This window comes from Streptomyces sp. NPDC048442, from assembly GCF_040651475.1.
Classification (GTDB): domain Bacteria; phylum Actinomycetota; class Actinomycetes; order Streptomycetales; family Streptomycetaceae; genus Streptomyces.
On record NZ_JBEZKB010000032.1, the window covers coordinates 1 to 100106 of the forward strand.

Consider the following 100106-nt stretch of genomic DNA (forward strand, 5'->3'; position numbering starts at 1 on the left):
CAGGGGCGGTGGGGGTCTGGGGGGTCCGGGGGTGGTGGTGTTGAGGGCCAGGGCGGCGCCGCCCTGGCCCTCAAGCGCACCTGCGCGTCAGGCGCCCGTGTCGGGGCCCAGGCCCTCATCGATGCGCGTGGGAACGAGCGAGAGAGAAGCCACGTCGCTGGTCGTCGAGGTCTGTGCAGCCTGGGTGGAGGGTTCCGGAATCCGATCACCGACGAGACGAGTGACCTGATCGGCAAAGCGCCGGTCGAGCCACCGCATTCCCGCGCGGGTCACGGACCGGAGAAGGTATCCGCCGGCAACGGCCGTGATCGTCCAGGCGGCTGCCATGACCAGGTCGGGGCCGGGCTCCGTCAAGATCGTCAGGCCCTCTCCGAAGGTCGCGGCGAATCCGATGACTGCGATCACGGTCGTGTCGGGAGGTTTTGCACTGCTCATGGATCTTTCTCTTCCTTTGTCCGTATTAGTCGTTCCACTGTCCGATGGGCCGCCCGGGGCAGGGATTCTCATCGGTGACCTGAGGATCGAGTTCCCGGCTCCGCCTTATCAAGCGGATTCGACGGAAAGAGATTTCCCTCACGAAAACACAAGACGACCAGCACCCACCGGGAATTTCTGGTAGGCGCTGGTGATCTTGATATGTGGATCTGACCGCTGGGACAAATCCGTGCCCCGGGCGACCAACGGACAGATCTGAAACGACAGGCAGGGACAAAGCTGCCAATAGCTGGATGCCGTGAACTCTGTGCGAATCACTTCGCTGGCAGCCAACTGATTGGAGTGTAGGGCCGGCCGCTGTCTCAGGGCAACCAATCGGCCGACATTCCCCCCTCCCAGGCCCCTGACCAGGCGCTTTGTTCTCAACGAGCCTGTCTTGACTCCCTCTATCTAGCGCGTAGTCAGATGCCTTGTTAAAGCCCATTGGTCTGGCCAGACCAGCCACCTTTGCTCGATGCCTTTCTCATGACGAGGTTGAGCCTCTGAGCTGCGCATTCAACGAGACATCCTTGCGGTGGAGGGTCGTGTGACTGGCAAGTCAAGAAGCGCGGCGAGTGAGTATTCTGCCTCCTCTCAGAGGTTCAGTAGCTTGCTGTGTCCAGGCAGAAGCATGTGGTCCTGACCTGCGGGAATGCCGCTGAGGAGTGAAGCTACTGGCACGGTTGGCTGGGCATCTGATTCCCTGCTCGAATCGTCTATCTCAGGCTGGTTCGTGCGGCTACGAGAACCTGCTTCCCACTGCGATACGACTCAGGACCAGGCGAAGCCGCGCCACCGAGCGTTCAAGGATGCTGGGCTGAAGCTGTCAAGAGCAGGTTGAAAGGGCGGTTGGGGCCGATGTGGGAACCCTCTGTAGTCGAACTTCAGCAGTTGCAGGCCATGTTCCTGCGAGCTGCGGAAGGATTCGGTTGCCGCTCTGCCGATGACGTGCGAGCGGCGGGCTGGCGAGGTCGGACCTTGGGCGGCAAGGTGCTAGCGAGCCAGGGGGCGAAGTGGCTTCGTCTGGTCGCGGCGCCGGCGGGACAGGTCAACGAGAAGCTCTGGCTGGGAAGCGAGTCCGCCCAGGCCATTGTTGGGGCCTCTCGGCCACGACTGGAGAGGTCGGCGACTGGGAAGACGGCGGGCTGCGGTTTCGGGCTGAGTTGTCGACCCTGGTCGAGGACGACCCAATCTCGCCGTCTCCTGAGCTGCGAACGGAACTTGACCTCTGTGAGGACTGGTGGCAACAGCTGGATGTATCTCTTGACGCAGTGGCGGCGACCAGGACGGATCGGATCGCGATCCGCCAGGATCTGGTGAACCGCCGCCTGGACTGGATCAGCGGCCGAGGTATCGATCCGCATGTGCTCTCGTGGGAAGCCAGCCATGGCGACCTGCATTGGGCCAGGGCCAGGATGGACTCCCCACACCTCTCTACACGGGAGGCCCCGGCATGGTGAGCCCGGACGGAATCGGCGAGCTGCTGCGCACTATGAGGGAACAGGCGGACCGGACCCGAGACCAACAGGCCAAGTTGCTGGTTCGGGTACCCGCCACAGAAGCACCTTGTGCACCTCTCTCAGGCGTGTACACGCTGCTCGGCGACACCCGCGCCGCGTACGCCGCGCAGGAGGACGCCCTGGCCCTCACTACGTTGCCGTCGGTGACGACGCGCGCCCTGATCGCCATGGACACCGCCGCGTGCCTGCGCGTCGACGGGGATCCGGGCGCGGCCGCCGACATGGCCGTCGGCGTCTACGACCGACTCCCGGCCGCGTACCGCAGCGGCCTGGTGCACTCCCGCGCCCAACTCCTTCACCGCCATCTGGACGGCACTCCGCGCCAGCTGCTCGGCGACGCCCTCGCCTGACCGGGGGCGAGCGAGGACGGACCGCCGGCTCCTCCTCTCCGGCCCCCGCCTTCACCCCTCAGGGTCACCCCTTTAAAGGGGTGACAACCCGTTTCTGAACTTCGGACGTGGGAGGAGGAAGGCGATGAGTCCCGGCCTGAGCGACCGCGAGTGGCAAGCGTTCATGGGCACTGCCCTTGGCCTCTGTGTTTCCGAGGAAGGCCTGCTCATGGGCACCGACGAGCAGCGGGACACCTGCCATACGGTTCTTCAGACGGTAGCTGGGCACGTTCACGTGTACGCCGACAAGCGGTGACCGTCGTGCTGCGGGCCGTCAGCGGCCGTCGTCGACAGGGCCCGTCCCCAGCGGGCGGCGCCCGTACGGGGGCGGCGTCTTCTCCCGAGGGGTGGTCCATTCTTCGTCGCCCGCACGCTCGGCAACCGTACGGGCCCGGGGATCCCGCGCGGGCGGGTCGGGAATCAGAGGGCCGGCGCCCAGCGGTCGGCGGGTCATCGGCGGGTACCCGCCAGGACGGGCACGAACCCTCCCGCCAGCTGGCCGCGGCGCACGGCCCTCTGGTAGGCCGCGAAAGGCGGGTCGGGAGAGTAGATCGCCGGCCGGTCGAGTCGCCCGGCCAGTAGGGTCACTCCCCCGTCCCGGGCCACAAAGTCGCACCAGATACTCGGTGCGAGCATCTGCCCGTCCCGCAGCAGCATGTCCCGCGGGGTGCGGATCTCCAGGGCGTTGCGGGGGCCGAGCAGGGCCTGCCAGCCGGGGCTAGCCGGTGCCTGCCTGCCCAGCCCGGACAGCTGGTGCAGCCCCTCGCCGAGGAGGAACTGCAGCACCAGGTCCGTGCCGGGAGCGGACAGAAGGGTGACGTCCTCCTCGTAGGCGAGGAGGAGCAGCGGGCGCATTCCGTGCGGGCCGGGCAGGGTGACGGCACGCGGGATGAGGTCCGTGGTGTCGGCGGGGCGCAGGGCGCCGGGGGTGTGCGGGTGGATCCGTGAGGGGGTGCACCGGTGGTGGGCGGCCCCGAGGTGGACAAGGGTTCCGCTGGTGCGGAGCACCGCCACGGCGGGCTCTCTGCGGACGTCACCGCGGGTGCCGCACTCCACGCAGTCGAAGACGGTGACCTGGTCCTGGAAGATTGCTGCTCGGTCCGCGCCGACCGCCTCGATGATCTCGGCCCCGACTACCAGATGCGTGGCCGTCACCCGTGTGTCTCCTTCGTTTGCAGTCGTGCTGACCCCCCGAGCATAGGGACAAACCGGCCTGCCCGTCCGGGCGTTGGTCACTACGACCAGGAGCACGGCCAGCGCGTCACCGCGGGCATGGTGGACAACCTTGCCCGCTACCTGCGGTCCGGGGAGCAGCCGGAACTCGCCGAATTGTGCGCGCCCCGCCAGCTGACACCGCCCGCCACTGTCACCGGACGCTCCCCACAAGCACTCGAACGTGCGCTGGCCGACGTCCAGTCGCCCCACCGCCGCAGCAAACCGAACCCGCGCTACCCACGCACCAACCCATGGCGCGGGCATCACCAGAGGGCATTCTTGCTGATGAGGGATGCCGGGCAGTGTTCCCATTCGCTTGCTCTCGCAGCGTTACGGCATCCCACCTCGTCTGGTGCGGCTCGTGCTCGACACAGCGCGTCCCACCATGCGAGGGGCGGTCCGGACCACTGACCCCATCAGCGGAACGATCATCGATCTCCTCCAGGAGATGGCTCGTCAAGGCCTGAGCCCGCGGCAGCATGGATCAAGCTGACCGCCCACCACGACTACGCGCTCTCCTACGCGTCGATCCGTCTGCACCTCCAACGGCGGGCTGCCAAGCCCGTTCATAGGCGTTGTCCCTGGTGGATGCGATGATCGCGGTTGCCAGAGCGAGGACGCTGGTTTCACGACTCGGGGTGGCTCGTATGGACAGGTGGAAAGAGCTTTCGGTACTGGTGGAGGAGCGGCTGAAGGCGGCGTCGACCAGCGAACGTGGAGTCTTCGCTGCCGGCGTTGCGGAACGGCTCATGAGCTGGCACGAGGCCCTGCCCGAGGACGAGCAGGCGCCGTTCACCGTGGGCCTTCGCCCCCTGTTGAACTCTGTATGGGAGGGCGTCCTCGGCGACACGACGGCCTTCTCGGCGGTGAATCGCGGTGTCGCCGAGTACATGCTCAGCGAGTACTGCCACAACGACGGCCAGGACGGCCCCGATGATGCGGACGAGGCAGCCGCAACCGCAACGTTGTATGCGGCGCACGCCTACCTGTTCGGCTGCTACGACTTCGCCAACTGGACCAGCCGTCGGGCGCTGGAAGCCGTTGACCAACAGCTGGAGTGCCTCGCCGAGCAGGAAGAAGACGAGCTCGTCCCTGACCCTGACGAAGCCCTTGTTTCCGAGTTGCAGCGGCAGTTGCGGGATCTCGACCTCATCGCGAACCACTCGAAGGAGCTTCGCTACTCCAACACGGGACTGCCCATCGACACCTCGATCCGACTTCGCGTGGAGCTTCGAACTCCTCTCTCCAACCGGGCGTTCCAAGCGATGTCACCGGACCAAATCAACTGAGAGAGCACCCGGCATCCAACCGCCCGCGACGAGATCATCTGAGACGGGACACGGGGAACCAACCATCGAGCCCACCATGGAACCCACCACAGCAGGTCAGGGGCCCACGGCCCGGTACCCGCCGGGACCCAGGCCGCGCCGTTTCGGGCGTGCCCGTACCGGCCCCGAGGCGGTACGGGCAGCCGGGACGGTGGGCGCCGAATCGTCGGCGAGCAGCAGGCGCTGCCCGCCGACGTCGCCACCGGGCGTGTGGGGATCGAGGTGCTGCCGCAGGCGGGCCGCGGCGAGGGCGGCCGGGGCCAGGAGGTGGGCGGTGTCGTCGTCGAGCCGGGCGAGCGCACCGAGCAGCACGTCGAGTCCGTCGACCGCGTCCAGGACGCCGTCGCGGTCGGCGGGCCAGCCGTCGGCGACCGCGTCCGCGAGCGCGCACGCGGTATCGGCGAGCGTGTCCGCAAGCGCGGGCACCGTGCCCACGGGGATGGGGTGGATCGTCGTCATAAGGAGAACAACGATCCACCCCGACTGCGGGCCCGCCGGCCCCGGGTGACAACTTCTGGCTGCCGGTCCGCCGGTAGCTGCCTCCTACCGCCCCCTAGGCGGCACGCAGAGGGGGCGACGGGGGCGACTGTCGGTGCCATCGGGCAGGGTAGGACTCAACGCGATGGCACCCTTCCTACATCGACTGGGAAGGGTGCCATCGCGCTGTTGGACGTAGTTACTACTGTGCGAGATGCGCGATGAACGTCGTCCAGGAGGTGCGGGAGACGGTGGTCACGGGGCTGTCGTTGCCGAGTTTGGAATCGCGTACTCCAACGGTGGGTGAAAGGTCGGCGATCTCCACGCAGGAGCTGCCTTCCCCCCCGCTGTAGGAGGACTTGAACCAGTTCTCCCTTACGGCAGTGGATGAGAGTGTGCTGGCGGGCTTGTGGGTCATGTAGTGGCTCGCTTCAGGTTCTCGATGAATGCGGGTGTTTCCTCGGGCCGTTCTGCCGAGGCGATCATGGTGTTGAACCAGCGGGTGAACCGGGCCACCTGCGTTGTCTTGTCGGTCATTGCTGACGTTCCCCAGGGCGTGTCTACCTGCACGATGACAGGGCGCTCTCGGCCGAGTTCCAGGATGGTGAAGTTGGTCCAGAGCCTTTTGACCGGGGCGTCCGTGAGCAGCACTTGAACGGTCACGTTCGGCATCGCAGCCATTCTGAGGATTTCTTCGTACTGCTCTCGCATGACGTCCTGGGTACCTACCGGATGTCTCAGTGCTGCCTCCCCGATGATGACCCACAATTTCGCTGGTCCCTCGGGGCGGAGGAAGGACTCACGGCGGAACATTCGCAGGGCAACGTTGCCCTCGATCATCTCGCTGGTGGTTTCCTCGATCGGCTGCACGTCGCGGTGCAGTGCCGCAGCGTATGCCCGGCACTGGAGTTGCGCGGGCACAAGGTTCGGATGGTAGGCCCGGAACTCAGTAGCTTCCGACTCGATACCCGCAAGGGTTCGTGTCCCCTCAGAAACGCCGCGGAACTGTGTAGTCCAGTCCTGGCTGGTCGGGGTTTTGTACAGCTCTTCGAGAGAGTCCGCCAGTTCAAGATCGCCTCCGACTCCGTAGAGCTCAAGGAGCTTCCGCAAGTCTCCGACCTGGCGAAACGAGCTCTTCCCCAGCTCGATGCGGCGCAGCTTGTCGTAGTTGAGGCCGGGTACGGCCTTAGCCGCGTCCTCGATCGAGATGCGTGCGTTCTGGCGTAGCTCGCGCATCTGGATGCCGAGCTTGATCCGTGGAGCTGTTGTTCCGATCGGCTTGACCATTGCTGCATCCTCCAGCGCGTCGAGTCTGCCTTGTACGGACTGGAGTCCTTGCTCTGCCCTCCGGGATGCAGAGTCTGTCACCCCAAGTCCCCTCCGTGCACCACCTCCTGCATGGTCTGGCATGTGCCAATCTGCATGCAAGTGCGTATGCAGTGCACATTCGATTGCGCGCGAAACTGCCTACGCGGCACTCTAGTTGGGCCACCGATCGCGGCGTCGTAGCAGCGGGCTTGCCCTGGCTCAGGGTGCCCGCAGGTGACTTCCCGAGCGCAGAGGACTGGGCTATGCCTCCCCCGATTCCCCTCAGCACCACCCAGGTGACACCTCCCATCACCACATACACGCTTGCACAGTGCGCCTTGCGGGTTGTTGGTCTTCACCGGGCCGGCGGACCTGGCGACGGGGTGTGGGTGGGACGGATACGGCGTGAAGCGGTGTCCACGGTCGAGCGGGCCCAGTACGGAGAGCGGGAACTCGCGGACCTGCGCGACTCGGTGGCACTCGTCACTTCCGAGTTGGTGACCAACGGGCTCGTGCACGGCGCCGAGGACGAGGACGTGTGGGTGTCCGTGCACGGCTGTGAGGACTCGGTGCTCGTCGTCGTGGACAGCGGGCTCAAGGACCAGGAGCCGGGGCTGCGGAACAACTACCTGACCGACGAGTCGGGCCGCGGCTTGACGATGGTGGTCGCAATCGCCAAGGAGTGGGGGTACGGCCGTCGGGGCGGCTTCATGCGGGTGTGGGCGAAGCTCGCCGTGTCCGGGGAGGTGTCGTCATGACGGTGCCCTCCGTGCACGAGATGCCGGGCACCGAGACGTGGTCGGGCACTCTCGAATTCCCGTACACCGGGGACCCGGCCCGAGCCGTACGTACATGGGTGCGCACCGTCTTGGTGGTGCGGTTCTGGGGCGGGGACGTCCAGACCGCGGCTGTTGCCGTCGGTTGGATGGTGGAGCACTCCGTGGCGCTCCAGCACCTTGGGGGTGACTGGGCGTGCAGGCCACTGGCGCTGCGGCTCACGATCGGTGTGGACGGGGACCTCCTCGTGGAGGTGTCCAGCGCGGGCGTGGAGTTCCCCGGGTTCGAGGCGGCCAAGGCGGTCATGCCGTCGCTGACCTGGTCAATGCACGAGGACGTAACGGGGAAGACCGTCCAGGCCCGTCTGCCGGGCGGAGGTGCGGGGTGAAGCCCTATCAGGTGTCTCCTGTGCGCATCAACGGCGATATGGACCGGTGGTTGCGGCCGAACCTCGTGCCGGCCGACCCCGCGCCACGGCTGGCTGCACTGCGCCGTGCAACCGCGGAGCAGGCCCTGCGCTCTCCGAAGACCCCCGGTACCCGAGTGGCCGGGTACGCCTGCTTGCGGCCTGGCGAGAAGCCGGAGCACGCCGTAGCGGAATTCGAGCTGCACGCCCGGTTACGGGAGTTGAGGCTCTACGACGTGTACCTCGACACCGCCATGCCCACCGCACCTGGCCGGGCGCTGTCGGCGTGGGAGCAGGCGGCGGGGGCGGTGATCGAAGCCAGGGCCGACGGCATCTTTACGCGGTCGACTGCCGACGTGAGCACCGACCCCGGGGAGTACGAACGCGTGCTCCGTGAACTCGCCGACCGCAGTAGCTTCCTGGCCCACATCTACGCCCAGTGGGTGCGGTTATGAGCGCGGACCTCTGGAGCGGTCAGGACGGGTGGGTACTCGGGATCGGGACCGTGCTGCTGGTCGCCATGGCGGTGCTCATAGTCTGGCCGCAGTCCTCCATCAGCGCTGACACCTCCCCTGCCAGGAGCGGCTCGAAGACCACACCGAGGCGGGCCCTTACCACTCTCCAACGGGGGTGGTCCGTCATGAGTGACCGTCAGGTGACCGGCTACACCGCGCAGGCCCTGCTGCACGACCTTCCGCCGTACGGGCCTCAGCAGGGGTTCAAGGCGCAACTGGTCCACCACCACGGCTCATCGAGTCCGGTGGAGGCCGTCGACTACCTCCGGACGTACGCCGAACGGCTCGCCGGGGCCAACAACGATCCGGTGTCTGACGCCACGTTGAATGCCTGGGCGCTCGACCGGGCCGCCCACCGTGAAGCGATTCGGGTGCTCGCGGCGGGCGAGGTCTTCGTGCACTCCGTGTACTCCCCCGGCCAACACCTCGCGTACGAGCTGAGCGCCCGCCCCCACTACGCCTTCGCCCTCACGCCCCGACTACCGGCGGCCAGGACAGCCCCACCATCCAGTTCTCCAGGAAGGATCTTCTCCAGTGGCTGAGCCCGGAGATGCAACACCATTGATCAAGGGCACCACACCGGTGAACACCTTCCCCGGATCAGCCTCGCTGCAACCGCACACCCTGGCCGCCCACGTCCAGGCCGAGTGTGCCGTGATCGCAGGGTGGAAGGTTCCGTCCGACTGGCCGCGCCTCCTCAAGGCTGCCGCGGATCTTTACGACTGGTTCTGGGCAGTCCTCAATCCGATCGACCCAGCCCGCATCGCGCCGGCCGACAAGGAGGACTTCCGGGCGATACGGGCGCGCGGGATGGTGCTGGCCGCAGCCAGCGACGAAGCGGTACGAGGTGCTGCCGGACCGGATCGGGAGTTGCGGGCGCTGCGGCACGTCCAGGAATTCGCGCGCAAGACGCGGGCGTTGGCCGCCGTGCTGGAGACGCAGCGCCTGCACGTACCGGCCATTCAGCACCAGGAAGCACGTCGCGGCCCGGCCCCCGAAGCTGCCAGTTCGGTCCCGACAACCCCAGGTTCCGGGCCGTATCACTACGGCATCCGCTCTTCCTGCACGTCGCCCCACCACCGTGGCATCTGCTGACGTCCTACCTGCCCACCACCTACAGCCCTCTCCGACAAGGAGCACCTCATGAACCACACCCGTACCACCCACCTGCTGCTGACGGCCGTCGTTGCGGTCGGCGCCGCCCACACAGCCCTCTCCTCCCGTGACCGGCGTCATCAGGCCTGCCTGACGGCCGCCCGCCACCACCTGTCCCTCCTGGCTGATGTCGGTACCTACGGCAGCAAGCTGATGGACGAGAAGAGCGAGGAGGAGCAGAGGAAGCTCCTCGACCACAACGCGTGGACGTCGTTCTGGGCGGCCCAGTTCAAGGCCGGCATCCTCAACCGTGCCCACCTGCGTATCCAGGCCGACCGCCTCCTCGACAGCGAGGACGGACGCAACTATTCGACGTGGGCCCGCTCCTCCTGGGCGCAGGCCCCGAATCGGCACTACTTACGCCAGGTCGAGGCGGTGAAGGCCCGGAAGCTGGGGCAAGCAGCGTGAACGCCGACACCTCCGTGGACACGGCCTGGATGGCGGTCCGCATCAACCGTGCCGTGGGCCAGGTCGGCTCGCCGCCGCCGTTCGAGGAGGATGTCGAGCTGGCCGCCGACCTGACCGTCGTAGCGGAGACCTTGCTCGGGCAGATCGAGATCAGCCGTGTCCGCACCCAGCGTCGAGCGCGAGTCCAACGGGCGGTCGAAGTCATCGAACTTCAGGTCAAGCACGGCTGCGCCTACGCATCCGACCCGCTCGCCCTCCGCCGCTACTGCGAGGGCCTGGGCAGGGAACTCAGACACGTGCACTACGCGATAGTCCACGCCAGTCCGCCCGGACCTACCACCGCCACACGCTCACACAGCGGTGTCCCTGACCTGGGCGCTGCCGGGAGGAGGTGATAGCCCCCGGCAGCGCCCAGCCGCAACAGATTCAGGCAGACGGCACCCGGACGACAGCAGCGCTGAACGGCACCCCGAGAACCCCATCAGAGAAGGAAGCTCCGCATGTTCATCGGCATTCCGGGCGAGCTCGAAGCCGCCCTGATCGACCTTTCTCTCCCGCCATGGAAACTGAACGGCCCGTTCCTGGCGACGCCCACCATCAAGGAGTTCCGGGCCGGGCTGACGGCTGCCCCGCGGTTCGAGGAAACCGCCGCGACGCTTCGCGGCGCGTTGACCGGAGAGGGCGGCGGCTACGCCGTGCTGCGCCTGGGAGGCCTCGCCAAAGCGCTGGGGAGCAACGAGGGCCGGTTCCTGCGGCTGGTGACGGGCTTCGCGGCCGAAGTCGCCGTCCCCTTCTCACCCTTTCCGCAGTGGCCCTTGTGGAAGGACATCGGGGTCAAGGTCGACAAGGACCCCGGCAAGTCCAGCGGCATCGGGTACAACGCCTTCCACATGGACCTGGTGAACGCGAGTCTTCCCCCGGACTACACCACGCTGCTGTGCGTCCGCCCCGACCCGCTTGGTGGCGGCCCCAGCATCCTCTCCGACGCCCACGCGGCAGTGGCGCGGCTGTCGGAGGACAGCCGCGCCCTGCTGGCCGAGACGGCCTACCGCTACGGGGCCTTCTTCGACCTGTACGGCGTTGGCGAGGAGTACACGCCGTTCCCTGTCCTGGACGGGACCGCCCCGGAGAGGGAGTTCGTCCGGTTCACCGCCAAGATGCTGAAGAGGTCTCAGCTCGACCCCAAGCACGCCGCTGCTGCCAGGGAGCTCGCCGAGGAACTCGTTCGGGGGCAGGTCTCCTTCATGCTCCAGCCCGGGGACTATCTCATCGTGGACCAGCGCCGCTTCCTGCACGGCCGGGAGGCGCTTCAGGGCGGTCAGGAGACCGTGCCGGTCGATGACCGTCGGCTGCTCCTCCAGCTCTTCCTGCGTGCGTCGGCCAGTGCCGGTCCGGCCGCGTAGCCGGGCGACGGCACCGGTGGCCCGGCGTGCCCCGGGCCCGCGTACGGACTTAGATGCGGGAGTTGCGCAGCGACTGCCACACGGCGCCGGCGAGCGCCCGCGCCGACCGCGGGACGGACAGGTGCTCGTGCTCGCGGTACAGGGCCCAGTTGTACTTCACCAGCGATGCCTTGTTGGAGGACAGCGATCCCGCCTGCTGGGCCCGGTAGACCGCCAGCGGCTCGGCGAGGCCCCGGGCGTCAGCGCCGTCTCGCATGATCGACAGCCACAGCGCGTAGTCCTGGCGTTTGCGCATCTGCGGCATCAGCCTCGTGCCCAGGACGTTGCGGTCGTACATGGCGGTGAGGGCACCAATGTGGTCCTGGACCAGCATGTCGCGGTAGGTCACGTGCGCCCGCGCGCGGATCACCCGGCCGTTCGGAGCCCAGTCAACGGCCTCGCCGTGGTAGTCGGCGTCCATCTTGAAGTACGAGGTGAACGTCAGCGGGGCAGTGCCCTCTTTGGCGAAGGCGAGCTGCTTCTCGGTCTTCTCCGGGAGCCACATGTCGTCGCTGTCGAGGAAGGCGATGTAGTCCCCGCGGGCCCGCTGCATCGCGAGGTTGCGGGCCCGGCCCGCACCGCCCTGTTCGGGGGCCCTCCTCGGAAGGACGCGTTCGTCTTGCGCGGCGAACTCGCGCAGCAGGTCCATGGAGCCGTCGGTGGACTGGTCGTCGGTGACCAGCAGCTCCAGGTCGCTGTGGGTCTGCGTGAGCACCGATCGGACGGCCTGGCCGAGGGTCGCCTGCGAGTTGTACACGGGCATGACGACAGACACCAAGGGCACAGTGCTTCTCCTTGCAGAACAGGACGACCGGTCCATTCAAGCACCGCAATCGAGTAGGAGCTGCCATGCAGATAGTCGTCGCCGGTCAGGGCTACGTCGGGCTTCCCCTGGCCGTACGTGCCGCTGAGGTGGGTCACCGTGTCGTCGGCTACGACGTGGACGCGCGCCGCGTCCAGCAGCTCGCCGTCGGCCAGTCCTATGTGGAGGACGTGGAATCCGTACGGCTGCGCGCGGTCCTGGATTCCGGGGCCTACTGCGCGACCACCGACGCCGCGGCGCTGGCCGGCTACGACCTGGCGGTGATCACCGTGCCGACCCCGCTGCGGGACGGTGTGCCGGACCTGTCGTACATCGAGACCTGCGCCCGGACGCTGGGTGAGCACCTTCGTCCCGGCGCGACGGTGGTCCTGGAGTCCACGAGCTATCCGGGCACCACCGAGGAAGTGCTGCTGCCGATCCTGGAAAAGGCGTCGGTCCTCAAAGGCGGCGTGGACTTCCTGGCCGGATTCAGTGCCGAGCGCATCGCCCCGGGGAACAAGCGGTTCTCGTTCGCGGGCACGCCCAAGGTGGTGTCCGGCATCGACGCCAAGTCACTCGATGTGATCAGGGGGTTCTACGACGGCATCTTCGACAGCACGGTGCCGGTGTCCGGGACCAAGGTCGCCGAGCTGTCGAAGCTGCTGGAGAACACCTTTCGGCTCGTCAACATCTCCATGATCAATGAGCTGGCGACGCTGACGGACCGCCTCGGCGTGAACGTGTGGGAGGCGATCGAGGCTGCCGCAACCAAGCCCTTCGGCTTCACCCGGTTCACCCCCGGGCCGGGAGTCGGCGGGCACTGCCTGCCCGTCGACCCCCTGTTCCTCTCGTGGAAGATCCGGGAAGAACTCGGCGTCCCCTTCCGCTTCGTAGAACTCGCCGACGACGTGAACCGCCACATGCCCGACTACGTCGTCCGGCGGATCGTAGAAGCACTCGACAAGCGCGGCACACCCGTGCACAGAGCCCGGATTCTGCTGCTCGGCCTGACCTACAAGTACAACGCCAGCGACCTCCGCAATTCACCGTCGGCACGTGTCGCCGAACTTCTCCTCGGCCTCGGCGCCGACGTCCGTGGCGCCGACCCCAACATCCCGGACGGCGACGACACCACGCTCCACGTGCGCCGGGTCGACGCGAGCCCACAGGAGATCGCGGCCTCCGATGCCGTGGTGCTCCTCATGGACCACACCCGATTCGACCTCGCCATGATCGAGGAGAACGCGCCCTACGTCCTCGACTGCCGAAACCGCCTGTCCGGAGCGAACGTCGAGGTTCTGTAGCTCCCCGAACTCCCCCCGCTGCCGCTTCCACCCAAGGAGTTCCTTTGCACGACGAGTGGGAGCACACCCACACGGACTACACCAGGCCCGCACAGCGCCCAACTCCTGCCTCGCTGGCCGACAGTGAGACGGACTGGCGCCACTACCTGGAACACTCAACCCCGAACGGCTGGCTGATACGCAACAACGCGATGACCGAAGCGCTCGCCAGCGGAAAGCCGATGTACCTGCTGCACACCACCAAGGACATCGACGCCATCCGCACCAGCGGGGAGATACACGTCTCCACCGGATGCCTCATCGGGGCCCTGTACTGCTCACCCCTCACCCATCAGTGCGAGGGACTGCGCCCGCACAACCTCGGCACCTACCTGATGCGGACGAAACCCTCCACCACACCCATGATCTTCGAGATCACCCCGAACGCCCCGATCCCGCCCAAGGGCATCGACTACCTGCATCTCGGCCCCATCCACCTACGCACCTACCTGCGCCACCAGAGCTTCCTCGCTCCGGCGGAGAACGACCGGCTCGACCGCACCGTGCTGGCCGGACTGCGCGCCGCCGCACCGTTCCTAGATCTCGCCCTGCGCAACGCCGCCGGCCATGCCACTGCGGCATCAGCGTTCATCGACCAGTTGGCTGATGCCGTGGCGCACCTGCCGTTTCTCGGCTACCTGTACTTCGAGGTGCTGTCCGAGTACCTGATGCTCCATTCCTCAACTCCGGAGACCAAGACCTACGCCCAGTCGGGAGAGCTGAACAACTGGCTCTACAAGCGACTCGCCTTCGCCGCCGTGCCCGGCATGGGCCAGTTGTTCGACCTGGCCCGGTTCAATCCGCGCCACCGCCGGCTCGTTCAGCTCGTTGAAGGCCTGGAGCCGGCTCTCGGCCCGGGAGTCGCCGAGTACGTTCGGCGGCGACTGTCCCACCTGTTCGCCCGGACGGGCCTGCATCCGTCCCAGGACGTGGCGTCGTTCACCTTCCAGGGCGCTGATCTCAGCACGCTCCGGCAAGTTGCGCCTGGACTGATCGGGCAGATGGTCTTCCGCGAGATCCGGTACATGGCCCGCTATCGGCAGTTGTACCACTGCTTCGAGAAATCGAAGGCCCTTGAGGCGTGGGACTACTGGAACCGTGAGGGAATACCCACCCCCTTCAACGGAATCCTCCCCAAGGGAGAGATAGGGATAAATCCCGTCTACCCCCGATCGTCAGTCAGGGCGTGGGCGGCGGAACAAGACAGTAAGGGCTGCTTGCATCCGGCCGAGGAAGTCACGGCTGTCCTCACGCCGCGCCTGGCGTCGTGGTGGGCGCCTCCCCGTCAGCGCGAGATGCAGAACGCCACCGATCCTTCCGTCGAGTTGGCCCTGATGGGGGCCCTATCTCCGACTCCCACCCCACGGTTACCGGTGGATGGTGTCTCGCATGACTGCCACGCTCCTGAACATCCTGACCGGCATCAACCGCACCTCCGAGCCCTCGTCCGGGAGCATGGTCCTCGTCAACGACCTATACCGCGCGATGCCTGAAACCCGTACGACCTTCCTGGGCAGGGCACCGGTCGACCAGGGGTGGCTGACCGCGTTTGATCATCTGATTACGCTCTCCACAGCGAAGCGCCCTCACGGCCCGGACTTCGATCCGTACGTTGCCGAGCTGACGCGTGAGGTCAGCGCGCTCATCGAGGAGATCCAGCCGGATGCCATTCACGCCCAGTACCTCGGGTTCGCTCTCAGTCTGGCCTTCGCCCGAGCTGCCGGCAGTATCCCGGTCATCGCCCTCGCCCACGGCCCCGACGTGATGGTGGCCGAGCGCAGCGCATCCGAGCGCGAGGCCATGGTCGAAGTTGCTGCCGCCAGCGCCGCGATCGTCGCCCCGACCTCCGTCGTCGCCGACCGCATCGACCGTCTCACCGGACACCGATTCACCGACCGACTCCACATCATCCCGTGGGGCATCCGTCTGACCGATGCCCGGGTGCGTGATCAACCACCCACTGGAGCAGGGCCCCTGTCCCTGGTGCACGCCGGTCGACTGGACGACAACAAATCCACGATCACCGCCGTCGAAGCCCTCGCTTTGACCGATCAGCCGCACCACTTGACCGTGATCGGCAAAGGACCCCTACGGGAGCACCTGGAGCAGCGGGCTCTCGAACTCGGGCTGCGGGGCCGGGTTCACTTTGATCCGTTCCTGTCCCGCGCCGAACTGTGGCGCCGGCTGCCGGACTTCGACGCCTTCGTCTTCACCACCAAGGGCATGGAGGCTTTCGGACTCATGCTCATTGAGGCCCAAGCCCACGGACTTTCGGTTGCCTACTCCGACCTTCCCGGTGTAAGGGAAATCCTCGGAAACACTGGCGCTCCCTACACCCCGGGCGACCCGCACTCGCTGGCCGTGGCCCTCGACGAGATGGGCCGGGACTTCCACCGGCACAAGGCCCTGACCAGAGCGGCTCTCACCAACGCGCGCCGATACGACATCGCCACCACCGGCCGCCGACTTCGCGAGCTAACGCTCCGCGTCACCTCCTAGCGCCCAGGCGCATCGACCCGCCACACACCGTGCCGACGCCCCGCCGTGCACAGCACGAAGGAAAGCGTTCGTGAACACGATGGGCGAAGACCGCATTCGGCTCGTGCGCAGGTGCCTCACCTCGGCCCTGGACGCGTACGAAGTTATCCAGGAACGGCGCGTGCGCGCCGACCTCGCAGCGTTCAGGGACAGGTGCGCAAGCCCTGCAGGCCAAAGCCACTGGCCGCCGTTCACATGCGGCCCTGGGCCCACAGCACGAGCAGGCTGACGCAGCCGGTGCCCACGCCGTAACAGGCGCCGCGCAGGAGGTGTGAGACGGCGGTCCGGCGGCGGCGTGCCGCCCAGCGAATGAGACGGCGGGCGGATTCGGCGGCCTTGCGGGCCAGGCATGAGACGTGGTTGTTTGACATGGCGGCAGTCCTTTCGACGGGGGTGCCGTGCGAGGAGCCCCTCCGGCCGGTGGCCTACGAACCGAGGCCGGGCAGGGCTCCTTTCGCATGGGCGGGGCTCAGCGGCGGGCGAAGTCGCGCAGCCGTTCGGCGAGGCGCTCGTCGGGGTTGTGGATGATGACGCAGCTGCCGTCTTCGGCGAGCCGGGCGATTTCCCTTTTCAGGAGTTCGGTGGGGCCGGTCACGGCGTACCCGTTCGCCCGCACCCAGTGAGCGAGTACGTCGATCCACTCCAGAAACCGCTCGTCGACCGGCTCGTCGTTACGGGCGGCGGTCCGTACGATCTGTTCCCGCCAGTGGGTGGCCTCGCGGGTTTCCCCGCGGGCGAGATGGTGCAGGTGCAGGCAGTACGCCGCCACCCCGTGGTCGGCGCCCGCGGCGATTCCCCACCAGAAGTCGGCGCTCTCCGGGTGACCGGTCAGGTAGAGGAGACAGGCGAGGCCGGTCGCGCCGTCCAGGTCCATCCCGTCGCCGCTGGCAGCGGTCGCGGGAGCATCCTGCGTCAGTGCCCCGACCATGCGGTGGAGGTGGTGGGCCACCCCGGGGCCGTGCAGGACCCACTTGCAGATGATGGACAGCCGCTCTCCCGCCCGCGCCGCACGCTCGATCTTCGGTGCGGGACGTCGCCTGTTCGGATCCGCGGCCAGGCGTTGCAGCGCGGTTCCGACATCGAACTTGTCTGCCCTGGAGACCGGCACGGCTGCGTCTTCGAGGAGCTGGTCGATGCTCACTGGTCCTTCTCCTTCTTCCCCTTGGGGGGATCGGCGGGCAGGCCGAGCTGGATCCGCAGCCGTTCCCTGCCCTTGCGTCCGTGGTAGTCCACGGTGCGCTCGTTGATGCTCATGAACCGGGCGATCTGCCCGGTCTTGTAGCCGAGCAGGTGGCGCAGCACGATGACCTTGAACTGCCTTGTGGGCAGGTCCGCGATCGCTTCGTACAGTCCGGTGGTGCTGGGGATGGTCTCCAGGGTGCTGTGGATTTCCCGCAGTGCCTGGGCGATCGGCCCGTCCACGAGGAAGGAGGGGTTGCGGCCCTCGCTCGTGAGGCGCTCGCACACCTGGCGGTGCAGGACGGCAAGGGTGAGTTGCTCGAGGTCGCTTTCCTTCAGGAGCTGCGTCCAGGTGTTGAGGATCTCCAGAAAGACGTCATGCACCACGTTCTCTGCGGTTTCGCGGGTGCCGAGGTGGATCTCGGCATAGGCGTGGAAGAACTCCTGGTGCCCGAGGTAGAACCCCTCGTAGTCCAGGGGGAGGTCCAGCGGCTCGTACAGGTGCTGGCCGCTTGGGCCCGGCAGGTGTACGCCGCCGAGGGTGTCGTCGTCGCTCACACACGCCTCCGGGAAGTGCTCATCTCGGTACCTCTTCATCGAGGGGGTGCAGCGAACTCGGCTACACCAAGGGCGTGTTGGGCCCTCACGAACACCATGGCGAGAATTCACCCGAATCACTCAAGACCACATGACAAAAAACTACACAGCGGAAGGCCGTGGGGACTGTACGTGTTCTCTGTGTTCGATCGCCTGTCCAGAAAGGGGCGGCGAGCAGGAACGGAAGACGGTGCGCCGCCCAGGCGCGCCGGAGCCGCCCCGGCAGGACGTGACACAGGTCACTCCTAGACGGGCGCCTTGTCCCCACCTTGTCCATGGCCAGCCTGTAGGACTCCGAGGGTTGGCCGGCGCCGGGCGGGTTCGGCCTCCCGGTGACCTACTGTTCCGGGTCGTCAGCAGGGCGGTAAACAGCTCGATCGGTGTCCCGCGCCGCCTCGCCGATGCCGAGGACCGGATCGTCGACGAACTCCGCCGCGCCCCAAGCCTGCTGATCCTCCCGCCGCGTACGAACAGCGGACGGCCGGTCTGGAAATGCTGTAGCACCGTGCAGGGCCTGCCGTTCGGGTGGCCTCCGGGGGGAGTTCGGCGTTCCTCTGCGGTTCAGGGCGCTATGAAGTGCCGGGTAGTTGCCCCAATGGTCCTCGCGCTGTCATGACAGACCGTCCGATGCGGGAACCGCCCCTCCTGCTGACGTGCTCGCATACGGAATCCAACCCGAGCGCCTGGCTCGACGGCTGGTTCAGCGGACCGGGAGCCGGGAGAGGACCAACGGCATCCAGCAGGCGGCCCAGCCGTCCGATGCGTGGGAGAGGTCATGCCCGCGGCCGCATGACGGGCCGGCCGGTGTGCTCGGTGTGCCAGATGGCGGCGGTCTGCGCGAGGGTTCGCTGAAGCACGCGGAGCATCACGCCGCCGGGGGTGCGGCCGCGATGGGGTTCGAGGTCGAGTGGGCCCTTGAAGGTCTCGTTGATCGACTCGATGACCTGCTGCAACGACTTGAACAGCTGTGATCCGGCCCGCTCAGCCTCGCCCCAGCTGCAACTCCAACTCGTGGCGGAGGTAGTTCTCGTCGGCGATCAGCGTCTGTCCAGCCGGCCGGTCGGTAGCGCGCATGGGTTCGGTGGCGAAGATGTCGAGGAGTGTGTCGCGTTCGGCGGCCTTCGCACCGGTCAGCGCGAACGCGGTCAGCGGCCCGCCCCGCATGCACAGCGGGTGCAGCCGAAGTCCCCGGAAGTAGCGCGTGTGGCTGGCGCCGTGGCCGTACTGCCCCCATCCGGCCAGGCCGGGTCGATCATCCGGTGAGACCGCGACCGTTCGGTAGGAGACCGTTCGCGATTCAAGCGGCCGGTCTGTGCGTGGTGGCGTGTCGTCACGCCCAGTCCTCCGGTTCCCAGGCGTGGAGCAGGTCGAGCGCCGCGGCGTCCCACCCGGCATCGTCAAGAGCCGAACCTTCTGCGCCGTGCGGGCTCTGCGCAAGGCCCTGGAGAAGCGGGATCTTCTCCAGGTGCGGGGATCCGCCCGACGCCGCCAGGCACATGGCCTCGCGGGTACTGCGCCGGACGGCCGGCCACGGACGCAGCGGTCTCGCTTCCAGGGCCGCAACCACCCGGCCCGCATGCCCATTTCTGACGTTCTGCGGCAATGAGAGAGACTCCAAGACTTCCGTGATCCGGCAGTGAACGGCAGGGCGGAATCGGTCCAAGATATCCAAGATCGTTTTTGCGCAGAGGTGTACCGACGACGTCTACGTTCTTGGAGGACGAACAATGGACCCGGTCGCGGGATTGGTGTTCGGCGTAGGGCTGCTCACTCTTGGCCTGCTCATTCAGTACGTGAAGAACCAGGTCGTGAGCGGCAGCATCCAGCGGAACTCCGCGATCGGCATCAGAACCAAAGCCACGATGGCCTCGGACGCCGCATGGGCGAAGGGGCACGCCGCCGCGGCTCCGACGCTCACGGCGACCTTCCTCACTGCCTATGCGGTGGGGGCCATTTCGCTGGTCACGGGCGTGGTGATGATGGTGAGCGACGGCCGGAACCCTGCCGTCCTCGTCCTCCCCTTGTGCGGGCTCGTCGTGGTTCTCGGTCTCCTCGTCGCAGCTTCGGTCAGAGCAAATGCGGCTGCGCGTGCGGTCCGCGATTCCGAGAGGTAGTTCAGCCCGTACGGAGCTGAACCCATGTTTCAGGGGAGGACATTGTGAAGTTCAGAGTCAGGAAGACAGCGGCCGCGGCCTTGGTCGGCTCGATTCTCGTGGCCGGGGGCGCCACCGCCCAGAGCGCCTTCGCCAACGACAGGAGCGGCGCGGCTTCCGCGCCGGGCAAGGCGCAGCTCAAGGAGGCGGTGAAGGAGACCGTCAAGTACAGCGACCAGGACCTTCTGAAGCTGCTGCTCGCCGCGCAGGGGCCGGTCGCCGACGCGCACCCGGAGCTGAAGCAGATGCTCGGCTTCAACCCGGACAAGCCCCACACCGACGACGGGGCGTTGACCAAGGTCATCGCGGGGTACCTGGCCGCGCACCCCGATTTCCACCCGGACATGGCGGTCCCGTTCCACAGCGGTGACCCCGTGCGCGTGGACGCGGCGCTGCGCGACTTCTCGGTCTCCTTCAACAAGTGGCTGAAGGAGACGGCCCAGCCGGTGGACAGCGGGAAGCCGCAGGCCGTCGCGCAGGCCAAGGGCTGGTTCTGGATGGGCGCGTACGTGGCCATCTACGTGAACGCGGTGGGCGCGGCCAACGCCGTCGCCTACACGAACGCCGGGGTCGCCACCAACGCCCTCGCCACCCTCGTGGTCGTCACGTGGTACCTGGAAGACGGCAGCCCGACCGGATCCGGCATCGAGCGGGACGCTTTCGTCGACGCCCTGACCTCCGCGCTGACGTGAGGCGGGACCCGGCGACCACCGAGCAGCACACGGCCGGAGAAGGGGATTCCGCAGCGGGATGCTCCGCACCGGAGGGCTCCCCGGCGGAAGGTGCCGCCACGGTGGTGGTCTCCGCCACGGTCGGCATCCTCGTGACCGGCGTCCTGCTGGCCGGGTCCGTCTTCTTCTCCCTGCCGAGCAACGTGCTCTCCACGCGCGACGGCGGCGATCTCCGGGCGATCTCGGCGCGGTTCCTGCCCCAAAGCTGGGCATTCTTCACCAAGCCGCCGAACGATCCCGAGTTCGTACCGTACGTCGTGAACGACGACGGTGTCGCCTACGCGGCGCGCCTGCCGAATTCGCGTGCGGACAACCTCTACGGCCTCTCGCGGCGGCAGCGTGCGCAGGGCCCTGAGGTCGCCTCGATGGCGAACCAGGTACCGGCGTGGAAGAACTGCGAGGAGACAGGGGGGGATTGCCCCGAGGTGGTCGCCGGGTCCTCGGCGCCCGCGCGCGTCGAGAACTCGTCCCCCGTGCCCACCCTGTGCGGGCGCTTGGTACTGGTCGAGACGCGACCCGTGCCGTGGAAGTTCCGCGACAAGTATGACGGCTGGCGCCTCGACAAGAGGGCGGCCCTGGTGGAGGCGAAGTGTCCGCGAAACGCATAGGGGCGGGGCCCGTGCTGCTGTCGGGGCCCGTCCGGCGGCTGGAAAGGTCCGTCCGGCACTTCCAGGCCGAATCCCGTGCTCTCGGAACGGGGCGGACGATCATCGCCCTCGCGCAGGCGTCGATCCTGCTCCTCACTCCGGCGTCGTACCTCTTCGTACCGGTGGGCGGTGCCGAGACCGAGGTGTCCTGCACGCCGCCGGTCCAGTCGATCTCCCTCTACTGCCTCGCGGAGTCCACCGACCGCCAACTCCTCAACGTTGTACTCCTGTTGCTCCTCCTGATCGTCGCGAGCGGGATACTCCCCCGCTTCACGACCGTCCTCCACTTCTGGGCGTCCCTCTCCATCGGCCAGTCGATCTCGCTCCCGGACGGGGGCGACGCCGTGGCCCAGGTGGTGACCTTCTTCCTGATCCTCGCCTGCGCCAACGACCGCCGCACCTGGCACTGGCAACGGCCGCGCGACGCAGGCCCGATGGGCTCGGCGGGGCAGATCCGGCAGGGCCTCGCGTGGGCCGGGTGGTGGGGTGTGCGGCTCCAAGTGGCGTACGTCTACCTGAACAGCGCCCTAGCGAAGCTGCCAGTCGGGCCCTGGTCGGAGGGCAGCGCCACCTACTACGTCGCGCGGATGGAAAACTTCGGGGCGGCGGGGCTGCTCGCCGAACTGTTCCGCTGGGCGACGGGGATCATGGTCGTCGCGCTGCTGTCCACCTGGGGGACGATCCTCGCGGAGACGCTGATCGCGGTGTTCCTGGTACAACGCGGCTCCCGTCAGGTGTGGGCGGCGCTGATCAGTGCGAGCCTCCACGTCCTGATCATCATCCAGATCGGGATCGTCTCCTTCGGCCTCATCATGGTGGGCGCGGTGATCTGCGCGGCATCCCGAGGAATCGACACCCAGGGGCCGAGCCTCCTCCGACGCTTCCTACCCTCGGAGGATCACCACCGTCTTCGGCCTCCAAGGCACTGAGCTCCGCGGCGGCTGACTTGGCTTCAGCCGCGCCGACACGCCGCGTTCGTGCGGTACGTCGTCTCCCCGTCGGTCCTGACCGTCACCGTCGGCCGGCTCATCACCATCGACTGGCCGCGCCACCCCGCCGCCTTGTGCGGCCCACGGTGCAGGCGAGTGCGCGGGCGTAACCCCCCCCCCGTACTTGCTCTACAACTTGCCCCCACCCGCCGCGAGGTGTACGGATCACCGCACGTCAGCGCCCTGTCAAGGGGCGCAAGCGGCGCCATGGGACTGGCCGAACGCCTCACGGGTCCGGAGGGCAAGCCGACCGACACCGCCGGCCCGGAATCCTGACTCGGCACCGGCACGAAGGGAAGCCTGCCGGTTCAGCTCGTCCAGGTCTTGATCTGAGCCGCGACCTCCCGCACGGGGAGGCCGTCCCGGGCGGCGCGGGCCAGGGGGAGAACGGTGTCCAGGCCGGGGCGCACCGGGGAGCCGCATGCCGAGAGGTAGGCTGCGGTCACCGTGGCCGCGAACAGCAGATTCCTCGCCTCCAGGCTGGGGTTCCGCGCCAGTTCGCACAGCAGAGCCGCGGCCTTGTGGTGGGGTTCGGGATAGACCTCATGGTCCAGGACCTCGGCCCGGTGACGTGCTTCCGCTGCTACGGCCACCCCGTAATCGACCACCTGAGGATCTCCCGGGATCTGCTGTGCCACTGACAGGATCCAGGCGAGATCGATGCGGAGGTTCACGCGGCGGCGTCCCTCGGCGCGCGGCGTTCCAGCCCCTCGGGGAGGTTGGGGTACCGGTCCTCACCGAGCTCCGCCTCGAAGGCGTCCGTGTACTCGGCCAGGAACGTCGCGGCACCGGCCATGAAGGCGGCACGCGACTGATTCACATCGGCCTCGATCAGGTCGGCCACATACCCCTGCAGGCTCAGCCCGCGGCGCTTGGCGCGATCCTCCGCGGCAGCTTTGACAGCATCGTCCAGTCGGATATTCGTCTGCTTTCCCATGCACACCACCATAGCTACCTACTGGTATCAGCGGCTAGCAATCGACGAACCTCGCTGCCAGGACCGACGGAGGAGCGCCGCTCTACCACGGCGACCCCGGACGCGAAGCGACCCGATACGTACGCCCCGCGGAACGGGGCGGACTGCAGGAGACCCGGGCTGATCCCGTGGGAAAGCCCCCCGGACTCGGCGAGCACGGTCAGCTGCACCTGGGCGAGACGCTCCTCGCGGACCGCCATGTTCCCGACCCCATCCCTTCTGGAACGCCCAGCCCCCGCGGGCACTCCGTATCGGATCGCCAGACCTCCTGATCCCCAGAAAGAGCCCGCCGATGGGGACGGTCCTGGAATCATGGATCACCACATCGCACCAGATCGCCAAGGGGACGAATGGGCCTGCACATTTCGCGGATCGAGATACGCAACTTCCGCAACTTCCGGCACCTAGTCATCGACGACTTCCCCGCCCACGCCGTGATCGTCGGCGAGAACGGCGTCGGCAAGTCGAACCTGCTGGAAGCGATCCGCCTGGTCCTCGACCCGTCTCTGTCCGACGCCCGGCGCACACTGCGCGAGGAAGACATCTGGGAAGGACACCCCGCGGGCCTGGCCGGCGGAGCAGAAGTGACCATCATGGTGGAGCTGGGAGGCTTCGACGACGACGCGGACGCCCAGAGCGTCCTATCAGCCGCCCTCGTGAACTTCGACCCCTACATCGCCCGCCTGACCTACCGCTTCACTCCCCGGGCCGAGATAGCGACCGCCTCCGGTCCCCGGGTGGAACCCACTGTCCGGCGGCTGACCGCGAAGGACTACGACGCCGTCGTCTTCGCCGGTGCCAGCGAGACCAATGACGTGCGCGCCATCCGCCGCGAGGTAGCCCTGCGCGTCCTGCCGGCCCTGCGCGACGCCGAGGCAGACCTCCACAACTGGCGGCGCAGCCCCTTGAGGGACCTCCTCGAACGACTCCCTCTGGACCCGGTGAACCTGGAGGCCACCGCCTCGGCGATCGCCACAGCCGTAGACCAGCTCACCCAGGACGACAACATCACCAAGCTGGAGGGGCATCTCACGGACAGGCTGCAAGCCATGTTCGGGCCGCGCCCTGCTATGCGGCCCACCCTCGGCTTCACCTCCTCCAAGCCGGACGAACTGATCCGCGCCGTCCGCCTGTTCTTCGACACAGCCCGCCGCCAGGGCATCTCCGACACCAGCCTGGGCAGCGCGAACGTCATCTACCTCGGCCTGCTGCTGGAAGCCCTCAGCCAGCAGCGCCTGGACGAGGAGTTCATCGCCACCCTGGTTGCCGTGGAAGAGCCCGAAGCACACCTCCACGTCACGCTCCAGCGTCACCTCTTCAAGTACCTGCTGCGCACCGGGCCCTCCCTCATCCTCACTACCCACAGCCCGCACATCGCCGCCGTCGCTCCGCTCCGCTCGTTCGTCGTGTTGCGCGCGACGGACAACGGTACGACCGGTGCCACCACGTCCGCCCTGCCGGTCAGCAGCGAGGAGGAGGCAGACCTGGAGCGCTACCTCGACGTCAGCCGCGCCGAGATCCTCTTCGCCTCCGCCGTCGTGCTGGTCGAAGGACTGGCCGAGATGTACGTCCTTCCGGCTCTTGCAGAAGCTGCGGGGTTCGACCTCGACGCCTACGCCACGGCCGTGGTCAGCGCCCACGGAACCGACTTCAAGCCCTACCGGACACTCCTCGGTCCGACCGGCCTCAACACCCCCCACGTGGTCATCACCGACGGAGACGCCGCCCCCGACAAGCGCGACCGGCGGGAAGCCGGCCTCAAGCGAGGCGCGAACCTCCACCCCAATAGAGCCCTACGCGAATTCCTCCTGAAGTCAATCGATCGCCTACCAGGAACCGACGAGGGCAGCTACCGCACAATCCGCGAGTCCATCACCGTCTCCCTCCAGGGCACCGGCATCTACATCGGCGAGCAGACCCTGGAGACCGACCTCGGCCCCCTGTTCGGTGAGGAGATCATCCAGGCGTTCAAGGAACTGAACGGCAACGCCACCGCGATCGACGAGGTAAGGCGCGGCGTCGCCAACGAGCGGAACACCACGATCGACCCAGATGTCCGCGCACAGATGCTCAAGCGGATCTCCGCCCTCGGAAAGGGCCGCTTCGCGCAGCGCCTCGCCGCGCACCTTGCCCAGGTCGACCTCGGGGCCCGGATCCGGGCCGCAGCCCAGATCTCCGGGGACGATGTGCCCCTCGACGAGCACGCCCTGCGGCGTCTGGGGACAGCTTCGTACCTCTTCCTGGCCCTGGACGACATCAGCCGCGCGGTCCGCGGGACCTCCCTCCTGGCCAACCCCGTGGTGCCATCGGCCGGTCGGCAGGGCAACGATGCAGATCAGTGACACCCTCCTCGCAGAGCTCAAGGAACTACACCCCAAGCAACGCGACGCCGTCCTCCACGACGGCAACGTCGTTCTGCGCGCCGGGCCCGGCAGCGGCAAGACCCGCACCCTCGTTGCACGCATCACCTACCTCCTCCAGACCCAGATCTCGACCTTCCGCGGCGTAGCCTGCCTCACCTACACCAACGCGGCGGCCGAAGAGATCCGCCGCCGTGTCCTCCGCAGCGGGGTACGTGCCAGAGGGCGGATCACCTGCTCCACCGTCCACGCCTTCTGCCTGAACGAGATCCTGCGGAACTTCGCCCACTTGACCGGCCAGCCCGCACCTCAGGCAGGACAGGTCCTGAGTAAGGCGGCATCCGAGGCGCTCCTGCAGCACTGCTTCGACGAGGTCGGCATCACGGAGACCCTCGCCCAGCACCGCGGGCCCCAGAACACCCGCATCCGCCGCGCCCTGGCGTGCGGCGAGGCCCTGGACAGGTTCGACCCCAGGGAAGTCCAGGCGGCCCGCCTCTACGAAGAAGAGCTCCTCGTCCGAGGAGAGGTCGACTTCGAGGCCATGGTCACGCGGGCCGTGCGCACCGTCCGCGAGCACGAACACGTCCGCGACATCCTGCGCGCCCGCTTCCCGCACCTCATCGTGGACGAGTACCAAGACCTCGGCGGCGTCCTCCATGAACTCGTCGTCACCCTGCGCGACCTGGCCGGCATCACTGTCTTCGCTGTTGGTGACACCGACCAGTCCGTCTACGGCTTCACCGGCGCCGACGCGAAGTACCTGACCGAGCTAGCAGCCCGGGACGACTTCCGCGACCTGGAACTCGAAGTCAACTACCGCAGCGGGCAAGACATCATCACCGCAGCCGAAGCCGCCCTCGGACTGCCCCGAGGACGCCTGGCACGCGACGGCGCACCCCCCGGCGACGTCAACCTCAAGCAAGTCGAGGGAGGGCTCCAGGACCACGCCACAGTGGCCTGCGATCTCGTAGAGCAGGCACAGAACAGGGAGGTCAGCCCGGAACAGATCGCCATCCTCTACCCCGCACGCGGCCCCCTGCTCGACGCCGTCCAGCGCGAGCTCACCCGACGCGAACTGGACTTCCGCCATGAGGGCGACGACAAACTGCCCATCGGCAGCCTCTCGCGCTTCATCCAGCGGTGCGCGAGCCGCGCGGTCACCAACTACCAGATCCATACCGCTCCCGCCGCGGACCGCGCCGGCATGCTGCGCCGCACGCAAGCACCGTCCCTGACCGCCCTGGCCCGAGCCCTCACAACCTTGCGCACCGAAGCCCAGCTCACCCCGCCCTCCTCGCAACGGACCTTGCCCCGGGCACTCCAGATGTCCCTCGACCCAACGCCGCTCTATCCCGCCGACGCCCCTGCGCGCGGCTGGCTGCAGCGTCTCCGTACCGCCCTGTCCCTCGACGAGGTAGCAGCGGCGCACCCCGATCAGGACAACACCAGCAGCCTCGATGACCTCGCTCGCCTCTGCAGGTCCAAGAACCTCCTGCTCCAGGACCTCGCGCGCGGCGAGGAAGTCATCGGCAAGGTCCTCCTGGCCACCTACCACGCGGCCAAGGGCCGCGAGTTCGACACCGTCATCCTGCCGGGCCTCCTCAACGGCTTGATCCCTCGTGACGTACCTGACCGGGGGAAATGGCGCAGGCCCACGGAAACCGAGCTTGCGGAACAACGGCGCGCCTTCTATGTCGCCCTGACGCGGGCCGAGTCGAGCGTGAACCTGATCATCGGCCCCGGGCACGAGACGAAAAACGGATACTGGATCTCCCGTGGGCCGTCGGACTTCGTCATCGAAATGGTGCGGCGACTGTTCCCGCAGGACCAAGGGTGAAGCCGTCGACCGGCTGACCGCCCTGCCGCGCCGCGCGTGGATCCTGATCACCAACTCCGCCGAGCACCTCGTCGAGACCGTCGGACAGAGGCGGCCGACCGCATCCTCGACACTGCTGAACAAGCCGACCTGCCCCCACGTCCCCAACTGCCCGTGTCGACCTGGTAAATCCCGCCTGGATCCCGGAACCCGGTCGTTAGGCTGATCTGGCTCTATAGACGACAAGTGACTCCAGTCGGAAGGTGACTTCTGACTCCACTTGGGCTGGGCGGAGTTCGTATTGATGGGTTTTAGCTCCAGCGCCGGGCTGGTGGGCGGGTTCTTCCTGAGGAAGCCCACTGGGCCCGCCGCCGTACAGCGATGACGCCCACCTCGGCCCTACGCGCATCCTGACCGTGCGCGAGTGCTGAAACCCCCTGGAAGCATTCATCCAATGAGATGGATCGCCGAGCCCGTGGACCGGGAGAACCTCCGCACTGGAATCACTGGGGGTGGAAGCGCCGACGCGCGGGGTTCGCCGACCGTGACTCACCCATTGGCGTGCTGCGCCCGGAGCCCCGACCTGTGACCCCACGAACCCCCTGGGTAGCGTGACGGTGACAAGGTCATCCGCAGCCAAGTCGGCCTGCAGGGTGGGCATTCACCACATAAACATGACGAAAGGTGACACCGCGTGTCCTCCATACCCCCGCCTCCTTCAGCTGTGCCAGCGCTTGAAAGGGGCGAGCAGCAGCCGGCGGCGGAGTCCCGGGGCAGACACAGGCAGTGGCGGAACACCGTGGCGGGGGCGGCCGTCCTGCTGATGCTCGGTGGCGTGGCGGGTTGTGGGACCACTGCAGGCGGTGGCGGCAAGGGACCATCGGCGAGTGGCACCCCCTCTCCCTCGCCGACCCGGCCGCCGAGCACGGAGGCGGCCGCGGTCCTCAAGGAGTTCGTCCCCAAGGTCGATGAGGACTACCACACCAGCGCGACCGGCAACTGGGTGGCGGGTGAGGTGTACGCCACGGGAGTCCCGTTTGCGGTGGTCGGATACCAGGCCGCCACCGGCCGCAAGTTGTGGACCCTGCCCCTGAGCGGGGAGATCTGCGAATCCTCCCGCGACGCTTCGCGCGGGCTGGTAGCCGTGGTCCACCGTGCGACCAAGGACTCCGAGGCACTGTGTACGCGGATGAGCCTGATCGACCTGTCCACCGGCAAGCAGGTCTGGGAGAAGCCGGTCCCCGGGAGCGTCTCCAAGGGCTTCGGCCTCAACGTCAACGTCAGCGAGAGCATCGCGGCCGCGGGGTGGCCCGACGGATCGGTCGCGTACCAGACCACCACTGCCGGACGGCAGCTGTGGCAGAACGCTCCGGCTGGCTGCTCCGGGCCCGAACACCACGGCACCAACGACGTCTACGGCATCTCGTTCTGCCAGGACCGCAGGTTCCGCGTGGAAAGGCGCAGCCCGGACACCGGTCGTGTCGAGTGGACATATACCCTGCCCCGCGGCCCGCGGGCGGCGTACATCGTCTCCGCGTCCCCGCTCGTCGTTGCGACCTCGCACGGGGAGGACTACGACGTGGACGGCCCGGACACGCTGACGAGCTTCACCTCGCAGGGCAAGGTCCAGGCCACCATCGACCTCGGCAAACGCAAGTACGAGACCGGGTGCGACGACGACGGTACCTGTGACGCCATTGTCGTCGCCCACGACACCATCTACCTCGCCACTCACGCCAAGAATTTCCGTACGCAGAACGCCCTCACCGCGTTCGATGTGCGCAGCGGCGCCCGCAAGTGGTCCTCTCCCGCCCCCGATGCCGGCGGAAACTTCGTACCGGTCCGGGCAGAGAGCGGTGAGCCGATGGCCTACCAGGAACCCACGCCGCTGAAGGGCGCGAAACTCTTCCGGTTCGATCCGGCCACCGGCCGCCAGAGCCTCGTCCTGCGGATGCCCCCGGTCGACATGAGCGGCGACAACGACTCCCGCGATCTGGTGCGGGCAGACGGCCGCGATCCCGCGCTCTACTCGCATGGCCGCCTCTACCTGCACTTCAGCGGCATCTACTGGCCCGAGGAGACCGGTAAGAGTTTGATGTCCGCCATCTACGCCCCGAAGCCGAACGCCTGAACCTCTCACGGTGCCTGATGACTCCCACCAGGGCATGCGTTGAGTTCCGTCCGTCTGGGGCAGGCGGGGGCGGGGCCGCCGTATTCCCTCTGCCAGGCTCGCGGGTGGTCTCTCAGCGCGCCAGCACCGAGGCGAAGGGGGTGTCGGGCTGTGCGGTGAAGACGGCGAAGGCCTCGCGTGCCCGTCCTTGTCGGATCAGAAGGTCGCCCAGTGCGTAGGCGTCAATGTCCTGGGTCGAAGCGGCCAGGACGGCCAGGGCCTCATCCGCCCGCCCGTGCTGCTCCAGTATCCCGGCCAGCATTTCCCGTCGGAAGGAGAACGTGTCGTCGGTGAGTGCTTCGAGTTCGGCGATTGCCTCATCTGCCCGGCCCGTCTCGGAGTGGAGCCAGATCCGGTACCGGGTGACCCGTTCCTGCCGCTCGGCCAGATAGTGCCGGCCGTCCTCGTCGTCACCGACGTTCGGCCGGTCTGCGGTGAGTTCGGCGAGAACCCGCAGAGTGACGTCGGGGCGGCCGTACTCGATCAGATCCGCCATCAGCTCCTGTTCGTAGCACCCGCAGTCCCGCCCGCCGAGCAACGGACGGGCCGCTTGCAGAGCCTCGTCCGCCCGCCCCTGGCGCACCAGCACACCGGCGAGGTGGACGGCACCGGAGGACGGGTGCTGTGCGGCGGCCCGGCGGGCGGCGGCCAGCGCATCGCCCGTGCGGCCGAGTTCCTCCAGCTTCGCTATCAGTTCCCCGACCGCGTGATCGCCGTAGGAGCGGGAAGTAGATTCCTGCAGAGCCTGCAGCCGTTCATGGCGGGCCAGCATCCGGGCGATCTCCTCGACAGCGTTCACGCTCACGTAGTCATGGGTGTCGAGCACCGCCCGGAGGACCTGGAGCGCCTCGTCCACACGGCCCTGCCGCTCCAGCACCCGGGCAAGCCCGCCCGGCGCGCTCGACGGTTCCCCGGTCCGCAGCTCCAGCGCGGCCAGCGGACGCAGCAGCTCGATCACCCGCTCGTTGCAGCCAGCACCCTGGGTGGAATCGACGAGCGCATCGAGGTAGTACCAGTCCCCCAGATGCGGGCGCAGCAGCCCGATCGCTTCCTGTGTGCGTCCCAGGGCTACGAGGAGCCGGGCCTCCACCGGTGCAGCCAGCCGGTCGTTGCCCTGCTGGCTGCGCACCAGGGAGAGCGCCTCCTCGGCGCGACCCCAGCTCTCCAACAACTCCGCGCCCACCTCCACCGACCTCCACCGATTCAGTTGGACGTAAGGAGCGAGAGTCTCCCAAGCAGCCTCCCGGTCTCCTCTCCTGCTCAGTTCCCTGGCCGCTGTCTCGGCGCAGTCCCACGCCCCCGGTCCTCCCGTGTGGATCGTGAGGGCGGCTTCGACGAGGAGATCGACTCGCGGGCGTGTTGGAGTGCCAGGCGGGCTATGTCCACGCGCTTTGCGCTGGATTGGCCGTCCGGGGAGCGTCGGTTACGGTCGTTGCCGACTGCCATGGCTGCCTCCATCGCTTGGGTCGTTCTGCGGCGGTTGCCAGCGCGAGGTTCCAGCATCAGAAAATCTCACGCTTGCTGGTGAGTTCCTCAAGGGGCAGCGCCCGGTGCTCGGCCATCACTGAAAAACGGGCTTGAGATCGGACTCATCGCGGGCCTTCTCAAGTCATTCTCTGCCTCCACAGGTCCACTTCGTGCTGTGCGGCTGAGTCCTCGGGACGCTACGCCGATCGAACCCCGCTGCAATAGGGAAAGTTGACCAGCCGCCATGAGAGGGTCACGCCGTGGAGCGCACCGCGGATTTCCGTGGGAGCGGCGGGGCGGTGCCGTTTTGCCGGGCAGCCCGCTCTGTCCTTGCCCGGCGCAGGGCAGCCGTTTCGACGGCAACGGCCTGGCGTCGTCGCTGAAGGCGGGCTTCCACGATCGAAGCCGGTGTATCGGCCTGGTTCTGATCAGCGAAGGCGCGGGCGCTGAGCTCGCGCATCGCCCGGGTCTGGCGTTCCGCTGCCGCCGCGATCTGTGGATCGGCCCGGCGGCCGACCGGGGTGCCCTGGACGATGGCGAGCGCCTCCTGGTATCCGGCGCAGCCCATCTCCCGTGTTCTGACCGGCTCCTGGAGGCTCGGGGCAGTCCGGCGGTGGCCGGTACCGGGAGTCGTCGGGGGCGGGGTGTGGGGGTGCAGGACGACGATACTGCGGACGTCCTGGGTGCCGGTGACCTGCCGGGCTGTGGTGAGGATGCGGTCGGTGGTGTAGCGCAGCTGGGTGCGGTAGGCCAGGGAGTCGGGCCACAGTGTCAGGGCCCCGGTGGTCGGGTCGTACTTGCTGGCCTTCACGTGGTCGGCCAGCGAGGGAGCGACGGCGGCGGCGATGGTGGGCCACTGATCGAGCACGCTCGCACCGAGAGTGGCGAGCTCCCAGACTCGGTCGGCGAACAGTTCGTGGGTGACCTTGCCGAATTCGGCCGGTTCACGTCGGTCGCCCCGTACGGGCCGGGCCGTACGAGAGCGGGGGGTACGGGCCTCGCTGGGGCTGCTGCCCCGGGTGCGGGCGGTGGCGCGGGCTGCCTGGAGGGCGAGGCGGGCCAGGTCGGCGCCGGAAGCCGTCTCGGGTGCGGCCGGGGTGGCGGGTGGAGTCGTCATGGCAGGCCTCCTACCGGCTGCCGAGCGTGGTCAGGGTGCTGGTGGCGAGGGCCGCCAGCTGGATGGCCTGGTGGACCTGGGCCGCGCCGTAGAGCTCCTCGGTCAGCGGACGGCCCAGGGCGTGGAGGGCGTTGACGACCGTGGACGGATTGCCCGCCAGGAGCTCCTGCTGCACGAGCACACGGCCCGCTCTCTTCTCCGCTTCCAGGTCCTCGAACTCCTCCACGGCGAGGCCGATGTCGGCCTCAGCCGGGGCCGCAGCGGACGGCCGGAACGCGGTATGGAATGCGTCGACGACGTGCTGACGCACGCTGGCAGCGGTGGGAGCCTGCCAGGCACCGTCGAAGCGTTCCCGCTGGTGGCGGATGTGCTGGATGCGGTGGCGGCGCATGGCCTCCTGGGCGTCGTGCCAGTCCCCCACCACAGAGGCGCGCTTCTCGGGGGTGTCGAGCGTGACTTCGGCGCCGGCCAGCAGGGTGGCAAGCAGTCCCGAGGCACGGTGTACCCGGCTGGCCCCCAGGCCGCCGCGGAAGTGGATCCACGCCTGGACATCGATCACGGACCATCCGGCGTCGGCGACATGCTGGCTGACCCAGGCGATACGGCGCACGTCGCAGCCGCGCAGCCAGTCGATCTCAGCGATCAGCCGCCGTGCGAACCGCAGTCGGCGCCCGAACCTGTTCGTGCCCTTCGGCCCACCGGCTCGTCGCCTGGTCGTTTTCGGGGTGGGGAAATCGCTGTTCCCGCTGGCGAAGCTCTTCTCAGGGGGTGAGTAAGTACCACCCGCAGAAGAAGGGGATGTAGTACCACCCTCCATTGGGGTGCAACGGGCCTCACCAGAAACACCCGTCACAGAGGACCGGTCAGCGGCCGACCGGACACCCTTCGCCGGGCCCGTGGAGGCCCTCTTCGGCCGCGGTCTGCGGACCTTGCGGGCCGCCAGCTTCGCGAGCTTCGCCATCAGCTCCCGGCCGGCCTCCGCGATCCCGGTCATCCGCCGTCCCGTGCCCTCACCGGCCGTACGGATGCCGAGCGCGTCGTCGTACTCCTGCGGGATCATCCGCGCGAACTCCGACGCCTGCGCGGCCGCACCGCGGATCCGGGTGCCCCTCAGGACGTACGCGAGCAGCCCGGCCTCCCGCAGCATCCCCAGGTGGTACTCCACGCTCCGCTCCGACAGCCCGGTGCGGCGAACCAGGTACTCAATCCCCGGACGGCAAGGGAACAGGTCTGCGAGCTCCTGGGCGACGCGCACCGTCGTCAGCCCGAAACTCCGCGGCCCATGCGACCGGTACCGGCGAGGCTCGTACAGCCCCGCCCCGGCAACCCAATGGACCGCCTGCATCCAGGAATAGCCGTCCAGCGCGATCCGGCCCGTCGACGTCTCCAGCCACTGGAAGGCTTCCTGCACGTACAGCGCAGGCGGCAGGGACACCGCGCCGCCGTCGGCCGCAGGACGGGGTGCGGGAATGAGCGCGGCGGCCGATGCCGCCACGGCGCTCACCGGGACACCTCCGCTACAGCCCAGGCATCGACGGCGGTGACGGCTGCGCACGACTCGTACACGGCCGGGAACAACGGGGGCGTCTGCAACGGGCAGTCGTACGCGGCGAAGCGGACATGCTCTGTAGCGAGTTGCGGGGCATGTTTGGAATGAGGTGCCATACACACCCAAGTGCGTACGACCGGCCCTGTGTGACCGGAGCAGAGCCTCTTTCTCAGCGGGGAACTGAAGGAGGCGTCCGGTTCCGGGCCCCAGAGCGCCCCCGGGGTGCTCTCAGCCTGGGGAATCCAGCCGACCACAGAGGTGCATACCTGAATGAAACGGGCATAGACGGGCTGGCAAAGGGCCAGCAGTTGATGCAGAATGGCGTACGCCTTCCTCGTTCGCGAGGTGGGTACGACAAAGCCCCCTCGCGGTGCTTTGGGTTCGGTGAAGAACCAAAAATTTGATGATCTTCCGGCGCCAACCGGTTGATCGCCCCGGACCAGTCGCCAAACTGGCCCGTCACGTGAAGGCCGCGCTCGGTGCGTCAACACCGGCGGCCAGGGCGGCTCTGCCGCCCCGCTCGTTAACTCATCTCAACTACCTCCGCGAAAGCGGTGTGCCCGCAGCCGGTCCGGCGCGGAAGACAAAGAAGGCACCCGGCCGGAGCGACGAACGCGTCGTCGCTGCTACAGCGGGTGCCTGAAGATCGAACGATGAAGGTACGGGTACCCTTCAGCATGTCGAGACCCCCTATAGGTCGTCGGCCACGATCCCCGGAGCACCACCTCGCGGGGATCAAGCATGTCTGCGTATGGATCTTATCCGCTGACACACTACTCCCACTACGGCGCGTAACGACACCCCCGCAGCTATCGTGTCGCCGCTCCCCGAAAGCTTCCTGACGGGGCATCAATGGTTCTGCGGTGACCGACCGAAGTACATCCGCGGTGACGGACACGGCATCATGAACAGCATGAACGCGACCGGCGCCCCCGCAGCACCCGACAGCTATGCCCCACCCGCGCGCCGGCGCGGCTTCGTCCAGGCGATGCGTCAGATCGCCGCGAACCGCAGCCCGGGCGAACCGGTGCGCGTCTACCTCAGCGCGCCCCCGGTGTACCGCGACCGCCCCAACTGGCAGCACCGCCTCGACACCATCCGCAAGGCCTTGCCGGATGGCGTTGATCTCCTCGATTACGACTCCGCGTTCGGAACTGGGGCCGACTACGCCGCGCAGTGGCCCGAGTTCGCCGCATCCCTCGACGGCCTGATCGTCACGGGCACCCGTGCGAAGCCCGGCAAGACTCGGATGCATGCACTTGGCAGCGCGGCGCGGCAGGAACTCATCACGGTTGTCGCCGCAGGCAAGCCCGTCCTGCTCCACAACATGGAGCTCGGCCTCGTCCCTGTCCTGGACTGCAAGCCCAAGCGCCTGGGGACGGACGACGATTCGCGGCTGCGTCTTCTGATCCCCGGCGGCTGGACCGGCGTACCGCCCACCCTCGACGCTGCCCTGGACGCACTCCGGCCGACCGGCACGGCCTGAGTCAAAGGCGCTGTACGAATGGGCTGGCCCGGCCTCGGCCACGTTCTCAGCCCCTTCTGGTGCACGCGCCCCCTTCAACCTGGCACCGGCGCATTCGAACTGACTGTGGGCTAGTGATGCAGGAATCACCGGATCAGACATGAAGAGCGTGATCAAGGCCGCTTGCCAGGAGAGGCAGGGCTGTCCCGCTTGGTGGGAAACGACTTGTCCGGACAGCCCGCAGGGCGGCCCATGAAGCCGTTAGGGTCGCCGGTATGCCCCAGCCCTTGGCCCTCTTCGATCTTGACAACACCCTCGTCGATCGCACCGCGGCACTCGCCGACTGCGTGACTGAGTACTGCGCGACGGCCAACTACGGTCCGGAAATCGCGGTGTGGCTGTCGACCGAGCTGGCCGATCGGGCTGCCCCCACCGACTTCACGCGACTGCGAGAGGTTTTTGGACTGCCGGAGACAGGTGAGCAGCTGTGGCAGAGGTACGTGGAGACCATGGCATCTGCCGTTTCCTGCCGCCCGGAAGTCCTCGAGGCGCTGGCCGAACTGCGCAGCCGGGGCTGGACGGTGGGAGTGGTCACCAACGGGGCCAGCGACATCCAACGCGCCAAACTCCGTGCCACCGGGCTCGCCGATCTCAGCGACGGCGTGGCAGTGAGCGGCGACCTTGAGGTCCGCAAGCCCGACCAGCGGCTCTTCGCGCTCGCCGCACGGGAATGCGGCACCATCCTCGACCGGGGCGGCTGGATGATCGGCGACAACCCGGCAGGAGACATCGGAGGCGGCCACGAGGCCGGCCTGCACACCATCTGGCTGCGCGGACGCCCCTGGCCCGACGGACTTCCCGCCGCGCACCACGTTGTCGACGACGTCACCGACGCCATCACCATTCTGCTCAACGAGACCTGGGAGTAGCACCGTGGACCAGCCGACCATCGGCATCCTCCACCCTGGCAGTATGGGCGCCGCCGTCGCCGGCTGCGCTGCGACTAACGCGACCGACGTCCTGTGGTGCGAGACCGGGCGCAGCTCCGCGTCCCTGGAGCGCGCCGATGAGTTCGGCCTGACTTCCGTGGCCACGCTGGCAGAGCTGCTGGACCGCAGCGACATCGTCATCAGCCTCTGCCCGCCGGCCGCTGCCGAGGACCTGGCCCGCGACATCGCCAGGCACCGCTTCGCCGGGGTGTACGTGGAGGCGAACGCCATCAACCCTGAGCGCGTGCAGCGGATCGCCGTGCTACTCGAACCTGATGCGATCGTCGTGGACGGTGGCGTCGTCGGCTCCCCGCCGGTCGGCGGTAAGACGCCGACCTTGTACCTGTCCGGGCCGCCCGACGCTACCGTGCACATCGAGGCGCTGTTCGCGGGCACCGCGGTCCAGACGGCGGTGCTGGGCACGGAGGTGGGGAAGGCTTCTGCGCTGAAGCTGGCATACGCGTCGTTCCAGAAGACGAGCCGGGTGCTGGTGGCGCTCGCGGTCGGGGTGGCGCGCGAGCACGGCGTCGACCAGGAGCTCATCGAGGTCGCCTCCCGGCGCACCGACTCGTACCTGTCCGAGCCGCAGTACGTCGTCAAGGCCGCCGCGCGCGCCTGGCGCTGGGGCCCGGAGTTGGAGGAAGCTGCCGATGCGCTCGAGGCCGTTGGCCTTCCGTCGGAGATGCTGCGCGCGGCCGCGTCCACGGTGGCACGGTGGCACGGTGCCAAGGACGATGGCGAGCTGACGCTCACCGATGCCTTGGATCGGCTCGCCCAGCCGTAGCCCGCGCTCATGCTGTCGCTGCTCCCGTCCGCTGCGTAAGCAGCTGATCGATGAGCCGCGCCGCGTTCTGCGGCGCCGACGCGGTGGTGTCCACCGTCAGGTCCCAGACCAGGCTCGGGTGCGTTTCCAGGTCCTCGCGGGTCGCGTCCCACGCCGCCAGGCGCGCCGCGGTGTCGCTGTCGCCGCGTCCCGCGGACCGCTGCTCGGTCGTCTCGCGCGGGCACCACAGCAGTACCAGCGACCAGTCAGCCGGGTAGCCGTCGACCACGGCCTGGATGCCGTCGACCTGCCCGAGGTGCACCACCGGTACCCCGGCTGCGAAGGCATCGTTCAGGCCGGGCTTGTCGATGACGTACGTGTTGCCGTACCGGGCGTTCGCGTAGACGACGCCGCCCGCCGCCTCCAGGTCGCGCAGCTGCTCCGCCGTGCCCATCCGGTAGCCGGCCGACTTGCCCGTCCCGACCTTGAGCCGCGCGAACTGCGCGTACCGCGATCTCAACTCCGTTAGCGCCGTGGTGACGGTGTCCTTGCCCGACGCTGGTGGTCCGTACAGAACCACGCCCTGACGTCGGGTCATGCGTACATCGCTCCCATCGCCTGCCGGGCCTGGTCCGCAAGCGTCACCGCGGTCCCCAGCCGGTTGTCGACGACCAAGTGCGGCACCGTCGGGCGCAGGTCCAGGTCAATGGTCGCCATGTACTCATCCCACCGGGCGAGCTTCCACGCGTCGCGGGCTGCAGACCGGAACGTGATGTACTCGCGCATCGACTCCTCATCGCAGCGCACCCACACGGGGAAGACGTCGACGCCCATGGAAGCGGCCCGGTTGGACAGGCGCTGCATCCAGTCTGGGTCGGTCAGCTCGGAGATGAACGGCGCCGAAAGCACGGTGCTGATCCCGCACTTGATGTTGGCCATGGCTGACTGCATGAGGCAGTCGTACTCCACCGACCGGACACGCTCCCGGTAGAGCTCGGTGTGCCGGTCGTTCGGGTCACCGCCCAGCGCCACCAAGAGCCGTTCCACCAGCGGCCTGGTGAGCGGATCCTTGTCGAGCAGCGGCCAGCCGGTGAGCTGGACGAAGAAGCGCGCGAGCTCTGTCTTCCCGGAACCGGCGAACCCGCCGACCAGGATCAGGACCGGACGGTGCGGGTCACCGCCGGTGTGCCGACGCTTCCACGCGTCGATGATCCGCTGTTGCAGAGCGAAGTGCCCAGCATCTTCGGTGCCGGGAGAGATGCGGTGGATCGCCCGCTCGACCGCCAGGACGTGGGCGCCGTTGAGACGGTCGTCCATCGGCGTCAGCTTGAAGGACGTCTCCTCCCCCGGCAGTGCGGCGCGGAAGCCCAGGTCCGGCTCGGTCGCGCGGTACAGAAGGCAGTAGGCCCGCCGGTAGTGCGGCCCCGGGTAGACCTCGCCCTGCTCGTGCTGCCACAAGGTCTGGGGATTCGCAGCTGGGATGCCCTTGAGCTTGGCCCGTTCAGCGACTTCCCGAAGGCGCTCGCCAGCCTTCTCCAGGGTCAGACCGTGGGTTTCGCGCTGCTCTCGCAGCCGGTCCGGCCTCCACCCAGCTCGCTGCTTCCCCACCCTTTGCCCCTCCGTCACCGTCATGGCCGCGAGCCTAGAGCTCGGGCAGGAAATCGCATGTATACGCGGATGTTGAGAACGTGTGAATGGCAGTGCGTACGAGCTTCGACAAGCCCCTGTGATGGTGCGCCCCGCCTGGCCCGAGTGGGATGGCCCTCACGAGAGAGGCCGACGGGAGGGACGCCATGGCACGGGAGGTGCAGTCAGTGGTCGTCGTCCCCATCTCCGTCGTCATCAGCGAGTCGAGCACTCGCGTGGCGTCGGATGGAGTAGCCGATCTCGAACTCTTCGGCGCTCATCCTGGTGTCGTTCAGCTCGACAACCTCGCCGCTGGAGCTCGTCGTAACCCGTATGACGCGCAGGAGCGGAACGCCAACGTCGGCTGGGAAGTTCAATGCCTCCGCCTCTTCGGGCGAGGGCATGCGTGCGGAGACACCTTCGCTCCAGCGGAGGGGGCGGTGGCCCATCTCCTCCAGACGGTCATAGATGCCTCCGGGCCCCGTGTCGGCCTCTGCGAGTCGAGTTCCTCGAGCGAGGTCGGCCGGCAGGTAACTGGTGGCCAACTGCTTTGGTTTCCTGCTCTCGGGGTCGCCCATCACGCGGTCACGAACGAGGACTTCGGATCCGGTGGGGAGGCCCATGAGGGCAGCGAGGTCGACCGGCACGATGCCCCAACGCAGAGTGGGAGGCTCCAATGCCGCCCACGGTTGGGCAGTCGGGTCGAAGTAGTAGCCGATCTCATCGCGGAAGACCTGGCGGGACCGGGTGATGCGCCGCTTCTCAGGGCGCTCTCGCACGATGGTCCCTCTCCGGCGCACCGCGACGACCAGGCCCTCTTGCTCCAGGAGCGAAATGGCGCTTCTCACGGTCTGGTAGCCAGCGCCGTACTGGGCTTGGAGATCGGTGAGCATCGGCAGCTTGTCGCCCGGCATGTATCGCCCCTCGCCGATCTGCTTTCGCAGGTCAGCGGCGATGTCGCGATACGAGACGGGCATCGGAGCCACCTTTCAGAGTGCTGCGCGGATCTGAATTCTAGGGCTAGCTCTATCAGGCGGCGATGTGCGAGCACAACCGATCGACACGAATAGAGCTATCGCTATTGACTCGGCGACCCTAGATGGTCTCTACTAGGCGATAGCGATAGCCCTAATGCTCTGTTGAGCAGGGGTTACGTCCCTCAGTACCTCTGCAAAACCGCAGTAGTCGTCCGCCCTTCGGGGCGGCCGGAGTAGTCCTCAGCTTGCTGGGGGCGTGAGAGCACCATCGAACTCCTCCGGAGCCTGACGGCCGCGACAACTGCGTGCACGTCGCAGCGCTGTGCGCTGTCTGTCCTGCGGGACGCCGGCCTCGTGCCGTGCGGCCTGGAGGGCAGAGAGAGCATTCGCGACGCGCTCTCCGTCACTCCGTCCATGAGGAGTTCAGATGTCTGCTTCCACTGTCGAGTGCACCGCCCGCCCCCGCCGGAGCCGGACCCGCTCCCGCGCCGTCAGCGCCCGCCCGGCGCTGGCCCTCTCCACTCTCAAGCCCCACCAGTTCGACCTGCGCCCGGCCTGCGCGTCGTTGATCTGCCCCGACTGCAGGACGTGGGTGCCGATCACCGGCCTCCAGACCAAGAAGCCCAAGGTCGTGCCGCACGACACCGCTCCGACGAGCAAGACCCCGGCCGCCCCTTGCCGCCTGGGCAGCAACCGCCTGGTCACGATCGACGTCACGGTCAGGACGTGGGAGGAGCGCCTGGAGGACGGCAACTCGCAGACCATTCACCGCCGTTCGACCACCGTGCTGCGCAAGCCGAAGATCACGCCCGCCCCTGCCGTCAGCCAGATCGCCGCGCAGAAGCAGGCGCCGGCGGATGACGAGCACGGTGACGGTCGGCCCATGTGGCTGCTGCGCGAGATGAAGTGGGCGTCGACCGCCCGCTCGGTTCGCGACTGCGACACCCGCCGCGCGCAGCTGCCCGACGGTGACGCGCCGCTCAGTGCGCCGTTGGTGCCGCTCAAGACGCTGCACCCTGAACGCCGCGCGAGCTGAATGCCCGGACGAACGACCACGGCCCCGGCCACCCCGTAAGAGGGGAGGCCGGGGCCGTGGCTGCTCGTATGACCAGCCGATCCGAGGGGCCCATCACCCCAGTGCTCCCGCTATTCCGTGCGTGACCACGTCTGAAGGAGTTCCGCATGTCGCTCGGCCACAGCTTCAAGATCACCCCGGAGGAGCTGAAGGAGATCTTCGCCCGCCTCCAGCCGTACCTCCCGAAGAACCTGACGAGGTTCGAGGGACAGTCGTACGGACTCCACTTCGAGTTCGCCCCGTTCACGGGGCGGGAGGAGGAGCCGTCGCAGCCGTCCACCTACGAGGACCAGAAGCTCAACTACGTTTCCCTGTCGGAGAACGAGGCTGAACACCTGCTCCGGGAGAAGGCTGGAGTCGTCCTGGACAAGGTGTACGAGAAGGCGCGGGAGCAGTGGAGGGACGCCGCCTATGTCGCCGATCTGAAGGACGTGGTCGGTGATGCTCCTGCCCGCTGGAAGACCTACCAGCAGGAGTTGAAGGCGTTGGAGTCGGCATACGCCTACCTCCGCATGTCCGAGGCTGCGCAGGAGTGGCCGTCCGCGGTTTCCCGGCTGATCGACGCCCAGGAACGCACCAAGAGCGCGGGCATCGCGTTCGACGAGATCGCACGGGAGATCTCCCGGGCCCACGACAAGCACCTGTACGCCGACCTGGGCCACGATGCCGCGCTGGCGGCCGCGGGTTATCCGGCGGCCAGGGAGTGGCCCATCGCGGACACCCGCCACTACGGCAAGAACTCCTACGGCACGTACGACACCCACCTGCCGCTGGCGGAGCGGACCCGCCGCGTTATCGAGGAGCAGGACGCCCATGTCGGCAAGGTGGGCCGCCTGTCCGGCGCGCACGCCGGTATCTGACGAACGTTCACGATCGTTCCCACGCGCTCTGGCTGACCGGGTGGGGGCGGTTGTGGCTGCTCGGACAGCAGCCGGCTCCCCGACTGGAGTGAACGCGACAGCCCCCTGGGATTGCGGCCCGGGGGGCTGTCCTTGCAGGTCCCCTTCGAGAGAGGAAAGACCCACATGCACAGGATGACAGCTGCCGAGTCCCGGCCGATGCGCCGGGACGCACTGCAGAAGGCCGTGAATGCCGGGGCGCGCTGCGCGCCGCTGGCCGCGAATGCGGACGTCTTCTTCCGCGACGAGGGAGAGGAAATCGCCTCCTGGAAGGCGCGCCGTGCCAAGTTGCTGACGTTCTGCCGGGGCTGTCCGGTGATGAACGCCTGCCGCGAGCTGGCTCTGCGCGACCGGGACGGCTACGAGCAGTCGGACGAGCTGGTGCGTGGTGGGCTGTCCGGCCAGGAGTTGTTCGCCACCCGCGTGCGCCAGCAGGAGCGGCTGGACGAGGCGCGGCGCACGGACCGGGACGTCGAGTGGGCGCGGCTGGTGGAGCTGACGCTGCTGCTGCGGTCGGCAGCTGGCGGGCACGCCGAGAACGGGCACCGGGGCAAGGCCTCGCGGGCCGCGCAGAACGTCAAGGTGCGGAAGATCGCGGATGAGGTCCACGCGGTGCGGATGGCCCGCCGGGCCCGTATGGGCTGGGGGCAGGCGGCATGAGGAAGGAACGAGCGGGCGGTGTCGTCCGCGCCATGGAGGAAGAGGACAACTGTCGTGGTCCTGAACGGGACGAGACAGAGCAATTCCACCGGTTGGTGCGCCGCCTGGTCGAGGACGGAGACAGCCGGGCTGCCAGGGCCGGCCGTCGTGCCCGCCGCACGCTCGTGGAGATGGGGGTGGCGCGGTGAACGCCCTCCTTGCGGTAGCCGACGGCCGTCAGCAACTGCGACCGGCCTGCGAGACGGCAGACCCGGAACTGTTCTTCGCGCACAGGCTGGCCACGTGGGAGATCGACCAGGCGAAGGCCATCTGCGCCGTCTGTTCGCTCAAGGTCACCTGCCTGCGGGACGCCCTGGATCGGGGCGAGGAGTACGGCATCTGGGGCGGCCTCTCGGAGGGCGAGCGTCGTACCTTCAAGCGCCGCACCGCCCTCACCCAGGAGGCGGCGTGATGACCGATGCCGATCAGAAGCGCCTGGAGGACGAACTCCGTCGGATCAACCGTCAGTCGGAGGCCGACCGTCGTGCCCGCGGCTGATGACCTGCACCGCCGGTACATGGCGGCGGCAAGCGCGTACAGCCAGCACACCGGCCGCTGCCCGAGCTGCACCGTGAAGCAGCACGGGTGCGCAGACGGGAAGCGACTGCACGAGTCGTTTGCCGGACTTCAGGACCAGCGCCTTCAGGAGCTCAAGAAGCGGCGCTGAGCCACGGACTTCCCCCCTCACTGGCTGCCCGCACCACGGGGGCCGGCCACTCGCATGCCCCGACCCGGGAGATTCTCGGGCCGGAGCCCCACCCCGCAGGAGATCCGATGCACCGCAATACCGCGTTCGATACCGGGACGACCGTGATTGGCTCCGCCCCGCCGCCGGACTCGCCCTGTACCCACACCCCCAAGTGCCCCACCGCCGAGAGCACGGACCGTGAGGCCGCGCGCAGCGTGGCCAGCCACCCGGAGCAGGGCTGGAGCCTGCTGTGCAACAGCGTCCTGCTCTTCGAGGACACCGGCGAACTGCTCCCCAACGGTCAGATTATCGCCCCGCACCGGCCCCTCGCTGCGGCCTGACGGTTGCCTGATCCGCCCGCCCCGCTCGCCGAACCATGGCTGCCGGGCCGGGCGGTGACGGGGAGCCGGACAGTCCGGACCACCAACAGGAGGCCACCATGCGCAACCTCGATGAGTTTTCCGCCGCGTTGACCCACGCTGTCGCATCCGTGAAGAGCAGCGCCGTCACCCGCGCCCAGGCGAAGGCCCTGACCGACGCCGCAGCCCGCGGCGGGGAGGCCGAAGCGAGGCGGGTCGCGGCGTCGATGTCGACCACCGACCTGCAGCGCGCCAAGCGGTACCTGGAGAGCTGACCACGGTCTGACGGCTGCCTGATCCGCCCGCACCGCCCGTCGAACACTGGCGGCCGGGTCGGGCGGTGACGGGGAGCCGGACAGCCCGGACCACTACACGAATCGGGGAACACCATGTTCAGTCCCACCACCGCACCCGACGTCACCGAGACGGTCACCAAGCGGATCCGCGAGCACCGCAACTACCTGAACACCAACCCCGGGTACACCTGGGCCTACTCCACGGACAGGGAGACGGTCGGCCGGTTCAGCGGCGTCGTCCAGGCTGTGGTTGAGGTCGAGTTGCACATCAAGTTCAGCAAGAACCCGGGACAGCGACCCGACTGGGTCGAGGCACACACGGTGCAGTTCGCGGCCGCCGCACGGTGCGCTGGCCACGGCTGCCCGGACTCGGTGCACGAGGTCGCGCCCACCGACGAATTCCTGCTGGACGCCGATGCCGACGAGACGGCCCCGGCCGCACTGCCGTTGGTCGCCGCCGCTCAGGCGTGGGCGCAGCAGCACGCCGAAGCGTGCCGTGCGCTGCCGTACGACGGCCGCTGACCTGATCTGTCGGTTGCCTGATCCGCCCGCACCACACCCCACCTTGGAGGATCCATGCCCGTCACCACCGTCCACAGCCAGCCCGAAGCGACCGTGCCCGCATCGCTGGAGGAGTGGCCGGAGGAGGTCGTCGCCCGCTACCGCACCGTGGGCGGCGCCACCATCGACATCACCCAGCACAGGTCCGAGACCTACGACAACCAGCCCGCCGACCGGGATGCCTGGTACTTCCCCCGCCTGTTCGTGGACGTGGCGTACTCGGCGGTGTGCCGGGGCTGCCAGCTGGCCAACGAGTGGTCGCCTCGGCAGGTCGACGAGCACGACGCCGACCTGCACTTCGCACAGCAGGCCCGCCAGTACTACAGCCCGCAGGCGTGGGCGCAGCCGCACGCGGCGGTGTGCCGGGCGCTGCCCCGGCCGTAGCCACAAGTGAGCAGGCAGGACCCCCTTATGCAGAACAGGAGATGCTCATGCCGTTTCCCGCATGGCTGACCAGCCAGATCACCACTGCCCAGGCCGAAACCGACAGCGACGGCACCACGTGGTACGCCTACGTCACCACGGAGGACGGACTCGCGGCGATCGCCGGTGCTCACGACCGCGAGCACGCCCAGCGCTGGCTGGAGGAGTCCGGCCGCACCGGCGTCGTCGCCCCCAGCCGCCGCACGCCCGACAAGCGGACCTGAACGAACACCCGTGAATGCCGCCCCGCTTGGGGCGGCACCCCTCTGGAAGGAGGCGGCGTGGCCGCCACACGAACCCGTAGCAAGAGGCCCACCGCCCGCAAGAAGCCCACGGCAGCCCGCCCGGCTCCGCAGGCGTCCGCTTCTCCCGCGCCCGCTCCCTTGACCGTGACCACGGGGCCGGAGACGGAGGTCGTTGACCTCGAGGCGCTGGCCCGTGTCGCGGACGCCCGCGACCGTGCCGCCGATGTCATCGACACCGCGCGCGAGCAGGCCGCCGCCCTCCAGACGGAAGCCGAGAGCGCGGCCGCGCGCGCCGTCGCCGACACGCGCGAGCAGGTCACCGTGCTGATGTCAGAGGCGCAGACCCGCGCCGCAGGCATCACCGCCGACGCCGACCAGGAGGCCATCGCCCAGCGCGAGGCCGTCCAGGCCGACCTGGAAGCGGCACGCGGCGAGGCCGACCGGCTCCTGGCCCAGGCCCGCGAGCGTGCCGCCACCGTGGTGAGCGAGGCCCGGGCGCAGGTCACCGACCTCACCGAACTGGCCGCCACCGACCGTACGGCCACGGTCACGGCCGTTGCCGAGCTGCGGCGCCTGGCGGAGGCGGACCTCACCGAGATCAGCACCCTGGTCGACCAGCGCCGCACCGAGGCCGGCCAGATTCTCGCCCGCGCCCAGGAGCAGGCCGAGGAACTGGTTGGCGCGGCGCAGTGTGAGGTCGAGAAGGCCCGCGAGCGGTTCGCTCAGCTCGCGGCGACGGCGGCGGAACAGTACGACGGCCGGCGTGCGGAGGCGGAGGCGTTGTACGCGGACGCGGTCAGGGCCGCCGACGACCGGCGCCGCGAGGCCGACCAGGCGGTCGCCGCCGCGCACCGTGAGGCGGAGAGTGCTCGCGCCGGACTGCGGGAGGAACTGCGCCAGCTGGGGGAGGAGTTCGACCGGGCGGCGGCCTCCAAGCGGGCCGTCCTCGACAAGGAGCTCGCCGGGCTCAACGAGGCGTGCGACAAGCAGCGCGAGCGGCTGCGGGAGGAGGCCAAGACCGTCGCGGTGCAGCTGCGCGGGGCCGCCCAGAAGGAAGCGAGCCGCATCACCACCGAGGCGGAGCGCAAGGCGAAAGCGGTCACGGCGCGGGCGCGGGCCGATGAGGCCCGTGCCCGTCGGCTGCTCGATGAGGCCCGCGAGGCGAAGAAGTCCGCCTCCCGCTGGAACGGCTGGCAGCAGAACATCAGCCGCAAGGCGTGGAAGACCGCACCGTGGATCGCGCTCGCCGCCGGCGTCGGGCTCGCCGCCTCCGGCGAGTACGAGCTCGCCCGCATGGTCGGCATCAACAGTTACGTCGCCCCGCTGCTGCCGGTCAGTATCGACGTCTACTGCGTCACCGCGTTCCGGGCCAAGAAGGACATCCCCTACGCGCTGTTGCTGATGGCGTCGGCGAACGTGACCTACCACCTGTCCGAGCAGGCCCACCTCGTCCAGGACGGCCAGTCGGCACCGTGGCCGCTGACGACGTTCGTCGTACTGATCTTTGTCGCCGTCATCTGGCGCGTCCACACGCTCATGCACGACGACAGTACGGACGGACACGGCACTGCGGTCGGTGCGGGCGCCCGTACCGGTACGGACAGCGGAAACGGAATGCCCGACCGTACAGGTACGCACCGGCGTACCGACGGAACGGACGCCGTCTCCTCCACTCGTACAGAGGCCGTGAACCACGACCTGTACGCCGGACCCCACGCGGTTCGGCCGGACACCACGGGCACCGGATGGGACAGTACGGACCCTGCACGCCCCGCCATGCACCCGCCGCACGACGGCGAGGGCGAAGCGGTGGTGACCAGGGCGTACAGCGACCGTACAGGCGGCGTACACACCCCCTCGGATGAGGCGACGCGTACAGGTACGGCTGCTGTCGGGCGTACCGGTACGGCCAGCGCGGCCGTCCAGGGACGCACCGGCGCCGTCAGCGTCCGTACACAACCCGGCGACGAGGGTCTTCCGGGGGCCCGTACAGGTACGGACGCCGCATCCTCGCCCGTAACCGGAATGGGCAGTACGGCGGGTGCGGAGCGTCCCGGTACGCCTGTACGGACGGATGAGGAGCTCCTGCCGCTCGTACAGAACCTCCCCCGTAGCGAGGACGGGTTCGTGACGCTCTACCAGGTCCGCAACCAGCTCTCCGTCAATAACAACCGCGCGGTGCGCCTGCTGTCCAAGGCCGGCCTGCTGCGTCCCGAGGACGCGGACAAGCACCTGACGTGATCCGCAGTCCGGCACACACCAGTGAGGGCCAGCCCATCGGAAGTGGGCTGGCCCTCACTGCGACTGAAAGACAGTCGACAGCTCCCCAAGTACAGCAGGAGGAAACCCGCCGTGAACAGCAGCAACAACCCGAATCACGCACCTCTGCGCGATGTGGCGCAGAGTCCGGAGGCAACCGCCCGGTACCTGGCCGATGTTCAGCGGGTCCTGCTGGACATCGGCAGGAACCTGGAGACGCTCGCTCTGGAGACCCGAGTTCACCTGCGCGACACCCACGTCGACGGCGACCGCTTTTACGACGCCTGGGTGCGCGCCCAGCCCGTGGAAAGGGCCCTCAGGAACGTGCTCAAGCATGTCGAGGACGTCACCAAGGGCCTGGAAAAGAGCACCTACAAGCGCCGCGCCCATGATGAGGCGGTCGTGAATACCGCCAAGAAGAGGAAGGAAAAGGAGCTGGAAAAGAAGCGCAAGAAGGCCCCGCCACTCCAGGCCGCTCCGCAGAATCCGCCGCAGCAGGGTGGACAGGGCCAAAATTCCGGCAATGGTGTTCCTACGTCGATTTACGATCTGGGTAACAGGGAGTCGGCGTGACGCGCCCCCTCAGCAGTGTCGAACGCTCCCTGCAAGGGCGGAACGACTGGCTGCAGGCAGAAGAGCGCAAGGCGATCGAAAATCGCGGCGAGATTGGCCGGATGGAATTCTGGCTCCGCCTCACTCGGTCCCAAATCACCAAGGAAGTAAAGGCCAACCGCAGCGATGTCGTCGCCGGATTCACGATGGTCTGCCGCCTCTTCAAGCTCGTGATGGAGAGACGGGCCGCGGGCGACCCGCGACTGTTCGACCACCTGATGCAGTACGCGGACACCGTGCTCAAGCAGCACGGCCCGCGTAGCTGAACCCCCCCACCCACGAAGGCCCCGCCGGACTCCGGCGGGGCCTTCGCCTCGCGTAATGCGTGCACACGTGCACGTGCACACGCGTGCACACGAGACCCCACCCTCTGTCAACCCCTTGAAGGGAGGTGCACCGTGTCCGACGACACGGACGACACCGGCGGCGGAACCCTGGTCCAGGGCCCCTGGAACGGCGACGCCACCTACACGCTGCCGCCGATCCCGGATTTCATCGACACCATTCCACCGCCGGAGGACATTCTCGCCGCACCCCCGGAGTCGCCGGAAGAGACGACCATGCAATTGCCTACAGTCCCGGCCGCGCCGGACCCGGCAATGGCATTACGTTCGGAAGGAATTAGCCCGCCGGAAGTCGGCGAAGATGAAGGCGAATACGAGGAAGGCGAATACGTCCAGCCTCGCTCTCTCGCCGACCGCCTCGGTGACTGGCTGGAACTCCGGCTGGAAATGGCGCGGTACAACCACGAAAGCGAAGCGCCTTTCCGCGAGGCTGAAATAGCGCGGAAGGCAGCCCTGGTCACGGGTCGCACCGCGCAGGAAGTCGCGATGATGGAGCAGAACGGAAAGCTCCACGCCGCGCTGATGAAAGCGAAAGGCGACAAGGCGGCGGCACGCGGAAAGGCCGACGCGAGCCGTATGCAGTCCACCGGGTCCGGCCTGGGTGCGGACAAGGGCCGCTCGAAGGCCGGCGGTGGCGGCGGTTCCCCGCGCGGCGGGGGCAGCGGCAGCGGGCCGTCCCGCAACAACTCGGGGTCCGGCTCGAAGGGGCCCGCGGCGCGCGGCTCCAACTCCGGTGGATCCGCCGGGCGTTCGGGGTCCGGGGCGGCCGGGAGCGGCAAGGGCGGCCCGAAGGGCCCTGACCGGGGCTCCAGTGGCCGTACGCCTGGTTCCGGGCGTGACGGGTCACCCAAGGGTGCGAAGGGCTCGCAGACGGGCTCTGGCGGCTCCGGCAAGGGCAGCGGCTCGAAGGGTAACGGCGGTGGCCGGGCGCAGCACCACAGCCCGGCGTCCAACGCCCGTGCGGAGCGGGCCCGTGGCCGCGCCGACCGCGCCGGGGTCCGTCAGGCCGGACGTCAGGAACGGCGCAGCGCCGGGCACACGGCCGGTATCGCCGACCGGGGCAAGAACCGGGACCAGGCGCGCGCCAACCGACAGAAGGAGTGGGAGGACCGCCGGGCAAAGAAGGCGGAGCGGGAGGCGGCACGGAAGGCGAAGCGGGAAGCCGCGGCGTCGACCGGCACCGGCCGCACCACCTTGGGCCAGGCCGTCGGCGAGGAAGCCCAGCGCCGCCTCGACCAGCGCCGCGCCGACGCGAAGGCCGCTGCGGAGGACAAGGCGGCCCGCCGCGCGGAGGCGAAGGCAGCCAAGGCCGCCAAGGCGGCCGGCACGGAGAAGGTGAACCTGACCAAGGACAAGGACAGCAAGGGAAAGGACGCCGACGGCAAGGACGACAAGACCGCCAAGGAAGCCCCAGGCGGGGCCTCCGAGGCCGGAAAGGACGCCCCGGCGGGCGATGAGTCCGGCAAGGACGACAAGGCCGCTGACGGGGCGTCTGGCGACACGAAGAAGCGCCGCCGGTTCCGCCGCCGCGCCGGCGGTTCGGGCCGGGCCGGACGACGGGGCCGTACCCGCCGCACGGGCCGCACGGGCCGCGCCGGCCGTGCCGGTCGCACGGCGGGTGCCGGTCGGCGCAGCCGGTCGGGCCGGTCGTCGGAGAGCCGGTTCGGACCGGAGCCCACCCCGACGGTGGAGTGGCCCGAGCACGAGACCCGCCCGCCGAAGACCGCAGGCGAAACCGAGGACGACATCGTCGACGCGGACATCGTCCCCGACGGTCCGGCCGCGGTGACGACCGGCGTCAGGGGCCTGCCGCCCGCACCGGAGCCGCACACCGAGCGGCCCGCCACCAGCCGACCCCCCAGCACGGACACGGAAGGGAGCAGCGTGAGCAGCGCATCGGTCAGAAAGCCATCCGCGCAGGGCAATTTGGCTGCCCAGCACCGCACGGACATCACGTTCGACGAGTTCTTGATGGAGATGGCGAACATCGCCATCAAGGCCGCCTCCGACCAGGAGCGCGCCGAAGCGCTGATGGAGGCACTCGGCAAAGTCGCCGACGCCCTGCGGGACATGGCCGCCGACCTGGTCGGCGACCACAACATCTCCACCACCGTCACCAACCTGATCACCGACCTCGCGGACTCCGCGGGCCGGATGAAAGCGCAGGCGGAGCGGTGCGCGGAGCAGTGCGGCATCGCCAAGGAGGCAGCCAGGCTCGCGGCAGGCCGGGTCGCCCGCGTATACGGCCAGGACATGGCGGCCAAGGAAGACGCGGGTCTCAAGCACGCGTCGGCCGCCGCCCACCACGACTAGAAGAATGGGAGACCTGTACTGATGAGCGATCTCGCATCCCGCCCCGGAGGGGAAGCACCCGCCCTGGCCGACGACGACAACCGTTACAAAGCCGTCCAGAACAAGCTGGACAAGCTCGGCAAGGCCATGGACGACGCGACCCTCGAGCTCGAGTCGCTGCGCCGCAGCATGTATGCCAACGCCACCCGCACCGAGGACGTCGCCCGCGACATCGAGAACGCGGGTCTGGACGGGCAGTTTGTGGAGGTGACCAACCTGGTCGCGGTCGCCCTGGGCGGCGCCGCCGTTGAGGTCAAGCGGCTGCACGACACTGCGCAGGAGACCGCCGGCCTCACCCACAAGACCAAGAGCACCCACTCCAAGCTCTACGGCGCGTTGGACGACATCCGATCCAACCGGCGCGAGAAGACCCCCAGGCCGGGCTTCTTCGACCGCTGACCCCTCACCCACTCCGCCCCGGGCGGCCCCGCACTCCTGCGGAGCCGCCCGCCTGTTTTCGTGAAGGAGTACTTGGTGTCCACGCCGCGCAGTGTCGTGCTCGAACGCCTCGCCTACACCCTCGTCGCGCCCGCGCTGGCCGTGGCCCCGAACCTCTACCCCGACAGCCCCGTCAACCAGATCGTGCAGTTGGCCGGCGCCGCCGGAATCGGCGCCTGCATCCTGGCCGGCAAGAGCGACGAGCTGGGTGCCGGACGCAAGATCCTGCGCTGGTCCCCGCTGGTCCTGGCCGCCGCCATCGACACCGTCGCCGGACACACCACCGGCTTCGGACCGTACGGGATGGACGGCATGCTCGCCGCCACCTGGGCGGCAGTCGGCTACCTGGTGATGCCGTTCTCCCGGCACGCCCGCCGCCGGCACCGCCCGGCCCTCGCCGCCCCGGCCCCGCAGCCGACGCCCGCCGAAGCCCCCGAGCCCGCTGAGGAGACGCCGGCCGACGACGCCGACCTGCTCACCCGTGAGGTGCGGATGATGTGGGAGAACGCCGGGATGCCCGGCCGTACCCACGTCGTCAAAGCCACCCGACACCCTGGGATGCGGCACGACATGACGATCCTGCTGCGCGCCTCGGAAATCGGGCGGCCGATCACCGGCCTGTCCGAGGCGGCGGTGGCCGCACCGTTCGCGGTGCCCGCCAGCGACGTTGTCCTCGCGGACGTCGCGGCTCAGCCCGGCCGCCAGAGCGGGCCGGGCTGGCTGGAGGCCCGCATCACCCCCGACGCCAATACCCGGCGCCGTACCAAGCCGACTCCCCAGGAGCGCTGGACGGACAAGGTCGGCTCCGCCAAAGGCGGTGCCCCCGGCTCGGAGCTGGTCCACCGCACCCGCGACGACGCCCGCGGCGTGACGTTCTACCGGGCGAAGATGACCGACGGCACCACCACACCGCGCATCGACCTGGCCAAGGTCTGCCGCGGCCTGGGCCTGCCCGAGGACGACAGTTGCGTGTTCGTCCTCATCGACGGCACCGAGTTCCTTATCAGCGCCTTCGACAAGCCCCCGCTGTCCGCGATCTTCCCCGCCACCCGCGAGCTGCTCACCCCGGACGCCAAGGGCATGTACGTCTGCGGGTACACCATCACCGGCCAGCCGGTGAAAACCATGGTCTACCAGCACGACAAGAACGCCGCAGCCCACGGCCTCATCCTCGGGGTGAGCCGCAGCGGCAAGACCCAGTTCTTCGCGATCAACATGGCTGCGCAGTCCCTGGACGGCCAGGTCGTGTGGCTCTCCACCGTCCGCAAGGACGAGAAGACCACCGTGCTCGGGAAGTACATCGACCGGCAGGGCTCGAACGCCCTGTGGATGGCCCGCTCGCTGCGCGCGGCGAACGCGCTGGGCGAGATCAGGGCGGAGATGCCCTGGCCGCACGACGGTCAGCCGCACGACTACAAACCGGGCGACCCCCGCTGCCCCTACCGGCAGCTCAACGTGTACGCGGACGAGTTCATGACCGCAGCCCAGGACGGGGACTTCGGCGAGTTCATCCAGACCGACGGAGACAGCCTCACGGTCACCGGCCTGAAGTACGGCATCGGCTTCAACCCGGCCGGGCAGTCCCCGTTCGCGCACAACGGGTTCTCCACCGAGATGAAGGACAACCTCCGCCAGAACAGCCGGCCGACCATCTTCAACATGGGCTCACCCGGCGCCACCCGCAAGGCGGCGGAGGGCACGATGGAGAACGCCTACGACGTGCCGACCATCCCGGCCCGCTACGCCCAGCAGGAAGGGTCCGCGATCGAGCGGGCCATGAAGGGCGAAGCCGACCCGGAGAACGGCGTGAGCACTGGTGGCGTCGCCGTCATGGTCCTCGACAACGGCCGCGCGGTCCTCATGCGCTCGCTGTACGCGGACTTCGACACCGACCTCACCACCCTGTTCCCCGACGACGTCAACCACCTCACCGACCACGAGATCAGTGAGCTGACCAAGCGCGGCCTGTGGTTCGACTGGAACGAGCCGGTGCGCCCCGGCGAGTTCTGGCCCGAGCCCACGGACGATGACGACGACGGCTCCCGCCGTCGCGGCGGTGGTGGCGGCAAGGGCGGGGGCGGCAAGCGCGGCACCAAGCCCGGGAGCAGCCGCGAGTCCCAGGTCGTCTCGCCCCGCCAGGCGCTGGAGGCCATCAAGAGCCTCAACAACGCCTGATCACCATCCCCGCACCGGCGGGGGCCGGCCTGCCCGAGCAGGCCGGCCCCCGCCCGACCTCATGAAGGAGACCTGAGCCGTGGCCCTTTCCCTCTCCGCCGCCGTCCTGCTGGGCATCATCGTGTTCGTCCTGCTCAAGGGCCGCTACGTCAGCGTGGGCGCCATGCTGGCGTGCAGCCTGTTCGGCTTCACCCTCGCCGCGACCGGCCTCGCCCCGGCGATCAACACCGGCCTCGCCTCGCTCGCCGGACTGCTCGCCAGCCTGTAGGTCAGTCGGCGGGCGTCCACGGGCTGTAGGGAGTCGTGCTCGTGCCCCCGCAGGACCAGCAGTCGAAGGTCTCGGGGTCCTCGAAACGGTTGCCCCAGAACCCCGTGCGCGGGCAGAACACCACGTTCTCCTCGTCGCACCAGCCGCACACGAATAAGAAGTTCATCCTGGTCTCTCCCCTGTCCGGCCCACCTGCGTACAGGCTGCCCGCCCTGCGCGCAACGGCAACAACGCTTCCCTTTAGGCGAGTTGCCACAGACCCGGCCGCGCACCTCACCTCCCTGCCCAACGGGCGTCACCGGCATCCCCATTCGGTGACGCCCGTTGCCGTGCCCTGCCTGGAGCGCCGATGACTCACACCACGCTCTCCCCCGCCCCCGCCACCCCTGCCCCGACGACCCCCGGCCCCGCGCCGTCGGCGGCCCTGTCTCTCGAGGAACGCATGGCGTTCATCAACACGGCGATGACCTTCCGGCTGGAGGAGGCCGCCGTCGCCTACGAGGTCAACACCGCCCACATCGACATCGAGCCCGTCGATCTGGCCGACGTCGTCACCCTCCCGCTGACCCCCACGCTCCAGCCGCCGACGCCCTACCCGACGCCGGTCGCCGCCGTTCTGCAGCGCGCGCACCACCGCCTGCTCACCGGCGGCTGGTGCTCCGGCGCCCTGGTCGATGAAGAAGGGGCCCGCTGCATGCTCGGAGCCATCCGGATCGAGGCCCGCGGCAACAGCGGCGTGGAAGCCGACGCCGCCGTCGTCGTCCTGGACGCGATCCGCCGCCAGTTCGGCGGCCACGTCGACTCCGTGCCCGGCTTCAACGACTCCTGGGCAGACGGCCGCCACCCCCTGCGGATGCTCGACCAGGCTGCCGACCTTGCCGACGCCCGCGGCCTCTGAACCCCGACTCCGGACCACCTGCCTCGCACCCGAACCCCTCACGGTCGGGTGCGGGCCAGGCCCTCCGGCCTGCACACCACCACCCGTCACACGAACCCGACCAAGGGAGCGCCCCGTCATGCAGTCCGACGACAAGCCCATCAACGGCCAGAGGCGGCGAGGCAACTGCGCTGGGGGCGTCAGGAGTTGCGCGGCACGTACGGCGTCACCGAGCTGTCCCCGGGCGGCATCGTCCTGGTCGTTCACCTCGGCACCGTCCGCACCGTCGCCGACATGAACGAAACGCTCACACACGAGCTGGTGCACGCCCATCAGCTCTCCGGCCGCGCTGCCCGCGCCGCGCACCTCGCCTACCTGCGCCACGGGTACGCGATCGAGCCCCTGCCGCACAGCACGGTCCGCGCGTACGAGGCGCTCATCGATCGGCGCGAGCGCGAGGCATGCGACGCAGAGCACCTCGCCTCCCAGCTTCCCGCCTGAATCCGCACGTCACCTGTACGCCCCACTGCTGAACAGGAGAAACCTGATGGCGAGCCACAAGGCCCTCAACCCGCCGACGAACGAATGCCGACAGTGCTGGCTCCACGCGTACGACTGCCGCGAGCAGCACAGGCACCTCAAGTGGAACGAGGACTGCCCGGCGTGCGTGGACCACATGCTCCATGGGCACGGCAACATGATCGTGGGGGCCGACCGATGAAGCTTCCCTGGATGAGCCGCGCGGACAAGAAGCGCTGGCGCTCCGCCGAGAACCTGCAGGACCTCGGAACCCTGGTGGCGTCCTGGCTGATCGGCGACATCGGCAGCCAGCCCGGCTATACGGCCCGCTGCGGCCCCGACGAGGAGACCCAGCACCTCCTGCCGGTGCTGGTCGCCGTCAACCGGATCGGCTTCGTCACTGACAGTTCCCAGCCCGGCGTGAACTGCTTCGGCGTGGACGGCCGGTGGTGGGAGCAGCGTGCCGCCGTCTCCGGCCTGGTTGGCGACCGGCAGCTGCGCGACCGCCTGGTGGCTGCCGCCGAGACGGCCGGACTCCTGGTCGTCCAGCACGACATGTCACCCCGCCAGCACGCCGAGGGCATCCCCGTCACCCGCTGCACGGGCCGCGTCTACACAGCCTTCGGCCGCTTCCTGGCGGCCCGCGACCTGCTCCACCTCTGGCGGACGGGGACCATCGGCGTCCGCGCCCTCGGCACGGTCCTCTCCGCCTGGCAACTCACGCTCATCGACCCCGTCTGGGGCCGCGACGACGTCCTGTGGGAGGCCCTGACGGGCGTCGTGCGCCAGTACCGCCTCGAAGCCGTCGAAACCAAGGCAGGAGAGATCCGCCGGGCGCTCTCCCCCGAACACCCGTCCAACCGCTACGAGTTCCCCGACCGGGCCCTCGAACTGCTCAAGGAACAGCTCGACACCGAGCTGGACGCGGCGGTCGAGGACGCGAGGCTCAGCGGCTGCACGGACACCGACATCGACCTGATCACGCGCAGTACCTGATCTGCCCCTCCCCCGTGCCGACCGGCGCCCCCACGGGCCGGGCGGTGCGGGGGACCGGACAGCCCGGTACCCGAGAGATCAGACAAGAGGAGGTGGACGCCATGGCGTACTGGGAGATCGACATCCCCACCGTCCGCGCAGACCAGCGGAGCGGCGTCCAGGTGTTCACGTACCGCGCCGACCTGTACCCCCTGCAGCTCCTGGCCAAGCGGCAGGCCCGCAAGGACGTCAACAGCGCCGACGCCATCCGGCACCGCCGGGGCGCCAAGCCCCTGGTCGACGCCATAAAGGTCATCTGGCACGACACGTACGAGAACTGAATTCGCCCCGGGGCGACCGTCCTACCGCCAAGCAAGCCAGCCGCCCCGGGCCACCCACCCGTACGAGACGAGAGGGAGACACCAGTATGGACTCCGCTCTGCACCCTTCGGGCCGGTTCGGCCTGCGCACCCTTCTGATCACCACCGCCGCCGTGCCGCTGACCGGCTGGGCGGTGCACGCCGTCACGCTGTACAAGAAGCTCGCCGCCACCAAGCGCGACCCGCTGACCGGCCTGCTGCGCCGCGACCCCTACACCGCCCGCGCCCGCCGCCTCCTGGCCCGCCACGGTGACGACACCACCGTGCTCATGATCGACGCCGACCGGTTCAAGCAGGTCAACGACAACTTCGGACACGGGGCGGGTGACTCTGTCCTCGCGTCGTTCGGCGCCCGGCTCACCGAGTGGGCGGGCCCACACGCTGCGATCGGCCGCCTCGGGGGCGATGAATTCGCCGTGGTCCTTCAGCTGACCGCCGACCACCGCGCGCTCCGTCTGGAGCAGCTGGTCGGGAGGCTGTGCACGCCCGTCGTCCTGGACGACGGGCGCACGGTCGACGTCGCCGCATCGGTCGGCGCCGCGGCACCGGACGTGCTCGGCACCCAAGAGCTGTCGCTCCTTCAGCGGGCCGCCGACGCCGCCTTGTACGCGGGTAAGCACACCGGCCGCGCCGTCCTCGCCACCCCCGCCCACGCCGCCACACGCTCCGTGAACGGCCGCCGGGCGGGCAGGCCGGGCACCCACCAGTGGGGGCGAGCCGCATGAACACCCCACTTCCCACGGGCGACTGGATCCGGGCGATCAGCATCAAACAGTCCTGGACAACCTGCGTGCTGACCGGGGCGAAGACCGTGGAGAACCGCTCCCACAACCGGTGGCCCTGGCGCGGCCTGGTGCTGCTGCACGCGAGCCAGAGCATCGACCGGCCCGCGCTGCGCGACCCGCTGGTCGCCCGCACGGTGTCCGGCCGGGAGCTGGCGACCGGCGTGGTCGTCGGGGTGGCCCGGCTGATCGACTGCCACCGCGACGCCGACGGAACCAGGCCCTGCACCGCCTGGTCGGAGCCCGAGGCTTTCCATCTGGTTTTCCGAGATGTGCAGGAGCTCGCGCTGCCCATCCCGGCACAGGGGCAGCTCGGGTTGTGGAAGCCCCCGGAGCCTGTGCTCATTCAGGTGCTCCAGCAGCTGCCCGACGTGCGGCCGTGACCACCCGCCGGAAGAAGGAGAAGCCGTTCGAGCCCGGAACTGTTCCGGTGCCGGGCGGGCTGCTGGACTGGGGCGATCCCCGCCACTTCCACTCCTGGCAGGACAGGCCGTGCGCGCTGTGCCGGCAGGCCACGCGGATGCGCTCTCACTCCGGCGAGCCCGCGCACAAGGTGTGCGCCGAATCCTGGATCGCCGCCAACCCCACCGAGGCCCGCCTCGGCAGGTTCGCCAACGACGCCCAGGCCAAGCGCCGCGACACCGGCCACGCCTAACAGGAATGCCCCCGGGGCCAGTTCGTTCCGTCACCAGCCGAGTGGCCAACCGACCTCTCCCCGGGGGCTTCCCCACCTTCGCATGTTCAAGGAGACCGCCGTGACGCACTCCAGCGAACCCCTCTCCCTCCCCGCTTCCCACACCCCGGCCGATGCCGCCATCGAGGTGGAGCGGGCGCTCGCCCATCCGGAGCCGCCGGCCTCGCCCGCGTGGTCCCGCAGCAGCAGGGTCCTGCCGCTCACCCGCGAGGACCGCGAGCACCACCGGGCCCTCCTCCTGGAGGGCCTGCGCGGATGGACGATCCCCCGCCCCGCCCGATGACCCCCACCCCCACCTTCCGACTCCGTGAAGGAACTGCCGACATGAAGCAGCTGAACCCCCCGATACCGCTGGTCCTGGACGGACACCTCGATGCCTCCGCCGAATCCGGTGACAGCGTCGACACCGCGTCCTGGCGGCTGACCTCCTCCCCCACCGACCACCTCATCCACGACGCGCTGATGCCCTGCACCACCAGCAACGCGCACGTCGCCGCCCTGCTCACCGAGTGCCGCCCCGGCGACCTCCTCCGCGTCGTCGGCCACCTCGCCCTCCCGGACACCGCGCAGGGCGGCATCTGCCTGCACGCCGATAGCGTGGAGATCCTCTGGGCGGCCCCCGACCTCCCCGACGACGAGGACACCCCCACCCCCCAGGCCAGTGCCGAGATCGCCGCAGCGATCGAGACCCTCGCTCAGGCCCTCGCCGGAGGCCAGGCCCCCGGACCGGATCAGCGCATCCGGATCCACCTCAGCCCGACGGGCACCCCAGAGGCGGGCGTGGACCTCAGCCGCAGCCTGCACCTCACTCCCACCCGCGCCCACCAGCTCGCCGACGCGGTCGACGCCATGAACGCCCTCCAGGCCAGTGCGTCCCCGGACGGCCTGGACGAGATGACCGTGGCGGACCTGAACTCCCTGTTCGGCGATCTCGATCTGCTCGATCTGACCAACGAGGTCCTGAAGACCGCCCCGCCGCAGGCCCGTCCGGCTATCTGCCAGGCCATGGACGCCATGTTCGGCGACGTCGACGACCCCAGCCTCGAGGACGAGGGCGGCCCGCGATGACGACCGCACCCCCCGCGCAGCGCACCGTCCTGAAGCGCTTCGCCGCCGGAGGCCCCCGGGGCTCCTGGCCGGCCGAAGAGTACGCCGCCGCCCAGCGCGCAGAGGGCACCGACGCCCACGTCGTGATGGACCTCGGCAGCGACCAGTTCCTCGTGGTCACCACCACCCACTGACCCACTTCACCGAGAGGCACACACATGACCGAGACCGAGCCCACCACCTGCTCCACCGCCGACGTGGTCGCCCTGACGCCCGACGCCAACGTCTTGTTGATCGAGCGCGACTGGGACCCCTTTGAAGGTTTCTGGGCTCTGCCTGGTGGTCACCGAGACGCCGGGGAGTCCAGCCGCCAGGCTGCCTCCCGGGAGCTCGGTGAGCAGAGCGGTGTCCACGTGGCCACCACCTCCCTGCGCGAGATCGGCACCTGGGACCAGCCCGGCCGCGACCCGCGGGGCCGGTACAGCACCGACGCCTTCCTCGCCGTCGTCCCCGCCGACACCCCGATCGTCGCCGGGGACGACGCCCGTACCGCCCGCTGGTGGCCCCTGGACGCCCTGCCGCCACAGCTGGCGTTCGACCACGCAGACATCCTCAACGCGGCCGTGGCTCTCAACACGGCAAAGGGAGCGGGACAGTGAGCGTCATCGGACAGGAAGCCGGAATAGACCACGGCAGCATGCGCGGCTACCGCCAGCACCGTTACCGCAAGGTCGATGCGACCGAGGAGTGCGGCTGCCTGGCCGCCGTCCGCGAGCACCAGAGCACCAGCAAGCCCGTCACCAATCGCTCGCAGAAGCAGCGGGAGTGGTACGGCGGGCAGTACGTCACCGCCGCGTCCGGCTCCCAGCCCGGACGCCGTATCCCGCCGCCGGGCGACTGCCCCGTCGACGGATGCGGCCAGGAGGCCACGGGCCGCAGCGTGCAGCACCGCGGCTGGGTCCGTATCCACGTCCAGGGCTCCACCATGCCCGCCCGCCATTTCTGCTCCGGGCCCTGCGCCACGGTCGGGATCGCCCTGGCCGAACTGCGCATGGACACCCCCGCCAGCGACTGAGCACCGCGGCGAACAGCACGCCCCGAAGCAGCCCTCCACAGGGGCGGGCCGCTTCACCCCTGACCGGCCCGGGGCGGCCGCCGGCCACGAGCCCGGCCGCCCCGGACCGCTTTCCCGCCAGCTCACGGAGGCACCCGCTGTGACCACCCTTTCGAGGTCCTACACCCTCACCTTCGCCCAGTCCGCCCCCACCGGGGCAAGCCCTCCCCGCACCCTCACCGTGACCGTGGCAACTCCCGCCGCCCTGGCACAGGAAGTACACCGGCATGCCCGCGGCATGCTCGGCTCGCGCAGCGTCGATGTCCGCCTGGATCCCGGCACCCTGACCGGCACGGTCCTGCGTGCGCACGCACCCGTGGCGGACTTCGCCCTCACCCCGCTGGCCGCCCCCGTCAGCGCTCCTGGCCCGGAGCGGCGCACCGAGGCGGTTCTGCACGGTTACACCCTCGACGATCTCCACCATTTGTCCCGGCACGTCGTGCACTCCGACAGCTGGCACACCGCCGGCGACATCGAAGAACGCTACGACGCCGCCTGGTACGCCCTTGTGGAGTACCTGCTCGCCGCCGCCGAACCGCCCACCCGCCGCGATCTGTTCCAAGCTGGGCGGCGGGGCCGAGACGCGTCCATCCGCCAGGACCAGCAAGCCCACGGCTACAACCACCACCGCCCCGGCAACGGCACCCGGCCCCGCTTCGAGCAGTACTGGACCACGGCCGCCGCACACCGTCCCCCGCCCGAAGAGCGGATCATCGACCAGTACGCGCTGGCACAGATCTGGCCCAGGCTCACCCCGCGCCAGCAGCAGGCACTGACCGCACTCGCCGCGACCGGCGACTACCGGCAGAGCGCCGTCGCGCTCGGGGTCGCCCAGAGCACCTTCCACGTCCTTCTCTCCACCGCGCGCAAACGCTTCTTCGCCCTGTGGCACGAGGGTGAACAGCCCTCCCGCATGTGGGGCACCGACCGGCGGGTCGGCTCCCGCACCGCGACCGCCCCCGTGAAAACCACCCGGCGCCCGGCGACCCGCGCGGTCACCCGCCGCACCGGCCGCCCCCAGCAGGACCTCGTCCACGGTCGGCCGTCCACCTACACCAACCACGCCTGCCGGTGCGAGCCCTGCACGACAGCGATGAGTGCCGCCGCCCGGGACCGTAGCCGCGCCAACGGCGCCACGGCGCGCCGCCGGATCACCATCTCCCAGCTCGCCGACATCCGGCGCCGCCGCGAGAACGGCGAATCGGTCAAAGCAATCGCCTCCGAGCTGCGGTACAGCGACTCGTACCTGTACCGGCTGCTGGACGGCACCCTCAAGCCCGCTCAGGAGCCCGTATGAACCTGCCCCCGCGCACCCTTGAGGCACTGTCCGCCGAAGCGCCCGGAGACGACGGCCACCGCCAGATCATCCGCCTCGCCGTGAACACGGTCGCCGCCGCCCGCCACCTTCCCGAGCCCTGGCCCACCGACCTGCCCGGCGACAGCGCCGAACGGATCCGCAAGCTCCTGCACGACCTCGACGACATCCCGGCCTGGGGGGCAGCCGAACTCGGCCAGCTGCGCGAGCAGTTGCTCGCCTCCGAGCAGCGCAGCACCGCTGGGTCCTGGTACACCCCAGCCGCAGCCGCACGGCCACTGACCCGCGCCGCGCTGAGCGACATCACCGACCTGGACCTGGACGACGACCCCGCCGACGTTCTGGCCGTATCGGTACTCGACCCGGCGTGCGGAGGCGGGGTGTTCCTCGTCGAGGCCGCCCGTATCCTGGCCGCCGCCTACGTGAGCCTGCTCTACCGCACGCAGCACCCCGCACCGCTCACCGTCCAGGCGGTCATGGCCGAGGTGATGCGCTCCTGCATCCACGGCATCGACACCGATCCCGTAGCCGTTGACGTCGCCAAGTCCGCCTGCTGGCTGGAGGCCGGCGGCCACCCGCCGATCACCTGGCTCGACGACAACATCATCACCGGCAACGCCCTCCACGGCGATCAGCCCCCAGGGCTGCAGAGCCGCCTCAACTCCCCCCACCCACTGGCCATCCTGGGCAATCCCCCCTACAAGGACAAAGCCAAAGGCGCCGCGCCCTGGATCGAAGCGCGCCGCCCCAAGCGCCGGCAGACCCGGCCCCACGACGAACTCTGGCGCCCGAGCCTGGACGACTTCCGCACCCCGGGCCAGGGCCGCATCGAGTACGCCCTGTCCAACCTCTACGTGTACTTCTGGCGGTGGGCCCTGTGGCGGGCCTTCGAAACGCGCATGCACACCGCGACCGTTGCCTTCCTCTCCCCCGGTGCCTGGGTCACCAGCCCCGCCTTCGACGGCATGCGCGCCGCCATGCGACAGACCGCCGACCGCATCCTCGTCATCAATCTGACCCCGGAAGGGAAGGCACCGCCCGTCCCGACCCGGATCTTCCCCGGCGTCACCCTGCCGCTCTCCGCGGCCATAATCACCCGCTACGCAGGCCCACAGCCAGATAAGATCGCCGCCGCCCACTGCGCCACCGTGCACGGCACCCGCGAAGAGAAGTTCCAGCAGCTGCACGAGCTCCTGGGCAGCGGCCACGCGACTCCCGCACCAGCGGTCAACGAGTGAAACGCCCCGTGCAACCTCCAATCCGACGCCGACACACCCTCGCCAACCTGCCCCGCTGAGCCAGGCACAACGACGTCCGGTGGTGGACCCACCTGGGGCTTTCGCCTCCTGCGCAATCAGCGCAGTTGGCTGCGTCAACTGCGGGGCCCGGGGCAAAGCTGGGCGAACGTGGTGAGCCTGGAGGAGGCGGAGCGGGAGTACGCCGACGAACTGCTCCACCCCGACTACGACCCGGCCTGGTATGCACCCGCGCCCAGCCTCTCCCGGCCCGCGTCGCGCATGGCCAACGTCCGCCTGCGGAAGGGATAGACCGTGCACAACACAGCAGCCCGGCTGTCACCGTTCCGACCGCCCGTCGACCTGTCCGACTTGCCGAACTACGCCCATGCGCCCGGACGTCCCCGGTGCTCGGTCTTCATCGGCCGGGTCTCGACCAAGGACAACCAGAACCCCGCCACCTCCATCCCCCGTCAAGTCCTCTGCGCCTCCGCATGCCTGGAGGAAGGGGAAGAGTTCGCCGCATACTTCTGGGACGTGGAATCCGGCATGCTCCCTCCGGAACTGCGCGGACTCGGCCCACAGAAGATGTATGACTCGCTGGATGTCCCGACCCCCCGCACCGGCGGCCTCCAGGACCTCGTGGAGCGGTGCGAGGAGCTCGGCGTCACGCATGCGCTGTCTGAGAGCTCAGACCGGCTCGCACGGGCCATGCTCACCAGCCTGACGGTCGAACACGAACTGGAACGCCTGGGCGTCGACGTCGTGTACGCCAACGAGCCCACCGGCGGAACCGAGTCCGGCCGACTGCGCACACGGCGCTACGGCCAGGTCGAGGCGGAGATCTACCGGACCGCCCTCATGGAACGCTCCACGGACGGCCAGGTCCAGCACGCCATCAACGGATGGAACCACGGGTATCCGCCCTACCCCTACATCGCGGTGCTCGACGAGTCGGCTCCGCGCCACGAGGGCGGACGCTTCGGCCCGGCCCGCCCCAAGAAGAAGCTGGCGCCGCATCCGGATCCGCGACGATTCGACGCGGCCAGGGAGATGCACCGCCTGCGACGGGAGGAGCACCTTTCCACGCCGGACATCATGGCGGCCCTGGCGCAGGCCCCCGACCAGTATCCGATCAAGACGCAGTGGACGCACAACCTGGTCAACGGTCTCCTCGCCAACCCCAAGCTGACCGGGTATCAGGTCTTCAACCGCAAGGCCTCTCGCACGGGACGCCCCGGTCAGTCCGTGCTGAACCCGCTGTCGGAGTGGATCTGGTCCCCGCGGGAGACCCACGAACCGGTCATCACTGTTGAGCAGTGGAAAGCCGCGCAGCAGGCCACGGCGGAGCTCAAAGCAGGAGGAAGGTCACACGTCACCGTGCAGCGCCTGCAGGCCGCGGCAGCCCGGCGAGGGCTCACGGTCACCCCACTGCGCGAATGCGGCACCCACACGGTGTGTTTGATCGGGGAGCAGCAAGTCGTCGTGCCGCACCCCGTACCCGACGCGCTGATCCGGCAGATCATCAATCACGCGCGGAGGGCCTCGTGAAGAAGCCGAAGGCCATCGAGTGCCAGGCCACTCGCCACGACGGCGCCTGGGTGGCAGCCGTCTCACCGCATGGGGTCTATGGCCACGGCACCACTTTGCGCGCGCTGCACAACAACCTGTTTCAAGGGCTCGCCCTCATCGGCGTGAGCATCGAGATCGCGCTCATCCCCGTCAGCCCGGAACTGGAACGTCTGCGGAGCGCGGAAGCCGCCTACGAAGCAGCTCTCTCGGCTGCCGTGAAAGCCTTGGCCGCACGCGGAGGTACATCCCGCGACATCGCCGACGCAACGGGCGTGACCAGCACACGAGTGGCAGCCCTCCGCGGCAAGCGCAAGGCACGGCGTCCACCCCAGTAGATGCACAGCGAAGCCCCCCACCGCCGTAGCAGTGGGGACTGTTCTACTTCTTCGGACCGGGGTCGTCCTTGTCACTCTTCCCCTGTTTCAGCCAGGCCGCGAGGGCGTCGAAGCCTGCCGGGTCGAGACGGCCGCGACATTTGCCCCGCTTGCTGGACGGAGGGGCAACGATGAGCGCTTGGGCTGTGACGGTGTCTTCGAGTGTCGTTTCAAGGTGACTGCGGATGTGAGAAGCTGTCCCGCTTTTCCGCTGGCCGTTATTCGTCAGGACTCCGGCCTGCGCAGGACGACCACGGTCGCGTCGTCTCGGTAGAAGGCTCCCTCCTCGTCCTTCTCGCCCTGGGCCGCCGCGACGAGCGCCTCCGCCAGGGCCTGCGGGTCCTCCGGGTGGGCCCGGCAGAGCTCTTCGGCGGTCTCCAGGTCGACCTGGTCGGAGATGCCGTCGCTGACGAGCAGCACGAGCGGGACCTCCTCGGGAATTTCCAACTGGCGGCACGTCATCTCCGTCGCCTGCGCGAGCCCCAACCGGGCCCAGTTGTCCTGGTCCTCCGCGACGTCGAGGGGGACGAGCTCGACCGTCTTGCCGCCGTTCCACCTCAACCACTGCCCCATGGTCTGGTCCGTGCTCCACAGGGTCAGCGCCGTGCCGTCCCAGCCGTACGCCCGGCAGTCCCCGATCCAGTGGATGCTGGTGGGGCGGCCCGGCTCCATGGACGCGACGATCGCGGACATGTGCGGCGCCCGGTCGTACGCGTCGGCCATCCGCCGGGCGGTCATCAGGCCCACGAGCCCGCCCATCGCCATGCTCATGAGGGAGATCGCGGAAGGCGCGTGCCGGGCGAAGTCGACGACGTACGGGTGGTGGCCGGCCCCGTCGACGAGGGCCGCGCACACCCGGCCCTCCCGCCGGTGCACGTGGAGGCCGTCTGCGCACGGCGGCTCCGTTCCCGGCCGTTGAGCAGCTCCTACTGAAACGGCCTGGTCGATGCCCGCCATCTCGATGTTGGTCATGATGATGACTCCCTTCGTCGTGGGTAATTCGTACCCACACCCAGCTCTCGTGCGTGCCTGAACGGCGCCCACGTGAAGTTGAGCCAGGTCCGCACTGATGCGTCGGTGCGGACCTGGCGTCACGTTCTGAGGTGCCGCGAAGAAGCGGGACAGTTTCTGTGGGACGGCACCTGGCGCATGGTCTGGGCGCCGGCTCTGGTACCCCATCACTGCCGCCGACGGCCTCCTGGCACTCCACCGCGGTGAACCCGCACGCAACGCCGTCTCCCCGCGCAGCCGTTGCGGGCACCCGGCCACGCCAGAGTGACCGCTCTCCACCCCCTCATGTCCGAACACGTCAGAGGAGCACGATGACCACCGAGCCCACCGAGCCCACCGACCCCACTGCCCAGACCCGCCTCGAACTTCGGCTCCACGAGAAGTACGTGAACGCACTGCACGGCGCCAACAGCCCCGAGCTCGACGGAGCCAGCGCGGCAGCCCTCATCGAGGATCTCCCCCTCGACTCCCCTGCCGACTGGCCCCACATCGTCGTCCTCTGCGGCAGCACCCGCTTCTGGGCTGAAATGAGCGAAGTCAACGCCCGCGAGACGGACGCAGGCCACATCGTGCTGGCTCCTGGCTGCGATATGAAACGCCCTCGTGCCCTGTGGGGCACCCCCGAGCATGCGGAGGAACTCAAACCCAAGCTGGACTCGCTGCACCGTCAGAAGATCTTCTCGCTGACGAGGTCATCGTCGTGTCCCCCGGGGGATACGACGGGGAGTCGACTCGGGCTGAGATCGAATACGCAGAAACGCTCGGACGCCCTATTCGCTACATCCAGTCGTAACCACACGCAGAAGGCCCGCATCGTCGCTATGCACGCGACGGTGCGGGCCTTCTTGCGTTTCCGGGGAACCGGACCGTCCCGGCCAACAGCCCTGGGCAGGGGCGGTCTGTTTCCCGTTCCGGACACGCCCTGGCCGAGCCGGACAGGCGACCGGGGAGACGCACGCGTGGAGATGGGCACTCGGTCATCCAGGGTGCTAACGGCGTTAGCACTCACAGCAGCTAACGCCGAATCAACTTCAGATGTGCGAGTTGTTGCCATCTGAGGGATCCTCACGGCAGTAAGCTACCGTCATGTCATATCCTGTAGGAGGTGAGCGGGAGAAGCTCGTCTCCAAGCTGCCCGCTCCCCTCAAGCAAGCCCTCAAAGTCCGGGCAGCCCAGCTCGCCACCGACGTCCAAGACGCCGTCACAGCAGGAGTGATGAGCTGGCAAGCCCAAAACGCTCCGCTCCCCCACATCGAGACCGCCGGCGCGGAATCCTTCGGGACCTATCTACCCGAGGGGCTCTACGACTCATTCAAGGCCGACTGCAAGCACCGCGGTGTCTCGTACATTCAGGGACTTGCCCAGGCCGTAGCTCTGTGGCTCGTGGAGCACCCCACTCAGGCCCGAGAGTTCGTGCGCCGTCTCGTCTTCTGCAACCAAAAGGGCGGAGTCGGCAAGACCGCCGTGTCCGCCGGAACGGCACAGGCATTCGCCGAGTTGGGCCTCCGCGTGCTGCTGGTCGACTTCGACCCGCAAGGTCACCTCTCGCATCAGCTCGGCCTCAAGGCCATTCCTGCGGGCCAGGAAAGCCTGGTCACACACATGCTCAATCGCGCCGACACCAAACAACCTCTGATCGACCTGACCGTCCCCATAGAGGAGGAGCGTTTCGGCAACCGGCTCCGGGTGCTGCCTGCCGCCTTCGACGCCTTCTTGCTCGATTCCGGCCTCACCATGTTCCGTGGCCCCCGCCAAGCCGCACTTGAGCGCGCACTTGCCCCCCTCGAAGAGCACTTCGACGTGATCGTCATCGACTCACCCCCCAGCCTCGGGCTGGCCATGGATACGGCGCTCTTCTACGGACGTCAGCGTGACGGCGAGAAGCCCGGCAACTCGGGACTGGTCGTGCCTGTGGAAGCCGAGGACACCTCAGCACAGGCGTACGGGATGCTCATCAACCAAGTCAGCTCGCTCACCCAGGACTTCGACATCGAAGTGCAGCAGCTCGGACTGGTCGTCAACAAGTACGATTCCCGGCGCGGATACATCGCGACATCCTCACTAGAAAAGTGGAAAGCCCTCGGGACCCCACCAGTACTGGCAGTCATTCCTGATGTGAAGGAACAACGGGAAGCTGTCCGGCTGCAACGTCCCCTCCTGGCCTACGCTCCCGAAGGAATCCAGGCCCACGGCATGCGCGAAATCGTCAGGGGGCTGGCATGAGCAAGGCCGATGCCCTCGGGCAGTCCGCGACGTTTGCTGCCGTCGGACAACCCATCAGCAGCCGAGCTGCGTCCTTCGCCCGGTATGCGGGACACGCGGAGGATCCCGAGCCCAGCACCCCCGAGCCCTCCGCTCCATCGCCGCGGCTACCAATCGCCCAGCTTGCCCACAATCCGTTCAATCCACGTGAAGAACTCAAAGCGGTCGGCGACCTGGCAGACAGTCTCGCGGCACGGGGAGTCATCCAGCCGCTCACCCTTGTCTCCCGAGCAGCCTTTCTCGGCGCGCACCCTGGACACGAGGATGCACTGGGCGCCGCCACTCACGTCGTTGTCGATGGAAATCGCCGCCTCGCAGCCTCCGAGATCGCGGGCCTCGACGACGTCCCGGTCCACATCGACGACTCCCTCGCCGCAGATGCCGACACCCTCCTGGAGACCGCCCTCACAGCCGCGATCCAGCATGAAAGCCTCGACCCGCTGGAGGAGGCGAAGGTGCTGCAGCGTCTCGTCCAGGTTCACGGCTCCCAGCGTGCACTCGCTCGCGCACTCAGCAAGTCGAGCCCATGGGTCACTCAGCGCCTGGCACTTCTGAAACTCACCCCAGAACTTCAGCAGGCAGTGGAAGACAAGAGCCTTCCGGTGGAGGTCGCCCGCAACGTCGGCCAGTTGCCAGCACGTCAGCAGCAGAGCGCCGCCGCGGAAGCCCTCGCAGCTCGGGCTGAACGCAAGCCGCGCCGCCGAGCTCGGGGTGCTAACGCCGTTAGCACCCCGAGCCCAAACTCTGCTCCTGCGACAGGTGCTAACGGCGTTAGCACCCCAGCACCCGTTTTGAACTCCGCCCCGGAGCCCGCCTCAGAAAGCGGGGGAGCGGCCGTCACCACGGACCCCAGCCCAAGCACTCCGGCGGTTGCCGTGCCCGAACCGAGGGTGACCGCAGCGCCGTCGGCGGACCCGCTCGGCAAGGCGCCCTGGCACAACGGGGCCGCGCTCATGGATATCGCCTTCGACAACCTAGATCCCGTACAGCGGAGTGCGTTCATCTTGCAGTACTTCCGGCGCATGAGTGGAGTCGACGCTGTCGTTGCCGATATGCGCGGCAATGTCGACCCGAAGGCCCGTGAGGCACTTGCCGGCATCCTTCAGCAAGTTGCGGCGGGACTCCTTTCCGACGCATAGCACCCATGCTGGCTCCCTGCCCTTCCAACGAGCGCAGGGAGCCGACATGCGCCCAGGCCCTTGATCGCCCGAACACCCAGGTACCGCCTGTTGGGCGGCAACCATGGCGTCGAGGACGTCGTGGGCCGCCACATGCTGCCCCCCGTTACCGTTTTCGTGGCTCCGCCATGGGGTTACCGGCCTTCGGGTCCGGCATGACTTCCCCCCTTGTTGCGGTTGATGATCCGGGGGGGGTGGTGTCACCGGGCCTGGAGGCATCGACAGAGCGACCAACTCGCCGTCGCCGAGCTCAAAGGACTCACACAAGAGGCCGCCACGATCACCTCCACGCTCGCCCAGAACCTGCACGAGACAAGGGAGTAGGCCGCCCCAGCCCTGCCCCAGATTCCTTCGACACTGAGTGCCCCGAGTCCGACGGACCAGGCGGCTCACCCGTCAGCCGACCCGCCGGGCAGCCTGTTGCGAAACACACGCAGAAGAGCGTCCTACCGCCCGGCAGGTCCTCCACCCTTCTCCAGTCCATGGGCGTGAAGACAGGGTGCACGCATGCAGAGCCGCCTAATCCCGGCACCAAATGCGGCACCACGCTGGAGGAAGCGGTGCGCGAGGGCGTCCGTACGGCGGTGCCCTCCTGCCCCTACCCCGCTCTGACCGAGGCGGACGTTCGCGTCTTATGACGCTCAGGTGAAAGAGGTCTCTCCCGGCACTGAAGTGGCGGGGAGAGACCGTCTCGCGCCACGACCAACGCCCCGGCTCCGAGCGTCATGGCGTCGCGGTCGTAGCAGTTCATGGGCGCTGCTCCGGATGATGCCGGGAGCTGTTGGCTCCGAGTCGGCATACCCCGAGAACAGTTCCGTCAGGTTCTGCCCGACCACCTCGCCGTCCAGCCGCAAGGACGGTCGGCGGCCCAGTGGTCGCGGCGACGGGCAATGTCAGATCCTCGGGCATCAGCAGGGAGGACTTTGAGGACAGTGAAGCGTCCACGCGCCGATGCGCGGGTTCGGGCCTAGGGTGGATTTCCCGGACGCTGGAGGACCGATGCCCCGACCTGTGTGGAGCGGAGCGGTGAGTTTCGGCCTGGTCACCATCCCGATCAAGGTGCTCCCGGCTACGGAGAACCACAGCATCAGCTTTCACCAGTACCACCTGGAGGACATGGGGCGGATCCGCTACCAGAAGGTCTGCGACCTGGACGGTGAGGTCCTTGCCGCCGGCGAGATCGGGCGCGGGTACGAGGTTTCCAAAGACACCATCGTCGAAGTCACCGACGAGGAGCTCGACAACGTTCCGCTGCCGACCGCGAAGGCGATCGAGATCGTCGCCTTCGTGCCTGCCGAGTCCATCGACCCCGTACGGATCGGGGACAGTTACTACTTGTCCGCCGACGGTGCCGTGGCGGCGAAGCCGTACGTTCTCCTGCGCAAGGCGTTGGAGCGCAGTGCGAAAGTCGCCGTCGCGAAGTTCGCCTGGCACGGGAGGGAGCGGCTGGGCCTGCTGCGGGTCCTGGACGAGGCACTGGTCCTGCACGCGATGAAGTGGCCGGACGAGATCAGGTCTTCCGGCGAGCTCGCTCCGCGTGCGGTCGAGCTCGATGACGCGGAGGTCGACGCGGCGATCTTGCTGATGGAGGAGATGACCACCGACGATGACGGGCTGGAGGGCTATCGCGACCACTACCGCGAAGCGCTCGAAGATCTCCTCGCCGCGAAAGCTGAAGGGCACCGCCCAAGGCTGGTGGACACGCAGGAGAAGCCCGAGGAGACGGTCGTGGACCTGATGGCCGCGCTCCAGCAGTCCGTGGAATCGGCCCGAGCCTCGCGCGGGGAGGGCGGCGGGGGAGACGAGGACGCCAGCGTGCACGACCTCTCTGATCATGCCCAGAAGAAGGCGGCCCGCGCGAAGAAGGCGTCGGTGAAGAAGGCGGCCACCACCGGGAAGAAGGCTCCGGCGAAGAAGCGTGCCCGCACGTCGAGCGCCTGACCGCCAGCGAACCAGCGCGGGCTGGGCTTCGGGCTGGTCGGGGACCGGCTCTGCTGCTGGTGCCTTTGATCACGGTGGGCGTGGTGGCGCCGCGACGGGTCGCGTGTGGTCAGAGGGCGCGCAGGACGGCGGTGACCTTGCCGAGGAGGGTGGCCTCGCCACCCCAGAGGGGCGGGTAGGCGTCGTTCTCCGGCAGTAGCCAGATGTCGTCACCGTCGCGCTTGAGGCGTTTCACCGTGGCTTCGCCGTCGATCATCGCTGCGACGATGTCCCCGTTCTGTGCCTCGCACTGGGCGCGGACGACCACCCGGTCGCCGTCTGCGATGTGGGCGTTGATCATGGACTCGCCGACGACGGTGAGCATGAATACCTCGCCTTCCCCGACCAGTTGGCGGGCGAGGGGGAAAATGTCGTCGATGCTCTGCTCGGCCAGAATGGGTGTGCCGGCGGCGATGCGTCCGACGAGCGGTACGTATGCGGTGCGAGGTTCGGCGGGCCGCAGACCGGTGGGGGAGGCGTCGTCCGGGTGCTCGTCGCGGACGCGGTAGGCGCGGGGGGCGCTGCGGGTCGCGTACCAGCCAGCCCTTCTTTTCGAGGGCTTTGAGCTGGTGGGCGGTGGAGGACGTCGAGGCGAGCCCGACAGCCTGGCCGATCTCCCGCATGGACGGCGGGTAGCCGCGCTCGCTCACTGAGGAGCGGATCGCGGCGACGATCGCGGTCTGCCGGTCGGTGAGCCCGTCGGCGCGGACACGGATACCTGCGGGCCGTCCGGGCCCGGCGGTGGGCGGCACGTGCATGAATCTCCCCGTTTGTGATCTTCCGGTCCGGTGACCGTACCCCGACACCCCACTACATGGGAACGCGCATTCTATTTTTCACCCCCGCACCCCTTGTGGCACACGGGTTCCTGGCGCCCGGATGACGCTCGCCCCGGCCTTCGGCTGAGCCGCGACGGGCGCCGGACGGTACAGTCGCACATGCGTTCGATACTTGGGTCGGGCGGCACGAGCCGAACGGAGGGGTGGAGATGGGCGGCAGGTCATGGCCGGTTTTACCGCGCATCTGCATGTCGCCTCCGGGTTCTCCGCCCGCTACGGTGCCGCGCACCCCGAGGCCCTGGTCCGGGCGGCCGCCGACCGCGGCATGGGGACCCTGGCGCTGACCGACCGGGACACCGTCACCGGCACGGTGCGCTTCGCGAAGGCCGCCGCCACAGCAGGGATCCGCCCGCTGTTCGGCGTCGACGCCGCCGTCGAACCCCACACACCGGCAACCCCCGCACCCCAGCCCCGCCGCCGGGCCCCGGTCCGCGGCGGCGCCCACGTCCCCGAGGCCCCGCTGCGGATCACCCTCCTTGCCCAGAACAAGGCCGGGTGGGCGCGGCTGTGCCGCCTGGTCTCCGCCGCACACGCCGTAGCGGCGGGCCCACCGGTGGTCACACGCGAGGCATTCGCCCTGCACGGCACTGACGGTCTGGTGGCGCTGCTGGGCCCGGCCTCCGAGCCGGTCCGCGCCCTGGCCGCCGGGCGCCCGGACCGCGCGGAACAACTCCTCGCCCCGTGGCGGGGCCTATTCGGGTCCCGCCTGCGGTTGGAAGTGCTGTCGTACGGCACCGAGGGCACGGCTCCCGGCTCGGTGCGCCTGGCAGCCCGCACCCTCCAGCTCGCCGACCAGCTCCGCATTCCCGCGGTGCTGACCAATGCCGTCCGCTACGCCGATCCCGCCCAGCACCGGCTCGCCGACGTCCTGGACGCCGCACGCCTGCTGCGGCCGATCGAGCGGCGCCGCCTGGATCCGGGGGAGCGGTGGCTCAAGGGGCCCGCCGACATGGCCCAGATGGCCGACCGGATCGTGCGTGCCGCGGGTGAGGGACCCGAGCGGGCGGTACGCCTGCTCGCGGAGACCGCCGCGACCGCGGACAGCTGCGTCCTCGACCCGGCCGCCGACCTGGGGCTGGGCCGCCCGCACTTCCCCGAACCTGCAGCCGTCGGCGCCGGCCCCGGGGCGGGCGAGGCCGCCGCTTTGCTTCGCGAGCGCGCCGAGGCCGGACTCGCCCGCCGCGGCCTCCACCGGGTTCCGGCCGCAGTCGAGCGGCTAGAGGAGGAGCTGCGGGTGATCACGAAACTGGGCTTCGAGGCCTACTTCCTGGCCGTGGCCCAAGTCGTCGCGGACGTGCGGGAGATGGGGATCCGGGTCGCCGCGCGCGGCTCCGGCGCGGGGTCGATGGTCAACCACGCCCTGCACATTGCGACCGCCAACCCGCTGGAGCACCGCCTGCTGTTCGAACGCTTCCTGTCCGAGCGGCGCACGTCGCTGCCCGACATCGACATCGACGTGGAGTCCGCTCGCCGGCTGGAGGTCTACGACCGCATCTTCGAGCGCTTCGGCCGCACGCGGGTTGCGGTGACCGGCATGCCCGAGACCTACCGCGCGAGGCATGCCCTGCGTGACACCGGCCTCGCCCTCGGGATTGCCCCGCAGCAGGTCGACAAGATCGCCAAGGCGTTCCCGCACATCCGGGCCTGCGACATCACCAGCGCCCTGGCCGAACTCCCCGAACTGCGCCAGCTCCAGGAGGAAGCAGAGACGGGCCGGTTCGGCCCGCTCTTCGAGCTCGCGGAGGGCCTGGACAAGCTGCCGCGCGGGATGGCCATGCACCCGTGCGGCGTCATCATCACCGACGCGACCCTGCTGGACCGGCTGCCGGTGCAGCCCACCCCGGGCGGCCAGTACCCGATGGTCCAGGCCGACAAGCACGACGTCGAAGACCTCGGTCTCATCAAACTCGACGTCCTCGGCGTGCGGATGCAGTCCAGCATGGCGCACGCCGTCGACGAAATCGCCCGCACCACCGGCCACCCCCGCATCGACCTCGACGACCCCACCCAGGTTCCGCTCGACGACTTCTTCGCGTTCAAGACGATCCAGAACAGCGACACGATCGGCATGTTCCAGCTCGAATCCCCGGGCCAGCAGGACCTGCTGGGACGGTTGCAACCCCGTGATCCGCAGGACGTCATCGCCGACATCTCCCTGTTCCGTCCCGGCCCGGTGTCCGGCGGCATGCCCGCCGCCTACATCGCCGCCCGGCACGGCGCCGCGCCCCGCTTCCCGCACCCCGACCTCGAACCCGTCCTCGCCGACACCTATGGCGTGACGATCTGGCACGAACAGATCATCGACATGTTCGCCGTCCTCACCGGATGCGACCGCGCCATGGGCGAAGTCGCCCGCCGCGCACTCTCCGACAAGGCCCGCCTCCCGTATGTCCGCGCCTGGTTCCTCCGCCAGGCCGGGGCCCGCGGCTATGCCCGCGAGGTGCTGGAGGAGATCTGGTCGGTCATCGAGGGGTTCGGCGCGTACGGGTTTTGCAGGGCGCACGCGGTCGCCTTCGCCGTGCCCGCCCTGCAGTCCGCCTGGCTCAAGGCCCACCACCCGGCCGCCCTGTATGCCGGGCTGCTGGAGCATGACCCGGGAATGTGGCCGATGCGCGTGATCATCTCCGATGCCCGCCGGCACGGGGTGCCGATCCTGTCGGTCGACATCAACCGCTCCCACACCGCCCACCGGATGGAGCAGACCGGCGACGGCACCTGGGGAGTGCGGATGTCGCTCTCCTCGGTCAAGGGCATCAGCGAGGACGACGCCCACCGGATCGTGGCCGGGCAGCCGTACACCGGGCTCCCGGATCTCTGGGAGCGGGCCCGCCCGTCCCGCCCCACCACCGAGCGCCTCGTGGAGATCGGCGCCCTGAACGCAGTGCGCGGCACCCAGAGCCGCCGCGACCTGCTCCTCCAGGTCCACGAGCTCCACCAGTACACCCGCACCCGGCAGAGCGACGGGCAGCTCCCGCTCGACGGCCTCACCACCAGCACCGACCCGTCGGGGCTCCCGGAGATGACCGCCCGCGAAGCCCTCGGCGCCGAACTCGAGGTCCTCAAGGCCGATGTCACACAGCACCTGATGGACCACCACCACCGGATGCTGCGCGAAGTCGGCGCCACCGACGCCGCGCACCTCAAGACACTGCGTGCCGGGCAGCAGGTCTTGGTCGCCGGGGTCCGCGCCTCCACCCAGACCCCGCCGATCGCCTCCGGAAAGCGCATCATCTTCGTCACCCTCGAAGACGGAGCCGGACTCGTCGACATCGCCTTCTTCGAGGACTCCCACGACGCCTGCGCCCACACCGTCTTCCACTCCGGCCTCCTCCTCGTACGCGGCACGGTTGAAGAACGCGGACCGCGCCGCACGGTGGTGGGCTCGATGGTCTGGGACCTCGACGCCCTCGCCGACGCCCGCCGCGACGGCGGCCCCGAAGCCGTCCTGCGCCTCCTCGGCCGCACCACTACCAGCGCCACCCCCGCACAGCCGCACCGCACCCTGCCCGCTGGCACCGCCGGCGCCCGCCTCCACCCCTGGGCCGACCTCCAGCCCGCGGGCACCCGCTCCGCCGACCTCACCGCCTACGGCCACCGCAGCCCCGGGAGCGCAGGATGACCACCCCCACCACCGCCGTACGCGAACGCCACGTGATTCGCGTGCACTTCCACCTGCCCCATGAGGACCCCGACCTGTACGAACAGCTCCTCGATGTCCTCACCACGGTCACCCCGCTCGTCCAGCGCCTTCCGCCGATGGCCGCCGACCTCGATGTCACCGGCTCCCTGCGCCTGTTCGACTGCGACACCACAGCCCTCGGCCGCCTGCTCCAGATCCGGATCATGGCCCTGCACGGCATCGCCACCAGCATCGGCGCCGCACCCAACCGCATGCTCGCCACGATGGCCGCCGACACCACTCCGCCCGGCGGCCTCACCACCATCCCCGACACACCCGAGGACATCGCCAGGTTCCTGCACCCCCGCCCCACCGCCACGCTTCCGGGCGTCGGGCCCGCGACCGCCCGCACCCTCACCAAACACGGCCTGCACACCATCGGATCCCTCGCCGCAACCCCGCTCCTCACCCTCCAACGCCTGCTGGGCACCGCCCTGGGACGCCAGCTCCACGACCGCGCCCACGGCGCCGACCCGCGCCCCGTCACCCCGCACGCTCCCGCCCTGTCCACCAGCACCACCCACGAGTTCGCCCGGGACGAACTCGACCCCACCACCCACCGGGCCGCCCTCCTGGCCCTGGCCGAAGAGCTCGGACTGCGCCTGCGCACCGGCGACCAGATCACCCGCACCGTGACCCTGACCGTCCGCTACGCCGACCGCACCACCACCACCCGCAGCCGCACCCTGCCCGAAGCCACCCAGCACTCCGCCACCCTGGCCACCACCGCCCACACCCTCTATGCCGCCCTCAGCCTCCAAAGGGCCCGCGTCCGCGCCCTCACCCTGCGCGCCGACACCCTCCAACCCGCGGAGCAAGCGGTGCAGCAGCTCACCTTCGACCCGGCCGACGACAAAAGCCGCCGTATCGAAGCCGCCGCCGACCGCGCCCGCGCCCGATTCGGCCCCACCGCCGTCAAACCCGCCACCCTCGCTACTCCACCCACCGGACGCCTCCCCGCCTCCGCGCGCGAGCGCGCCGCGGCCGCCGCACGAGGGCAGCGCAGGACGGGCGAGCAGGGCCCGATGTCAGTGGCGCCGCTTACCGTCCCCAGAACACCGACCAGCAGACCGAACCCCTTCAGGGACAGGAGTAGTGGACATGGGTGACATCAGCATCGAGAGGCAGGCCCTGCCCCGGCTGCTCGCCGACCACACCCACCAGGGCACGTGCTACCAGCAGGCTTTCAACACGCTTGCCGCCACCCACCGGGGACGGCCTGCCACCGCCATCGTGCCGCTGCTGCGCCAAGCTGCCGACGAGGCCCTGCTCGGCTTCAGCACCGCCGACCTCCACGAGCAGGCCTACGCCATCAGTACGGGCGCCCCCTACCAGCTGCGGATCACCCTGACATGACGAGTCCGGCCCGCAGCGCTGCCCGCCCGATGCCCGGGGAAGCAGGCGTGACCTTCCATGCGCGTCTGCAGTTCCGCCGTGGGGGGCCGGTGATCGAGGGGTTCTGGGAGAACCCGGACACCGCCGGCCGAAAGTACCGCCAGTGGGTGGGGCTGTATGCCGCGGCGGGGCCCCTCATCGCCCTGGTGGAACAGCACGAGGACGGACACGAAGTCGTGCTCCAGTCTTGGCCCCCATCGCCGTGACGTTGAGCGTGGTGCTGGCCCGGCGGTCGCAGTGCCATGGAAACCCTGGGGGCACATACGGAGGCGGGCTCCTGGACGTGGTGGGCAAGGCCCGCCAGGTTGAGGAGACTTGACGGTGTGACTGCACCTTCGCGTGAGCGGCAGGTCCTCGGACTTGGCCGCGGCGTTTCCTCCCTCATTCCAGGCGAGCCCATCACCCTGTCCGCTGACGCACAGGTGAGTGCCGTGCTCGCCGGACTGCGCACGGTCCCCGTCCAGGCTGCCGTGCTCCAGGCCGCCGCCGTGCTGCTGTCGCACCTCGTCGACACCACCGATGATGACGGTATTCGCGAGGCGACCACCACGACGCTCGCCCACCTCAACCGGGTCCTCAACGAAGACGGCCCGCAAGCCAGCTGAACCCCGACCGGGCACTCGCCCGCCGCCGCAACCGGTTCCTGGTCGAGCGACCACCCGTCAGCGAGCGCCCTTTCCAGATGAGGACGTACACCGACGTCTCCGCCCGCACCCGGCAGCCGGGCAACTAAGAGCAGTGGAACAAGTGGGGACGGGGCGGCTGCGCCGCCGTGGCCGACGCCCTCGTCGCGGGCTGGCACGCCGGTGCCCGCCCTGCCGGGCGGACGCTGGGACTGTGATGGCGAGTGGATACGAGGGTGGCTGCTGCGGATACAGCAGGTGGCAGGAAGAAACGGGGCCCGGGTGCGTTCCGTTGGCGTGCTTCCCGGCTCGGAGTGCGGTTGTGTGCGGTCCGGATCACGCTGGGACCATGACCGTGATCACCGTGCACCGATTGGTCGACGACACCGCCCAGATCCAGCCCGGTGGCGTCGTCCACGATCTCGGGCGGACCTATTCGGATGCTGATCTGGCCGAGGTGTTGTATCGGGCAGGTCTTGAGGATGCGGAGGACCTGATCGCCGACCCGGTGGCGGTGGTCTCGGAGGGTGAGGGCACACACGTCTGGGGCAGCGAGCAGCCGCTGCCGCCCGATGCGCGCCCCGGGCGCTGACATGGTGGAGCTGCCGTTCATCGCGCCCATGTTGGCTACGCCGGGTGTGCTGCCCGCTCCCGCGCGCGAGCATCTGTACGCGGTCGAGAGCAAGCAGGACGGCATGCGGGCGCTCGCGTACCTGCCGGGTGACGGCACGCTGGTCATCCGGTCGCGATCGGGTGCTCCGGTGACGGCCGGGTACCCCGAGCTCCACGCCCTGGCCGACGTCCTTGCCGGGGTGCCGGCCGTGCTCGACGGGGAGATCGTCGTCCTTACGGAGGGCCGCCCCGACTTCGAGCGGCTCCAGTCGCGGATGGGCGCCTCCCCGGCGAAAGCGGCCCGGCTCGTGGCGACGGCTCCGGCGCACCTGGTGCTCTTCGACGCCCTGCACGTGAACGGCCGCAGCCTGCTCGACCGCCCCTTTGCCGACCGCCGCCGCGCCCTGGAGGACCTGGGACTCCAGGGCACGCACTGGTCGACCCCGGCAGCGGTGGTCGGCCACGTCCGCGAGGCGTACGACCTGACCCGTGAGCACCAGTTGGAGGGGATCGTCTACAAGTTGTTGTCGGCGCGTTACGAGCCCGGCGTCCGCTCGAAATCCTGGATCAAGCTGAGGCATGTCCGGACCGCCGACGTGGTGGTCGGTGGGTGGGTGTCTGGCAGGGGAGCACTGTCCGGGCTGCCCGGCGCGGTCCTGGTCGGCGAGAGCGACGGGGCGGGTGGGCTGCGGTATGTGGGAAGCGTCGGCACTGGCTGGTCGGAACGCGAACGTGCTGCTCTCGCCCGTCTCCTGGCTGTCGCCACGGTCGACGACTGTCCGTTCACCACGGTCCCGGACGTGCCCGGCGCTCGCTGGGTGCTGCCCCGCCTGGTTGGCGAGGTCCGCTACGCCGCGCGTACCAGGGCAGGGCGTCTGAGGCACCCCTCCTGGTATCGGCTGCGCCCCGACCTGGCCCCCGAAGCCGGCTGACCTCGCGCGAGGGGATCGACCGGCAGGCGGTCGACGTCGTGGTGTGCCTGGCGGGACAGCACCGGAATCGGCAGCGGACTGAAGGCCGTGGACGTACGCTCGTGACCACTGCTGCGTCTGGCAGCAGCACCGAAGGGGGAGGGGAACCCACATGACGAAGACGGACCCGAATTGGGGACTGCGCGGCGACGACATCCAGTGGCGCCGCCGTGGCGACGCGGGATGGGGAACGGCGGGCGACCCGGGTTGGGGCATGACGCCCGACGTTCACTGGGACTGAAGCGGCCCGGCTGGGCGGGTGCCTTTGGGTACCTGGCCCGGCTCCGCAGTCTCGCACCTGCGGAGCAGGTCTCTGCACTCCCTCGCAGACCACTACGGCTTCGTACGCTGCGTGGCCGCGGGCGGGGTGCGCCGGGCCGCGGACCGGCATCCAGGACGGGGCGCATGCGTCGTCGCCGGCACCTGAATCCTGCCGGACTCCGTGTACAGGCGCGCCGCTTCACGATTGCGGAATGGATACGAACACGCCAGGCCGCCGCGCCCGGAAGACGCAGACGTACGGCCCTTCCACTTCCGCAGCCTCACCGAAGCCGAGCACGCGCAGCTCGCCGACGGATTCCCCGCCGGTGCGGGGGCGAGGGGCATGCGGGCGCACGCTGTAGTGAGCTTCGCAGGCGCGGCGTTGCGGTGGACCGAGGCGGGGCGAGGGTGTCGGGGGACGGTGCGTCCTGAGCGTGAACGCAGCGAGGGTGGGCGTCGCTTTCTATGTGACAGCAGCGTCGGTTGGTGACAGGCTGATCAAACTTGGCGCCAAGCAGCGGAGTTGTCAGTGCAGTTGACACGTACTCACCGAATACTGATCGGTGTGGTGGTCACCGGTGCGGTGGTCATCGCGGGCATCGGTTTCGCGGGTTCGTACGCGGCGGTACGCGAGCTGGCCATGGAGAAGGGCTTCGGCGACTTCTCGCGGGTCTTCCCGATCGGCATCGACGCGGGCATCTGCGTCCTGCTCGCCCTGGACCTGCTGCTGACCTGGATGCGGATCCCGTTCCCGCTGCTCCGCCAAACGGCGTGGCTGCTCACGGCGGCGACGATCGCGTTCAACGGCGCGGCCTCGTGGCCCGACCCGCTCGGTGTGGGCATGCACGCGGTCATCCCGGTGCTGTTCGTGGTCTCCGTCGAGGCGGCCCGGCACGCGATTGGCCGGATCGCGGACATCACCGCCGACAAGCACATGGAGGGCGTGCGCCTTACCCGCTGGTTGCTGTCCCCGGTGCCCACGTTCAAGCTGTGGCGCCGGATGAAGCTGTGGGAGCTGAGGAGTTACGAGCGGGTCATCAAGCTGGAGCAGGACCGGCTGATCTACCGGGCCCGCCTCCAGGCCAGGTACGGCCGCTCGTGGAAGCGGAAGGCACCGGTCGAGGCACTGATGCCGCTGCGCCTCGCGAAGATCGGGGTACCGCTGGCGGAGACGGCGGCGGTGGGTCTGGCGGCAGCGGGCATCGAACCCACCCTCCTGCCCCCGCTGCACAGCGAGCAGCCAGCACCGCTCGTCTCCCTGACCAAGACCCAGGTCCCTGACCTGACCGCCGGCACGCACCCGGACGACACCACGGTGCCCGCCCAGGACAGCGTCCCCGAGCCCGAGACGGAGGAGCGGCGGGCAACGGCTCACGCCCGGCCCGACGCCGAGCTTGCCGAGGAGCCGGTGCGCACCACCGTGCCAGGCGCCGCACACGGGGCCGACCTGCCGCACGAGCAGCTGGCCGACACGTACTACGAGGCGTACCGCGAATGCGCTCAGGCGATGGGCGGCCTCCCAACCACTGCGCAGTTCGGTGGCTATCTGGCCGAGGTCTACGGCATCGCCGACCCGGACGGGCAGCCCCTCGCCGAGAAGGACTTGTCACCGGTCGTGGGATCCCTGCGGAAGACCGCCGAGAAGCAGGAGGCCACCGAACCACCGGCCGCCCCGTCGGCCGACGAGGAATCGGAGTGGCTGGCGGAGACGGTGGGGGAGCGGCCCGCAGCGGCCACACAGGAGCACCCCTTCTTCGGCGGGACCGCTGCGGTGGCCGCTGTGCCCGCACAGGTGGACAGCCCGGCCGGGGCCACGGTCCAGCCCGCGGTCCCTCAGCAGGTGTCTGTCCAGGAAGCGTTCGCGCCTTTCGTGCCGGCGCAGAGCACGCCGAGCACGGCAGAGCAGACGAGCGTGCTGGCCCGTGGCCACGCAGCGGCGGTCGATACCGGTGAGGCGACAGCTCGTCTCCCCGAGGCCCAGAGCAAGGAGACGGCGCCTACGTCGAAGGACGAGCAGGTGCACATGGTCGCCACGTGGCTGGACGAGGCCGAAGAGTCCGGCACCGATCTCAAGGGCACCGATATTGCCCACCGTCTGAACCTTGCCCCCCGTACCGCGCGGAGGCGTTTGGCCGAGGCGCAGGAGTACCGGGCGGCGCGGCAGCGCAGTGCGGGCCGTGGCCACTTGCGGCCGGTGGCCGATCAGGTATGAACCCTGACCGGTAGTCAGCGGCCAGACCGGTTCGGCCGACGCACCGACCGCATGCCCCGTCCACGACCTACTCCTCCCCGAGGCCGACCAGGAAAACGCGGACGCCCTGCGCGCCTGCTGCGCTGGTGGACCTGTGAGGCCCGGATCCGGGTGATGGCCAGCCGCCTGGTGGGCGCGGAGCCGGACGAGCCGCAGGATCCGGTGGTCGCTGACCTGGTGGCCCGCCGCCGCACCGCCCTCGACAAGGGACTGCAGTCGGTCACCCGGCGAATCGAGGCACTGGAGGCGTACGCGGACCAGACTTCGGTCGCGGATGCCCACTATCGCGAGTTCGAGCAGATCCAGCAGCTTGCCGAGGACCACGACCGTCTCCTCAACTTCCTGGCCCGTACCGCCAGCGACCAACTCGCCGTCGCCGAACTCGAAGGACTCACAGAAGAGGCCGCCACGATCACCTCCACGCTCGCCCAGACCCTCACGAGACCAGGGAGCAGGCCGCCGCAGCCCTGCCCCAGATTCCCTCCACACTGAGCGCCCCGAATCCGACGGACGACACAGCATGACGCCGAAGTCCCGTTCCTGCCGGGCCCGATGGGCCGGCTGCTCAATCCACTGATCCGACGCGGCTACCGCACCACGGCACGACCCCCAAGGGGATCAAATGCCCATCACCAGCCCATGTCCTTGGCGACATCCGCTTGCGCCGCAGCGATCTCCTCGGCCGTGACTTCGGGAACGTCGGTGCCCTGCTCGAACCGGCCCAGCAAGTCCACCAGAGCCTGCTTCTGCGCGGGGTGCCCGATCGGGACCGTGTTGAGATCCACGCTCATCAGCCAGTCGAATAGCACCACCGCGTCGGCACGCCACAAGCTGACGGTCACCACGGGCAGGTCCGGATCCATGCACGACATACTGCCCGATCGACTGGGACAACGTGATCACGCAGACCCAGCAGCCCTTCCAACACCCCTCCACGAACTAACGCGGAGCAGCACTAGGTTGATGCCGCGTCAGGCGCCTGCGGGCGTTATCGCCGCGCTGTTCTGGGAGCGGGGCGTCTTCCTCCCGGGCTCGCCCGGCCTCACGGTGGAGGGATCGACTGCCTCCAGTGGGGCTCCGACTTCGTAGTCACCGTGGGGCGCGTGGGAGCGGTCGTGGGGGAGCAGGAAGAAGGTGCGTCGGGTGAACAGCCCGCTGTCGTAGCTGGCTTGTGCGTCGGGGGAGAGGTTGGCGTAGCCGATAAGACGGCCGTCGCGGGCATAGCGCGGTTGGCCCCGTCGCTTGGGCTGTTTGTCGAGTGCCTGGCGGACGTAGTCGTGGTCGGGTTCTTCCAGCCAGACAATCTCGACCTCGTGAACAAGATCGCTTGGTCGCAGCGCCATGTTCGTCAGTCCTCCTGGCGGGATGGGGCGCGGCGGATATCGGCGCGCGCGGTCGTTGCTGATGTCCATCGTACGGGCGGGCACAAGCCGGCAGGCAGGGAGTACGAGGTGCTCACGGGGCATCGTCCTCGGGCGCCAGGAGCGCGAGCCCCGGGTACAGCTTGAGAACGTTGCTCTTGATCATCTCGGCGGGAGAGCTCAGCCCGAGTTCCTGGCGGATCCGGCTGGCGAACGCGCGGGCGGTCGAGGCGCGGATCCCCTCTCCCGCGCACCAGGCCCCGTACGTCTCGTACAGCAGCTTCTGTTCGACCCGCAGTTCCGGGTTGGGCCTGCCGTTGGCGCCTCGTGTGCAGCATTCCTTGAGGAACCGGCCGATGTGGTCCTCGGTGGTCTCATACGCGGCGGTCGCCACCCGCACAGAGGCCGGACCCGTCAACGGGTCTCGGGTGGCCAGGTAACGCTGGGAGCCTTCGATCAGCCAGGCGAGGATGCCGGGACCTTCGTGCTGGACGAGTTCGTCGGCCAAGTTGTCGATCTTGCGTTCGTTGGGGACGCTGCGCTCGAAGGGGATGAGCCGCATCCGCCGCCAGAACGCGTACCCGCCGGTGCCGACCTCGGGACGGTGGTTGCCGAGCAGCCACAGCTTGTGGGTGGGGGTGAAGGAGAAGAAGTCCTGACGCATCCGGCGGGCCTTGATGCGGTCACCGCCGGTGAGCAGCTTCACCCTCGACTCGTCGAACTTGTCGTTGGGCTTGAGCTCGGAGCAGACGATGATCCTCCGCCCATGGAGTTCGGTGAGCTCGGTGGAGTGCTCGGAGAACTTGCCCTTCTCCATCAGGAAACCCGGCGGCGCCGCATCGGCGTAGTCACCGAGCAGGCTGGTGAGGACCTCCAGGAGTACGGACTTGCCGTTCGCCCCGGAGCCGTAGAGGAACGGCAGTACCTGCGCACCGACGTCGCCAGTGATCGAGTAACCCAGCAGCAGGTGGAGGAACCGGATGGTCTCCCGCCCCTTCTCGTCGTCCCCGAAGGTGTCGTGGAGGAAGGTGTGCCAGCGGGGGATCGGAATCTGCTGGGGGGCCACAGCGGTGGCCCGTGAGTGCATGTCCGTCAGCGGATCGGGCTTGCGCAGGAGCCCGGACTTCAGGTTCACCACCCCCGCGGGGGTGCACAGGGCGTAGGCGTCGCCGTCCAGGCAGTTCGGATCGAGGTTCAGCGCGGGCGCCGCCTGCGCCTGGAAGAGCATCGCCTTCATTCCCGATGACGACGCCGACCGCCTGCGGTGGACGGCGAGTTCGCGGTCGCTGAAGAGACCCGACGGATCCGAAGCGGCGATCTCCTCCGCCATGTCGCCGGCCGCCCATACTGCCGCGTTGTCACCTCCTGCACCCCGCCACCGGTAGTCGTCCCAGATGTGCCAGCCCATACCGACCACGTACCGGAACCGGTCCTGGTACAGGCGGGCGAAGAGCTTGGCATTGCCACGGTCGGTCAGGGCATCCGGCAGGACGACTGCGGCCGTAGCGATGGGGGCTGCCTGCTGAGCGGGAACGACAGGAGGCCGCGCGAGGCTGGTGCCCAGCTGGCGCATCTGCTCGGCAGCACCGTCAGCATCAAAGCCAGGCAACGGCGACGGCTCGCTCATGGGCATCCTCAGGCGACACAACTACACGAGCCCGCGCTAAACGGCAGGGCTGACGGGGCTGACGGGGCTGAACTTTCGGTTGAGCCTAGCCCACGGCCTCACCAGGGAGGGGACTGGTTGGGGGCAGTGTCGCGATTCTTCAGCCCCGTCAGCCCCGCACGTGCCGGTGCCCGTCGTGCGGCGGGGCTGGCTCACGGCCGGACATGTTCCCCCGTGCGACAGATGTAACTGCAGGTCAAAGGCGTATGAGCCTGTTTCGCGGGGCTGACGGGGCTGAGTTTTTCAACTAGCGAAAGTACGCCGTCTCAGCGAGACGGGGAGCAGCAGACCACCTCCCTGGGCGGCGGCATCTAGCGGTAGCAGCCCCCGTCGGGTGGGGCTGGAGGCTAGGCGGGGCTGAACTAGCTCTTCAGCCCCGTGCAAGAAAGCACCAGGTCAGGAGGCTCTAGTACCCGAGTTACGGGGCTGACGGGGCTGAAGCTGTCAGTTATGACGGCAACGCAAGATGATGTGTCTTGTGCGCAGGCGCATGAGGAGACTCCTTCATATCTGGCTCATAACTGCAAAGTTCAGCCCCGTCAGCCCCGTAAGAGTCCCTCCTTGGCCTTCTGACCTGGCGTTCTTCGAAACTCTGATTCCGGGGCTGAATGCCTGCGAGGGGCTGAATCACGGCCTCAGCCTCTCTCCAACCCGAGCATGTGTACGGGAAAGCCGTGCTCGGCCCGGCGCCACGCCGCCGTTGACGGGCCGCTGGAGCCGGTGTGGTTGGCACGGCGCAGACGTCGTGCGGGAGTTCTTCCGTTGAGCCCCGCAGGGGCGTACTGCCTCTGCGACCGTTCCGGACGGACGGTCGTGGTCGGCGTACTCACCGACCACGTGGGGCCGGACTCTAGGCTGGGCGTACCACCGTGAATCGGCTCGTGGAGGATGCCCAACGAGGCACGCCCTACCAGAGGAGCGCCGCGGGTTCAGGCCGACCCTGTGGGGGCGTTGCTCTGGGTGGTTTTGGAAAAGCGCCGCCGCCGATCCGGAAGCGTTGCGTGGGGCGGCACCGCTTTCCCGCTCGCATGCTTGACGGAAGACGTAGCCCCCGGCTCCTGGGCCCGCGCCTTCCAGGTGTGCCTCGCGGTCGAAGTGGTCCACCTGTACCGGGACTTAAGGATGATCTCCGTCCGTATGCTCCCGCCGGGCCGCCTTGCCACCGGGTGAAGGAGGCAGCGGGCGGGGCTTCGCAGTTCGCAGTCAATTTCTCGGGAGCACCCTCCCTCCGTCAGGGTATGAACGGAGGCCGAATGGGTGCTTTCCGGCCTGGGTATGGAGCAGCTTCTGGGAGGGTGTGAGGGCCTGGCGACCTCGGAGCGTACGGAGCGGACCACATGCAAGAGCACCTGTTCCCGTTGTATCCGCCCCACCTTGAGGGCATTCAGGTCCTGGAGAGCCTGCACGGCCGGGCGCTGGGCGCGGAACTCGCATCGGCTATCGGTGTCGTCGCTGAGGCCTCGGGCCAGACCAAGGATCTGGTGCACACCCAGATCCAAAGCACCGTGTGCGGGAACAGCAAGCAGGTCGACGACCACGACCGACGGGAAGCCGTCCGGGTGTTGCGTGTGTGGCTGAAGGACCCTCAGCTCCTGGAGCGAGCACACAAAGAGAGCCGCCCCCGCAGAAAACGGCCGGACGGCACGGGACAGCTCCCGGTACCCCGCATCACGAAGTCGGCAGTCGCGGAGACTGAATGCGGGCTGTGCGCCGACCCGATCAAAGCGGGTGAGCTGATCGGCCGGCCGAAAATGCCGAAGAGCCGCGAGTATGTACCGATGGGCTGGCTGTGCGGGCACTGCCTCTACGAACGCCGTCAGACACCGCGCCGCCGGGACGTTCTGCTGCGAATCTTCCACCACCTCTTTGCCAGCAGCGCTGTCGATCTCAACGCCCCCGAGTGCACCGTTCTGCACCTGTGGCTTTCGGAGGAACCGTCGCTTCTCTTCTCCCAGGAGAGCGATTCCCTGGAGCTGACGCTGACGCGGATGGCCACCAGTGCCGCGGAGGACAAGCCCGCTACCTGGATCAGTTTTCCCACTGCCGAGGCCATCGTGGCCGTCCTCGCCAGTACTCCCCGAAGCACGCAAGGCCCGGACGAGCGGGTCCTGCTGGATGCTGTGCTCCGGCACCTGGAGGAATGGCGTACCAATGCCCAGCGCCTGTCAGCGTCGCGGTTCGGCACCGGCCCCCGATACCGCCGCGAGGTCCTGCGCACCACCGAGCACCCCAGCGTGCTGTCCGTACGGGGAGGCCCCTTCGACCTCCACACCGCACCTGCCGCGCGGAGTGAGGAACCTGCCGTCTCGTCAGCAAGCCCCGCGGGATGACGGCCAAGAAGGCCCGGCCCTCCACGGACAGCTCTCCGGAGGCCGAAGACAGCGTGCAGGAAGTACTGTTCACCGGCCGGGCTCCCCGCCCGCGCCGTCCTCGCCGGGAGGCGACGACGGCGCTGACCCCGGTACAGGAGCTCAGCCGGCACCTTTCAGCGATCGTCCGGCTGACCGGGCAGAGCTACGGGGAGATCAACCTCCGCCTGAACCGGCGCCTCGGTGTGACCACCCGGGTCGGGGCCTCGCCGGGACTGGTCCAGCAGGCTATCGAGCTGGCCCTGGAGTACCGGAGAATGCTGGAACGCCCTGCCCCGCCGGGCGAGACTGCGCGGGCGGGAGGGCAGAGTGCCGTCGCAGCGTCCCGGCCTGGCGGTGAGCGGACCAGGCCGGCGCCTACCGCCGAGCAGGAGCGGGCGATCGAGACGAAACGCTCCGGTGGGCACATGGTGCTGCAGGCCGGAGCGGGCACCGGGAAGACCACGACCTTGCGGATGCTGGCCGAGACCGACCTCCGGCGCGGTCTGTTCCTTGCCTTCAACCGGTCGGTCGTGGACGATGCAGCCCGCCGGTTCCCTCCCCACATGGACTGCCGGACCGGTCACTCGCTGGCCATGCGCGCCCTGGGCCCCCTCTACGGCCACCGGCTGAACGCTCCCCGCGAACCCGGCTGGAAGGAGGGTGTCCGCCTCGGTATCGGCCCGCACATGGTTCTGCAGCTGGGGGAGCGGAAGGTGTCCAACCGGGCCCTCTCCTACACCGTGCTGCGTACGGTGGACCGCTTCTGCCACTCGGACGCCGAGGAGATCCGCTCCTATCACGTTCCGCGGCTGCGTGGGGCGAGCGACGACGAGCTCCACGCCCAGCTTGTCCATGCAGTCCTGCCGTACGCGCGCCGGGCCTGGGACGACATCCAGAACCCCGACGGCACCAAATTGCGCTTCAAGCAGGACCATGCCCTGAAGATCTGGGCGCTGCAGAAACCGCGGATCGCCGCCGACTTCATCCTGCTCGACGAAGCACAGGACACCAACCCGGTGATCGAGGAGGTGTTCCTGGCCCAGCGCGACCACGCCCAGCTCATCATGGTGGGCGACTCCGCCCAGGCCATCTACGGATGGCGCGGCGCTCGCGACGTGATGACGGGCTTCAACGGCCAACAGCTTGCGCTGTCCCAGTCCTTCCGCTTCGGTCCCGCCCTCGCGGACGAGGCCAATCGGTGGCTGGCCCTGGTCGACTCGCCCATCAGGCTCACCGGCAATCCCGCCCTGGACACCAGCATCGGCCCGCTGGAGAACACCAACGCCGTGCTGTGCAGGACGAACATCGGAGCCATCACCGAGATCTTCGACCTCCTCGAAAAGAAGAAGAAGGTCGCCCTGGCCGGCGACGGCAAGGCCCTGGAGTCCCTCGCCCAGGCCGCGGGCAACCTCAAGGCCGGCCGCCGCGCCAACCACCCCGAACTGTTCCTCTTCGAAACCTGGGCCGACCTCCAGGAATACGCCACCTACGACCCCGCCGGAACCGACCTGCTCGCCCTCGTCGACATCATCGACGAATACGGCGCCGAGACCATTCTCGATGCCGTCCGACGACTGGACAACGAGGACAAGGCCGAGGTCGTGGTGTCCACCGCACACAAGGCGAAGGGCCGCGAATGGCCCTCCGTACGCATCGCCGCGGACTTCGAGCCCACCCCCACCGGCGAGAAGGACGACGACGGCAACCCGCTGCCACCCCGCCTGAACATCGACGAATCCCGCCTCGCGTACGTCGCGGTGACCCGCGCACGCCAGCACCTCGACCTCGGCGGCCTGTCCTGGATCAACAACCACCCAGGCGGGCGCCCCAGCTCCCCCGCGCCCCTCCCCGGGCCCGCCCTACCGTCTCCTCCACACGACTCGCCCTGGTCCCGACTCGGCCCAACTCCCACATAGCGCCCGGAGGAAGATGACGCGCCGTGGCCCGAAGACCGGAAACCGGGGCGCACCTACGCCACGGTGTAAACGACGTCGACCGCTTCCCACGGTGCGCCCCGGGTTGAGGAAGAGCCCTTGGCCGGGCGCAGAGCGGAGCCCCCGTCAAGACGGTGCCACGCACATCACCCGACGGAGAAGGGTGCCGCCGCAGGCCGACTGCACACGACAACAGCAGTTGCCGGCTCTCGTACACCGCTGCGCTGAGCCAACCAACAGAGCTGTGAGGTGCGGAAACGGGAAGACGGACCGAGGGGACTGCGCCAGGGTCCAGCCCCCGCGCTCGATTGCGCAAAGTTGAATCAAAGACATCAAACACGGGGAATGGCCTCGAAAGGCTTCATACTTGACTCGTCTGACAGGGCGGCAGAAAGCGGCTAGCCGATGCGCAACCTCGGAGCCACCTCGACCGAGCACAACGAGCACTGCAAGCCATACCTGTGCTGCCGCTGCCAGGACCGGCGCTGGGACACCAACTCCGGCGCCGAACGGCTGTGTACCCAATGCGCGAAATGCTGTCTGGACTGCGGGCGCCACCCCGCCCCCCACCTGGACGGAATGCCCGACGGACGGTGTGCCCAGTGCCGGGGCGCCTGCAAACGCTGCGGAATCAAGCTCCTCGACACGGAACGTGTCGCCGGACGCACCGCTTGCGAACCATGCACCCACCACCTGCCCGGACCCGGTCGCGACCCAGTCGAGTTTGTTCTGCGCCGTATGCCCTCGCCGCTCGTCGACGCCATGCACGGACGGCTGCCCGCAGCAGTACGCGACACCGTCTTCGCCGAACTGGCCCGGCGCAGTCCCCAGCAGCTGAGCGACCGGGTGGAACGGCGCTGGCATCGGCGGTGGGCCCACGCATGGCGAGAGCGGGCGGCGGAGAACCCCAAGAAGCGGCGTTGGAACCCCGACGAAATCGCCCTCATGCTGGTTGCTCCCGGCACCTGCCCGGCACCTGACTGCGAGGACGGCATGCGCCTGCGCTCGGAACGCACCTGCGCACACTGCCAACGCCCGGAGTACCGCTACATCGCGGACGACACCGTGCCCGCCAGCGCGCAGACCCAGCAGGACGCCCTGGCAGCCATACGCCGCGCACTCCTGGCCAGCCCTCACCGGACCCCAGCCGCCGATACCCGCCCCCTCCGCACCCGCCCAGGTGCCCGCACCGGCATCGACCGGGCACTGAAGCAGGCCCGCGCGCGGCTTGCCGACCCGGCCACCCCGCGCGCAGTGGCTCCCCCGGACCGGCCCGAGCCCGGACCAGCCGACAGCGTCATCCTCGCCGCCCGAACCGAGGACCCCGTCCGCGAGGCCGCGCTCAAACGGGCCCGTGCCGAGCGCGCCCAACGCACACGTAAAGGAACCCCATGACCCTGCTGCCCCTCCAACCCACCCCTCATCTGCCCCGCACGGCGGCCGATACCGACGGCGACACCTTGTTCACCCGAGCCCACGATCTCGCCCAGGCCGGCGACTTCCCGGCCGCCGCCGCGTTCGCGGCCCTGGCCACCGCGGCGTTCACTGCCCAGGCCGCCACTCTCACCGCGCCGCCGACAATCCACCTGGGGGACCACGAACCGCAGCAGGTCGCCTGGTGCCGCCAGTGCGTCACACCGAACTCCCGCCGCACGGAAACCGGACAGCCGTGCCCCCGGTGCGACACCACTCGCCTCCGAGCCCGCCCCTGCCGCTACTGCGGCATCAACCTGGAGCGGCGCCCCGTGGAAGGGCCGGACTCACCCTGGCGGTGGGTGGACAGCCACAGCAACCTGAGCTGCCCCCAGGCGCCCGATCCCCTGGCAGCACCCGCCGCCCCGGCACCGGAAGAGGACGTATGGCCAGAACAGCGGTGGGCCTGCTTCTTCAGTGACTGGTTCTCCCTCTACGCGAGCGCACCACTCACCACCGGACAGCTCGTCGCCGAAACACACCTCCGTACATACCTGCCGCGTACAACCTACGGCGAGTGCCACCCCGCACACCTGGACAGTTGGTTCGACCTGCGGTGCGACAGCACCTGCGGCAAATACACCCTGCGCCGCGCCGAAGACGACGCGCAGAGCGACGCCCCACGGTGGTACCTCCAGCCCTCCTCCGACACCGCAGACGCCTAGTACGCTGCGTCATATCCACCCCGAGGGAGGAGTGCCTCATGGCTCATGAAGACCGCACTTCGTCGAAGGAAATAGAACTGGCGAGGCCGCCAAAACAACATGTCAGCATGTTGATCGAGGACGAAATGGAGCTCGTCCTCAAGAGCGTGCGCGAAGCGGAAAGGACCGAGCTGATCGGACTGATCATGGAGCCGCGACGCCCGTACCCCCGCTCTGCTGGCATATGACACAGCTTCTGAACTTGTTCTTATGGTGCGGCTTCGGTGCCCATACTGTGGCGGATCGGGCTGTACAAGGCGGGAAACCTCGGCCGATGAGGTGATCAAGCCTCGGCGTTGCCGGAATTGCAGACGCGCGTCCCCCATTGTGGACTGTGTGCTGGTCTTTTCAGCGCGACACGGGTGTGGTGGGAGCTTCAGGCGAGCGGGCTTGCCCGTTGCCCTTCATGGGCGGGGTCTCCCACCACGCACAGCCCAGCTCAGGACATGAGGTGCCGGAGAAGACGGTGCCCGCCTTCTTCTCCAGCTCGGCCTGGCCACCATCCGACTCGCACTCCTCGGAACCGGTACCCGGCGCCGTCCCGCCGAGTCCTACCCGGGCAAGCCGAGGCAGAACTGAACCCTCCACCGCAGGCGCGCAGTGATGGCGCGCTCGATGGCTTGGAGTCAGACCTTCCCCGCGTTCGTCACCGCGGTGATGTCGACGACCACCGAGTCGGTGAGCTTGGCCTTAAGGTCTCGAATCCGGGCCTCGACAAAGTCCAACTCCTCCTCGGCCGCGCTGCACTCCGCCTCCTTCGCGGAGTCGTGGTCACCCTCATCTTCGCCGGCCTCCTCCATCGCCATCCGGAGCCGCGGGCGCTCCGTCTTCGAGAGGAACAGAAGTTCCTCCTCCAGGGCCCGAGCCCCACGAATAGTCATAGGGAACTTCTTAGCGGCTGCCCTTGGTTCAGCAGTACGTTTCCGTCGGCAGATCGCAGGCTGGGACCGAGGGGATGCGGTCTCGGCGCCACAAGATCACCTGCTGGGTTCCGAATCCGTACCAGCCGGCCCCAAAGGCCGCATCGAGCTGCAGGTCGGGCGCCACCAGAGAGGCCACTTCCATGCGGTGAATGTCCTCCAAGCCGTACGGAGCTGTGGTGAATACAGCTGGCCGGCCGTTGAGGTTCCAGGCGATCACGTGATCGAGCCACCCGACCCGGGGGTCGGAACCGTAGACCATGCATTCCTGCTCCGGGTGCGTCGGCTCGGACGGGCACTTTCGCGAGGTGGTCCGGGTCAGCCAGCGCGGGCAGCAGCCGACCTGGCTGCGGCGAAGGCCTAGGCCAGTGGCCCACTCGGTGATGGCCTGCTGTTTCGCACGCTGGCTGGCCTGTCGGCGCGTGAAATCCTCGGGGGACTCGGGTGTCTGCCATCGGCGGCGCCGGGCAGCATTGTGCAGGCCGTAGGGCCACTGCACCGCACCGTCGGTACTGCGTCCGAAGACCCTGAGCGCCGCCACGTGAAGGTCCCTCTTTTCCAGCATGCAGGGACATTAACGTTCCCGGTCCGAGCGGACGTGCCGACCCGCTGTGCCAGGTCAAGGGGGCTGTGAGTCCGATGACAGGCATGGTTCCCCACCGGGAATGGTGTGTCTCCCACGGTGAAGGCTGGGCCGCCGTACTCATGCCTGGCCCGAAATCCTCCATGATCCTTACCGTGGGCGTCGATCTGTTCGAGCTCCCCGCTGGTGAACCAGTACTGCACCCCCAGCACTTGGCGACCATGCTGCGCGACCTCGTGCCCGGGGCCCGGGAAGCAAGCCCCAGCAGCGCATGCGGCTGAGTTGAACGACGGTGCCTGCGGCGGCAACTTGGGCGGCGCCCGCTCGTTGAGCGCGGCATGGCGATGTGAGGTTCGACGAAGTCCAACAGCGACGTGTGCCACGAACTGGCGATGGCGACGCTCCACCTGCTCCGTCAACCTTGCGCCCCTGGACTGGTTACCCCCTTCAACGACGACCAGCCCCGCGATCCGGACCGCGGATTTTGTGACGGACACCTGGCATGAACGGCTGCCCGGAACGCTCCTGACGTCAACCAGCAGGCGTCGATTCAAAGACGGACAAGGGGATGCGCCCGGCCCTGTACCAGGGGCAGGGCCCACCCGGACTCGCCGGTGCAGGGCTGCCGGGCAGAACAGCGGGGCGGCAACTGCACGAAGCCCGTTGCCCATCGACCCACAGAGTCGGCGGATGGGCCCGCCGGGGCCGGGCTCCGACGTGATCCCGGAAGACGTCACCGGATTCCTACACTACCCCCATGGAAATTCTTACGCACCGTGTCCGAATTGCTGCACCAGGTGACGGCGAGGCGGTGGGGCTCCTGGCCGCCGTGGCTCTGGAACATACGGACGAGGCAACCCAGGGCCGAGCCCGGCCGGGAAGGGACCTGCTGGGGCACATCGAGACGCGCGGCGGGATCATCCGGGCCCGCCACGGTCATGCCATCTGCCGTGTCGCAGCCGATCAGCAGGACAAAGTGATCGGGATGATCCACGTCGCCCCGCCGATGAGCTGGATCGACGAGCACCCCATGGCGCTGCGCCCTGCCCTGGGCCGGACCGTCGTCGAACTGGGGATGCTCGCCGTCGACCCGGGCCACCAAGGGCGCGGCATCGGACGTTCGCTGCTGGCCGTCGTGGAGGAAGACGAAAGAGCACGGGGCACCGAAGTGCTCTTCGCGAAAGTGGCCTGGACCAACTGGGCCTCCCTGCGGTGGCACCGCAACCAGGGGTTCACCGTCGCGGCCCCCGACGAAGCACTGCTGCTCTACACCTCCGAGGGTGAGACCAGCCTCGTCGACCTCAAAGACGGCCACGCCCTGTTGTACAAGCCGATGCAGTCAGGCATCCGCATCCTTCGAACGCGTCTCCCCGGGGATGTCGCCTTCCTCTACCTGTCGAGCCTTCCTGCTCATTCCGGGCACCGACGGCTGATCAACGCGGGATCACCGGCCCCCAACTGACCACGGCAAACCGACTTCCGCCCGAACCCTGCAGGCCGCTAGACCGGGGGGGCAACCTCACTGCGCGTCAGCGAGATCGGCGGCGAGCTCTGCAAAGTCAGCGAGGGCAGGTGGAACTGGCTCTGAACGAGTCTCGAGAGCCTTGCGCGCTTGGCCGGCAATGAGAGCTGCAAGGTTCTCCGCTGCACCGTGGATCTTCATCGTGGTCGTCAGGAGGATGGACGGGCGGGCGCCGGAGGTTGGGTCGAATACCTCGACTACGGCGGCGGATCCATCAGCATGCCTGGCTACGAAGTCGGAGATCAGGAGGTCGGGATCAAGGAGCTCCTTTGTCTGCCACTGTTCGACAGGCACACGGAGCCAGATCTCATAGCGAGGTGCGAGGTCCCAAACGAGCCAAAACAACTCGATCTGAGAAACATCCAACTGGTGAACGAGTGCGCTGGTCGGCCGCCCGTCCCATGCGGATAGTGTGCTGACAGTGGTGCCGACCTCGGTCAGATATCGGTTCACAAAGGAAGTCATCGGTCCTCCTCCCCTGAGGTCGAGAAGCAGCCGTCAAACGCTTCGGCGGCTGCATCTGGCCACGGGCTGATCGCGCCCTTGAGCATGACTGATACATGTCCAGTCTGGCGGCTCCTGAACACGCAAAATCCGGCATCGCGCAGTCGGGCTGCCGTTGTGTGTCGAACGTGGTCGCTTGAAGTGGCCTGACGGCGGGCTACCCGCTTTGTGGCCTCTACTACCGTCAGCGGCCCCTCACACAGGCTAAGAGACCAGTAATCCTCAGGACGAGACTTGAACCATGCGGTGCCGTATTGGGAGAGCACTACGTCAGGCGGAACGTCATCCAGGTCCTCCCCGGGTGGATCATGCAAAGTCCACATCGCCACTCCCGTCAGCGAGCGCTCCTGCCTTCAGTGTCCTCCACGCGCAGGACAGAAGCGCCGCGTCTGCGCGATGGCGTCACTCGGCTGACGATCGTGCAACACCTGTTGCACTGCGGAAGGTCCATCGAACCGTCGCTGAGCTGTGCTCATGCCTCTGACCTCATGTCTCACCGCAGCTCACCCCCAGAGAACCGCCGTCTTCGAGGTGGTACTGGTGGAAGGTGATGTTGTGGTTCTCGGTCGCCGGCAGCACCTTGACCATGATCGTCACCAGGCCGAAACTCACCGCTCCACTCCACACGGGCCTGCCAGCACTGGGACGGTGACCTCCAGATAGCCGGGAAATCCAGCGTAGGCGGAACCGGGTGGAGCGGCACGTGGAGTACCCGGCCGACGCCATAGAATCCGAATCCATGAGCGATGACCTGGTGATCCCGGCAGAGATGGTGGCCGCACAGCTGCAGGCGGAGGAGGCACTCGCCGCAGTGGGTGCGTGGACGGACAGCGCCCCGGACACCATGGCCGACCGCTGGGCCGCCGCGTACGCGGCGACGGCCAGGGCTCACGAGCTGCGGGCACCGCTGGTGTCCGAGCACGGGTCCTGGACGTTCACCGCTGCTCTGGGCAAGGCCGTGCAGGAAGCCCGGCCTGCACGGGGGTAGACGAACCCAGGGGAGACCACAAGCCCTTGGTGCGGGCTTATCGGGCGAGGGTGACCTTGAGAGGCGCGTTGGCGCAGGTGATGGAGGTCTGGGCGAGGGCGTTGGCCTCGGCCGGGTCGACGGTGAGCTGCCAGCGCATCTTTACCCGGTCCACTCGGCCGCATACTGGCAGTGGTTGCCCTCGAAGGGCGGCATCCAGGTCGTGGGATCCTGGTCCGCCTTCGACCTGTTGGTCTTCGCGGAGACCGCGATCAGCGCGCGCGGGTCGTCGAGGTCGTTGGCGTATGCCTGCCGCTCCTCCGCCGTCCAGGCCGAGGCCCCGCTGTCCCAGGCTTCGGCGAGCGGGACCATGTGGTCGATGTCGATCGTGGACGGGCCGTTGATGTAGGTGTTGTCGTAGCTGCTGTACCACTGGCCTCCGCTGATCTTGCACTTGGTGTCCTTCTGCGGGGCGAGGAACGCCTCCTGGAGAAGGATCTCCGCGCGGGTGTTGCAGCCGTTGTTGTCCGCGTCGATCCAGTGCCTGAACTTCTTCCGTTCGTACCCGGTGCGTGATTCGTCCGCGACCGGCATCTCGGCCAGGGCCTTCTGCAGCGGCATGGTCAGGGTGTCTCCGCGCTCACCCCACGGCCCGGGTACACCGGCGGCCTGCGCGGCGGCGGCCGGTGCGAGCAGTCCCGTCACGAGTGCTGCCGCGGTGGTGATGGTCGTCAGTGTGCTGCGTACGCGCATCGCGTCCCCGCTGTCCGAAGAAGATCACAATCTGTCGTGATCTTCGTAGCGGAGTGCGGGGTGCCAAGTCGCTCTGCTTGAGGGGATGTTCACCCCGGGGAGCGAAAACCGTGATGATCGCACTGCCGCCCCGGGTTGTGGTGCGGGTGGGCAAGTCAGGGCTGGAGTGCCAGTGGTTGCTCCTGCTCTGCTCCGGGAGGGCATTCCGTTCAAACACCCTTCCTGTGTCAGGGGTTCCTGACACCATGGATGTCAGGAGACTCTGACGTCGGCGAGGAGTATGACGATGAGCTGGATGGATGAGACCGGACGCCATGAAGGTGTGGTGGTCGCGGTGCTGTCGGACGGGCAGGACGCGCCTGCCGTGGCGGCGCTGGGCGGGAGTACCCACTGGTGGGACAGCGACGGCACGGTGTCCGAACGCGCTGCCGGTGTGCGGAGCGCGTGCTGTTGCGGGTGGCGGGGTACGACCACGCATCCGGTGATCTGGGGAGATCCCGAAGCGACCGAAGGCCATGACGCGAAGACCGGGCCGTTCGCTGACTGGGAGTACCACGTCACCACCGTCGAGGGCCTGATCCCCCGCGATGTCGAGCAGATGCTCACCGCCCTCGAAGAACGGATCACCGGCCTGTCGCGAACCCAGCCGCTCGCCGCCCTGCGCGCGGTCGCCCGCCTCCAGAGCACAGCGCCCGCGCTCGCGATCGACACCGTCCGCAGGGCACGCGTGTCTTTCGTGTCGTGGGAGGGGATCGGTACGGCGCTGGGCTGCACCCGGCAGTCGGCCCATGAGCGCTTCGCCCGGCACACGACGGAAACGGAGGAGGGGGAGTAGTGCCCGAGAAGGACATCGGGCTCGGTTGACGCCGACGGCCGGACCGGGGACACACTCCCCTCCCACCTCTGACACACAGCAGGCCCGGATCGGCTTCTCCTGGGTTCTCGTGATTGTCGCAACACCCCAGCTCAAGGCGCTGGATGAGGTGCCAAGCGGGAACCCTCTCCGTGAGGGCTGGGCCGAGGAATCCGTGAGGGCTGGGCCGAGGAAGCAGCCAACGAAGTTCAGCCTCCCCGGCTACTCTTCGGATTCGGCCGGGGCGGCCGGGGGTGTGGCGAGGTCGTCGTCGGTGATCGGGTCGCCGTTCCACAGGAGCGTGACGCCGTGTTCCTCGCAGTACGCACCGCTGTCGTCCTCGTACGGGTGGCTGCGGCCGCCTTTGACGCAGTACGTCATCGTCGGTGACACCCGCACTCGCAGCGCAGGGTCTCGACCGGTGCGTCCGTCGGCCGCTGCCAGGCCAGCCGGATCTCACGCGGCCCCGGACACATCGCGTGTTCGTTGCACCGGCACTCGGGGGTCTGGTACCTCCTCGCGGCCGGTCGTGTCTGCACCGTCATGATGACGCTCCGGACAGTCGGGCGGATCCGACCGCGACCAGTTCGGCCACGCGGGTCTGGTCACAGAGGTGTCCGGGCTCGCGCATCGGCACTACCCAGTAGGCGCCGGGAGGTGGGACCTGGTGGATTTCCGGGACACCCAGCCAGCCCTCACCTACGTACGTGGCGGCGCGGGACTGCCAGCGGACGGCCCCGCTCACCGGCACCAGCGGGTAGAACCACCGCTCGGCATCCTGGATCACCGGACCGTCCAGTACCTGTTCCAGGAGCGGACTCACGGCAGCCGGGCGGACGTCGTGAAGCGCCGCGTACAGGACGGCGGCCGGGATCCGGACCGTGTCGAAACGCTGGCCGAGCGGGAGCATTGCGACCCGGTGGGTCCTCCACTCGCCGTGGGCACGCGCCGGTGAGGGATGCGCGAGGGCCAGCCAGTGGGAGGGGGTGAGCGCACTCTGGGAGGAAGCGCGGGGCAGGGGTGTCTCGTCGGACGGTGTGCGGCGGGCGAGACCCCCAGCCGTAGGACGATGAATCATGGTCGGCTCCATGTCGTCGGGGGCTGATGTCGACATGGTGGGGGCAGGGCAAGGCCCCGGCTATCAAGGGTTGTTGATAGCCGGAGCCAGAGGGTGACCCTGCGTCAGGCGTGCAGCCAGGAGCCGAACGACAGAAACGAATCGGGCAGCTGCCGCTTCGCCGCTTCCAGTCCGGCGTACGTCTCCCGCACCGTCGGGTGATACCTCGCCTGCTGCGGGGCTGTCTTCCGGGCTACCAGCAGATTGCGGTAGGCCGTGTCCATGTCACCCGTCCACATCTGCGCACGAGCCAGCTCCGCGTGGTGGTGCGAACGGCGGGACGCCGGCCAGGACCTGGGGATCTGCACCCCTGCCCCCTTCTCGGCCGCCGCGCCGTACTCGTCCAGCTCGGCAAGCACGGACACGTGGTGCACGCGGACGTTCGTCGGACCGAACGACAGCCAATGCACCTCGGCCGCCTCGCCCGTTCCGGCAGCAATCCTCTTGGCCTCGCCGAGATGGGCTTCCGCGCGGTCCTTGTCCTGTGACCGACCCGCCATCACCGCGGCGCCGAGGTGCAGTTGCCCGGTCACGACGTCCCGCTCCCGGCCCGCGTCGGCCTGCTCCAGGGTGCTGAGACCGAGCTGCACCAGGCGCGCGCCCGTGCGGTACTCGCCTTCGCGGAGGTAGGTCAGCGCGCGCATGTACCGGTACATGCCGCCGACCACCGCATCAGAGCCGCGCTGTGCTGCCCAGTCCATGCGGGCCAGGGCGATAGCAGCCAGGTCCCCATAGCCGAGCTTCGAGGTGACGTCGTACGCCGTCCGGTAGGTGCTTGCCAGCAACAGCCAGGACTCCCGGCCCGGCGCCGTGTGCGCCGCTGTCGTGGTCTCCAGGATCAGCCCCGGCAGTTGGCTCGCGACCTGCTTGATCTCTCCGGATCGGACCGAAACGAGCATTCCCTCCGCATCGTCGGCCAGGAGCTGGTGCGCACGTGGGGTGATGTCCGGGTCGGCGCCGAGGTCGTACACATCGAGCGACTGGCGGATGGGCCTGATCAGTATGTCCAGTTCATCGGCCCGCAGTTCGGTGACGTACGGCTGGCCGGTGACCGTGGCCACGTCCACGCGCAGGGTGCGGGCCACGGACGCGATGACGTGCGGGCTGGCGGGGATGACACCCTGCTCCGCCTTGGTGAGTGTGGAGTACGGCACCTGCGACAGGTCCGACAGGGCTCTTTGGGTGAGGTGGCGTTCAAGGCGCAGCCGCTTGATGCGTGCACCGGTGTGGTCATGGGGCAGAGCGTGCATACTGAACTCCGTTCTGACTCGACACCAGAACGGTACCCGCGGTCGGCTCCGCCGGTACACGAACAGCCCCACCCCCATTGCCTGCTGGGGTGGGGCTTTCCTTACATGCCGGTGAGCCAGTAGATGAGGTCCTGCCGTTCGGCCGGCGGTACAGCAATGGCGGGAGCGCGCCTACGGCGCGGCAACAACTAGCGCTGCTCCGCAAGGGTTCGGGTGGGGCGCGATTAGGGGTGTTCGCGGCGAGCGGCGTCACGGATGAGCCGCGCCGCCTCGCTGCCCTCCGGCGGCTGGATGCCGAGCAGTTCGTGTTCCAGGAGCGCGATGCGGGTGTAGTCAACGTGGCCTGTGACCGCACCCTGTGGCCTGCTGGTCCTGTGTGGCAGGGCCTCGTTGGTGACGACGGCTGCTGAGCATCCGAGCAGGACGCTCGCGCAGACGTGGACGCTGAACTCCTGGCTGCCCAGGAGCAGGTAGCTGGTCGAGAGCGCGGGGAGCACGGCGTAGAGCCGCTTCCTGCCGTTGCCCTTCCCTTTCCGCCTGGACAGGTACGGAAGGGATTCCATGGCGACCTCCGGTTGTGCGGGTGGGCTCACAGTAGCTGCGAGACATCAGGGCATCCGTGACTTCGGCGGAGGTGTGCCCGCCTGGAGTGCGTCTCAGGCGGTGTCGTGCTTGCGGGTGTAGTGGTCGGCGGCCCGTTGGTGGGCGTTGCCTTCATTGACGCCTGCTCCGGCTGTCGGGCAGTCGGGGGTGGTGCAGGACCACAGCCACGGGTGCTGGCGGTCGGCGGGCTCGGGGTGGGGGCGGACGGTCCAGGGTGCGGCCCAGAGTCCGAGTCGGG

At 68.7% G+C, this 100106-nt stretch carries 114 protein-coding genes and 3 pseudogenes; 81 read left to right on the top strand and 36 right to left on the bottom strand.

The genetic code is table 11. The features are described 5' to 3' along the window. Window positions 1-87 precede the first annotated feature (87 nt). Window positions 88-435: a hypothetical protein gene (locus tag AB0D18_RS34150; protein WP_362427666.1), complete on the bottom strand. Its 348-nt coding sequence runs from the start codon at window positions 433-435 to the stop codon at window positions 88-90. A gap of 1624 nt (window positions 436-2059) precedes the next feature. On the opposite strand from AB0D18_RS34150, the gene AB0D18_RS34155 reads away from it, so the two are divergent. Next, the gene (locus AB0D18_RS34155; protein ID WP_362427669.1) at window positions 2060-2344 is read left to right on the top strand and encodes a hypothetical protein; all 285 of its coding nucleotides are present in this window, start codon (window positions 2060-2062) and stop codon (window positions 2342-2344) included. A gap of 124 nt (window positions 2345-2468) precedes the next feature. Beyond that, the gene (locus tag AB0D18_RS34160) at window positions 2469-2639 is read left to right on the top strand and encodes a hypothetical protein (protein WP_362427672.1); all 171 of its coding nucleotides are present in this window, start codon (window positions 2469-2471) and stop codon (window positions 2637-2639) included. Between the two features lie 194 nt (window positions 2640-2833). On the opposite strand, the gene AB0D18_RS34165 is transcribed toward AB0D18_RS34160, so the two are convergent. Continuing rightward, window positions 2834-3538: a hypothetical protein gene (locus AB0D18_RS34165; protein WP_362427674.1), complete on the bottom strand. Its 705-nt coding sequence runs from the start codon at window positions 3536-3538 to the stop codon at window positions 2834-2836. A 644-nt stretch (window positions 3539-4182) separates the two neighbouring features. Between AB0D18_RS34165 and AB0D18_RS34170 the strand changes: the two genes are divergently transcribed. After that, window positions 4183-4887 (top strand): hypothetical protein, encoded by a 705-nt coding sequence (locus AB0D18_RS34170; RefSeq protein ID WP_362427676.1) that lies wholly within the window; start codon window positions 4183-4185, stop codon window positions 4885-4887. Window positions 4888-4983: 96 nt separating this feature from the next. On the opposite strand, the gene AB0D18_RS34175 is transcribed toward AB0D18_RS34170, so the two are convergent. The 3 genes from AB0D18_RS34175 to AB0D18_RS34185 form a co-directional block, all read right to left on the bottom strand. Beyond that, on the bottom strand, window positions 4984-5385 hold the full coding sequence (locus AB0D18_RS34175; protein ID WP_362427678.1) for a hypothetical protein: 402 nt from the start codon (window positions 5383-5385) through the stop codon (window positions 4984-4986). Between the two features lie 220 nt (window positions 5386-5605). Beyond that, window positions 5606-5821, bottom strand: coding sequence for a DUF397 domain-containing protein (locus AB0D18_RS34180; RefSeq protein ID WP_362427681.1), 216 nt, complete (start codon window positions 5819-5821; stop codon window positions 5606-5608). Continuing rightward, on the bottom strand, window positions 5818-6690 hold the full coding sequence (locus tag AB0D18_RS34185; RefSeq protein WP_362427683.1) for a helix-turn-helix transcriptional regulator: 873 nt from the start codon (window positions 6688-6690) through the stop codon (window positions 5818-5820). Before AB0D18_RS34185 ends, AB0D18_RS34180 begins: the two co-directional genes overlap by 4 nt. Window positions 6691-7124: 434 nt before the next feature. Here AB0D18_RS34185 and AB0D18_RS34190 point away from each other — a divergent pair, with 434 nt between their 5' ends. From AB0D18_RS34190 to AB0D18_RS34225, 8 genes are all read left to right on the top strand, one after another. Next, window positions 7125-7469: an ATP-binding protein gene (locus AB0D18_RS34190; RefSeq protein ID WP_362427686.1), complete on the top strand. Its 345-nt coding sequence runs from the start codon at window positions 7125-7127 to the stop codon at window positions 7467-7469. Next, window positions 7466-7876, top strand: coding sequence for a hypothetical protein (locus AB0D18_RS34195; protein ID WP_362427689.1), 411 nt, complete (start codon window positions 7466-7468; stop codon window positions 7874-7876). The genes AB0D18_RS34190 and AB0D18_RS34195 overlap by 4 nt, the downstream gene beginning before the upstream one ends. Continuing rightward, window positions 7873-8349: a hypothetical protein gene (locus AB0D18_RS34200; protein ID WP_362427692.1), complete on the top strand. Its 477-nt coding sequence runs from the start codon at window positions 7873-7875 to the stop codon at window positions 8347-8349. Before AB0D18_RS34195 ends, AB0D18_RS34200 begins: the two co-directional genes overlap by 4 nt. A gap of 185 nt (window positions 8350-8534) precedes the next feature. Continuing rightward, entirely contained in the window at window positions 8535-8951 is a 417-nt protein-coding gene (locus AB0D18_RS34205; RefSeq protein ID WP_362427695.1) for a hypothetical protein, read from the top strand. After that, window positions 8944-9504 (top strand): hypothetical protein, encoded by a 561-nt coding sequence (locus AB0D18_RS34210; RefSeq protein WP_362427698.1) that lies wholly within the window; start codon window positions 8944-8946, stop codon window positions 9502-9504. The genes AB0D18_RS34205 and AB0D18_RS34210 overlap by 8 nt, the downstream gene beginning before the upstream one ends. Before the next feature lie 48 nt (window positions 9505-9552). Next, window positions 9553-9972: a DUF6082 family protein gene (locus AB0D18_RS34215; RefSeq protein ID WP_362427701.1), complete on the top strand. Its 420-nt coding sequence runs from the start codon at window positions 9553-9555 to the stop codon at window positions 9970-9972. Then, on the top strand, window positions 9969-10367 hold the full coding sequence (locus AB0D18_RS34220; protein ID WP_362427704.1) for a hypothetical protein: 399 nt from the start codon (window positions 9969-9971) through the stop codon (window positions 10365-10367). The genes AB0D18_RS34215 and AB0D18_RS34220 overlap by 4 nt, the downstream gene beginning before the upstream one ends. A 105-nt stretch (window positions 10368-10472) precedes the next feature. Then, window positions 10473-11375, top strand: a complete 903-nt coding sequence (locus tag AB0D18_RS34225; RefSeq protein ID WP_362427707.1) for a TauD/TfdA family dioxygenase — start codon at window positions 10473-10475, stop codon at window positions 11373-11375. 49 nt (window positions 11376-11424) lie between these two features. Here the strand turns inward: AB0D18_RS34225 and AB0D18_RS34230 are convergent, their stop codons facing one another. Then, complete coding sequence (locus AB0D18_RS34230; protein WP_362427710.1) at window positions 11425-12198, bottom strand: glycosyltransferase; 774 nt, start codon at window positions 12196-12198, stop codon at window positions 11425-11427. A gap of 65 nt (window positions 12199-12263) precedes the next feature. Between AB0D18_RS34230 and AB0D18_RS34235 the strand changes: the two genes are divergently transcribed. From AB0D18_RS34235 to AB0D18_RS34245, 3 genes are read left to right on the top strand one after another with little or no spacing between them, the layout of a single operon-like run. Continuing rightward, window positions 12264-13520, top strand: a complete 1257-nt coding sequence (locus AB0D18_RS34235; protein ID WP_362427713.1) for a nucleotide sugar dehydrogenase — start codon at window positions 12264-12266, stop codon at window positions 13518-13520. A gap of 44 nt (window positions 13521-13564) precedes the next feature. Next, a complete protein-coding gene (locus AB0D18_RS34240; protein ID WP_362427716.1) occupies window positions 13565-15052 on the top strand; it encodes a hypothetical protein in 1488 nt (495 codons plus the stop codon). Beyond that, a complete protein-coding gene (locus AB0D18_RS34245) occupies window positions 14949-16058 on the top strand; it encodes a glycosyltransferase family 4 protein (protein WP_362427719.1) in 1110 nt (369 codons plus the stop codon). Before AB0D18_RS34240 ends, AB0D18_RS34245 begins: the two co-directional genes overlap by 104 nt. Before the next feature lie 230 nt (window positions 16059-16288). Here AB0D18_RS34245 and AB0D18_RS34250 read toward each other — a convergent pair whose 3' ends face one another. The 6 genes from AB0D18_RS34250 to AB0D18_RS34275 form a co-directional block, all read right to left on the bottom strand. Then, on the bottom strand, window positions 16289-16468 hold the full coding sequence (locus AB0D18_RS34250) for a hypothetical protein (protein WP_362427722.1): 180 nt from the start codon (window positions 16466-16468) through the stop codon (window positions 16289-16291). Window positions 16469-16566: 98 nt separating this feature from the next. Further along, entirely contained in the window at window positions 16567-17238 is a 672-nt protein-coding gene (locus AB0D18_RS34255; RefSeq protein ID WP_362427724.1) for a hypothetical protein, read from the bottom strand. Next, on the bottom strand, window positions 17235-17834 hold the full coding sequence (locus AB0D18_RS34260; protein ID WP_362427727.1) for a sigma-70 family RNA polymerase sigma factor: 600 nt from the start codon (window positions 17832-17834) through the stop codon (window positions 17235-17237). Before AB0D18_RS34260 ends, AB0D18_RS34255 begins: the two co-directional genes overlap by 4 nt. Window positions 17835-18646: 812 nt before the next feature. Next, window positions 18647-18826 (bottom strand): hypothetical protein, encoded by a 180-nt coding sequence (locus AB0D18_RS34265; RefSeq protein WP_362427730.1) that lies wholly within the window; start codon window positions 18824-18826, stop codon window positions 18647-18649. A gap of 28 nt (window positions 18827-18854) precedes the next feature. Further along, window positions 18855-19037: a hypothetical protein gene (locus AB0D18_RS34270; RefSeq protein WP_362427733.1), complete on the bottom strand. Its 183-nt coding sequence runs from the start codon at window positions 19035-19037 to the stop codon at window positions 18855-18857. 166 nt (window positions 19038-19203) lie between these two features. Next, complete coding sequence (locus AB0D18_RS34275) at window positions 19204-19476, bottom strand: hypothetical protein (protein WP_362427736.1); 273 nt, start codon at window positions 19474-19476, stop codon at window positions 19204-19206. A 124-nt stretch (window positions 19477-19600) separates the two neighbouring features. Here AB0D18_RS34275 and AB0D18_RS34280 point away from each other — a divergent pair, with 124 nt between their 5' ends. The 4 genes from AB0D18_RS34280 (at window position 19601) to AB0D18_RS34295 (ending at window position 22333) form a co-directional block, all read left to right on the top strand. Continuing rightward, window positions 19601-19987 (top strand): SdpI family protein, encoded by a 387-nt coding sequence (locus AB0D18_RS34280; RefSeq protein ID WP_362427739.1) that lies wholly within the window; start codon window positions 19601-19603, stop codon window positions 19985-19987. Window positions 19988-20031: 44 nt separating this feature from the next. After that, a complete protein-coding gene (locus AB0D18_RS34285) occupies window positions 20032-20718 on the top strand; it encodes a hypothetical protein (protein ID WP_362427742.1) in 687 nt (228 codons plus the stop codon). Between the two features lie 101 nt (window positions 20719-20819). Beyond that, window positions 20820-21365 carry an SdpA family antimicrobial peptide system protein gene (locus tag AB0D18_RS34290; protein WP_362427745.1) on the top strand — a complete coding sequence of 182 codons (546 nt, stop codon included), beginning with the start codon at window positions 20820-20822 and terminating at the stop codon, window positions 21363-21365. Continuing rightward, window positions 21347-22333, top strand: coding sequence for a sporulation-delaying protein SdpB family protein (locus AB0D18_RS34295; RefSeq protein WP_362427748.1), 987 nt, complete (start codon window positions 21347-21349; stop codon window positions 22331-22333). Before AB0D18_RS34290 ends, AB0D18_RS34295 begins: the two co-directional genes overlap by 19 nt. A 368-nt stretch (window positions 22334-22701) precedes the next feature. On the opposite strand, the gene AB0D18_RS34300 is transcribed toward AB0D18_RS34295, so the two are convergent. Further along, entirely contained in the window at window positions 22702-23067 is a 366-nt protein-coding gene (locus AB0D18_RS34300) for a hypothetical protein (RefSeq protein ID WP_362427750.1), read from the bottom strand. Then, on the bottom strand, window positions 23064-23330 hold the full coding sequence (locus AB0D18_RS34305) for a hypothetical protein (protein ID WP_362427753.1): 267 nt from the start codon (window positions 23328-23330) through the stop codon (window positions 23064-23066). Before AB0D18_RS34305 ends, AB0D18_RS34300 begins: the two co-directional genes overlap by 4 nt. Before the next feature lie 389 nt (window positions 23331-23719). On the opposite strand from AB0D18_RS34305, the gene AB0D18_RS34310 reads away from it, so the two are divergent. The 3 genes from AB0D18_RS34310 (at window position 23720) to AB0D18_RS34320 (ending at window position 29676) form a co-directional block, all read left to right on the top strand. Then, window positions 23720-25711 carry an AAA family ATPase gene (locus AB0D18_RS34310; RefSeq protein ID WP_362427756.1) on the top strand — a complete coding sequence of 664 codons (1992 nt, stop codon included), beginning with the start codon at window positions 23720-23722 and terminating at the stop codon, window positions 25709-25711. Then, window positions 25698-27566 carry an ATP-dependent helicase gene (locus AB0D18_RS34315; RefSeq protein ID WP_362427759.1) on the top strand — a complete coding sequence of 623 codons (1869 nt, stop codon included), beginning with the start codon at window positions 25698-25700 and terminating at the stop codon, window positions 27564-27566. The genes AB0D18_RS34310 and AB0D18_RS34315 overlap by 14 nt, the downstream gene beginning before the upstream one ends. A 703-nt stretch (window positions 27567-28269) precedes the next feature. Continuing rightward, on the top strand, window positions 28270-29676 hold the full coding sequence (locus tag AB0D18_RS34320; RefSeq protein WP_362427761.1) for a PQQ-binding-like beta-propeller repeat protein: 1407 nt from the start codon (window positions 28270-28272) through the stop codon (window positions 29674-29676). 112 nt (window positions 29677-29788) lie between these two features. Here AB0D18_RS34320 and AB0D18_RS34325 read toward each other — a convergent pair whose 3' ends face one another. The 3 genes from AB0D18_RS34325 to AB0D18_RS34335 all read right to left on the bottom strand — a co-directional run bounded on the left by AB0D18_RS34325 (window position 29789) and on the right by AB0D18_RS34335 (window position 33803). Further along, on the bottom strand, window positions 29789-30898 hold the full coding sequence (locus AB0D18_RS34325) for a tetratricopeptide repeat protein (protein WP_362427764.1): 1110 nt from the start codon (window positions 30896-30898) through the stop codon (window positions 29789-29791). Window positions 30899-31435: 537 nt separating this feature from the next. Continuing rightward, window positions 31436-32299: a DciA family protein gene (locus AB0D18_RS34330; protein ID WP_362427767.1), complete on the bottom strand. Its 864-nt coding sequence runs from the start codon at window positions 32297-32299 to the stop codon at window positions 31436-31438. Between the two features lie 10 nt (window positions 32300-32309). Next, window positions 32310-33803 (bottom strand): helix-turn-helix domain-containing protein, encoded by a 1494-nt coding sequence (locus tag AB0D18_RS34335; protein WP_362427770.1) that lies wholly within the window; start codon window positions 33801-33803, stop codon window positions 32310-32312. A 949-nt stretch (window positions 33804-34752) separates the two neighbouring features. Here AB0D18_RS34335 and AB0D18_RS34340 point away from each other — a divergent pair. From AB0D18_RS34340 to AB0D18_RS34350, 3 genes are all read left to right on the top strand, one after another. Continuing rightward, the gene (locus tag AB0D18_RS34340; protein WP_362427773.1) at window positions 34753-35334 is read left to right on the top strand and encodes a hypothetical protein; all 582 of its coding nucleotides are present in this window, start codon (window positions 34753-34755) and stop codon (window positions 35332-35334) included. Between the two features lie 254 nt (window positions 35335-35588). Beyond that, on the top strand, window positions 35589-36242 hold the full coding sequence (locus AB0D18_RS34345) for an HAD family hydrolase (RefSeq protein WP_362427776.1): 654 nt from the start codon (window positions 35589-35591) through the stop codon (window positions 36240-36242). Window positions 36243-36246: 4 nt separating this feature from the next. Then, window positions 36247-37086: a DUF1932 domain-containing protein gene (locus AB0D18_RS34350; RefSeq protein WP_362427779.1), complete on the top strand. Its 840-nt coding sequence runs from the start codon at window positions 36247-36249 to the stop codon at window positions 37084-37086. A gap of 7 nt (window positions 37087-37093) precedes the next feature. On the opposite strand, the gene AB0D18_RS34355 is transcribed toward AB0D18_RS34350, so the two are convergent. From AB0D18_RS34355 to AB0D18_RS34365, 3 genes are all read right to left on the bottom strand, one after another. After that, the gene (locus AB0D18_RS34355) at window positions 37094-37663 is read right to left on the bottom strand and encodes a guanylate kinase (RefSeq protein WP_362427782.1); all 570 of its coding nucleotides are present in this window, start codon (window positions 37661-37663) and stop codon (window positions 37094-37096) included. Continuing rightward, the gene (locus tag AB0D18_RS34360; RefSeq protein ID WP_362427785.1) at window positions 37660-38697 is read right to left on the bottom strand and encodes an AAA family ATPase; all 1038 of its coding nucleotides are present in this window, start codon (window positions 38695-38697) and stop codon (window positions 37660-37662) included. Before AB0D18_RS34360 ends, AB0D18_RS34355 begins: the two co-directional genes overlap by 4 nt. 179 nt (window positions 38698-38876) lie before the next feature. Further along, entirely contained in the window at window positions 38877-39668 is a 792-nt protein-coding gene (locus AB0D18_RS34365) for a GntR family transcriptional regulator (RefSeq protein ID WP_362427788.1), read from the bottom strand. Between the two features lie 427 nt (window positions 39669-40095). Between AB0D18_RS34365 and AB0D18_RS34370 the strand changes: the two genes are divergently transcribed. The 17 genes from AB0D18_RS34370 to AB0D18_RS34450 all read left to right on the top strand — a co-directional run bounded on the left by AB0D18_RS34370 (window position 40096) and on the right by AB0D18_RS34450 (window position 53361). Further along, window positions 40096-40704: a hypothetical protein gene (locus AB0D18_RS34370; RefSeq protein ID WP_362427791.1), complete on the top strand. Its 609-nt coding sequence runs from the start codon at window positions 40096-40098 to the stop codon at window positions 40702-40704. Window positions 40705-40850: 146 nt separating this feature from the next. Next, window positions 40851-41603 (top strand): hypothetical protein, encoded by a 753-nt coding sequence (locus AB0D18_RS34375; RefSeq protein WP_362427794.1) that lies wholly within the window; start codon window positions 40851-40853, stop codon window positions 41601-41603. Between the two features lie 165 nt (window positions 41604-41768). Then, window positions 41769-42302 carry a WhiB family transcriptional regulator gene (locus tag AB0D18_RS34380; RefSeq protein WP_362427797.1) on the top strand — a complete coding sequence of 178 codons (534 nt, stop codon included), beginning with the start codon at window positions 41769-41771 and terminating at the stop codon, window positions 42300-42302. Beyond that, window positions 42299-42490, top strand: coding sequence for a hypothetical protein (locus AB0D18_RS34385; RefSeq protein ID WP_362427799.1), 192 nt, complete (start codon window positions 42299-42301; stop codon window positions 42488-42490). The genes AB0D18_RS34380 and AB0D18_RS34385 overlap by 4 nt, the downstream gene beginning before the upstream one ends. Beyond that, on the top strand, window positions 42487-42753 hold the full coding sequence (locus AB0D18_RS34390; protein WP_362427802.1) for a WhiB family transcriptional regulator: 267 nt from the start codon (window positions 42487-42489) through the stop codon (window positions 42751-42753). The genes AB0D18_RS34385 and AB0D18_RS34390 overlap by 4 nt, the downstream gene beginning before the upstream one ends. A 362-nt stretch (window positions 42754-43115) precedes the next feature. Then, the gene (locus AB0D18_RS34395; RefSeq protein ID WP_362427805.1) at window positions 43116-43370 is read left to right on the top strand and encodes a DUF5999 family protein; all 255 of its coding nucleotides are present in this window, start codon (window positions 43116-43118) and stop codon (window positions 43368-43370) included. Window positions 43371-43468: 98 nt separating this feature from the next. Next, window positions 43469-43663, top strand: a complete 195-nt coding sequence (locus tag AB0D18_RS34400; protein ID WP_362427808.1) for a hypothetical protein — start codon at window positions 43469-43471, stop codon at window positions 43661-43663. A gap of 114 nt (window positions 43664-43777) precedes the next feature. Next, a complete protein-coding gene (locus AB0D18_RS34405) occupies window positions 43778-44206 on the top strand; it encodes a hypothetical protein (protein ID WP_362427811.1) in 429 nt (142 codons plus the stop codon). 54 nt (window positions 44207-44260) lie between these two features. Continuing rightward, window positions 44261-44629: a hypothetical protein gene (locus AB0D18_RS34410; RefSeq protein ID WP_362427814.1), complete on the top strand. Its 369-nt coding sequence runs from the start codon at window positions 44261-44263 to the stop codon at window positions 44627-44629. Between the two features lie 47 nt (window positions 44630-44676). Next, window positions 44677-44892 carry a hypothetical protein gene (locus tag AB0D18_RS34415; protein WP_362427817.1) on the top strand — a complete coding sequence of 72 codons (216 nt, stop codon included), beginning with the start codon at window positions 44677-44679 and terminating at the stop codon, window positions 44890-44892. A gap of 57 nt (window positions 44893-44949) precedes the next feature. Continuing rightward, a complete protein-coding gene (locus AB0D18_RS34420) occupies window positions 44950-47154 on the top strand; it encodes a hypothetical protein (RefSeq protein WP_362427820.1) in 2205 nt (734 codons plus the stop codon). 111 nt (window positions 47155-47265) lie between these two features. Further along, a complete protein-coding gene (locus AB0D18_RS34425; protein WP_362427823.1) occupies window positions 47266-47745 on the top strand; it encodes a hypothetical protein in 480 nt (159 codons plus the stop codon). Continuing rightward, a complete protein-coding gene (locus tag AB0D18_RS34430) occupies window positions 47742-48050 on the top strand; it encodes a hypothetical protein (protein ID WP_362427826.1) in 309 nt (102 codons plus the stop codon). Before AB0D18_RS34425 ends, AB0D18_RS34430 begins: the two co-directional genes overlap by 4 nt. A 132-nt stretch (window positions 48051-48182) precedes the next feature. Next, window positions 48183-50441, top strand: coding sequence for an ATP/GTP-binding protein (locus tag AB0D18_RS34435; RefSeq protein WP_362427829.1), 2259 nt, complete (start codon window positions 48183-48185; stop codon window positions 50439-50441). Between the two features lie 18 nt (window positions 50442-50459). Continuing rightward, the gene (locus AB0D18_RS34440) at window positions 50460-50879 is read left to right on the top strand and encodes a conjugal transfer protein TraB (protein WP_362427980.1); all 420 of its coding nucleotides are present in this window, start codon (window positions 50460-50462) and stop codon (window positions 50877-50879) included. A gap of 75 nt (window positions 50880-50954) precedes the next feature. Beyond that, a complete protein-coding gene (locus AB0D18_RS34445) occupies window positions 50955-53093 on the top strand; it encodes a chromosome segregation protein ParM (RefSeq protein ID WP_362427832.1) in 2139 nt (712 codons plus the stop codon). Window positions 53094-53172: 79 nt separating this feature from the next. Further along, window positions 53173-53361: a hypothetical protein gene (locus AB0D18_RS34450; protein ID WP_362427835.1), complete on the top strand. Its 189-nt coding sequence runs from the start codon at window positions 53173-53175 to the stop codon at window positions 53359-53361. 1 nt (window position 53362) lies between these two features. Here the strand turns inward: AB0D18_RS34450 and AB0D18_RS34455 are convergent, their stop codons facing one another. Continuing rightward, complete coding sequence (locus tag AB0D18_RS34455) at window positions 53363-53527, bottom strand: hypothetical protein (protein WP_199919302.1); 165 nt, start codon at window positions 53525-53527, stop codon at window positions 53363-53365. 183 nt (window positions 53528-53710) lie between these two features. Between AB0D18_RS34455 and AB0D18_RS34460 the strand changes: the two genes are divergently transcribed. The 18 genes from AB0D18_RS34460 to AB0D18_RS34545 all read left to right on the top strand — a co-directional run bounded on the left by AB0D18_RS34460 (window position 53711) and on the right by AB0D18_RS34545 (window position 64206). Further along, on the top strand, window positions 53711-54259 hold the full coding sequence (locus tag AB0D18_RS34460; RefSeq protein ID WP_362427837.1) for a hypothetical protein: 549 nt from the start codon (window positions 53711-53713) through the stop codon (window positions 54257-54259). Window positions 54260-54445: 186 nt separating this feature from the next. Further along, window positions 54446-54739: a hypothetical protein gene (locus AB0D18_RS34465; protein ID WP_362427840.1), complete on the top strand. Its 294-nt coding sequence runs from the start codon at window positions 54446-54448 to the stop codon at window positions 54737-54739. Window positions 54740-54785: 46 nt separating this feature from the next. Next, complete coding sequence (locus AB0D18_RS34470; protein WP_362427843.1) at window positions 54786-54959, top strand: pRL2-8; 174 nt, start codon at window positions 54786-54788, stop codon at window positions 54957-54959. 11 nt (window positions 54960-54970) lie between these two features. After that, window positions 54971-55753 (top strand): hypothetical protein, encoded by a 783-nt coding sequence (locus AB0D18_RS34475; protein ID WP_362427846.1) that lies wholly within the window; start codon window positions 54971-54973, stop codon window positions 55751-55753. A gap of 101 nt (window positions 55754-55854) precedes the next feature. Beyond that, a complete protein-coding gene (locus tag AB0D18_RS34480) occupies window positions 55855-56073 on the top strand; it encodes a hypothetical protein (protein ID WP_362427849.1) in 219 nt (72 codons plus the stop codon). An 86-nt stretch (window positions 56074-56159) separates the two neighbouring features. Next, window positions 56160-56837 (top strand): GGDEF domain-containing protein, encoded by a 678-nt coding sequence (locus AB0D18_RS34485; protein WP_362427852.1) that lies wholly within the window; start codon window positions 56160-56162, stop codon window positions 56835-56837. Continuing rightward, a complete protein-coding gene (locus AB0D18_RS34490) occupies window positions 56834-57277 on the top strand; it encodes a hypothetical protein (protein ID WP_362427855.1) in 444 nt (147 codons plus the stop codon). The genes AB0D18_RS34485 and AB0D18_RS34490 overlap by 4 nt, the downstream gene beginning before the upstream one ends. After that, entirely contained in the window at window positions 57274-57549 is a 276-nt protein-coding gene (locus AB0D18_RS34495) for a hypothetical protein (RefSeq protein WP_362427858.1), read from the top strand. The genes AB0D18_RS34490 and AB0D18_RS34495 overlap by 4 nt, the downstream gene beginning before the upstream one ends. A 100-nt stretch (window positions 57550-57649) precedes the next feature. Beyond that, on the top strand, window positions 57650-57871 hold the full coding sequence (locus tag AB0D18_RS34500; protein ID WP_362427861.1) for a hypothetical protein: 222 nt from the start codon (window positions 57650-57652) through the stop codon (window positions 57869-57871). A gap of 41 nt (window positions 57872-57912) precedes the next feature. Further along, window positions 57913-58656: a hypothetical protein gene (locus tag AB0D18_RS34505; RefSeq protein WP_362427864.1), complete on the top strand. Its 744-nt coding sequence runs from the start codon at window positions 57913-57915 to the stop codon at window positions 58654-58656. Further along, window positions 58653-58829: a hypothetical protein gene (locus AB0D18_RS34510; protein ID WP_362427867.1), complete on the top strand. Its 177-nt coding sequence runs from the start codon at window positions 58653-58655 to the stop codon at window positions 58827-58829. The genes AB0D18_RS34505 and AB0D18_RS34510 overlap by 4 nt, the downstream gene beginning before the upstream one ends. Before the next feature lie 24 nt (window positions 58830-58853). Continuing rightward, entirely contained in the window at window positions 58854-59294 is a 441-nt protein-coding gene (locus tag AB0D18_RS34515; protein ID WP_362427870.1) for an NUDIX hydrolase, read from the top strand. Further along, window positions 59291-59710: a hypothetical protein gene (locus tag AB0D18_RS34520; protein WP_362427873.1), complete on the top strand. Its 420-nt coding sequence runs from the start codon at window positions 59291-59293 to the stop codon at window positions 59708-59710. Before AB0D18_RS34515 ends, AB0D18_RS34520 begins: the two co-directional genes overlap by 4 nt. Window positions 59711-59849: 139 nt before the next feature. Then, entirely contained in the window at window positions 59850-61046 is a 1197-nt protein-coding gene (locus AB0D18_RS34525) for a hypothetical protein (protein WP_362427875.1), read from the top strand. Next, window positions 61043-62302 carry an N-6 DNA methylase gene (locus tag AB0D18_RS34530; protein WP_362427878.1) on the top strand — a complete coding sequence of 420 codons (1260 nt, stop codon included), beginning with the start codon at window positions 61043-61045 and terminating at the stop codon, window positions 62300-62302. The genes AB0D18_RS34525 and AB0D18_RS34530 overlap by 4 nt, the downstream gene beginning before the upstream one ends. Window positions 62303-62470: 168 nt before the next feature. Then, the gene (locus AB0D18_RS34535) at window positions 62471-62611 is read left to right on the top strand and encodes a hypothetical protein (protein ID WP_362427881.1); all 141 of its coding nucleotides are present in this window, start codon (window positions 62471-62473) and stop codon (window positions 62609-62611) included. A gap of 3 nt (window positions 62612-62614) precedes the next feature. After that, entirely contained in the window at window positions 62615-63850 is a 1236-nt protein-coding gene (locus AB0D18_RS34540) for a recombinase family protein (protein ID WP_362427883.1), read from the top strand. Continuing rightward, a complete protein-coding gene (locus AB0D18_RS34545) occupies window positions 63847-64206 on the top strand; it encodes a hypothetical protein (RefSeq protein ID WP_362427886.1) in 360 nt (119 codons plus the stop codon). Before AB0D18_RS34540 ends, AB0D18_RS34545 begins: the two co-directional genes overlap by 4 nt. Before the next feature lie 264 nt (window positions 64207-64470). Here AB0D18_RS34545 and AB0D18_RS34550 read toward each other — a convergent pair whose 3' ends face one another. Further along, complete coding sequence (locus AB0D18_RS34550) at window positions 64471-65217, bottom strand: SpoIIE family protein phosphatase (RefSeq protein WP_362427889.1); 747 nt, start codon at window positions 65215-65217, stop codon at window positions 64471-64473. Window positions 65218-65783: 566 nt separating this feature from the next. Here AB0D18_RS34550 and AB0D18_RS34555 point away from each other — a divergent pair. The 5 genes and pseudogenes from AB0D18_RS34555 to AB0D18_RS34575 all read left to right on the top strand — a co-directional run bounded on the left by AB0D18_RS34555 (window position 65784) and on the right by AB0D18_RS34575 (window position 70637). Next, a pseudogene (locus AB0D18_RS34555) lies at window positions 65784-66049 on the top strand (hypothetical protein). Window positions 66050-66342: 293 nt separating this feature from the next. Further along, on the top strand, window positions 66343-67479 hold the full coding sequence (locus AB0D18_RS34560; protein WP_362427891.1) for a ParA family protein: 1137 nt from the start codon (window positions 66343-66345) through the stop codon (window positions 67477-67479). After that, window positions 67476-68123, top strand: a pseudogene (locus AB0D18_RS34565) (ParB/RepB/Spo0J family partition protein); the annotation flags it as partial. The gene AB0D18_RS34560 and the pseudogene AB0D18_RS34565, both read left to right, overlap by 4 nt. Before the next feature lie 285 nt (window positions 68124-68408). Beyond that, a complete protein-coding gene (locus AB0D18_RS34570; RefSeq protein ID WP_362427986.1) occupies window positions 68409-68657 on the top strand; it encodes a hypothetical protein in 249 nt (82 codons plus the stop codon). 1038 nt (window positions 68658-69695) lie between these two features. After that, window positions 69696-70637, top strand: a complete 942-nt coding sequence (locus tag AB0D18_RS34575) for a Ku protein (RefSeq protein ID WP_362427894.1) — start codon at window positions 69696-69698, stop codon at window positions 70635-70637. Window positions 70638-70746: 109 nt separating this feature from the next. Here the strand turns inward: AB0D18_RS34575 and lexA are convergent. Further along, window positions 70747-71434: pseudogene (gene lexA, locus AB0D18_RS34580) on the bottom strand (transcriptional repressor LexA). 244 nt (window positions 71435-71678) lie between these two features. Here lexA and dnaE point away from each other — a divergent pair. From dnaE to AB0D18_RS34625, 9 genes are all read left to right on the top strand, one after another. Further along, window positions 71679-75134 carry a DNA polymerase III subunit alpha gene (gene dnaE / locus AB0D18_RS34585; RefSeq protein WP_362427897.1) on the top strand — a complete coding sequence of 1152 codons (3456 nt, stop codon included), beginning with the start codon at window positions 71679-71681 and terminating at the stop codon, window positions 75132-75134. Further along, on the top strand, window positions 75131-76303 hold the full coding sequence (locus AB0D18_RS34590) for a hypothetical protein (RefSeq protein WP_362427900.1): 1173 nt from the start codon (window positions 75131-75133) through the stop codon (window positions 76301-76303). The genes dnaE and AB0D18_RS34590 overlap by 4 nt, the downstream gene beginning before the upstream one ends. Next, window positions 76296-76550: a hypothetical protein gene (locus AB0D18_RS34595; RefSeq protein WP_362427902.1), complete on the top strand. Its 255-nt coding sequence runs from the start codon at window positions 76296-76298 to the stop codon at window positions 76548-76550. Before AB0D18_RS34590 ends, AB0D18_RS34595 begins: the two co-directional genes overlap by 8 nt. A gap of 362 nt (window positions 76551-76912) precedes the next feature. Beyond that, window positions 76913-77194 carry a hypothetical protein gene (locus AB0D18_RS34600; protein ID WP_362427905.1) on the top strand — a complete coding sequence of 94 codons (282 nt, stop codon included), beginning with the start codon at window positions 76913-76915 and terminating at the stop codon, window positions 77192-77194. A gap of 367 nt (window positions 77195-77561) precedes the next feature. Continuing rightward, the gene (locus tag AB0D18_RS34605) at window positions 77562-77804 is read left to right on the top strand and encodes a hypothetical protein (protein WP_362427908.1); all 243 of its coding nucleotides are present in this window, start codon (window positions 77562-77564) and stop codon (window positions 77802-77804) included. A 1-nt stretch (window position 77805) separates the two neighbouring features. Beyond that, entirely contained in the window at window positions 77806-78756 is a 951-nt protein-coding gene (locus AB0D18_RS34610; RefSeq protein ID WP_362427911.1) for an ATP-dependent DNA ligase, read from the top strand. 151 nt (window positions 78757-78907) lie between these two features. After that, on the top strand, window positions 78908-79036 hold the full coding sequence (locus tag AB0D18_RS34615; protein ID WP_362427914.1) for a hypothetical protein: 129 nt from the start codon (window positions 78908-78910) through the stop codon (window positions 79034-79036). Window positions 79037-79585: 549 nt separating this feature from the next. After that, entirely contained in the window at window positions 79586-81268 is a 1683-nt protein-coding gene (locus AB0D18_RS34620) for a DUF2637 domain-containing protein (RefSeq protein ID WP_362427917.1), read from the top strand. Window positions 81269-81421: 153 nt separating this feature from the next. Then, a complete protein-coding gene (locus AB0D18_RS34625) occupies window positions 81422-81799 on the top strand; it encodes a hypothetical protein (protein ID WP_362427920.1) in 378 nt (125 codons plus the stop codon). 137 nt (window positions 81800-81936) lie between these two features. On the opposite strand, the gene AB0D18_RS34630 is transcribed toward AB0D18_RS34625, so the two are convergent. The 3 genes from AB0D18_RS34630 to AB0D18_RS34640 form a co-directional block, all read right to left on the bottom strand. After that, on the bottom strand, window positions 81937-82170 hold the full coding sequence (locus tag AB0D18_RS34630) for a hypothetical protein (RefSeq protein ID WP_362427923.1): 234 nt from the start codon (window positions 82168-82170) through the stop codon (window positions 81937-81939). 108 nt (window positions 82171-82278) lie between these two features. Next, window positions 82279-82650 (bottom strand): DUF6009 family protein, encoded by a 372-nt coding sequence (locus AB0D18_RS34635; RefSeq protein ID WP_362427983.1) that lies wholly within the window; start codon window positions 82648-82650, stop codon window positions 82279-82281. A 112-nt stretch (window positions 82651-82762) separates the two neighbouring features. Further along, window positions 82763-84295, bottom strand: coding sequence for a phage/plasmid primase, P4 family (locus AB0D18_RS34640; RefSeq protein ID WP_362427926.1), 1533 nt, complete (start codon window positions 84293-84295; stop codon window positions 82763-82765). A gap of 1376 nt (window positions 84296-85671) precedes the next feature. Here AB0D18_RS34640 and AB0D18_RS34645 point away from each other — a divergent pair. The 5 genes from AB0D18_RS34645 (at window position 85672) to AB0D18_RS34665 (ending at window position 90984) form a co-directional block, all read left to right on the top strand. Continuing rightward, window positions 85672-86664 (top strand): hypothetical protein, encoded by a 993-nt coding sequence (locus AB0D18_RS34645; protein WP_362427929.1) that lies wholly within the window; start codon window positions 85672-85674, stop codon window positions 86662-86664. Next, entirely contained in the window at window positions 86661-88601 is a 1941-nt protein-coding gene (locus tag AB0D18_RS34650) for a UvrD-helicase domain-containing protein (RefSeq protein WP_362427932.1), read from the top strand. The genes AB0D18_RS34645 and AB0D18_RS34650 overlap by 4 nt, the downstream gene beginning before the upstream one ends. Window positions 88602-89357: 756 nt before the next feature. Then, the gene (locus AB0D18_RS34655) at window positions 89358-90014 is read left to right on the top strand and encodes a hypothetical protein (RefSeq protein WP_362427935.1); all 657 of its coding nucleotides are present in this window, start codon (window positions 89358-89360) and stop codon (window positions 90012-90014) included. Continuing rightward, entirely contained in the window at window positions 90011-90757 is a 747-nt protein-coding gene (locus AB0D18_RS34660; RefSeq protein WP_362427938.1) for a hypothetical protein, read from the top strand. Before AB0D18_RS34655 ends, AB0D18_RS34660 begins: the two co-directional genes overlap by 4 nt. A gap of 38 nt (window positions 90758-90795) precedes the next feature. Beyond that, window positions 90796-90984, top strand: a complete 189-nt coding sequence (locus AB0D18_RS34665) for a hypothetical protein (RefSeq protein ID WP_362427941.1) — start codon at window positions 90796-90798, stop codon at window positions 90982-90984. A 438-nt stretch (window positions 90985-91422) separates the two neighbouring features. On the opposite strand, the gene AB0D18_RS34670 is transcribed toward AB0D18_RS34665, so the two are convergent. Then, window positions 91423-91677, bottom strand: a complete 255-nt coding sequence (locus tag AB0D18_RS34670) for a hypothetical protein (RefSeq protein WP_362427944.1) — start codon at window positions 91675-91677, stop codon at window positions 91423-91425. A gap of 28 nt (window positions 91678-91705) precedes the next feature. Continuing rightward, a complete protein-coding gene (locus AB0D18_RS34675) occupies window positions 91706-92281 on the bottom strand; it encodes a hypothetical protein (protein WP_362427947.1) in 576 nt (191 codons plus the stop codon). Between the two features lie 775 nt (window positions 92282-93056). On the opposite strand from AB0D18_RS34675, the gene AB0D18_RS34680 reads away from it, so the two are divergent. Continuing rightward, on the top strand, window positions 93057-93761 hold the full coding sequence (locus AB0D18_RS34680; RefSeq protein ID WP_362427950.1) for a GNAT family N-acetyltransferase: 705 nt from the start codon (window positions 93057-93059) through the stop codon (window positions 93759-93761). Window positions 93762-93818: 57 nt separating this feature from the next. Here AB0D18_RS34680 and AB0D18_RS34685 read toward each other — a convergent pair whose 3' ends face one another. Both AB0D18_RS34685 and AB0D18_RS34690 read right to left on the bottom strand, forming a co-directional pair. Next, window positions 93819-94286, bottom strand: a complete 468-nt coding sequence (locus AB0D18_RS34685) for a hypothetical protein (RefSeq protein ID WP_362427953.1) — start codon at window positions 94284-94286, stop codon at window positions 93819-93821. 525 nt (window positions 94287-94811) lie between these two features. Continuing rightward, entirely contained in the window at window positions 94812-94937 is a 126-nt protein-coding gene (locus AB0D18_RS34690) for a hypothetical protein (protein ID WP_362427956.1), read from the bottom strand. Between the two features lie 127 nt (window positions 94938-95064). Here AB0D18_RS34690 and AB0D18_RS34695 point away from each other — a divergent pair, with 127 nt between their 5' ends. After that, on the top strand, window positions 95065-95313 hold the full coding sequence (locus tag AB0D18_RS34695; RefSeq protein WP_362427959.1) for a hypothetical protein: 249 nt from the start codon (window positions 95065-95067) through the stop codon (window positions 95311-95313). A gap of 141 nt (window positions 95314-95454) precedes the next feature. On the opposite strand, the gene AB0D18_RS34700 is transcribed toward AB0D18_RS34695, so the two are convergent. Then, complete coding sequence (locus AB0D18_RS34700; RefSeq protein ID WP_362427962.1) at window positions 95455-96045, bottom strand: HNH endonuclease family protein; 591 nt, start codon at window positions 96043-96045, stop codon at window positions 95455-95457. Window positions 96046-96331: 286 nt separating this feature from the next. Between AB0D18_RS34700 and AB0D18_RS34705 the strand changes: the two genes are divergently transcribed. Beyond that, the gene (locus tag AB0D18_RS34705) at window positions 96332-96880 is read left to right on the top strand and encodes a hypothetical protein (protein ID WP_362427965.1); all 549 of its coding nucleotides are present in this window, start codon (window positions 96332-96334) and stop codon (window positions 96878-96880) included. A gap of 240 nt (window positions 96881-97120) precedes the next feature. On the opposite strand, the gene AB0D18_RS34710 is transcribed toward AB0D18_RS34705, so the two are convergent. From AB0D18_RS34710 to AB0D18_RS34730, 5 genes are all read right to left on the bottom strand, one after another. Next, window positions 97121-97279, bottom strand: coding sequence for a hypothetical protein (locus AB0D18_RS34710; protein WP_362427968.1), 159 nt, complete (start codon window positions 97277-97279; stop codon window positions 97121-97123). 160 nt (window positions 97280-97439) lie between these two features. Further along, window positions 97440-97976 carry a hypothetical protein gene (locus AB0D18_RS34715; RefSeq protein WP_362427970.1) on the bottom strand — a complete coding sequence of 179 codons (537 nt, stop codon included), beginning with the start codon at window positions 97974-97976 and terminating at the stop codon, window positions 97440-97442. 104 nt (window positions 97977-98080) lie between these two features. Further along, window positions 98081-99265 carry a helix-turn-helix transcriptional regulator gene (locus tag AB0D18_RS34720; RefSeq protein ID WP_362427972.1) on the bottom strand — a complete coding sequence of 395 codons (1185 nt, stop codon included), beginning with the start codon at window positions 99263-99265 and terminating at the stop codon, window positions 98081-98083. Between the two features lie 224 nt (window positions 99266-99489). Beyond that, complete coding sequence (locus AB0D18_RS34725) at window positions 99490-99828, bottom strand: hypothetical protein (RefSeq protein WP_362427975.1); 339 nt, start codon at window positions 99826-99828, stop codon at window positions 99490-99492. Between the two features lie 93 nt (window positions 99829-99921). After that, window positions 99922-100106: hypothetical protein (locus AB0D18_RS34730; protein WP_362427978.1), on the bottom strand; the 185-nt coding region annotated here is incomplete at its 5' end.

Bases quoted from the DNA above. Each gene is read 5' to 3' on its own strand.
- AB0D18_RS34245 (WP_362427719.1), top strand. From the start codon at position 14,949: ATGACTGCCACGCTCCTGAACATCCTGACCGGCATCAACCGCACCTCC.
- AB0D18_RS34610 (WP_362427911.1), top strand. From the start codon at position 77,806: ATGGTGGAGCTGCCGTTCATCGCGCCCATGTTGGCTACGCCGGGTGTG.
- AB0D18_RS34400 (WP_362427808.1), top strand. From the start codon at position 43,469: ATGCGCAACCTCGATGAGTTTTCCGCCGCGTTGACCCACGCTGTCGCA.
- AB0D18_RS34685 (WP_362427953.1), bottom strand. From the start codon at position 94,286: ATGACTTCCTTTGTGAACCGATATCTGACCGAGGTCGGCACCACTGTC.
- AB0D18_RS34480 (WP_362427849.1), top strand. From the start codon at position 55,855: ATGGCGTACTGGGAGATCGACATCCCCACCGTCCGCGCAGACCAGCGG.
- AB0D18_RS34370 (WP_362427791.1), top strand. From the start codon at position 40,096: ATGTCTGCTTCCACTGTCGAGTGCACCGCCCGCCCCCGCCGGAGCCGG.
- AB0D18_RS34375 (WP_362427794.1), top strand. From the start codon at position 40,851: ATGTCGCTCGGCCACAGCTTCAAGATCACCCCGGAGGAGCTGAAGGAG.
- AB0D18_RS34575 (WP_362427894.1), top strand. From the start codon at position 69,696: ATGCCCCGACCTGTGTGGAGCGGAGCGGTGAGTTTCGGCCTGGTCACC.
- AB0D18_RS34380 (WP_362427797.1), top strand. From the start codon at position 41,769: ATGCACAGGATGACAGCTGCCGAGTCCCGGCCGATGCGCCGGGACGCA.
- AB0D18_RS34150 (WP_362427666.1), bottom strand. From the start codon at position 435: ATGAGCAGTGCAAAACCTCCCGACACGACCGTGATCGCAGTCATCGGA.
- AB0D18_RS34720 (WP_362427972.1), bottom strand. From the start codon at position 99,265: ATGCACGCTCTGCCCCATGACCACACCGGTGCACGCATCAAGCGGCTG.
- AB0D18_RS34635 (WP_362427983.1), bottom strand. From the start codon at position 82,650: ATGGCGCTGCGACCAAGCGATCTTGTTCACGAGGTCGAGATTGTCTGG.
- AB0D18_RS34470 (WP_362427843.1), top strand. From the start codon at position 54,786: ATGGCGAGCCACAAGGCCCTCAACCCGCCGACGAACGAATGCCGACAG.
- AB0D18_RS34185 (WP_362427683.1), bottom strand. From the start codon at position 6,690: ATGGTCAAGCCGATCGGAACAACAGCTCCACGGATCAAGCTCGGCATC.
- AB0D18_RS34205 (WP_362427695.1), top strand. From the start codon at position 8,535: ATGAGTGACCGTCAGGTGACCGGCTACACCGCGCAGGCCCTGCTGCAC.
- AB0D18_RS34655 (WP_362427935.1), top strand. From the start codon at position 89,358: ATGCCCTCGCCGCTCGTCGACGCCATGCACGGACGGCTGCCCGCAGCA.
- AB0D18_RS34415 (WP_362427817.1), top strand. From the start codon at position 44,677: ATGCCGTTTCCCGCATGGCTGACCAGCCAGATCACCACTGCCCAGGCC.
- AB0D18_RS34605 (WP_362427908.1), top strand. From the start codon at position 77,562: ATGACCGTGATCACCGTGCACCGATTGGTCGACGACACCGCCCAGATC.
- AB0D18_RS34515 (WP_362427870.1), top strand. From the start codon at position 58,854: ATGACCGAGACCGAGCCCACCACCTGCTCCACCGCCGACGTGGTCGCC.
- AB0D18_RS34280 (WP_362427739.1), top strand. From the start codon at position 19,601: ATGGACCCGGTCGCGGGATTGGTGTTCGGCGTAGGGCTGCTCACTCTT.
- AB0D18_RS34505 (WP_362427864.1), top strand. From the start codon at position 57,913: ATGAAGCAGCTGAACCCCCCGATACCGCTGGTCCTGGACGGACACCTC.
- AB0D18_RS34355 (WP_362427782.1), bottom strand. From the start codon at position 37,663: ATGACCCGACGTCAGGGCGTGGTTCTGTACGGACCACCAGCGTCGGGC.
- AB0D18_RS34215 (WP_362427701.1), top strand. From the start codon at position 9,553: ATGAACCACACCCGTACCACCCACCTGCTGCTGACGGCCGTCGTTGCG.
- AB0D18_RS34385 (WP_362427799.1), top strand. From the start codon at position 42,299: ATGAGGAAGGAACGAGCGGGCGGTGTCGTCCGCGCCATGGAGGAAGAG.
- AB0D18_RS34650 (WP_362427932.1), top strand. From the start codon at position 86,661: ATGACGGCCAAGAAGGCCCGGCCCTCCACGGACAGCTCTCCGGAGGCC.
- AB0D18_RS34270 (WP_362427733.1), bottom strand. From the start codon at position 19,037: ATGCGGGGCGGGCCGCTGACCGCGTTCGCGCTGACCGGTGCGAAGGCC.
- AB0D18_RS34595 (WP_362427902.1), top strand. From the start codon at position 76,296: ATGGGTGACATCAGCATCGAGAGGCAGGCCCTGCCCCGGCTGCTCGCC.
- AB0D18_RS34455 (WP_199919302.1), bottom strand. From the start codon at position 53,527: ATGAACTTCTTATTCGTGTGCGGCTGGTGCGACGAGGAGAACGTGGTG.
- AB0D18_RS34225 (WP_362427707.1), top strand. From the start codon at position 10,473: ATGTTCATCGGCATTCCGGGCGAGCTCGAAGCCGCCCTGATCGACCTT.
- AB0D18_RS34485 (WP_362427852.1), top strand. From the start codon at position 56,160: ATGGACTCCGCTCTGCACCCTTCGGGCCGGTTCGGCCTGCGCACCCTT.
- AB0D18_RS34365 (WP_362427788.1), bottom strand. From the start codon at position 39,668: ATGCCCGTCTCGTATCGCGACATCGCCGCTGACCTGCGAAAGCAGATC.
- AB0D18_RS34550 (WP_362427889.1), bottom strand. From the start codon at position 65,217: ATGACCAACATCGAGATGGCGGGCATCGACCAGGCCGTTTCAGTAGGA.
- AB0D18_RS34310 (WP_362427756.1), top strand. From the start codon at position 23,720: ATGGGCCTGCACATTTCGCGGATCGAGATACGCAACTTCCGCAACTTC.
- AB0D18_RS34625 (WP_362427920.1), top strand. From the start codon at position 81,422: ATGGCCAGCCGCCTGGTGGGCGCGGAGCCGGACGAGCCGCAGGATCCG.
- AB0D18_RS34700 (WP_362427962.1), bottom strand. From the start codon at position 96,045: ATGCGCGTACGCAGCACACTGACGACCATCACCACCGCGGCAGCACTC.
- AB0D18_RS34705 (WP_362427965.1), top strand. From the start codon at position 96,332: ATGAGCTGGATGGATGAGACCGGACGCCATGAAGGTGTGGTGGTCGCG.
- AB0D18_RS34330 (WP_362427767.1), bottom strand. From the start codon at position 32,299: ATGACGACTCCACCCGCCACCCCGGCCGCACCCGAGACGGCTTCCGGC.
- AB0D18_RS34640 (WP_362427926.1), bottom strand. From the start codon at position 84,295: ATGAGCGAGCCGTCGCCGTTGCCTGGCTTTGATGCTGACGGTGCTGCC.
- AB0D18_RS34590 (WP_362427900.1), top strand. From the start codon at position 75,131: ATGACCACCCCCACCACCGCCGTACGCGAACGCCACGTGATTCGCGTG.
- dnaE (WP_362427897.1), top strand. From the start codon at position 71,679: ATGGCCGGTTTTACCGCGCATCTGCATGTCGCCTCCGGGTTCTCCGCC.
- AB0D18_RS34630 (WP_362427923.1), bottom strand. From the start codon at position 82,170: ATGGATCCGGACCTGCCCGTGGTGACCGTCAGCTTGTGGCGTGCCGAC.
- AB0D18_RS34195 (WP_362427689.1), top strand. From the start codon at position 7,466: ATGACGGTGCCCTCCGTGCACGAGATGCCGGGCACCGAGACGTGGTCG.
- AB0D18_RS34340 (WP_362427773.1), top strand. From the start codon at position 34,753: ATGAACAGCATGAACGCGACCGGCGCCCCCGCAGCACCCGACAGCTAT.
- AB0D18_RS34665 (WP_362427941.1), top strand. From the start codon at position 90,796: ATGGCTCATGAAGACCGCACTTCGTCGAAGGAAATAGAACTGGCGAGG.
- AB0D18_RS34715 (WP_362427970.1), bottom strand. From the start codon at position 97,976: ATGATTCATCGTCCTACGGCTGGGGGTCTCGCCCGCCGCACACCGTCC.
- AB0D18_RS34160 (WP_362427672.1), top strand. From the start codon at position 2,469: ATGAGTCCCGGCCTGAGCGACCGCGAGTGGCAAGCGTTCATGGGCACT.
- AB0D18_RS34305 (WP_362427753.1), bottom strand. From the start codon at position 23,330: ATGGGAAAGCAGACGAATATCCGACTGGACGATGCTGTCAAAGCTGCC.
- AB0D18_RS34560 (WP_362427891.1), top strand. From the start codon at position 66,343: ATGTCATATCCTGTAGGAGGTGAGCGGGAGAAGCTCGTCTCCAAGCTG.
- AB0D18_RS34490 (WP_362427855.1), top strand. From the start codon at position 56,834: ATGAACACCCCACTTCCCACGGGCGACTGGATCCGGGCGATCAGCATC.
- AB0D18_RS34675 (WP_362427947.1), bottom strand. From the start codon at position 92,281: ATGCTGGAAAAGAGGGACCTTCACGTGGCGGCGCTCAGGGTCTTCGGA.
- AB0D18_RS34530 (WP_362427878.1), top strand. From the start codon at position 61,043: ATGAACCTGCCCCCGCGCACCCTTGAGGCACTGTCCGCCGAAGCGCCC.
- AB0D18_RS34175 (WP_362427678.1), bottom strand. From the start codon at position 5,385: ATGACGACGATCCACCCCATCCCCGTGGGCACGGTGCCCGCGCTTGCG.
- AB0D18_RS34680 (WP_362427950.1), top strand. From the start codon at position 93,057: ATGGAAATTCTTACGCACCGTGTCCGAATTGCTGCACCAGGTGACGGC.
- AB0D18_RS34180 (WP_362427681.1), bottom strand. From the start codon at position 5,821: ATGACCCACAAGCCCGCCAGCACACTCTCATCCACTGCCGTAAGGGAG.
- AB0D18_RS34670 (WP_362427944.1), bottom strand. From the start codon at position 91,677: ATGACTATTCGTGGGGCTCGGGCCCTGGAGGAGGAACTTCTGTTCCTC.
- AB0D18_RS34250 (WP_362427722.1), bottom strand. From the start codon at position 16,468: ATGTCAAACAACCACGTCTCATGCCTGGCCCGCAAGGCCGCCGAATCC.
- AB0D18_RS34475 (WP_362427846.1), top strand. From the start codon at position 54,971: ATGAGCCGCGCGGACAAGAAGCGCTGGCGCTCCGCCGAGAACCTGCAG.
- AB0D18_RS34615 (WP_362427914.1), top strand. From the start codon at position 78,908: ATGACGAAGACGGACCCGAATTGGGGACTGCGCGGCGACGACATCCAG.
- AB0D18_RS34405 (WP_362427811.1), top strand. From the start codon at position 43,778: ATGTTCAGTCCCACCACCGCACCCGACGTCACCGAGACGGTCACCAAG.
- AB0D18_RS34645 (WP_362427929.1), top strand. From the start codon at position 85,672: ATGCAAGAGCACCTGTTCCCGTTGTATCCGCCCCACCTTGAGGGCATT.
- AB0D18_RS34360 (WP_362427785.1), bottom strand. From the start codon at position 38,697: ATGACGGTGACGGAGGGGCAAAGGGTGGGGAAGCAGCGAGCTGGGTGG.
- AB0D18_RS34660 (WP_362427938.1), top strand. From the start codon at position 90,011: ATGACCCTGCTGCCCCTCCAACCCACCCCTCATCTGCCCCGCACGGCG.
- AB0D18_RS34315 (WP_362427759.1), top strand. From the start codon at position 25,698: ATGCAGATCAGTGACACCCTCCTCGCAGAGCTCAAGGAACTACACCCC.
- AB0D18_RS34345 (WP_362427776.1), top strand. From the start codon at position 35,589: ATGCCCCAGCCCTTGGCCCTCTTCGATCTTGACAACACCCTCGTCGAT.
- AB0D18_RS34725 (WP_362427975.1), bottom strand. From the start codon at position 99,828: ATGGAATCCCTTCCGTACCTGTCCAGGCGGAAAGGGAAGGGCAACGGC.
- AB0D18_RS34710 (WP_362427968.1), bottom strand. From the start codon at position 97,279: ATGACGTACTGCGTCAAAGGCGGCCGCAGCCACCCGTACGAGGACGAC.
- AB0D18_RS34410 (WP_362427814.1), top strand. From the start codon at position 44,261: ATGCCCGTCACCACCGTCCACAGCCAGCCCGAAGCGACCGTGCCCGCA.
- AB0D18_RS34695 (WP_362427959.1), top strand. From the start codon at position 95,065: ATGAGCGATGACCTGGTGATCCCGGCAGAGATGGTGGCCGCACAGCTG.
- AB0D18_RS34510 (WP_362427867.1), top strand. From the start codon at position 58,653: ATGACGACCGCACCCCCCGCGCAGCGCACCGTCCTGAAGCGCTTCGCC.
- AB0D18_RS34395 (WP_362427805.1), top strand. From the start codon at position 43,116: ATGCACCGCAATACCGCGTTCGATACCGGGACGACCGTGATTGGCTCC.
- AB0D18_RS34460 (WP_362427837.1), top strand. From the start codon at position 53,711: ATGACTCACACCACGCTCTCCCCCGCCCCCGCCACCCCTGCCCCGACG.
- AB0D18_RS34235 (WP_362427713.1), top strand. From the start codon at position 12,264: ATGCAGATAGTCGTCGCCGGTCAGGGCTACGTCGGGCTTCCCCTGGCC.